At 63.9% G+C, this 113,793-nt stretch carries 110 protein-coding genes, 1 tRNA gene, 1 other RNA gene and 1 pseudogene (1 of these 113 cut by a window edge); 66 read left to right on the top strand and 47 right to left on the bottom strand.

The window, feature by feature from the left end:
* Positions 1-5 precede the first annotated feature (5 nt).
* Positions 6-647: a DapH/DapD/GlmU-related protein gene (locus LCM4577_RS27415; protein WP_071074228.1), complete on the top strand. Its 642-nt coding sequence runs from the start codon at positions 6-8 to the stop codon at positions 645-647.
* A gap of 207 nt (positions 648-854) precedes the next feature.
* A complete protein-coding gene (locus tag LCM4577_RS27420) occupies positions 855-1,136 on the top strand; it encodes a hypothetical protein (protein ID WP_052457723.1) in 282 nt (93 codons plus the stop codon).
* Positions 1,137-1,237: 101 nt separating this feature from the next.
* Here the strand turns inward: LCM4577_RS27420 and LCM4577_RS27425 are convergent, their stop codons facing one another.
* On the bottom strand, positions 1,238-2,446 hold the full coding sequence (locus tag LCM4577_RS27425) for a hypothetical protein (RefSeq protein ID WP_244508448.1): 1,209 nt from the start codon (positions 2,444-2,446) through the stop codon (positions 1,238-1,240).
* Positions 2,447-2,726: 280 nt separating this feature from the next.
* On the opposite strand from LCM4577_RS27425, the gene LCM4577_RS27430 reads away from it, so the two are divergent.
* Positions 2,727-3,245, top strand: coding sequence for a low affinity iron permease family protein (locus LCM4577_RS27430; protein ID WP_082047390.1), 519 nt, complete (start codon positions 2,727-2,729; stop codon positions 3,243-3,245).
* Positions 3,246-3,253: 8 nt separating this feature from the next.
* Here the strand turns inward: LCM4577_RS27430 and LCM4577_RS27435 are convergent, their stop codons facing one another.
* On the bottom strand, positions 3,254-4,120 hold the full coding sequence (locus tag LCM4577_RS27435; protein ID WP_071074390.1) for an SDR family NAD(P)-dependent oxidoreductase: 867 nt from the start codon (positions 4,118-4,120) through the stop codon (positions 3,254-3,256).
* A gap of 174 nt (positions 4,121-4,294) precedes the next feature.
* Between LCM4577_RS27435 and LCM4577_RS27440 the strand changes: the two genes are divergently transcribed.
* Positions 4,295-4,576 carry a hypothetical protein gene (locus LCM4577_RS27440; RefSeq protein WP_041007796.1) on the top strand — a complete coding sequence of 94 codons (282 nt, stop codon included), beginning with the start codon at positions 4,295-4,297 and terminating at the stop codon, positions 4,574-4,576.
* Positions 4,577-4,579: 3 nt separating this feature from the next.
* Here the strand turns inward: LCM4577_RS27440 and LCM4577_RS27445 are convergent, their stop codons facing one another.
* Positions 4,580-5,155, bottom strand: a complete 576-nt coding sequence (locus LCM4577_RS27445; protein ID WP_071074230.1) for a TMEM175 family protein — start codon at positions 5,153-5,155, stop codon at positions 4,580-4,582.
* A gap of 135 nt (positions 5,156-5,290) precedes the next feature.
* On the opposite strand from LCM4577_RS27445, the gene LCM4577_RS27450 reads away from it, so the two are divergent.
* Positions 5,291-6,499, top strand: coding sequence for an MFS transporter (locus LCM4577_RS27450; protein ID WP_071031685.1), 1,209 nt, complete (start codon positions 5,291-5,293; stop codon positions 6,497-6,499).
* Between the two features lie 81 nt (positions 6,500-6,580).
* Here the strand turns inward: LCM4577_RS27450 and LCM4577_RS27455 are convergent, their stop codons facing one another.
* The 3 genes from LCM4577_RS27455 to LCM4577_RS27465 form a co-directional block, all read right to left on the bottom strand.
* Entirely contained in the window at positions 6,581-8,047 is a 1,467-nt protein-coding gene (locus LCM4577_RS27455) for an MATE family efflux transporter (RefSeq protein ID WP_071074231.1), read from the bottom strand.
* A 106-nt stretch (positions 8,048-8,153) separates the two neighbouring features.
* Positions 8,154-9,635, bottom strand: a complete 1,482-nt coding sequence (locus LCM4577_RS27460) for an esterase-like activity of phytase family protein (protein ID WP_071074232.1) — start codon at positions 9,633-9,635, stop codon at positions 8,154-8,156.
* Positions 9,636-9,791: 156 nt separating this feature from the next.
* Entirely contained in the window at positions 9,792-10,817 is a 1,026-nt protein-coding gene (locus LCM4577_RS27465; protein WP_071074233.1) for a LacI family DNA-binding transcriptional regulator, read from the bottom strand.
* Between the two features lie 196 nt (positions 10,818-11,013).
* Between LCM4577_RS27465 and LCM4577_RS27470 the strand changes: the two genes are divergently transcribed.
* From LCM4577_RS27470 to LCM4577_RS27490, 5 genes are all read left to right on the top strand, one after another.
* Positions 11,014-12,045: a Gfo/Idh/MocA family protein gene (locus LCM4577_RS27470; protein WP_071074234.1), complete on the top strand. Its 1,032-nt coding sequence runs from the start codon at positions 11,014-11,016 to the stop codon at positions 12,043-12,045.
* Entirely contained in the window at positions 12,042-12,950 is a 909-nt protein-coding gene (locus LCM4577_RS27475; RefSeq protein ID WP_071074235.1) for a sugar phosphate isomerase/epimerase, read from the top strand. Before LCM4577_RS27470 ends, LCM4577_RS27475 begins: the two co-directional genes overlap by 4 nt.
* A gap of 83 nt (positions 12,951-13,033) precedes the next feature.
* A complete protein-coding gene (locus LCM4577_RS27480; RefSeq protein WP_071074236.1) occupies positions 13,034-14,041 on the top strand; it encodes a substrate-binding domain-containing protein in 1,008 nt (335 codons plus the stop codon).
* 89 nt (positions 14,042-14,130) lie between these two features.
* The gene (locus tag LCM4577_RS27485; RefSeq protein ID WP_041011964.1) at positions 14,131-14,919 is read left to right on the top strand and encodes an ATP-binding cassette domain-containing protein; all 789 of its coding nucleotides are present in this window, start codon (positions 14,131-14,133) and stop codon (positions 14,917-14,919) included.
* Positions 14,919-15,965, top strand: coding sequence for an ABC transporter permease (locus LCM4577_RS27490; RefSeq protein WP_041011963.1), 1,047 nt, complete (start codon positions 14,919-14,921; stop codon positions 15,963-15,965). The genes LCM4577_RS27485 and LCM4577_RS27490 overlap by 1 nt, the downstream gene beginning before the upstream one ends.
* 6 nt (positions 15,966-15,971) lie before the next feature.
* On the opposite strand, the gene LCM4577_RS27495 is transcribed toward LCM4577_RS27490, so the two are convergent.
* A complete protein-coding gene (locus LCM4577_RS27495; RefSeq protein WP_071074237.1) occupies positions 15,972-18,620 on the bottom strand; it encodes an ATP-dependent helicase in 2,649 nt (882 codons plus the stop codon).
* 177 nt (positions 18,621-18,797) lie between these two features.
* Between LCM4577_RS27495 and LCM4577_RS27500 the strand changes: the two genes are divergently transcribed.
* Positions 18,798-21,110, top strand: a complete 2,313-nt coding sequence (locus tag LCM4577_RS27500; RefSeq protein WP_071074238.1) for a glucose/quinate/shikimate family membrane-bound PQQ-dependent dehydrogenase — start codon at positions 18,798-18,800, stop codon at positions 21,108-21,110.
* 306 nt (positions 21,111-21,416) lie between these two features.
* Here the strand turns inward: LCM4577_RS27500 and LCM4577_RS27505 are convergent, their stop codons facing one another.
* Together LCM4577_RS27505 and LCM4577_RS27510 are read right to left on the bottom strand one after the other, a co-directional pair.
* Entirely contained in the window at positions 21,417-23,489 is a 2,073-nt protein-coding gene (locus tag LCM4577_RS27505; RefSeq protein ID WP_071074391.1) for a bifunctional diguanylate cyclase/phosphodiesterase, read from the bottom strand.
* Between the two features lie 381 nt (positions 23,490-23,870).
* On the bottom strand, positions 23,871-24,305 hold the full coding sequence (locus tag LCM4577_RS27510; protein WP_040982206.1) for a hypothetical protein: 435 nt from the start codon (positions 24,303-24,305) through the stop codon (positions 23,871-23,873).
* A gap of 212 nt (positions 24,306-24,517) precedes the next feature.
* On the opposite strand from LCM4577_RS27510, the gene LCM4577_RS27515 reads away from it, so the two are divergent.
* Complete coding sequence (locus LCM4577_RS27515; RefSeq protein WP_071074239.1) at positions 24,518-25,420, top strand: dienelactone hydrolase family protein; 903 nt, start codon at positions 24,518-24,520, stop codon at positions 25,418-25,420.
* Positions 25,421-25,429: 9 nt separating this feature from the next.
* On the opposite strand, the gene LCM4577_RS27520 is transcribed toward LCM4577_RS27515, so the two are convergent.
* Positions 25,430-26,356, bottom strand: a complete 927-nt coding sequence (locus LCM4577_RS27520) for a DMT family transporter (RefSeq protein ID WP_071031673.1) — start codon at positions 26,354-26,356, stop codon at positions 25,430-25,432.
* 88 nt (positions 26,357-26,444) lie between these two features.
* Here LCM4577_RS27520 and LCM4577_RS27525 point away from each other — a divergent pair, with 88 nt between their 5' ends.
* Positions 26,445-26,921, top strand: a complete 477-nt coding sequence (locus LCM4577_RS27525) for an Lrp/AsnC family transcriptional regulator (RefSeq protein ID WP_071074240.1) — start codon at positions 26,445-26,447, stop codon at positions 26,919-26,921.
* Between the two features lie 102 nt (positions 26,922-27,023).
* Here the strand turns inward: LCM4577_RS27525 and LCM4577_RS27530 are convergent, their stop codons facing one another.
* Both LCM4577_RS27530 and LCM4577_RS27535 read right to left on the bottom strand, forming a co-directional pair.
* Positions 27,024-27,221, bottom strand: a complete 198-nt coding sequence (locus LCM4577_RS27530) for a hypothetical protein (protein ID WP_027168755.1) — start codon at positions 27,219-27,221, stop codon at positions 27,024-27,026.
* A 146-nt stretch (positions 27,222-27,367) separates the two neighbouring features.
* Positions 27,368-27,853: a thioesterase family protein gene (locus LCM4577_RS27535; protein WP_071031741.1), complete on the bottom strand. Its 486-nt coding sequence runs from the start codon at positions 27,851-27,853 to the stop codon at positions 27,368-27,370.
* A gap of 167 nt (positions 27,854-28,020) precedes the next feature.
* On the opposite strand from LCM4577_RS27535, the gene LCM4577_RS27540 reads away from it, so the two are divergent.
* Entirely contained in the window at positions 28,021-29,436 is a 1,416-nt protein-coding gene (locus tag LCM4577_RS27540; RefSeq protein ID WP_071074241.1) for an FAD-binding oxidoreductase, read from the top strand.
* A gap of 15 nt (positions 29,437-29,451) precedes the next feature.
* Here LCM4577_RS27540 and LCM4577_RS27545 read toward each other — a convergent pair whose 3' ends face one another.
* On the bottom strand, positions 29,452-30,420 hold the full coding sequence (locus tag LCM4577_RS27545; protein WP_071074242.1) for a Dyp-type peroxidase: 969 nt from the start codon (positions 30,418-30,420) through the stop codon (positions 29,452-29,454).
* 195 nt (positions 30,421-30,615) lie between these two features.
* On the opposite strand from LCM4577_RS27545, the gene LCM4577_RS27550 reads away from it, so the two are divergent.
* Positions 30,616-34,551, top strand: coding sequence for an AsmA family protein (locus LCM4577_RS27550; protein ID WP_071074243.1), 3,936 nt, complete (start codon positions 30,616-30,618; stop codon positions 34,549-34,551).
* Positions 34,552-34,599: 48 nt separating this feature from the next.
* Here the strand turns inward: LCM4577_RS27550 and LCM4577_RS27555 are convergent, their stop codons facing one another.
* The gene (locus LCM4577_RS27555; RefSeq protein ID WP_040982190.1) at positions 34,600-35,028 is read right to left on the bottom strand and encodes a MarR family winged helix-turn-helix transcriptional regulator; all 429 of its coding nucleotides are present in this window, start codon (positions 35,026-35,028) and stop codon (positions 34,600-34,602) included.
* A 170-nt stretch (positions 35,029-35,198) separates the two neighbouring features.
* Between LCM4577_RS27555 and LCM4577_RS27560 the strand changes: the two genes are divergently transcribed.
* On the top strand, positions 35,199-37,001 hold the full coding sequence (locus LCM4577_RS27560) for a chloride channel protein (protein ID WP_071074392.1): 1,803 nt from the start codon (positions 35,199-35,201) through the stop codon (positions 36,999-37,001).
* A 7-nt stretch (positions 37,002-37,008) separates the two neighbouring features.
* On the opposite strand, the gene LCM4577_RS27565 is transcribed toward LCM4577_RS27560, so the two are convergent.
* From LCM4577_RS27565 to LCM4577_RS27580, 4 genes are all read right to left on the bottom strand, one after another.
* Positions 37,009-37,236 (bottom strand): ribbon-helix-helix domain-containing protein, encoded by a 228-nt coding sequence (locus tag LCM4577_RS27565; RefSeq protein WP_040982186.1) that lies wholly within the window; start codon positions 37,234-37,236, stop codon positions 37,009-37,011.
* Between the two features lie 8 nt (positions 37,237-37,244).
* Positions 37,245-37,442: a DUF4169 family protein gene (locus LCM4577_RS27570; protein ID WP_041011953.1), complete on the bottom strand. Its 198-nt coding sequence runs from the start codon at positions 37,440-37,442 to the stop codon at positions 37,245-37,247.
* 9 nt (positions 37,443-37,451) lie between these two features.
* Positions 37,452-37,982: an SspB family protein gene (locus LCM4577_RS27575; protein ID WP_041008231.1), complete on the bottom strand. Its 531-nt coding sequence runs from the start codon at positions 37,980-37,982 to the stop codon at positions 37,452-37,454.
* Positions 37,983-38,099: 117 nt separating this feature from the next.
* Complete coding sequence (locus tag LCM4577_RS27580; RefSeq protein ID WP_040982181.1) at positions 38,100-38,783, bottom strand: TetR/AcrR family transcriptional regulator; 684 nt, start codon at positions 38,781-38,783, stop codon at positions 38,100-38,102.
* Positions 38,784-38,994: 211 nt separating this feature from the next.
* Between LCM4577_RS27580 and LCM4577_RS27585 the strand changes: the two genes are divergently transcribed.
* Positions 38,995-40,200 carry a multidrug effflux MFS transporter gene (locus LCM4577_RS27585; RefSeq protein WP_040982178.1) on the top strand — a complete coding sequence of 402 codons (1,206 nt, stop codon included), beginning with the start codon at positions 38,995-38,997 and terminating at the stop codon, positions 40,198-40,200.
* A 52-nt stretch (positions 40,201-40,252) separates the two neighbouring features.
* Here the strand turns inward: LCM4577_RS27585 and LCM4577_RS27590 are convergent, their stop codons facing one another.
* Together LCM4577_RS27590 and ssrA are read right to left on the bottom strand one after the other, a co-directional pair.
* Complete coding sequence (locus LCM4577_RS27590; protein WP_071074244.1) at positions 40,253-40,804, bottom strand: AAA family ATPase; 552 nt, start codon at positions 40,802-40,804, stop codon at positions 40,253-40,255.
* Between the two features lie 100 nt (positions 40,805-40,904).
* Positions 40,905-41,265: a transfer-messenger RNA gene (gene ssrA, locus LCM4577_RS27595) on the bottom strand.
* 169 nt (positions 41,266-41,434) lie between these two features.
* Between ssrA and LCM4577_RS27600 the strand changes: the two genes are divergently transcribed.
* Both LCM4577_RS27600 and LCM4577_RS27605 read left to right on the top strand, forming a co-directional pair.
* Positions 41,435-41,746, top strand: coding sequence for a DUF2853 family protein (locus LCM4577_RS27600; RefSeq protein ID WP_040982174.1), 312 nt, complete (start codon positions 41,435-41,437; stop codon positions 41,744-41,746).
* Between the two features lie 142 nt (positions 41,747-41,888).
* Entirely contained in the window at positions 41,889-42,683 is a 795-nt protein-coding gene (locus LCM4577_RS27605) for a thymidylate synthase (protein ID WP_071031663.1), read from the top strand.
* A gap of 13 nt (positions 42,684-42,696) precedes the next feature.
* On the opposite strand, the gene LCM4577_RS27610 is transcribed toward LCM4577_RS27605, so the two are convergent.
* On the bottom strand, positions 42,697-42,906 hold the full coding sequence (locus tag LCM4577_RS27610; protein ID WP_040995706.1) for a molybdopterin-binding protein: 210 nt from the start codon (positions 42,904-42,906) through the stop codon (positions 42,697-42,699).
* Positions 42,907-43,067: 161 nt separating this feature from the next.
* Here LCM4577_RS27610 and modA point away from each other — a divergent pair, with 161 nt between their 5' ends.
* From modA to LCM4577_RS27630, 4 genes are all read left to right on the top strand, one after another.
* Entirely contained in the window at positions 43,068-43,862 is a 795-nt protein-coding gene (gene modA, locus LCM4577_RS27615) for a molybdate ABC transporter substrate-binding protein (RefSeq protein ID WP_071074245.1), read from the top strand.
* A gap of 21 nt (positions 43,863-43,883) precedes the next feature.
* Positions 43,884-44,588, top strand: coding sequence for a molybdate ABC transporter permease subunit (gene modB / locus LCM4577_RS27620; RefSeq protein WP_071074246.1), 705 nt, complete (start codon positions 43,884-43,886; stop codon positions 44,586-44,588).
* On the top strand, positions 44,585-45,697 hold the full coding sequence (gene modC, locus LCM4577_RS27625) for a molybdenum ABC transporter ATP-binding protein (protein ID WP_071074247.1): 1,113 nt from the start codon (positions 44,585-44,587) through the stop codon (positions 45,695-45,697). The genes modB and modC overlap by 4 nt, the downstream gene beginning before the upstream one ends.
* An 88-nt stretch (positions 45,698-45,785) precedes the next feature.
* A complete protein-coding gene (locus tag LCM4577_RS27630) occupies positions 45,786-46,127 on the top strand; it encodes a winged helix-turn-helix domain-containing protein (RefSeq protein ID WP_071074248.1) in 342 nt (113 codons plus the stop codon).
* A 90-nt stretch (positions 46,128-46,217) separates the two neighbouring features.
* On the opposite strand, the gene cobF is transcribed toward LCM4577_RS27630, so the two are convergent.
* Entirely contained in the window at positions 46,218-46,979 is a 762-nt protein-coding gene (gene cobF, locus LCM4577_RS27635; protein ID WP_071074249.1) for a precorrin-6A synthase (deacetylating), read from the bottom strand.
* 142 nt (positions 46,980-47,121) lie between these two features.
* Between cobF and LCM4577_RS27640 the strand changes: the two genes are divergently transcribed.
* The 6 genes from LCM4577_RS27640 to LCM4577_RS27665 all read left to right on the top strand — a co-directional run bounded on the left by LCM4577_RS27640 (position 47,122) and on the right by LCM4577_RS27665 (position 52,768).
* On the top strand, positions 47,122-48,138 hold the full coding sequence (locus tag LCM4577_RS27640) for a DUF4424 domain-containing protein (RefSeq protein WP_071074250.1): 1,017 nt from the start codon (positions 47,122-47,124) through the stop codon (positions 48,136-48,138).
* Positions 48,138-48,656: a dihydrofolate reductase gene (locus LCM4577_RS27645; RefSeq protein WP_071031657.1), complete on the top strand. Its 519-nt coding sequence runs from the start codon at positions 48,138-48,140 to the stop codon at positions 48,654-48,656. Before LCM4577_RS27640 ends, LCM4577_RS27645 begins: the two co-directional genes overlap by 1 nt.
* Positions 48,657-48,798: 142 nt before the next feature.
* Positions 48,799-49,908: an FtsH protease activity modulator HflK gene (hflK, locus tag LCM4577_RS27650; RefSeq protein ID WP_071074251.1), complete on the top strand. Its 1,110-nt coding sequence runs from the start codon at positions 48,799-48,801 to the stop codon at positions 49,906-49,908.
* Positions 49,908-50,849 (top strand): protease modulator HflC, encoded by a 942-nt coding sequence (hflC, locus tag LCM4577_RS27655; protein ID WP_040982154.1) that lies wholly within the window; start codon positions 49,908-49,910, stop codon positions 50,847-50,849. The genes hflK and hflC overlap by 1 nt, the downstream gene beginning before the upstream one ends.
* Positions 50,850-50,855: 6 nt before the next feature.
* Positions 50,856-51,041 (top strand): DUF2065 family protein, encoded by a 186-nt coding sequence (locus LCM4577_RS27660; protein ID WP_071031654.1) that lies wholly within the window; start codon positions 50,856-50,858, stop codon positions 51,039-51,041.
* A 209-nt stretch (positions 51,042-51,250) separates the two neighbouring features.
* Positions 51,251-52,768 carry a DegQ family serine endoprotease gene (locus LCM4577_RS27665; RefSeq protein ID WP_041012229.1) on the top strand — a complete coding sequence of 506 codons (1,518 nt, stop codon included), beginning with the start codon at positions 51,251-51,253 and terminating at the stop codon, positions 52,766-52,768.
* A 45-nt stretch (positions 52,769-52,813) separates the two neighbouring features.
* Here the strand turns inward: LCM4577_RS27665 and LCM4577_RS27670 are convergent, their stop codons facing one another.
* Both LCM4577_RS27670 and serB read right to left on the bottom strand, forming a co-directional pair.
* Positions 52,814-53,386, bottom strand: coding sequence for a GNAT family N-acetyltransferase (locus tag LCM4577_RS27670; RefSeq protein ID WP_071031652.1), 573 nt, complete (start codon positions 53,384-53,386; stop codon positions 52,814-52,816).
* The gene (gene serB / locus LCM4577_RS27675; protein ID WP_116390202.1) at positions 53,383-54,270 is read right to left on the bottom strand and encodes a phosphoserine phosphatase SerB; all 888 of its coding nucleotides are present in this window, start codon (positions 54,268-54,270) and stop codon (positions 53,383-53,385) included. The genes LCM4577_RS27670 and serB overlap by 4 nt, the downstream gene beginning before the upstream one ends.
* Here serB and miaA point away from each other — a divergent pair.
* Positions 54,260-55,204, top strand: coding sequence for a tRNA (adenosine(37)-N6)-dimethylallyltransferase MiaA (gene miaA / locus LCM4577_RS27680; protein WP_041012227.1), 945 nt, complete (start codon positions 54,260-54,262; stop codon positions 55,202-55,204). The two genes, serB and miaA, sit on opposite strands and share 11 nt — an antisense overlap.
* Positions 55,205-55,328: 124 nt before the next feature.
* Positions 55,329-56,120: a GGDEF domain-containing protein gene (locus LCM4577_RS27685; RefSeq protein WP_071074252.1), complete on the top strand. Its 792-nt coding sequence runs from the start codon at positions 55,329-55,331 to the stop codon at positions 56,118-56,120.
* Between the two features lie 166 nt (positions 56,121-56,286).
* On the opposite strand, the gene LCM4577_RS27690 is transcribed toward LCM4577_RS27685, so the two are convergent.
* The gene (locus LCM4577_RS27690; protein ID WP_071074393.1) at positions 56,287-58,122 is read right to left on the bottom strand and encodes an ATP-binding protein; all 1,836 of its coding nucleotides are present in this window, start codon (positions 58,120-58,122) and stop codon (positions 56,287-56,289) included.
* 152 nt (positions 58,123-58,274) lie between these two features.
* Here LCM4577_RS27690 and LCM4577_RS27695 point away from each other — a divergent pair, with 152 nt between their 5' ends.
* From LCM4577_RS27695 to LCM4577_RS27705, 3 genes are read left to right on the top strand one after another with little or no spacing between them, the layout of a single operon-like run.
* Positions 58,275-58,841 carry an XRE family transcriptional regulator gene (locus tag LCM4577_RS27695; protein WP_041007738.1) on the top strand — a complete coding sequence of 189 codons (567 nt, stop codon included), beginning with the start codon at positions 58,275-58,277 and terminating at the stop codon, positions 58,839-58,841.
* Between the two features lie 5 nt (positions 58,842-58,846).
* Entirely contained in the window at positions 58,847-59,155 is a 309-nt protein-coding gene (locus LCM4577_RS27700) for a hypothetical protein (RefSeq protein WP_041007736.1), read from the top strand.
* A gap of 39 nt (positions 59,156-59,194) precedes the next feature.
* Positions 59,195-59,734: a GNAT family N-acetyltransferase gene (locus LCM4577_RS27705; protein WP_071074253.1), complete on the top strand. Its 540-nt coding sequence runs from the start codon at positions 59,195-59,197 to the stop codon at positions 59,732-59,734.
* Here LCM4577_RS27705 and LCM4577_RS27710 read toward each other — a convergent pair.
* Complete coding sequence (locus LCM4577_RS27710) at positions 59,726-60,610, bottom strand: LysR family transcriptional regulator (protein WP_071074254.1); 885 nt, start codon at positions 60,608-60,610, stop codon at positions 59,726-59,728. The two genes, LCM4577_RS27705 and LCM4577_RS27710, sit on opposite strands and share 9 nt — an antisense overlap.
* Positions 60,611-60,721: 111 nt before the next feature.
* On the opposite strand from LCM4577_RS27710, the gene LCM4577_RS27715 reads away from it, so the two are divergent.
* Complete coding sequence (locus LCM4577_RS27715) at positions 60,722-61,873, top strand: gamma-butyrobetaine dioxygenase (RefSeq protein ID WP_071074255.1); 1,152 nt, start codon at positions 60,722-60,724, stop codon at positions 61,871-61,873.
* Positions 61,870-62,460 (top strand): HD domain-containing protein, encoded by a 591-nt coding sequence (locus tag LCM4577_RS27720; RefSeq protein WP_071074256.1) that lies wholly within the window; start codon positions 61,870-61,872, stop codon positions 62,458-62,460. Before LCM4577_RS27715 ends, LCM4577_RS27720 begins: the two co-directional genes overlap by 4 nt.
* Positions 62,461-62,511: 51 nt before the next feature.
* On the opposite strand, the gene LCM4577_RS27725 is transcribed toward LCM4577_RS27720, so the two are convergent.
* Positions 62,512-64,320, bottom strand: a complete 1,809-nt coding sequence (locus LCM4577_RS27725; protein ID WP_071074257.1) for an NAD(P)/FAD-dependent oxidoreductase — start codon at positions 64,318-64,320, stop codon at positions 62,512-62,514.
* A 164-nt stretch (positions 64,321-64,484) separates the two neighbouring features.
* Positions 64,485-66,407 carry a sigma-54-dependent Fis family transcriptional regulator gene (locus tag LCM4577_RS27730; protein WP_071074258.1) on the bottom strand — a complete coding sequence of 641 codons (1,923 nt, stop codon included), beginning with the start codon at positions 66,405-66,407 and terminating at the stop codon, positions 64,485-64,487.
* 344 nt (positions 66,408-66,751) lie between these two features.
* On the opposite strand from LCM4577_RS27730, the gene LCM4577_RS27735 reads away from it, so the two are divergent.
* The 10 genes and pseudogenes from LCM4577_RS27735 to LCM4577_RS27780 all read left to right on the top strand — a co-directional run bounded on the left by LCM4577_RS27735 (position 66,752) and on the right by LCM4577_RS27780 (position 78,736).
* On the top strand, positions 66,752-68,533 hold the full coding sequence (locus tag LCM4577_RS27735; RefSeq protein ID WP_073985977.1) for an acetolactate synthase 3 large subunit: 1,782 nt from the start codon (positions 66,752-66,754) through the stop codon (positions 68,531-68,533).
* An 83-nt stretch (positions 68,534-68,616) separates the two neighbouring features.
* The gene (ilvN, locus tag LCM4577_RS27740) at positions 68,617-69,192 is read left to right on the top strand and encodes an acetolactate synthase small subunit (RefSeq protein WP_040982128.1); all 576 of its coding nucleotides are present in this window, start codon (positions 68,617-68,619) and stop codon (positions 69,190-69,192) included.
* Between the two features lie 120 nt (positions 69,193-69,312).
* On the top strand, positions 69,313-69,909 hold the full coding sequence (locus LCM4577_RS27745) for a LysE family translocator (protein ID WP_071074259.1): 597 nt from the start codon (positions 69,313-69,315) through the stop codon (positions 69,907-69,909).
* A gap of 311 nt (positions 69,910-70,220) precedes the next feature.
* Positions 70,221-71,525, top strand: coding sequence for an efflux RND transporter periplasmic adaptor subunit (locus tag LCM4577_RS27750; RefSeq protein WP_071074394.1), 1,305 nt, complete (start codon positions 70,221-70,223; stop codon positions 71,523-71,525).
* A complete protein-coding gene (locus LCM4577_RS27755) occupies positions 71,522-74,674 on the top strand; it encodes an efflux RND transporter permease subunit (protein ID WP_071074260.1) in 3,153 nt (1,050 codons plus the stop codon). Before LCM4577_RS27750 ends, LCM4577_RS27755 begins: the two co-directional genes overlap by 4 nt.
* Before the next feature lie 147 nt (positions 74,675-74,821).
* Entirely contained in the window at positions 74,822-75,439 is a 618-nt protein-coding gene (gene nthA, locus LCM4577_RS27760; protein ID WP_071074261.1) for a nitrile hydratase subunit alpha, read from the top strand.
* Positions 75,436-76,095: a nitrile hydratase subunit beta gene (nthB, locus tag LCM4577_RS27765; protein ID WP_071031637.1), complete on the top strand. Its 660-nt coding sequence runs from the start codon at positions 75,436-75,438 to the stop codon at positions 76,093-76,095. Before nthA ends, nthB begins: the two co-directional genes overlap by 4 nt.
* Positions 76,082-76,426 carry a nitrile hydratase accessory protein gene (locus tag LCM4577_RS27770; RefSeq protein ID WP_071031635.1) on the top strand — a complete coding sequence of 115 codons (345 nt, stop codon included), beginning with the start codon at positions 76,082-76,084 and terminating at the stop codon, positions 76,424-76,426. Before nthB ends, LCM4577_RS27770 begins: the two co-directional genes overlap by 14 nt.
* A gap of 137 nt (positions 76,427-76,563) precedes the next feature.
* Positions 76,564-77,442, top strand: a pseudogene (gene fusA / locus LCM4577_RS27775) (elongation factor G); the annotation flags it as partial.
* A 166-nt stretch (positions 77,443-77,608) separates the two neighbouring features.
* Entirely contained in the window at positions 77,609-78,736 is a 1,128-nt protein-coding gene (locus tag LCM4577_RS27780; protein WP_040982489.1) for an ATP-dependent RecD-like DNA helicase, read from the top strand.
* Positions 78,737-78,748: 12 nt separating this feature from the next.
* Here LCM4577_RS27780 and LCM4577_RS27785 read toward each other — a convergent pair whose 3' ends face one another.
* Positions 78,749-79,144 carry an STAS/SEC14 domain-containing protein gene (locus tag LCM4577_RS27785; RefSeq protein ID WP_071074263.1) on the bottom strand — a complete coding sequence of 132 codons (396 nt, stop codon included), beginning with the start codon at positions 79,142-79,144 and terminating at the stop codon, positions 78,749-78,751.
* A 109-nt stretch (positions 79,145-79,253) separates the two neighbouring features.
* Here LCM4577_RS27785 and LCM4577_RS27790 point away from each other — a divergent pair, with 109 nt between their 5' ends.
* From LCM4577_RS27790 to LCM4577_RS27800, 3 genes are all read left to right on the top strand, one after another.
* Positions 79,254-79,994: a pyridoxine 5'-phosphate synthase gene (locus LCM4577_RS27790; protein WP_071031629.1), complete on the top strand. Its 741-nt coding sequence runs from the start codon at positions 79,254-79,256 to the stop codon at positions 79,992-79,994.
* A gap of 86 nt (positions 79,995-80,080) precedes the next feature.
* Positions 80,081-81,994: a potassium transporter Kup gene (locus LCM4577_RS27795; protein ID WP_071074264.1), complete on the top strand. Its 1,914-nt coding sequence runs from the start codon at positions 80,081-80,083 to the stop codon at positions 81,992-81,994.
* 141 nt (positions 81,995-82,135) lie between these two features.
* Positions 82,136-84,055, top strand: a complete 1,920-nt coding sequence (locus LCM4577_RS27800; RefSeq protein WP_071074265.1) for a potassium transporter Kup — start codon at positions 82,136-82,138, stop codon at positions 84,053-84,055.
* 98 nt (positions 84,056-84,153) lie between these two features.
* On the opposite strand, the gene LCM4577_RS27805 is transcribed toward LCM4577_RS27800, so the two are convergent.
* Positions 84,154-85,047, bottom strand: coding sequence for an SDR family oxidoreductase (locus LCM4577_RS27805; protein WP_041007703.1), 894 nt, complete (start codon positions 85,045-85,047; stop codon positions 84,154-84,156).
* Positions 85,048-85,312: 265 nt separating this feature from the next.
* Between LCM4577_RS27805 and LCM4577_RS27810 the strand changes: the two genes are divergently transcribed.
* Positions 85,313-85,723, top strand: a complete 411-nt coding sequence (locus LCM4577_RS27810; protein WP_040982105.1) for a helix-turn-helix domain-containing protein — start codon at positions 85,313-85,315, stop codon at positions 85,721-85,723.
* Positions 85,724-85,806: 83 nt separating this feature from the next.
* Positions 85,807-87,036, top strand: coding sequence for an NAD(P)/FAD-dependent oxidoreductase (locus tag LCM4577_RS27815; RefSeq protein WP_071074266.1), 1,230 nt, complete (start codon positions 85,807-85,809; stop codon positions 87,034-87,036).
* On the opposite strand, the gene LCM4577_RS27820 is transcribed toward LCM4577_RS27815, so the two are convergent.
* Positions 86,990-87,709 carry a glutathione S-transferase family protein gene (locus LCM4577_RS27820; RefSeq protein ID WP_071031619.1) on the bottom strand — a complete coding sequence of 240 codons (720 nt, stop codon included), beginning with the start codon at positions 87,707-87,709 and terminating at the stop codon, positions 86,990-86,992. The genes LCM4577_RS27815 and LCM4577_RS27820 overlap by 47 nt on opposite strands.
* A 1-nt stretch (position 87,710) precedes the next feature.
* Positions 87,711-88,016 (bottom strand): Rieske (2Fe-2S) protein, encoded by a 306-nt coding sequence (locus LCM4577_RS27825; protein WP_041011922.1) that lies wholly within the window; start codon positions 88,014-88,016, stop codon positions 87,711-87,713.
* A 96-nt stretch (positions 88,017-88,112) separates the two neighbouring features.
* On the opposite strand from LCM4577_RS27825, the gene LCM4577_RS27830 reads away from it, so the two are divergent.
* The 3 genes from LCM4577_RS27830 to ilvC all read left to right on the top strand — a co-directional run bounded on the left by LCM4577_RS27830 (position 88,113) and on the right by ilvC (position 90,512).
* Positions 88,113-88,568, top strand: a complete 456-nt coding sequence (locus LCM4577_RS27830) for a MarR family winged helix-turn-helix transcriptional regulator (protein ID WP_040982098.1) — start codon at positions 88,113-88,115, stop codon at positions 88,566-88,568.
* Positions 88,569-88,700: 132 nt separating this feature from the next.
* Positions 88,701-89,354, top strand: coding sequence for a TetR/AcrR family transcriptional regulator (locus tag LCM4577_RS27835; RefSeq protein WP_071074267.1), 654 nt, complete (start codon positions 88,701-88,703; stop codon positions 89,352-89,354).
* 138 nt (positions 89,355-89,492) lie between these two features.
* Complete coding sequence (gene ilvC / locus LCM4577_RS27840; protein ID WP_040982094.1) at positions 89,493-90,512, top strand: ketol-acid reductoisomerase; 1,020 nt, start codon at positions 89,493-89,495, stop codon at positions 90,510-90,512.
* A gap of 84 nt (positions 90,513-90,596) precedes the next feature.
* On the opposite strand, the gene LCM4577_RS27845 is transcribed toward ilvC, so the two are convergent.
* Positions 90,597-90,881 (bottom strand): PilZ domain-containing protein, encoded by a 285-nt coding sequence (locus tag LCM4577_RS27845; RefSeq protein ID WP_041008222.1) that lies wholly within the window; start codon positions 90,879-90,881, stop codon positions 90,597-90,599.
* Positions 90,882-91,053: 172 nt separating this feature from the next.
* Positions 91,054-91,632 (bottom strand): BA14K family protein, encoded by a 579-nt coding sequence (locus LCM4577_RS27850; protein ID WP_040982092.1) that lies wholly within the window; start codon positions 91,630-91,632, stop codon positions 91,054-91,056.
* Positions 91,633-91,798: 166 nt separating this feature from the next.
* On the opposite strand from LCM4577_RS27850, the gene LCM4577_RS27855 reads away from it, so the two are divergent.
* Positions 91,799-92,911: an endonuclease/exonuclease/phosphatase family protein gene (locus LCM4577_RS27855; protein ID WP_071074268.1), complete on the top strand. Its 1,113-nt coding sequence runs from the start codon at positions 91,799-91,801 to the stop codon at positions 92,909-92,911.
* Between the two features lie 5 nt (positions 92,912-92,916).
* Entirely contained in the window at positions 92,917-93,633 is a 717-nt protein-coding gene (locus LCM4577_RS27860; protein ID WP_040982484.1) for a hypothetical protein, read from the top strand.
* A gap of 14 nt (positions 93,634-93,647) precedes the next feature.
* On the opposite strand, the gene LCM4577_RS27865 is transcribed toward LCM4577_RS27860, so the two are convergent.
* The 3 genes from LCM4577_RS27865 to LCM4577_RS27875 are packed head-to-tail and all read right to left on the bottom strand — an operon-like array spanning position 93,648 to position 96,860.
* The gene (locus tag LCM4577_RS27865; protein ID WP_040982088.1) at positions 93,648-94,865 is read right to left on the bottom strand and encodes an ABC transporter permease; all 1,218 of its coding nucleotides are present in this window, start codon (positions 94,863-94,865) and stop codon (positions 93,648-93,650) included.
* On the bottom strand, positions 94,862-95,569 hold the full coding sequence (locus tag LCM4577_RS27870) for an ABC transporter ATP-binding protein (protein ID WP_041007691.1): 708 nt from the start codon (positions 95,567-95,569) through the stop codon (positions 94,862-94,864). The genes LCM4577_RS27865 and LCM4577_RS27870 overlap by 4 nt, the downstream gene beginning before the upstream one ends.
* 4 nt (positions 95,570-95,573) lie before the next feature.
* On the bottom strand, positions 95,574-96,860 hold the full coding sequence (locus LCM4577_RS27875; RefSeq protein ID WP_071074269.1) for an efflux RND transporter periplasmic adaptor subunit: 1,287 nt from the start codon (positions 96,858-96,860) through the stop codon (positions 95,574-95,576).
* 133 nt (positions 96,861-96,993) lie between these two features.
* Here LCM4577_RS27875 and LCM4577_RS27880 point away from each other — a divergent pair, with 133 nt between their 5' ends.
* The 10 genes from LCM4577_RS27880 (at position 96,994) to LCM4577_RS27925 (ending at position 105,805) form a co-directional block, all read left to right on the top strand.
* Complete coding sequence (locus tag LCM4577_RS27880; protein ID WP_071074270.1) at positions 96,994-97,896, top strand: PhzF family phenazine biosynthesis protein; 903 nt, start codon at positions 96,994-96,996, stop codon at positions 97,894-97,896.
* A 161-nt stretch (positions 97,897-98,057) separates the two neighbouring features.
* Positions 98,058-98,133: transfer RNA gene (locus tag LCM4577_RS27885), tRNA-Lys, on the top strand.
* Positions 98,134-98,549: 416 nt separating this feature from the next.
* The gene (locus LCM4577_RS27890) at positions 98,550-98,768 is read left to right on the top strand and encodes a MerR family transcriptional regulator (RefSeq protein ID WP_131803529.1); all 219 of its coding nucleotides are present in this window, start codon (positions 98,550-98,552) and stop codon (positions 98,766-98,768) included.
* 4 nt (positions 98,769-98,772) lie between these two features.
* On the top strand, positions 98,773-100,635 hold the full coding sequence (locus LCM4577_RS27895; protein ID WP_083354873.1) for an AAA family ATPase: 1,863 nt from the start codon (positions 98,773-98,775) through the stop codon (positions 100,633-100,635).
* Between the two features lie 304 nt (positions 100,636-100,939).
* Positions 100,940-101,557, top strand: a complete 618-nt coding sequence (locus LCM4577_RS27900; RefSeq protein ID WP_071074273.1) for a hypothetical protein — start codon at positions 100,940-100,942, stop codon at positions 101,555-101,557.
* A 118-nt stretch (positions 101,558-101,675) separates the two neighbouring features.
* Positions 101,676-102,083 (top strand): hypothetical protein, encoded by a 408-nt coding sequence (locus tag LCM4577_RS27905; protein WP_071074274.1) that lies wholly within the window; start codon positions 101,676-101,678, stop codon positions 102,081-102,083.
* Between the two features lie 133 nt (positions 102,084-102,216).
* Positions 102,217-103,698: a hypothetical protein gene (locus LCM4577_RS27910; protein ID WP_071074275.1), complete on the top strand. Its 1,482-nt coding sequence runs from the start codon at positions 102,217-102,219 to the stop codon at positions 103,696-103,698.
* A 57-nt stretch (positions 103,699-103,755) separates the two neighbouring features.
* Complete coding sequence (locus LCM4577_RS27915) at positions 103,756-104,223, top strand: hypothetical protein (RefSeq protein WP_071074276.1); 468 nt, start codon at positions 103,756-103,758, stop codon at positions 104,221-104,223.
* The gene (locus LCM4577_RS27920; RefSeq protein ID WP_131803531.1) at positions 104,220-104,633 is read left to right on the top strand and encodes a hypothetical protein; all 414 of its coding nucleotides are present in this window, start codon (positions 104,220-104,222) and stop codon (positions 104,631-104,633) included. The genes LCM4577_RS27915 and LCM4577_RS27920 overlap by 4 nt, the downstream gene beginning before the upstream one ends.
* A gap of 440 nt (positions 104,634-105,073) precedes the next feature.
* Positions 105,074-105,805, top strand: coding sequence for a hypothetical protein (locus LCM4577_RS27925; protein ID WP_371410084.1), 732 nt, complete (start codon positions 105,074-105,076; stop codon positions 105,803-105,805).
* A gap of 57 nt (positions 105,806-105,862) precedes the next feature.
* On the opposite strand, the gene LCM4577_RS27930 is transcribed toward LCM4577_RS27925, so the two are convergent.
* From LCM4577_RS27930 to cbiE, 10 genes are all read right to left on the bottom strand, one after another.
* Positions 105,863-106,291 (bottom strand): hypothetical protein, encoded by a 429-nt coding sequence (locus LCM4577_RS27930; protein ID WP_071074279.1) that lies wholly within the window; start codon positions 106,289-106,291, stop codon positions 105,863-105,865.
* Between the two features lie 167 nt (positions 106,292-106,458).
* Entirely contained in the window at positions 106,459-107,694 is a 1,236-nt protein-coding gene (locus tag LCM4577_RS27935) for a tyrosine-type recombinase/integrase (protein ID WP_083354874.1), read from the bottom strand.
* A 260-nt stretch (positions 107,695-107,954) separates the two neighbouring features.
* Positions 107,955-108,215, bottom strand: coding sequence for a hypothetical protein (locus LCM4577_RS27940; RefSeq protein WP_071031604.1), 261 nt, complete (start codon positions 108,213-108,215; stop codon positions 107,955-107,957).
* A 222-nt stretch (positions 108,216-108,437) separates the two neighbouring features.
* Positions 108,438-109,463: a nicotinate-nucleotide--dimethylbenzimidazole phosphoribosyltransferase gene (gene cobT / locus LCM4577_RS27945; RefSeq protein ID WP_041011914.1), complete on the bottom strand. Its 1,026-nt coding sequence runs from the start codon at positions 109,461-109,463 to the stop codon at positions 108,438-108,440.
* A 24-nt stretch (positions 109,464-109,487) separates the two neighbouring features.
* Positions 109,488-110,255, bottom strand: a complete 768-nt coding sequence (locus LCM4577_RS27950) for an adenosylcobinamide-GDP ribazoletransferase (RefSeq protein ID WP_071074281.1) — start codon at positions 110,253-110,255, stop codon at positions 109,488-109,490.
* Positions 110,252-111,568: a cobyrinate a,c-diamide synthase gene (locus LCM4577_RS27955; RefSeq protein WP_071031601.1), complete on the bottom strand. Its 1,317-nt coding sequence runs from the start codon at positions 111,566-111,568 to the stop codon at positions 110,252-110,254. Before LCM4577_RS27955 ends, LCM4577_RS27950 begins: the two co-directional genes overlap by 4 nt.
* Positions 111,565-112,359: a uroporphyrinogen-III C-methyltransferase gene (gene cobA, locus LCM4577_RS27960; protein WP_071031733.1), complete on the bottom strand. Its 795-nt coding sequence runs from the start codon at positions 112,357-112,359 to the stop codon at positions 111,565-111,567. The genes LCM4577_RS27955 and cobA overlap by 4 nt, the downstream gene beginning before the upstream one ends.
* A gap of 14 nt (positions 112,360-112,373) precedes the next feature.
* On the bottom strand, positions 112,374-113,138 hold the full coding sequence (gene cobM / locus LCM4577_RS27965) for a precorrin-4 C(11)-methyltransferase (RefSeq protein ID WP_071074282.1): 765 nt from the start codon (positions 113,136-113,138) through the stop codon (positions 112,374-112,376).
* Complete coding sequence (locus LCM4577_RS27970; RefSeq protein WP_040982069.1) at positions 113,135-113,635, bottom strand: cobalamin biosynthesis protein; 501 nt, start codon at positions 113,633-113,635, stop codon at positions 113,135-113,137. Before LCM4577_RS27970 ends, cobM begins: the two co-directional genes overlap by 4 nt.
* Positions 113,632-113,793, bottom strand: partial view of a precorrin-6y C5,15-methyltransferase (decarboxylating) subunit CbiE gene (gene cbiE / locus LCM4577_RS27975; RefSeq protein ID WP_071074395.1) — the final stretch only. Its footprint extends 1,080 nt past the window's final position; only the last 162 of its 1,242 coding nucleotides appear in the window; its start codon lies beyond the right edge, outside the window; the stop codon is at positions 113,632-113,634. Before cbiE ends, LCM4577_RS27970 begins: the two co-directional genes overlap by 4 nt.

Raw genomic sequence — 113,793 nt, forward strand, 5'->3', positions numbered from 1 at the left:
CCCTCATGGACCGTCCTGAAAACCTTGTCCTCAAGGACCCCGAGCCGCGCATCCATCCAACCGCGGAGCTGAAGGGATGCAAGCTAGGCCGCTATGCCTCGATCGGCGAGCGGGTGATCCTGCGCGAGGTGAGCGTCGGCGACTTTTCCTATTTCGAACGTCATTGCGAGGCGATCTACACGACGATCGGCAAGTTCTGCTCGATCGCCGCCAACAGCCGCATCAACGCGCTCGAGCACCCGATCGAGCGGCTGACGCAGCACAAGGTCAGCTACCGGCCGAACGAGTATTTCCGCTGGCTGGGCGTCGACACCGAATTTCGTGCGCGCCGGCAGGCGAAATCGGTCGGTGTCGGCCACGATGTCTGGATCGGCCATGGCGCGGTCGTCATGCCGGGCGTCACGATCGGCAATGGCGCCGTCATCGGCGCCAATGCCGTCGTGACGCATGACGTCGCGCCCTACACGATCGTCGCTGGCGTTCCGGCCAAGCCGCTGCGCCGGCGGTTCCCGGCAGCTGTCGCGGCACGTATCGAGGCGCTGGCCTGGTGGGACTGGACGCCCGAGAAACTGGCGCGCGCAATCCCCGACATCCAGGCTATGCCGATCGAAGCCTTTCTCGATCGCTGGGAAGACAATACCCCCTGATCTACCTGCACCCCCGATCTATTTACCATTGCCCGTAACCAAGGTTTTTAACGTAAAATATTAGCGTTAAAAATTGGAAAACGGCGTGTATATATCGGATTAATCACTCTGTGGTTGCAAGCATTTCCGCAAAATGTACAAGTCTCTTCGGAGGTAATATCGGGGTGAAGTTGAAGGAAACACCGCAAGCAACAAAGGAGAGTAGTCATGAAGAAGTTCGTATTTGCACTCACCGCAGCTGTTGTTGTTTCCTTCTCGTCCGCCGGCGCCTATGCCGGTGGCTGGGGTGGTAGCTCGGGCAGCCTCATCAACGTGTCGCCGAACGTCAATCTCGGCGCGTTGAATGGCGTGCTCAACGGCAACAACATCCTCAACGGTAACGTCGTTTCGGGCATTCTGAACGGCAACAAGACCAATGTCGTTTCCGGTATCCTCAGCGGGATCGGCGTCAACGTCGGCAGCAACAACTACTCGCTGAAAAGGCACTGAGCAGAAGCGCGGAAAGCTAGCATCCGCAACGGACAGGAGGGGCTCGCACACCCTCCTGTCTGTCGTTTCTGGCCGCCGACTGGCGGGCTTGGCCGCAAACGTTAGATGTTCGTACGTACGCCGACGAAGGCGTCGACCGTGCTCTCATGCTCGTCGAGAATGGTCTTTTCTTTCTGCGCGTAATCGACACGGAACACGATGTTCAGCGACCTGGTCGCGCCCCAGGTGGCCTCGGCATAGACGCCCTTGCTGCGCTCGACATTCTCAAGCAGCAGATTGTCCTTGAGCTGGGCAAAGATCCCGGTGCCCACGGCAAGATTTTCGCGCAGCTTCAAGCCGAGCTCGAGCTCGGCGCGGCGCAACCATGAGGCCAGGGGATCGTCGGTGTCGGATGTCTCGTAGCGGCCGAAGCAGGTGCCGCGCAACTCGAATCCCTTCGGCAGCGGTTTGACGAAATTTGCCTGCCAGGCCGGCAAGACACGCTCGTAGATGCCGTCGGCGCCGCGTAGATACTGCGCGCCGAGCGCCAGGCCGAAACTCGAGCCGTCCTTGCCCTTGAAAGCCGCTTCGGCCTGCGCGGTGTACTGGAAGAACGAAAGCTGGAGCGGCGGGAAGCCGACACGTTCGACCGAAGCCAGCAACGCCGATGTCGAGCCGCCGAAGGCATATTCGCCGACGGTCCGCGTCAATCTTGCCGCCACCTGGGAAAGGATGCGGTCGGCGTGAAGCTTGGTCGGCGAAATGAGATCGTCCTGGAAATGGGTGTCGCCGACCTTCTCGATGCTCTCCGTGGCCTCGATGGTGAGCGAGGTCGCATTGCCGAGATCGACGCCGAACTGCCCTTGAGCGCTGAAAATCTGCTTCAGTTCACGCGTGCCGATGATGAGCGGGCCGATCCCCAGATCGTCGCCGGTGCTCAGCACGCGATAGCTGAGCGTTCCGCGCAGCTCGAGCCCTGCCTCCAAGCGCCGGAAAGCTTCCGCCGACAGCGCCAGCGAACGGTCGTCCTCAATCGAGGCCCTGTCGTAGCGCGATGCCTCGAAATCGGCATGGATCCTGGCATTGGCGTCGGCATCGCCCCATTGCTGGTCGATCGAGCCGCGCAGCAGCGTGTACCAATCGGTGACGGCGCGATCGCTGTCCAGCGCGTTGGTGGTCCAGTGCTGTTCTATGCTGCCGGTGATCTTCGGATCCGTTMCGGGATCGGCTTTTGCCTCAGCGCTGACCAGCAGAAGGCCGAGACACGCGGCGCCGCCAAACAATCCGGGTGAAAGATAGCGCGTGACAGGACGGGGCGTTTCGATGGTCATGCTCCGCGCTCTGATCGTGAGTGCCCCTTCCGCCATGCGGGGGTGGCGCAGCGGAAGGGGCTTGGAGGTAAACCGCCGTGAAGCGGAAGGAACAGGCTTTCTGGCCTGCACCGGCACTATTGCAAACAAACGGATAAGGTGTTTTTTCGCGCGCCTGCGCCTTCTGCGTGTATCCGATTGTGGCTGCGCGCGGGCATGAAGATTCGTTCCATGGGAACCGGAGCGGGCGGCAGCTTGTTTCTTCGCAAATGCCTGCGCATCCACGGTTCGAGGGACTTGCATGATCGAGAAAGTTTTTACGCGGATAGCCAACCAGGTGGCACATCTGGCGGGCCTGCCGGCCACCTTCGCCATCTGCGTGCTGATCGTGGTTGCATGGGCGGCAAGCGGGCCGATCTTCGGATTCTCGGACACCTGGCAATTGGTCATCAACACCGGCACCACCATCATCACCTTCCTGATGGTGTTCCTGATCCAGAACACGCAAAATCGTGATGGCGCGGCGATCCAGGCCAAGTTGGACGAACTGATCAGGGTCGGCCGCGCCCACAATCATTTTATCGGCATCGAGCACCTCACGGAATCGGAGGTCGAGGAAATCCGCTCGAAATGCGAGGCGGCGGCGAAACGGCATGATCGCGAGATCGCCGAAAAGGCAGCCGACAAAGCCGCGACCGGAAAGAACGGGGGCAGGCATGCRCCAAAGAACGCTACCAAGCATGCGTCCAAGACCGCCGGCGCGGGCACGAGGAAGACCGCGGCCGGGAAGAACGCCTCGAAGAAGAAAGCGACGGCTTGAGGCGGCCGTCAGCGATTCATGAAGGCCGCGAATGCGTCCTTGTGATCGGGATGCCAGCGCGACAAGGCAGGGCGGTTCTCGATGATGTCGCCGATGGCCCACGCCATGCGTTTTTCATCCGTCGGCCGCGCCACCTCATTGTCGGGGCACAGGATGTAGAAATCGTCGTCGATCAGCGATGCCAGCATGAAGTCGATCACCTGCTCGCCGGTCCAGGCGCCGGCGGGCTTTTGCGTCGCGCCTTCGGTCAGGCCGGTATAGGTGAAGCCGGGGATCAAAAGATGCGCCGAAACCTTCGCCCCCGGCTCGTTGCGCAGCGCGTGCGCCAGCCCCTCGGTAAACGTCTTCACGCCGGCCTTGGAGACGTTGTAGGCGAGATTGCCGGGCGGCGTGGTGATGCCTTGCTTGGACCCGGTGTTGATGATCAGGCCGGGCTTGTCCGCCGCGAGCATGCGCGGCGCGAAGGCCTCGACGCCGTGCACGACGCCCCAGAAATTGATGTCGATCAACCGCTTCCAGGCGTCGCGGTTCTCCCAGGGCTTGCCCGGATTGTTGCCGACGCCGGCATTGTTCATCAGCACCGACACCGCACCGAAGGCGTCGTGAGCGAGCTCCGCCAGCCGGTCGACCTCCTCGGCCTTGGACACGTCGGTGGGAATTGGAAGGACGGCATCGTCGCCGGCAACCGCGGCGATGGCCTGCTTCGCCTGATCGAGGCGCACGCCGCCGATGTCGGCAAGCACCACCTTCATGCCCATTGCCGCGAACCGTTTCGCGGCGGCAAGGCCGATGCCGCTGGCGCCGCCGGTGACGACGGCGACATTGCCGGAGGCGAAAGCGGGCAGGGCGGTCTGGATCTGGGCGTCGCTGGTCATGCTTTCCATCCTTGTTCGGGTCGGGTCGAACTTAACGCCGGACGCCACCGAGGCAAGGCTGGTTTGTCCCGATAGGCGACCGCGATGCCCGCAATGGGTTGACGACTTACAGTCGCAATGGGTTGACCATCGCTGCGCCTGCCGCGCATGCTGTTCAAAAAAGGAGCTCGGTATTTGACCGATTGGATCGGAATCCTGAAAGAGCAGACTGCCAATGGCGACCAGATGGGCCGCGAGGTGCCGAAGATGCTCGCCAATCCCGATATCAGCGAGGCGCAGGTGAAAACACTGTTCGCGGCGCTGGAGAAGCAGGCGGATTTCGCCGAGAAGCTGCGGCTGGCGCTGGAGAAATTCGGCCACGACTTCCCGATCATCAAGGCGGCAGAGCGGCTGGAGGAACGCTATGCCGACCTTGCCGCCTCGGCTGCCGAGAAGCTCAAGGCGATGCGCAAGTAGGTTCTATTTTTCGATCAGCCTCTCGAAGCGCTTGTCGGGTGCAAACCAGACGGCCGCTACAACCACGTAGATCGCCACGCTGATCCACTGGTTGAAGAAACTGAGCAGGACCGCGGCGATGTAGAGCGCCAGCGAGATCTTGCCCTTTTTGTCGTGCCCGACGGCCTTGGCGAAGGTCGTGTCGGCGCCGTGCAGATGGCGCAGCTTTATGACCAGGATGGTATAGGCGACGGCGCAAAGCGCGAGGTCTATGCCATAGACTGCGACCGGCGCGGGCGCGAAATGGTTCTCTCCCATGAATGCCGTGGTCACCGGCATCAGCGACAGCCAGAACAGAAGGTTCAAATTGGCCCACAGCACGCGTCCGTCGATGCGCTGCACGGTGTGGAACATGTTGTGCAGATTGTTCCAGTAGATGCCGACATTGATGAAGGAGAGCACATAGCAGAAGAAGATCGGCCACTGCGGCAAAAGCGCGGAAAAATCCTCGCCATGCGGCACTTTCAGTTCCAGCACCATGATGGTGATGATGATGGCGACGACGCCATCGGTGAATGCCTCGACCCGTCCCTTGCCCATGATTCCTCCCTCGCTGTGCGCAGACGTTACGGGAGGATGCAGCGGCTGACCATCCTGCCAGAACTGTCAGGAGGGCGTTCGCTCGCTGGAACGGCGCCATTATTTAGGCGTTGGGCTTGCAACCCGGAGATCGCCATGACCAGCTACGCTCAAACCATGACGCGTGACCATGAGCTTGGCGGGGGCGCCGCGATGACCGCCGTCGCCGCCATGATCGCCGCGCTCTTTGCCGGCAGCACCGCTCTGACCCCGCTTTACGTGATCTACAAGCAGGCTTTCGGCTTCTCGCAGGTTACGCTGACGCTGGTCTATGCCGTCTACGTCGTCGGGAATCTGGCGGCGCTGCTGTTTTTCGGCCGGATGTCGGATGTCGTCGGCCGCCGTCCTGCCGCGCTTGCCGCGATGGGTGTTGCCGTGGTCAGCGCGCTGTTTTTCCTCTTCGCCGAAAACCTGGCCTGGCTCGACATCGCCCGCATTCTGAGCGGCCTTGGCATCGGTGTCGGCGCAGGCGCCGGCACCGCCTGGCTTGCGGAGATGATCGAAGGCAAGGACAAGTCGCGCGCGGCCGTCATCGCCACCAGCACCAACTTCATCGGTCTTGGGCTCGGCGCGCTGATGGCGGGGCTGCTCGCCCAATATGCGCCCTGGCCGCTCAGGCTGACATTTGCGGTCTATCTCGTGCTGCTTGCGTTGGTGACCGTGCTGATCTGGCGCACGCGGGAAACGGTCTCCAGTCCGGGGCGGCTCTCGGACGTCTCGCTGCGGCCACGGCTTTCGGTGCCCGACGATATCCGCGCGCAATTCGTGGCGCCCGCGGTGACGGGCTTCGGCGCCATGGCGCTTGTCGGCTTTTATGCCGCGCTGGCGCCGAGCATCCTGGCGCAGCAGCTCCATGCGACCAATCACGCCGTGGCTGGCGGTCTGTTCTTCGAATTGTCGATCGTGGCGGCGGCGACGATTGTCGGCACCGCCCGGCTGTCCAGCCGCTCGACCATGCTCGCGGCGCTCGTCCTGATGATCCCGGCCGTGGCACTGGTCGTCGCAGCGCAAATCTACGCCTCGATGGCGCTCATGATCGCCGCGACGGCGCTCTGCGGCGTGGCGGCGGCGCTCGGCTATCGCGGCGGCCTGCAGGTGGTCAACCAGATCGCGCCGGGCGACCGTCGCGCCGAGGTGGTTTCGGCCTTCTTCATCTGCTGTTTCTGCGGCAACGCGCTGCCGGTGATCGGCATCGGCATCCTGTCGAGCCTGGCGAGCGCGACAACGGCAAGCCTCGCATTTGCCGGCATGATCATCATCTTCTCGCTGGTGGCGCTCGGTTTCGGCGTCAAATACGCGCGGTAGAATCGCCAACCCGCTCTAACTCTTTGTTTTCGCGCAATTCCGGACGGAAGCCGCTGCGCACTTTTCCTGGAATTGCTATAGCTATTCTGTCTCCGGCAGGAGTTGCGCGCGCTGGCGCGGCACGCCGAGGCCGGTGTCGGGCGGCTCGCCGGCGGCCGGCCGGTCCTCGATCATATGCATCGTGCGCCAGCGGCCGAAGCGGTAATAGGCGGCGGCGAGCACGAGCGAGGCGATCGAGCCGGCCGGAAAGCTCCACCACAGCGCTTCCTGGCCGATGACGCTGCGCATCGAATAGGCAAAGCCGGTGCGGATGATCAGCACCGAGATGATCAGGATGATCAGCGGCGGCATGACGGCGCCGGTGGCGCGCACGGTGGCGAACAGCACGATGGTGACGCCGAACAGGATGAACGACCAGGACGCCGCCTTATTGATGTGGGCGGCGATGTCGATCGCCACACTGTCGTTGCTGAGGAAGAGGCCGAGGACCGGGCGATCGAAGGCGAAAAGCAGCGCCACCAGCGCGCCGGTCAGCACCAGGTTGAAGCCGACGCCGGACGCCGCGACCTGGCCGATGCGGTCCCAACGGCCGGCGCCGACATTCTGCGCCGCCATCGAGGAGACGGCGGCGCCGATCGCCAGAGCCGGCATCTGGATATAGGTCCAGAGCTGGGCTGCGATGCCGTAGGCGGCGGCGACCTGCGAGCCATAGGAATTGACGATCCCCATCACCGTCAGCGCCGCGGCCGAGATGACGATCATCTGAAGGCCCATCGGAATGCCCTTGAAGACGACGATGCGCAGCAGCGATGGATCGGGCCGCAGCAGAGCAAGGTCCGAGCCAGCCAGCCGCAGCGGATGTTTTCGCGCATAAAGCACGGTCAGGATGGCGATCACGCTCACCGTCTGGCCGATCAGCGTCGAGGTCGCCGAACCGGCGATGCCGAGTTCGGGGAAGGGGCCGAGGCCGCGGATCAGCAGTGGGTTGAGCACGACATCGAGCACGACCGCCAGCGCCATGAAGACGAACGGCGTGCGGGAATCGCCGGCGCCGCGTAGCACGGTCATGACGAAGGACAACAGGTTCATCATCGGCACGGCGACGAAGATGATGCGTAAGTATGCGCGCGCCAGCGGCAAGGCATCGGCCGGCGTGCCGAGCCCGGTCAGGATGGCGTCGACCCAGATCCAGCCGCAGACGGCGAATACGACCGAGACGAGGAAGAAGAAAGTGGCGCTGGTGCCGACGATGCGCTTCGCTTCGGGCAGGTCGCGGGCGCCGACCGACTGCGCTACCAGGATGGTCGCCGCCATGCCGATGCCGAACACGGTGCCGAGGATGAGGAACAGCACCAGATTGGCGTTGGAGGTGGCGGTCAGCGCCGCTTCGCCAAGGAAGCGGCCGACCCAGACCGCGTTGATCGATCCGTTCAGCGACTGCAGCACGTTGGAGCCGAGCACCGGCAGCGCGAACAACAGCAGCGTGCGCGGGATCGGACCGCTGGTCAGGTCGCCAGTCCGCCGGCGTGCGGGCTTTTTGTCATCCATGGCAGCACCGAAAATGAATCAGGCCTGCGATGCTATCGCAGGCCCGATGCTCATGCATCCCTTCCGCGCTCGGCCGTATGCCGTTCTGCATACGCCCGAAATAGAACTAGTTCGCGGCGAGGCTGTTCCCGGACAGTCCAGGCAGGGTGACCTGATAGACCAGGAAGGTGGTGTCGACATCGGCGCCGTCCTCGGCCTTGTAGGGCGCGCCGACCTGGAAGCCTTCCTGGGTGAGGAAATCGTTGTCGTTGGCGACGAACAGGAAATAGTCGTCGGGCAGCTTCGGATCGAGCACCGAGACCAGCGACATCGCCTCCCACTTCTCCGAGAGGTTGTTCCTGTCGTTCGGCGCGCCATTGTGCAGGCCGAAGCGACCGAGCTCGCCCTTGTCGTTGATGTCGATGAAGGAGGTCAGCTTGGCCGGCGTCACCGACGGGTCGAGCACGCCCTTGGGCGCAACCGGCTTGTCCGCGGCGTCGAACGGGCCGTTGGCGATGTCGGTCGCGGCGGAGAGGTCGACGATCTCGATCTTGCGGTAGAGCGACTCGTCCCCCTTGAGACCCTGGCCGTTGCCCGAGTCCCGCGCCAGCATCAGGAAGCTCTTGTCGGAGAGGGCGACGATCTCGCTCTGCGCGGCGACCTTGGTCTTGCCCTTGGCGTCCTTGAACACCGGCAGCGGCACGACATATTCGTGCGCCAGCTTGAGGTGGGCGAGGTCGGACGCATCATAGACCAGCGCGCGGGTGTTCTGGCGGGTCGAGCCGGAATCGCCGCCGTCCTGGCGGGCCGCCGACTGCAGCACGGCGATCAGGAACTTGCCGTCCGGCGTCATCGACATGCCTTCGAGGCCCTGGTTGTTCTGGCGGCCGATCTCGGGGTCCTTCGGATCGGGCTCGGCCGCGCCCGGGCCAGGATTGTCGGAAGCGAAGTTCGGCTTGCCGTGCCGGATCGGCACCAGCGCGGCCGGCGGCTGGGTCGCCGACATCAGGCGGCCTTCGGCCGAGAAGCGGTAAATGTTCGGGCCATATTCGTCGGAGATGAACATCGTGCCGTCCGCCAGGCGCACGATCGCCTCGTCGTCCAGCGAAAGCTTGCCGTTGTCGGCCTGCGGCAGGATCGGCATGTCGCCGGCGGCTTCGCGCACGCCGTTCAGCGGATCAAGCCCGGTGGCGTCGGCGCCCTTGTCGTCGGTCAAGAGCATCGTGTCGGCAAGTGTCGCCTTGACGCCGGTCTGTTCCTGCCCTGCGGCGGGCGCGGCACCTGGAGCGGTCGGGATCAGCTCGATGGCGATGGTGTTGAGGCGCGGGCGATAATCGGTGGTGCCGACGACGTTGTAGCCGCGGTCCGGCAGCAGCCAGAGCGAGCCCTTGTAGCTGGCGCCGTCGCGCGCCCAGGACTTGGCGTCGATCGACATGCCGGAACCCGAACCGAACGTCTCGCCGAACTTGTCCTTCTGGCTGGCCGGAATGCGGCCGACGCCGACGAGCCCCTTGTTGACATAGGCGACGCCGTCGGCGAATGCCGGGGTCAGCGTGGTGAACAGGGCAAGTGCCGCGCCGAGCGCGACGGTTCGGTTGAGACGTTTCATCGATATCCCCTTCGTGACGAGCAGAGCGGCTATTGGCTCAAAAGGGCGCGGCATCGACGATGCGGGCAGCCCTTGCCGTCGAGCGGTCTAGGACGTGAACGTGATGGTTGCGTGACAGTTTCCTTCTCCCACAAGGGGAGAAGGGAAAGCTCCGCCTCAATCGCTCTCTCTTGCGACCAGCTCCAGCGGCCAGACCTCGCGGATGATGCGTGTGCCTTCGGGGCCGGCGAAGGCGGGAAGCGAGGCGAGCAGCATCTCGGCCAGACGCCGTCCCATCGGCTCCAGCGATGGACGGAAGGCCGTCAGCGCCGGCGAGAAATAGCGGCAGAGCGGCGTGTCGACGATGACGATCACCGCGATGTCGTGGCCGGGCCTGATGCCCATCTCGGCCAGTGCCTTGCAGCCGCCGAGCGCCATTGCGTCATTGTTGAAGATGATGGCTGTCGGCCGGTCCTTGGAGAGCATGACGCGCGGCGTCACCTGATAGCCGCCGGTCTCGTTGATGAAGCCGTCGGCGATCATGCCGGGGTCGACTTCGATGCCGTGCCGCTTCAGAGCCTTGCGGTAGCCGTCGAGGAACAGGTAGCCGAAGTTGAGATCGAGCGAAGGGCGGATGGCGGCAATGCGGCGGTGACCGCGCGCGACCAGCCGGTCGACGGCTTCCTCACCCGCCCTCTCGAAATCGATATCGAGCGAAGGATAGGCGTCGCCACCGGATAGACTTCGGCCAAGCGTGGCGAAGGGAAATCCGGCCTTGCTGAGATAGTCGATCCGATCGTCTTCCCGCCGCGTATTGGCCAACACGACCGCGTCGGCCCGGCGCGTCTCAACCACGCGGCGCAGCCTCTCCGGCTGATATTGGCCGGGCTCGCCCATGACGACCATCAGATCCAGGTCATGCTCGGCGAGCCGCGCCTGCAGACCGGTCAGGAACGGGATGAAGAACGGCTCGCCATATTGCTGATCGCCGGGATGCGGTTGCAGCATGAAGGCGATAGAATGGGTGGCGCCTTTCCTCAGGCTGCGGCCCGACTGGTTGGGCGAATAGTTCAGCTTCCTGGCCGCCTCCAGCACGCGCTGGCGCGTCTCGGCATTGACATCGGCGCGACCGTTCAGCGCGCGCGACACGGTGCCGATCGAAATGTTCAGATGACGCGCGAGATCGTGGATGCTGGACGCCAAGGCCGGTTCTCCCCCTGTCTTCGCTAGCACCGGCCGCCCTTCAGGCCAAGCAGTGGATGTCGATTTTCGCGAGCGGGTGATTGACATTTTAAGGCATCGGGTGTGTTCTCGTAAACGTTTACGGAAAAACGTTTACGGTGATGCCGGAAATGCCGTGACACTCGGACTGGAGGGGCCGAGCGAGGAGGAGCGCTGGATGATGAAGGTCGTCCTGGTCGGGTGCGGAGCCATGAGCAGGCAGTGGCTCGATGCCGCAAGGCAGATCGACGGGCTCGCGATTGCCGGCCTTGTCGATCTCGACGCCGACCGAGCGCAGACGAGGGCGCGCGAATACGATCTCAGCAACGCCGTCATCGGAACCAGCGTTGAAGCCGTGCTCGACGAGACGAAGCCCGACGCCGTGTTCGATGTTGTGGTTCCAGCGGCCCGCCGCGAGGTGGCGCTTTCGGCCTTTGCCCATCATTGCCACCTGCTCACTGAGAAGCCGTTGGCCGACAGCCCCGAGAATGCGCTGGCCATTATCGATGCGGCACGCCGCGCCGGCCGCATCCATGCGGTCGTGCAGAATCGGCGCTATGTCGCCAATGTCCGGCGGATCAGGCGGTTTCTGGACTCGGGCGCCATCGGTCAGCCGACCAGCATCCATGCCGATTTCTTCATCGCGCCGCATTTCGGCGGCTTTCGCGAGGAGATGCGCCACGTGCTGTTGCTCGACATGGCGATCCACACCTTCGACGCCGCGCGCTACATGGTCGCCGGCGAGCCRGCCAGCGTCTATTGCCAGGAATGGGAGCCGGCCAATTCCTGGTACCGGCAGGGCTCGTCGGCCAGCGCCGTTTTCGACCTCGGCGGCGGCAAGGTTTTCACCTATGCCGGCTCCTGGTGCGCCGACGGCTTCCGCACGAGTTGGGAGGGCAGTTGGCGCATCGTCGCCGAGCGCGGCAGCCTGTTGTGGGACGGCCATGACGGGCTGAAGGCGGAGGTGGTTGCGTCCGGCCGCGACGGCATCATCGACAAGACGGAAGCCATCGAGGTGCCGGCGCTCGACCCGGCCGACCGCGTCGGCGGCCATCTCGGCATCATCCAGGATTTCATGCGCGCGATCGAGACCGGCACCGAGCCGGAGACCCGCGGCGCCGACAACATCAAAAGCCTCGCCATGGTCTTCGGCGCGATCGAGAGCGCGGAGAGCGGGCGGCGCGTGGCAATCGCCAAGGAAGCACAATGATGCCAAACCCGCTTCTCGATATCAGGATCGGCACCATGGTGCGGGCCAATCTCGACGATCCGGCCGCCTATGTCAGAGAGATCCTGCCGCTCGGCTTCGAGAGCATCCAGCCTTTCTTCTGGCAGACGCTGGGCGGCAAGGACCTGAAGCGCCTGGCGGGCGAAGTCCGCGAAGCGATCGGCGATGCCGACGTCACCGTGTCGTCGATCGGCGTGTTCGGCAATCCGCTGGAAGGCGGCGAGGTCGATCGCGGCGTACTCCAAGCCTGGGAGACGGTGATCGACAACGCGCATCTGTTCGGCACGTCCATGGTCTGCGGCTTCACCGGCCGCCTGCGCGGCAAGAAGCTGACCGACAGCCTGCCGCGCTTCCGCGAGGTGTGGGGACCGCTGGCCAGACGTGCCGCCGACAAGGGCGTGCGCATTGCGTTCGAGAACTGCGCCATGGACGGCAACTGGGCGAGCGGCGACTGGAACATCGCGCATAACCCGGACGCCTGGGAGCTGATGTTCAACGAGTTGCCCAACGACAATCTCGGGCTCGAATGGGAGCCCTGCCACCAGCTCGTCTACCTCATCGACCCGATCCCGCAGATCCGCAAATGGGCGCCGCGCATCTTCCACGTCCACGGCAAGGACGCGACCGTGCGCTGGGACGTGATCCGCGAGCATGGCGTGTTCGGACGCCTGCCTTTCGTGCAGATGCGCACGCCGGGTTTCGGCGACAGCGACTGGACGCGGGTGATCAGCGAGTTGCGGCTGGCTGGCTACAAGGGCGCCATCGACATCGAGGGCTGGCACGACCCGGTCTATCGCGGCGATCTGGAGATCACCGGCCAGGCGCGGGCGCTGGATTATCTGAAGCAATGCCGGGGAGGGAACAGCTACCTGCCCAATCCGGTCTGAGTGCCGGCCGGCGGGAGGAGCCGGCCCATCCAAATCATTGTCGAAAACCCTTGATCGCGAGGGACCAAAAGGGAGGAACGTGCATGAGCATCACGACCAGAAGGACTGTTCTGCGCTCGACCGTCGTGGCGGCCGCCACGGCGCTCTGCGCCTCGATCTCCACTCTGCCGGCACAGGCGCTTGACGCGCAATGGTGCAAGGACGTGCATATCCGCTTCTTCGTCGGCGGCGCCGAGGGCGACGCCTTCGGCACCATCGTCTACAATGGCGCCAAGCAGGCAGCGGCCGATCTCGGGCCGAAGGTCGACTACATCTTTTCCGGTTGGGACGTCGAAAAGATGGTGCAGCAGTTGCGCGAGGCGGTCGCCGTCAAGCCCCAGGGCATCGCCATGATGGGCCATCCGGGCGACGCGGCGATCATGCCGCTGGCCGAACAGGCGCATAGGGACGGCATCAAGATGATGTACCAGAACGTGCCGGTGCCGACCGTGGTGGCGGCGTTCGGGGGCGGTTATGTCGGCGCGCAGCAGGAGCAGCAGGGGCGCGCGCTCGGCGCCGAGGCGTTCAAGCTGGCCGGGCTGAAGGCCGGCGACAAGGCGATCATGATCGGCCCGTTCGAGAACGAGAGCCGCGGCGCGCGCGAGCGCGGGACGGTCGCCGCGCTGAAGGAGGCCGGCGTCGATGTCATTCAGATCAATTCACAAACCGAATGGGCAGCCGATCCCAATCTCGCGATCCCGCCGATCACTGCCGCGCTGCTCAACAATCCCGGCGTCAAGGCGGTCGGTTATCCCGGCGGCCAGATGCTCGGCAATGTCGCCACCTACATGCAGGCGGCGGGCAGGAAGCCTGGCGACATCTTCAATTTCGGCTTCGACACCAGCCCGCAGATCGTCGAGGCCTTCAAGGGCGGCTGGGTGCAACTGACGGCCGACCAGCAGCCGTTCCTGCAGGGCTACCTGCCCATCTTGAGCCTCTGCCAGCAGGTGGTGCTGGGGCTGGCCCCGATGAATGTGGACACCGGCGCCGGCTTCGTCACGCCGCAGAACTATGAGATCGTCTCAGAGCTCGCCAAGCAGGCACTGCGCTGACCTCCCAGGCCGCCGGCCGGACCCAACCCGGCCGGCGGGACCGCTGGCAGACAGAGGCTGGCAGAACAGGCAATTCAAGCGAGGATCGCATGAGCGAACGCATCATCGAACTGCGCGACATCAAGAAATCCTACGGCCAGGTCTATGCGCTGGGCGGCGTCAACCTCAGCGTTGATCGTGGCGAGGTTGTCGGGCTGATCGGCGACAACGGCGCCGGCAAGTCGACGCTGATCAAGATCCTGTCCGGCGTGGTCAAGCCGACCAGCGGCGAGATCCTGGTGCGCGGCAAGCCGGTCAGCGGATGGAGCGCGGCGCGCTCGCGCGACGCCGGCATCGAGACCGTATTTCAGGATCGCGCTTTGGCCGTGCAGCAGACGATCGTGCGCAACATCTTCATGGGCCGCGAGCTCACCAGCTTTCTCGGCTGGYTGAAGGTCGGCAAGGAGATCGAGGAGGCGAGCCGGCTGATGCGCGAGATCGGCTTCACCTCGAAGGTCTTCACGCCGCACTCGATCGTCGGCCAGCTTTCGGGCGGCGAGCGGCAGGGCGTGGCCATCGCGCGCGCCATCTACAAGCAGGCTGAGCTGATCATCCTCGACGAGCCGACGACCGCGCTGTCGCTGACCGAGACCGCCAAGGTGTTCCACTTTGTGCGCCAGGTGCGGGCGAGCGGCCGCTCGATCCTGTTCATCGGCCACAACATCCACCATGTCTTCGACATCGCCGACCGTTTCGTGGTGCTCGACCGCGGCAAGGTGGCGCTGACCGCCGACCGCACCGAGGTCAAGTCGGCCGAAGACCTCATCAACTTCATGGAAGACGTGGCGCATCCCGGCGGCTTGCCCGGGCTGCACGAGGACGCGGAGCAGAGAGCCTGATGAGCAAAGCCATGGAACCCGATCTGGAGACTCCTCTGGGAAGGACAAGTGGCCAGGCCACCAAGGAATGGAGCCATCCGTCCAATCACTGGCTGCGCGGCTTCGTCCTCGACAACCGCGCAGCGCTCGGCACGCTCGCGGTGTTCATCGTGATGATGGCGGTCTTCATGATCGCCAACCCAACCGTCTTCACCACCTGGTATCTCTATAGCTCGGTGCTGACGACGCTTCCCGTGGCGCTGTTCGTGGTGGTGCCGCTGGTCTTCGTCGTCACCTGCGGCGAGATCGACCTGTCGTTCCCGGCGACGATGGGTTTCGCCTCCTGGGTCTTCGCRCTGGTGGTGCAGGCCGGCTACGATCCGTTCGTCGGCATCGCGGCCGCGCTCGTCACCGGCACGCTGCTCGGCTTCCTGGTCGGTTCGCTGGTCGTCTATGGCGGGCTGTCGTCGCTGATCGCCACGCTCGGCATGAACTTCCTGCTGCGCGGCCTGATCCAGATCATCAACGAGGGCAAGTCGACGGCGCTGACCAATCTGGCCGACAGCGCAGCCTACAGGATCTTCTCCAGCCAAATCTGGGGCATTCCGGTGCAGATCTTCTGGGCGATCGCCTTCGTCGTGTTCTCGGCGCTGCTCTTCAACCGGCACCGCTTTGGCGCGCAGGTGAAGGTGGTCGGCGATAACCCCGACAGCGCCAAACAGATGGGCATCGACGTCAAGTGGGTGCGGGTGAAGGTGTTCGTCTTCGTCGGTATCGGCGCCGCCATCGCCGGCACCTTCTCGGTGATGATCAACTTCACCTGGTGGCCGACGGCGGGCGACGGCTATCTTTTGCCCGTGCTGGCCTCGGTGTTCGTCGGCGGCACGCCGACCTGGGGCGGCATCGGCACCGTCGTCGGCGGCGCGATCGGCGCGGTCACGGTGTCGTTCATCCAAACCGGCGTCGTGGCAGCGGGCCTTAGCGGCTTCTACGTCCAGTTCTTCAACGGGCTGATCATCATCCTGTCGCTGCTCGGCCATAAGTGGAACCAGGCAAGGTACAGGTGAGGAGGGTCACACCGGCGCGACAAACCCGTCCAGCACGCGCTTTTGCCCAGCCTTGTCGAAATCGATGGTGAGCTTGTTGCCGTCGATGGCCGCGATGTTGCCGTTGCCGAATTTCTGGTGGAAGACGCGGTCGCCGACATTGAAGGCGGACGGCGTGTCGGCGACGGATTTGGCGACCAGTTCGCCCTCGATGGTGCGGCCTTTCACCGAGGTGCGGCCGGCGCCGTAGCCTGAGTCGGTTTCGCCATAGCCGATGCGCTCGACCTGGTGGCCGGAGCGGGTGCCCCAGTTGCGGTCGGTCGCCTCGGTGCGGTTGGCCTGCGCGCGCTGCCAGCCGGGCGTAGCATAGGTGTTGGAGAAGCTGCCCTGGTCCTTGGCGCCGATATTGTCGAAGCGCGAGGCGCCATAGGGGTTTTGCCGGCCGCCACCGCCGCCGCGCCCGGAGGCGAATGAGCCGCCGCCATAGGGATTGCCGTAGCCGCCATAGGAGTTGCCGCCGTCCGCGACGTCGACATGGGTTTCCGGCAGTTCATCGAGGAAGCGCGACGGGATCGTCGATTGCCACAGGCCGTGGATCAGGCGGTTCGAGACGAACCAGATGTGCAGGTTCTTTTTCGCCCGCGTCAGGCCGACATAGGCGAGCCGGCGCTCTTCCTCCAGGCCGGAGCGGCCGCCTTCATCCAGCGCGCGCTGGTGCGGGAACAGGCCTTCCTCCCAGCCGGGGAGGAAGACGGTCTCGAATTCGAGGCCCTTGGCCGAATGCAGCGTCATGATCGAGACGGCATCCTGTTCGGCATTCTGCTCGGCATCCATGACGAGAGCGACATGCTCTAGGAAGGAGCGCAGCGATTCATACTCCTCCATGGAGCGGATCAGTTCCTTGAGGTTCTCCAGCCGGCCAGGCGAATCCGCCGAGCGGTCGTTCTTCCACATGTCGGTGTAGCCGCTCTCCTCCAGGATGGTCTCGGCGAGCTCGGTGTGCGGGGTGGTTTCCAGCGCCTTCTGCCAGCGCTCGAAATTGGCGGCGACCTCACGCAATGCCGCGCGCGGCTTCGGCTTGAGCTCGTCGCTTTCGGCAAGCGTGGCGGCGGCCTCCAGCATCGGGACGCGCATGGCGCGCGCCGTGTCGTGGATCTGGCGGATGGTGGCCTCGCCAAGCCCACGCTTCGGCACGTTGACGATACGCTCGAAGGCGAGGTCGTCGCCGCCGTTGGCGACGACGCGGAAGAAGGCCAGCGCATCGCGGATTTCCAAGCGCTCGTAGAAACGCGGGCCGCCGATGACGCGGTAGTTGAGGCCCAGCGTGATGAAGCGGTCTTCGAAGGCGCGCATCTGGAAGGACGCGCGCACCAGAATCGCCATGTCGTTCAGATTGTGCTTCTGCCGCTGATAGGCCTCGATGGCGTCGCCGATGGCCCTGGCCTCTTCCTCCGAATCCCAGGCGGCATGGACATGCACCTTGTCGTCCTCGGGGTCGTCGCGATCGGTGAACAGCGTCTTGCCGAAGCGGCCCTCATTGTGGGCGATGAGGTGAGAGGCGGCGCCCAGGATGTGCGCGGTGGAGCGGTAGTTGCGCTCCAGGCGGATGATGGTGGCGCCCGGGAAATCCTTGTCGAAGCGCAGGATGTTGTCGACCTCGGCGCCGCGCCAGCCATAGATCGACTGGTCGTCGTCGCCGACGCAGCAAATATTTACGCTCACGGGCTGTTCCGCGCCTGCCGGCGCGGGCCCTCCGCTAGGGCCTCGCAATGGCTCGGACGCCCGGTCGGGCTTGCGGCCTTCGGCCGAATGCGAACTCGCAGAGCGTCCCGCATTTGGCCGCTGCGCCAGAAGCCTTAGCCACATGTATTGCGCGGTGTTGGTGTCCTGGTACTCGTCGACCAGGATGTATTTGAACTTGCGGTGATACTCCTTCAGCACGTCCGAATAGGCGCGGAAGATGCGGATCGGGTGATAGAGCAGGTCGCCGAAGTCGCAGGAGTTCAGCGTCTGCAGCCGTTCCTGATAGGCTTTGTAGAGCTGGCGGCCCTTGCCGTTGCCGAAGCTGCGCGCATCGCCTTCCGGAATCTCATCGGGGCCGAGGCCCTTGTTCTTCCAGTTGTCGAGCATCTGGGCGAAGGTCTTGGCCGGCCAGCGCTTGTCGTCCAGCCCTTCGGCCTGGATCAGCTGCTTGATCAGCCGCACCACGTCGTCGGTGTCGAGAATGGTGAAATCGGATTTCAGCCCGGCAAGCTCGGCGTGACGGCGCAGAAGCTTGACGCCGATCGAGTGGAAAGTGCCGAGCCAGGGCATGCCTTCGACATTGCCTTCACCGATCAGGTGGCCGATGCGCTGCTTCATCTCGCGCGCGGCCTTGTTGGTGAAGGTGACGGCCAGGATCTGCGAGGGGAAGGCCCTGCCGGTGGCAAGGATGTGGGCTATGCGCGTGGTGAGCACCCGCGTCTTGCCGGTGCCGGCGCCGGCCAGCACCAGAACCGGGCCTTCGGTCGTTTCGACGGCGAGCCGCTGTTCCGGGTTCAGGCCCTTCAGATAATCGGGCGCGCCGTTCTGGCCGCTGCGGGCGGCCATGGCGCGCGCGGCTATGCCGGATGGGGCCGCCGCGGGCCGCGCATTCGGTTCATCGAAAAAAGGCATGTCCTCGGAAAAGCCCGACATCGCTCCCGAATGTAGTGATTCGGGAGCGAAAGACCAGAACTGTCTACGTTTTGTTCTAGTTTCGCGTGTCCGGCCCCAACTTGACAGCCGGAGCGGGTGAGGGAAAGCTGCCGGCAGGGCAGGGATTGCCGTCCCCGGAAGACGCCGTAAGCGCGCAACAGTCGAAGGAGCACCGTCTTGGCTGTCACCATCACCTCCCTCGTCCTCTTCCTCATCGGTCTCATTCTCGGCGGCGGCGGCATCTGGCTCGCGGTGCTGGGAGGCAGCTGGTACTATCTGATCGCCGGCCTGGTCTTCCTGATCACCGCCTGGCTGCTTTTCAGGYGCCGGTCGACCTCGCTCTGGCTCTATGYGCTGTTCGTGCTCGCCACTCTGTGCTGGGCGGTCTGGGAAATCGGCTTCGACTGGTGGCAGCTCGGTCCGCGCGGCGGCGTCATCGTGCTCGTGGCGCTTTGGCTTTTGACGCCATGGGCAAGGCGAGGTCTGCGGGGGCCGGACGGACGCGCGCCGCTGATCCTGGCCGTGCTCGCCTCGCTGGCGGTCGCCGGCTATTCGATGACCGCCGATCCTCACGACGTCGGCGGCACGCTCGGCACCGAAAAGGTGGCGGCGGCGGCCAATCTCGGCGGCGACATGCCGGCCGGCGAGTGGCACTTCTACGGCCGCACGCCTTTCGGGCAGCGCTATTCGCCACTCGACCAGATCACGCCGGACAATGTCGCCAAGCTGCAGCCGGCCTGGACCTATCGCACCGGCGACGTGAAGGGTCCCGACGACATCGGCGAAACGACCTATCAGGTGACGCCGCTAAAGGTGGGCGATGCGCTCTTCATCTGCACACCGCATAATTTCGCCATCGCCATCGATGCCGCGAGCGGCAAGGAAAAATGGCGCTACGATCCGAAGATCAAGCTCGACAACAACCGCCAGCACCAGACCTGCCGCGGCGTGTCCTACTATGCCGACGCCAAGATCGCCGCCGGCCAGCCCTGCGCGCAGCGCGTCTACCTGCCGACGTCGGACGCCCGCCTGATCGCGCTCGACGCCGCGAACGGGCAGGTGTGCCCATCCTTCGCCGAGGGTGGCACGCTGAACCTGATGGCCAACATGCCCTATCCGAAGTCCGGCTATTACTATTCGACCTCGGCGCCGCTTATCGTCGCCGGCAAGATCATCGTCGGCGGCGCGGTCAACGACAATTACTCGACCGAGGAGCCGTCCGGCGTCATCCGCGCCTTCGACGTCGACACCGGCGCGCTGCTGTGGAACTGGGATTCCGGCAATCCGGATGTGACGACGCCGCTGCCCGCCGGGCAAACCTACACCCACAACTCGCCCAACATGTGGTCGACGGCGAGCGCCGACGAGAAGCTCGGACTGCTTTACGTGCCGCTCGGCAACCAGACGCCGGACCAGCTCGGCATGGGCCGCAGCGCCAATGTCGAGAAGTTCTCGTCCTCGATCACCGCGCTCGATCTCAACACCGGGCAATTGCGCTGGGTGCGGCAGACCGTGCATCACGATCTGTGGGACATGGACGTGCCGGCGCAGCCGTCGCTGGTCGACATCACGACGGCGAACGGCGTCGTGCCGGCGCTGGTCGGGCCGACCAAGCAGGGCGACCTCTACGTGCTCGACCGGCGCACCGGCGAGCCGATCATTCCGGTGAAGGAAGTGCCGGCGCCCGGCGGCGCGATCGAGGGCGACCAGGCCTCGGCGACGCAACCGGCCTCTGATCTCTCCTTCAATCCGAAACCGCTGACCGACGCCGACATGTGGGGCATCACCATGTTCGACCAGCTGGCGTGCCGGATCGAACTGAAGCGACTGCGCTATGAGGGGCGCTACACGCCGCCCTCGCTGCAGGGCTCGCTGGTTTATCCGGGCAATTTCGGCGTCTTCAACTGGGGCGGCGTCGCGGTCGACCCGGTGCGGCAGGTGATGTTCGGCATGCCGACCTACCTGGCGTTCACGTCCAAGCTGGTCCCGCGCGCGGACGTGCCGCCGCCGGGCGACACCAAGGGCAGCGAGCAGGGACTGAACCGCAACGAGGGCGCGCCTTACRCGGTGGTGATGGGGCCGTTCCTGTCGCCGCTCGGCATCCCCTGCCAGGCGCCGCCCTGGGGCTATGTCGCCGGCGTCGACCTCAAGACGGGCAACATCGCCTACAAGCACCGCAACGGCACGGTCTACGACATGACGCCGCTGCCGCTGCCGCTCAAGGTCGGCGTTCCGGGCATTGGCGGGCCGATGATCACGGCGGGCGGCGTCGCTTTCCTGGGCGCGGCGGTCGACGACTATCTGCGCGCCTACGACCTCACCACCGGCCGGCAGCTCTGGCAGGCGCGGCTGCCGGCCGGCGGCCAGGCGACGCCGATGACCTATACGGTCGCCGACGGCCGCCAGTTCGTCGTCATCGTCGCCGGCGGGCATGGCTCGGTCGGCACCAAGCCGGGTGACTACGTGATGGCCTATACGCTGCCCAAATAAATTCAGGTGGGGCCGGTCTGCAAACGGTGGTTTCTTGCGCTTCCGGCCCCATAAGCGTCCAGCCATTTGTTCCGCATATGCTGGAGATCGGCCGAAGCCTCCGCGACGTCGTCATCCACGGGCGGAGCGACGCGAAGCGGAGCGAAGACCCGAGGATCCATTCCGTTACATCGACCGAAGGGTGCAGCGGTGCGGAAATTCTGGACCGTCGCAACGCCTCGGCGTCACGGCATGGATCCTCGGGTCTGCGCCGCGTCGCTTCGCTCCTTGCTCCGCCCGTGGATGACGACGGCGCGGAGGTTTCAGCTATGCAACAGCAACAGCCTGTCGGACGGCCTGCCGGTTTGCGGCGCCGCCAATCTCCTGGTTATGCATCAGCGCGAAAATCTCGCCGAAGGGCGCCGGACGGCCGAGCAGGAAACCTTGCGCCTCGTTGCAGCCTTCGGCGCGCAGGATCGACAATTGGCTGTGCGTCTCGACGCCTTCGGCAAGCACCGGGATGTGCAGGCTCTGGCCGAGCGCCAGGACGGCGCGGATGATGGCCTTGGCCTGCGGGCTGGTTTCGACCTCGGACATGAAAGAACGATCGAGCTTGATCTTGTCGAACGGGAAGGCGCGCAGCGTCTCCAGCGAGGAATAACCGGTGCCGAAATCGTCGATGGCGATGGTGACCCCCAGCGCCTTGATCCGCCGCAGGATGTTCAAGGTGCGGATCTTGTCGGCGATGATGGTGGTTTCGGTGATCTCGAGCTCCAGCCGGCTCGGCTTGAGCCCGGTCTCGAGCAGGATCTCGTGGACGAGCTTCGGCAGGTCGGCATGAGCGAACTGGACCGGAGAGAGATTGACCGCGACCTTGTAAGGATGATCCCAAGAGGCGGCCTTGGCGCAGGCGGTGCGCAGCACCCATTCGCCGAGCGGCAGGATGAGCCCGTTCTCCTCGGCCAGCGGAATGAACTCGGCCGGGGAAATGTTGCCCCTGGTCGGATGCTTCCAGCGCAGCAGCGCCTCATAGCCGCGGATGTCGCCGGTCGAGACCGACGTCTGGACCTGATAGTGCAGGTCGAGCTGGCTGTTCTCGACAGCGTCGCGCAGGTCGTTGGCTAAAGTCCGGTTGGCACGGATGGCCTCGTCCATGGCCTGCTCATAGAAGCAGACGTTCTGCGTTATGTTCGCCTTGGCGCGATACATGGCGAGGTCGGCATTGTTGACCAGCGTCTCGCGGTTGTGCGCGTCATTGGGGTAGATGGCGACGCCGAGGCTGGCGCCGGTGGCGGTCTCGATATCGCCGATCCTGACCGGCGCGAAGAGCGCCGCTTCAAGGCGCGAAATGAAATCGACAAGGTCCGATTGGCTCTTCATACGCTTGACGCCGGCGAACTCGTCGCCGCCGAGACGGGCGACGAATTCGCCTTCCTGCAGCAGCGCGCCCATGCGCTCGGCCAGATCCTTCAAGGTCTGGTCGCCGGCGCCATGACCCCAGATGTCGTTGATCTCCTTGAAGCGGTTGAGATCGATGCCGACCACCGCGACCTTGCCGCCAAGTTCGCCGGCGCGGTCGATCTCGCGGTCGAGATGATCGTTGAAGTTGGCGCGGTTGGGCAGGCCGGTCAGCGTGTCGTTCATCGCCAGATGATGCAGGCGTTGAAAGGCCTCCGTGCGCGTCCGGTCGTCGATCAGATAGCTGGCAAGGCCTGTGCCGATGATGATCAGGCCGGCAACGGCGACGCCGAGCCCCATCGCATGCAAGGCCAGCGAATCGGTGGCGGCCCCGCGCGTCACCAACGGCGTCACCTGCACCGCCGCCATTGCGGTGAAATGCAGGCTGACGATGGCCAGCACCAGGACGGCCGCGGCCCAATAGTTGCGGCCGGACAACCGTTCGTTCAGGGCGACGCTGACGGCGAGGCAGGCAAAGACCACGGAGAGCAGGACAGAGGCGGCAATATAGGTCGTGTTCCATTCGACGATGCCGTCGACATGATAGGCGGCCATGCCGGTGTAGTGCATGCCGGAAATCGCCAGGCCGACGATGACGCCTCCGACGATCGGGGCACTGCGCGGAGCGTGGGTCGTCGCCGCGATGAAGCCGGCGGCCGTGCCAGTGATGGCAATGAAGAGCGAGGCGATCGTCAGCACCGGGTCGAAGGTGATCGGGGCGCCGGGATCGTAAGCCAGCATGGCGATGAAATGCGTGCACCAGATCGATGATCCGGCGCAGACCGAGGTCAGGAAATGCCAGCCGACCTGCTGCAGCCCCTCGGCCTCATGCGCCCGCAGGAAGAGCCTGATGGTCGCCCAGCAGCCCGCAGCGCAGACCAGCGCCGCGACGAGGACGAGCCATAAATTATGGTCGACCGTCACGCAGGAGATGACGCGCATCATGGCCGGATAGCCCTCTATGTTTTCGGAGGTGCCGGACCTTCTTGCCTCATCAAGCGGCCGCCCGGCGTCCGTCAGCGCGAACGGCCGATTGCCATATCCGGGCGAGGGGTTTGACACAGGCGATGAAAGGCAGCCGCCCCCAATGCGGATACCGATAGTTCAATCAGCACAATCGTATGCAACTTCTAATAGGTGGTTAATGGCAATTAACGGGAGCCTCGGAAGCCATGAGCATGGTTTCCGGAGCATGTACGGTAGTTCTAAAATATCGATATTCCTGGTCGCGCCCGGTGGATTTCCCGTGCGATCCGCCTCCGGACGCAGGCAATCAGTCTGGTCGCCGAATGGGCTGATCCGGCAAGACCGGTGCGGAATGCCTTAGAGTCCGAGATGGCCCCGCAGGCTGGGCACCTGGTCCAGCACCTGATTGGTCAGGTCAGGCCCGGCGGCGGCCTCGGCCTGCTTGATCAGGGTCTCGCCGGCCTGACGGATTTGCGCCATGTCGAGGCCCGAGGCCTTGAGGGCGGCGACGCCGTTGATCAGGGCGCCGGCCTTTTCGCCGAGCACGCCGCCAAGCGCCCCTTGCAGCGACGACAAAAGGCCGCCGCCCGAATTGGCCGCGCCGGCGGCCATCACGTCATATTTCTGGGCCAGCGCGCCGGCGCCGGGGATCTGGTCGAAGAAGGATGAAACGCTGGTGCCTTCCGCCTCGTGCTCCAGCACGGAAAAGATGGTGCCGACAACCTTCTCGGTGGTCGGCTCGTCGAGGCCGGCCTTCGAGGCAACGGTGTTGATGATGTCCTGGACGTTCATGGGATTCCCCTTTCGTCGTTCGGATCAAAGCCGCCTGGGCAGCTTCGACGCCTAATGTGACAGCACCATCAAGGCTTTCGGAAATGACCAAAATGTGATGGGCGAACCGAAGCTCTCCGAATCGTCATCCGCGCGTGCTGGACCGTATGGATCTTGACCCTATCTTGCGCGTCGATCCGCGGAATCGTCCCCCATTGTCGTCGAGGAGAGCCATGACCGAACCCGTTGCCAAGCCCGTCACTATGCAGCCTGTCATCACGCAGGCGATGATCGATGCCTATGACGAATACACCCATCTGACGCTCGACCGCCGCCGCTTCATGGAGCAACTGACGAAGCTGGCGGGCTCGGGCGCCGCGGCGGCCGCGATCGCTCCGATGCTGGCGGCCAACTCGGCCCAGGCGGCGATCGTCGCCGAGGACGACAGCCGCGTTAAGGGCGAGGACATCACATATCCCGGCTCGAGCGGTGAGATGAAAGCCTATCTGGTCAAGCCGGCCGACCAGCAGGGCAAGCTCGGCACCGTCATCGTCATCCACGAGAACCGGGGACTGAACCCGCATATCCGCGATGTCACCCGGCGCGTGACGCTGGAGGGATTCGTCGCGCTGGCGCCGGACTTCCTGTCGCCGCTTGGCGGCACGCCTTCCGACGAGGACAAGGCACGCGACATGTTCAGCAAGCTCGATGCTGCTCAGGTCGCGGCCGACGGCGTGGCGACGGTCGCCTACCTCAAGAGCCTCAAGGACGGCAACGGCAAGGTCGGGGCGGTCGGCTTCTGCTGGGGCGGCGGCGCGGTCAACCAGCTTGCCGTCCATGYGCCCGACCTCAGCGCCGGCGTCGCCTATTACGGCATGCAGCCCAGGGCCGAGGACGCCGCGAAGATCAAGGCGCCGCTGCTCCTTCATTATGCCGGGCTCGATACGCRCACCAATGCCGGCATCGATGCCTATAAGAAGGCCTTGGACGCCGCGCATGTCGAATACAAGGTCTATGTCTATGAGGGCGCCAACCACGCCTTCAACAACGACACGTCGGCCGCGCGCTATGACAAGAAGGCCGCCGATCTCGCCTGGGGCCGGACGGTGGCGTTTCTCAAAGAGAAGCTCGCCTAGTCGAACAATTCACGCATTTGCCGCCGGCTTATGCATGGCAACGCCGGTGATCACCAGAGCGACGCCAAGGCAGTCGGTGACGCCCGGCACCTGGCGCAGTACGATCACGCCGATCAGCGTTGCCGTGAGCGGCAGCAGAGACAGCATCAGAGCGAAGCTCGCGCGCGGCAGGCGCGCCATGGCGAGCTGGTCGCAGATATAGGGGATGACTGAGGAGCAGACGCCGACGCCGATCGCAGCCGCGAGCAGTTGCGGCGATGAGAAGGCAGGCTGCGCCTCGCGAAAGCCGACGGGCAATACGACGAGGAATGCGACCGTCATCGCGGCGCCGAGGCCGGCGATGCCGAGGCCTGCCTGCGCGACGCGGTGACCGATCACGATGTAGCCGACGAACAGGGCGCCATTCAAAAACGCCCAGAACAGGCCGACCGGATCGCTCGACCATTTCACGTCGATGAGAAGCAATGTGCCGGCGACGGCAACAGCGAGCGCCGCAAAGTTGCGCCGGCTGCGCAGGCCGACCAGCGCGACGGCGATCGTGCCGACGAATTCGATCGCCGCCACCAGCGAGATGGGCAGGCGGTCGAGCGCCAGATAGAACGAGCAGTTCATCACCGCCAGGCAGATGCCGAAGGCCAGCAGCAGCAGTCGCCGGTCGCGATCGGCGCGCGCGAAGACGCGCCAGGGCTTGGTCAAAGGGGCGAAGATGAGGGCGGCGGTGGCGATGCGCAGCCAAGCCATGCCGAGCACGCCGACCTGAGCGAAGAGCAGCACGGCGAAGGCCGGCCCGAGATAATGGAACACGGCGCTGACGCAGAACCAGACGTGCGGCGGCAACGCGTCGGCCATTCCGGCAAGTGCGGTGGGGCCGGCGGAGCGCGCTTCGGTATCACCGCTGGCCGGGTTTGCAGTTGGAATTTGCGTTTGAGCTTTCATGCGGGCATTATCGCAGGCGAAACCCGCCGACTATATAGGCAATGAATGGCCAGGTGGCGCTTCGGCTTTGTGATGGAAGAAATTCGGCTTGAAAAACCTTCGAAGTGAAAATGTCGACCTGGACGCGATCGATCTGAAGGTCCTGCGGCTCCTGGAAAAGGATGCGCGCATCAGCACGGCGGAGCTGGCGCGCGCCGTCGGGCTGTCGGCGCCGAGCGTGGCGGAGCGCATCCGCAAGCTGCAGGAAAACGGCGTGATCGAGGCCTATACGGTCAGGATCAATCCGGCCGCTCTCGGCATGAAGCTGTCGGCATGGCTCAGAATCAGGCCGGTGCCGGGGCAGCTTTCCGTGGTGGCGGACATCATCCGCGAGCTGCCGGAAATCGCGCAATGCGACCGGGTGACCGGCGAGGACTGCTTCATCGCGCTCGCTCATGTCGGCTCGGTGAGCGAGCTCGAGCGCGTGATCGACCGGATCATTCCCTACGCGATGACCAACACCGCCATCATCCAGTCGTCACCGGTCGAGCCGCGTTCGCCGCTGGGCGCCTTCAGGCAGAAGTGACAGCGCGTCGCGATCTTTCAAATTCGCCGCATGCGCTTTAGGTTCTTGATTTCACGCATGTCTTCATCCCGGAAACCGGTTCCCACTTTCGGGAGACATGCTTCAGGCGTGGCCACGCTTCATGCGCGCCTGCTTCAGAATCGCGCGCCAGCGGATCATGTCGAACGGGATCGGTTCGTTGTTGTTGGCGATGTGGAAGATCTCGTTGTTGACGTTCTTCAACGATCGCCAGAAATCATAGTCGGTGATGCGTGGATCGGCCGCCAAGCGCTCCACTTCGACCTTGATGTCGGTTTTCATGCACTGTCCTCGCACCGCATTCCGCCAGCCGCCCCGTGCGCAAACCCGGTACGGCGGTTTTCGAACGCGCCGGTGAGTCGTTCAACGGACTCAACTGACTTGTTCACGTTAAAACCTTGGTAAGGTTAACGCGGGCGTGCGGGTTTTCAAGCGCTCTTGCGCTTGATGCCGATCGAGCGGCCGGCGCGCTCGGGCATGGGCAGCGTCGCATGGGCAGCGCGCACGGCCTCCAGCTTGTCCATCACGTCGGCGGGGAAGGGCGCGACCTTCGGTCCTTCCATGTCGACATGCAGCGACAGCGTTTCCGACGTGGCGGCGAGCCAGCCGTCGACGTGGCGGATTTCCTGATAGGTCCTCAACCGCTTGTCGTCATGATCGATGAGCTGGAACGAGACCTTGACCGTGTCGTGAAGATGCAGCTCACGCACGTAGCAGACATGGACTTCCGCGGTGTAGACGCTGAGGCGGCGTTCCTTGGTATAGCTTGCGTCCACTCCCATCATCGCGAACGCTTCGTCGGTGCCGCGATCGAACAGCACGTTGTAATAGGCCATGTTGAGGTGGCCATTATAGTCGATCCAGTCCTTCTCGATCGCCAACGGGCGGGACAGGATGGGTGCGGGGATCGTCATTGCTTTTCCTTGATCGTCGCTGGGCAGGGCGTGGCTGCTGAGATTCTCGTCGTTCTGGCGCAAAAAGTCGCCTAGCCTAACCGCTTGGCACTTTTCCTCGAATTGCTTTAGGCATCATCCATAGCTGCATAACAAGAGTGGCCGCTGGTCCATTCGCGGAGGAATTCATGGCTTTGAGCGACCTCAACCCCGTCGAACGCAATGAGGAAGGCATCGCCGCGGTGCTCGGCATACTCAAGCAGCGCTTCGGCGAGCGCTTCCAGACCGGCGCGGCGATACGCGGCCAGCACGCGCACACCACCACCTATATCCCGACCCAGGCGCCGGACGGCGTCGCTTTCGTCGAAACGGAGGCGGACGTGCAGGAGATCGTGCGTGCCTGCGCCGCCCACCGTGCGCCGGTCATCGCCTTCGGCGTCGGTTCCTCGCTCGAGGGCCACACCAACGCGCCGGGCGGCGGCATCTCCATCGACACGTCGCGCATGAACCGAATCCTGGCCGTCAATCCGCAGGACCTCGACTGCACCGTCGAGCCCGGGGTGACGCGCGAGGACCTCAACCGGCACCTGCGCGACACCGGCCTGTTCTTTCCGATCGATCCGGGCGCCAATGCCTCGCTCGGCGGCATGGCGGCGACCAGGGCTTCCGGCACCAACGCGGTGCGCTACGGCACGATGCGCGAGAACGTGCTGTCGCTGACCGCGGTCATGGCCGACGGCGAGACGGTGACCACCGGCAAGCGGGCGAAGAAAAGCTCGGCCGGCTACGACTTGACGCGGCTTCTGGTCGGCTCGGAAGGCACGCTCGGCGTCATCACATCGCTGACGCTGAGGCTGCAGGGCATTCCGCAGGCGATCTCGGGCGGCGTCTGCCCGTTCCCGAGCCTGGAGGCGGCCTGCAACACGGTGATCGCGACGATCCAGATGGGCATTTCGGTGGCGCGTATCGAGCTCGTCAACGCGCTGCAGATGCGGGCGATGAAGAATTATTCCAAGCTCGACTATCCGGAGAGCCCGTGCCTGTTCGTCGAGTTCCACGGCAGCGACGCGGGCGTGGCCGAGCAGGCCGAGACGTTCGGGATGATCGCCGAGGAGAACGGCGGAGGGCCGTTTCTGTGGACYAGCGTCGCGGAAGAGCGGACGAAGCTCTGGAAGGCGCGCCACGACGCCTATTGGTCGTCGCTGACGCTGCGTCCCGGCGCCAAGGGGCTGTCGACCGATGTCTGCGTGCCGATCTCGCGGCTTGCCGAATGCGTCACCGAAACCGAGGCCGACATTGCTGAGATGGGACTTATCGCGCCGATCGTCGGCCATGCCGGCGACGGCAATTTCCATGTGCTGGTGCTGATGGACGTCGACAACCCGGCCGAGATCGCGCTTGCGGAAAAATTTGTCGCCCGTCTCAACATGCGCGCCATCGCCATGGAAGGCACCTGCACGGGCGAGCATGGCATCGGCCAGGGCAAGGTCGGCTTCCTGCGCCACGAGCTCGGCCATGGCGTCGACGTCATGCGCATGATCAAGCAGGCGCTCGATCCGCTGAACATCATGAATCCGGGCAAGATTTTGCCGGCGGCGGGCTGATACGCTGGCCGGCGGCTATTCTCCCACGCCTTCGACCAGCTTCTGCAGCATGGGCCGCGTCGGCGCGAAGAAGGTCGTGCCGGTGTGYGGCGTGGAGAAGTCGAGCAGCCGGTCATAGGCGCCGGGCGGCTCGCCGACATACATGCGCTGCAGCATCTTCTCGATCACCCACAGATAGCGCGTGTAGCCGATGAAATAGGTGCCGAACTCGTTCTGCCCCGGGCGGCCGAACGGCATGTTGTCGCGCAGGATATCGTATTCGTTGCCGGCGTCGTCCTCGATGGTGGCCAGCGACTTGTGCGACTTGCGCGGCTTGTCGTCGTCATCGATCTCGATGTTGTCGATCTTGGTGCGGCCGATGATCTCTTCCTGGACATGGGTCGGCGTTTCCTTCCAGGCCGCCATGTTGTGCAGGTATTTCTGCACGACGACGTAACTGCCGCCGGCAAAGTCGCTGTCCTCGTCGCCGACCAATGCGGAGGCGGGCAGGTCGAGGCCGGTCGGATTGGCGGTGCCGTCGACGAAGCCCAGAAGATCGCGCGCGTCGAAATAGCGAAAGCCGGACACTTCGTCGGCGACGGTCACGCTGGCGCCAAGGGCGTCCAACAGGATGCGTTCGAGCTCGAAGCACATGTCGCGCCGCTCGGCGCGGATGTGGAACAGCAGATCGCCCGGCGTCGAGGGCGCCGAATGCGCCGGTCCCTCGATCGGCGCGAAGGGTTTCAGCTCGCGCGGCCGCCGGCTGGGCGACAGGCGGTTCCAGAGCCCGGCGCCGATGCCGGCGATGCAGGACAGCCGGCCCGACAGGTCGCGGAAGCCGACATTCTTGACGAGATCATCGAGCTCGCCCAGCACCGAGGCGGCGGTCGAAAGCGCGGCCTTGTCGCTGGCGACCGTGACGACAAGGAAAATCGCGGCCGTCGACAGCGGAGCGTCGACGCTTTGCGCATCGATCGGCACTCTGTCCCAGTTCTTGCCTGACATCGGGAACGCTCCGTGTTGGGTTCAGATCTGTGGCGGCCAGGGATGCGGCCGGAAGGGCAGGGATCGGGAAAAGAGATATCCTGACCGCGAGCGATCGTGCAACTGGAGAGGTTGGCGGCCGCCGGGCGCCGAATTGCCTCTTTATCGACACGCGGATGCGGGTAGAGTGCGGCTGACTTTCAACCCGGGAAACAGATGCTCGCCCGCCTGTTCGTGATCTTCGGTGGCCTGTTCGTGCTGGTGCTGTGCGCGGCGCTGGTGGTGCCGTATTTCATCGACTGGACGGGTTACCGGGGCGATTTCGAGCGTGAGGCCAGTGCCATCCTCGGCCGCAAGGTGACGGTGAAGGGCGATGCGACGGCGCGGCTGCTGCCGTTTCCGTCGGTGACCTTCTCGAATGTCGAGGTCGCGGGCGGGCCGGAAGGCAAGCCGGCGATGACGGTCGAGACCTTTTCCATGGACGCGGAGCTCGCGCCGTTCCTGCGCGGCGAGGTGCTGATCTTCGACATGCGGCTGGTGCACCCCAGAGCTATCATCGATGTCGCCGGCAACGGCACCGTTGACTGGGCGATCCGGCCGTCGACGCCCTTCAACCCCGGCCAGATCGCCATCGAGAAGCTATCGGTGACCGAGGGGCAGATCGAGCTTCGCCACGCCGCCGGCGGGCGCAGCCATCTGATCTCGGAGATCAACTCGACCATTTCGGCCAAGGCGCTCACCGGTCCATGGCGCATGGACGGAACGCTACGCTTCGACGGCCTGCGCACCGATGTCTCGGCCTCGACCGGCAAGGTGGAACCGGACGGCCAGATGCGGCTCAGGCTGAAGGCCGATCCCGATGCCTATCCGCTGATCGTCGAAGCCGACGGCAATGCCGGCATCGTCAAGGGCGCGGCGGTCTATTCCGGCCAGTTCAAGATCTCGGGTGCGGACAAAAACTCGGCCGAGCTGCGCGGCAATGACGGCGAGCCGGTCAAGATCAGCACCGGCAAGCCCGATCCGGGCTTCCGACTGAACGGCAAGTTCGCGCTCGACCACCAGAAGCTCGATGTCGAGGAGTTCCGCTTCGAGACCGGCCCGCTCGACAATCCCTATACCGCCGACGGCAAGGCCTCGGTCGATCTCGGCCTGAAGCCGCATTTCGCGGTCGAAGCCAGCGGGGCGCAGGTCCAGTTCGACGAGGCAGTAGGTGGAGCCACCGGCTCAGGCTTCACGCTCGACCAGCGCATCGCTGCCTTCGAGCAGACGCTGCAGCACATGCCGAAGCCGACGATACCAGGGACGCTCGAGGTCAGGCTGCCGGCGGTGGTGGCGGGCGACACGACGGTGCGTGACGTGCGGCTGTCGGCTGAGCCGGTCGAAGGAGGCTGGTCGCTCAAGTCGCTTGCCGCTACGCTGCCGGGCCGCACGACGCTCGAAGCCGACGGCATGTTGAGCGTCGAGGACCATTTCGGCTTCACCGGCTCGTTGCTGCTCGCCGTCGGGCAGCCTTCCGGCTTTGCTGCCTGGCTGTCGAAGGATGTCGACGAGGCGATCCGCCGGCTGCCTGCGGCCGGCTTCAAGGCCAAGGTCGATCTCAGCGAGAACCGGCAGTCCTTCAGCGATCTCGAACTCATCCTCGGCAAGGCGAAATTCTCGGGCAGCATCGATTCCAGCCAACCGGACGGCGCCAGGCCATCGGTGCTGATGCGGCTCACCGGCGGCGAGATGGACCTGGACGGGCTCGCGGCCTTCGCCTCGATCTTCATCAGCGACAAGGGCGCCAACCGCTTTTCGGATCGCGATCTCGATTTCCAGATCAAGGCGGGGCCGGTCAGCGCGGGCGGCTTGAGCGCCGACACCGTCGACACGGCGCTGCGGCTGCGCGAGGGCTTGCTCGAGATCGACCGGCTTTCGATCGGTGGCCTGGCTGGCGCCTCGATCAGCGCCACGGGCCGGATCAAGGATTTTCCGCAAAGCCCGACCGGCAAGCTCAATGCTTCCGTGGTGGCGGTGGATCTGAAGCCGCTGATCGATGTCGCGGCTCAGCATTATCCCGACAATGGCGTGCTCAAAGGCCTGGCCGGCCGCGCGGCGGCCTATCCCGAACTGTTCCAGGACGCGCGCATCGATCTCTTGACCAGCGCCGCCGACAATGGCGACGGCACCACGGGCCTGGCGCTCTCGGCCCAGGGCAAGGCGGGCGGCTCGGCCTTCTCGGCTTCGCTTTCCGGCAAGGGGACCACGGACAAGCTCTCCGAGGCGCCGGTGTCGATCACCTTCAACGCCCGCAACGACAATGCCACCACGCTGCTTGCGCTTTACGGGCTGCCGGCGCTGCCGCTCGGCATGCTCGGCCACGCCAACACCGACATCTCGGCGAAGGGCTCGGTCGCCGGCGGTCTCGCGACCAGCTTTAACCTGACGGCCGACGATTTCAGGGCAAGCTTCGACGGAACCGTCGCCGAGACGGCGCAAGGCGCCACCGCCAAGGGCAAGGTCAATCTCGACGCCGCCGATATCGAGCCGTGGCTGATGACGACGGGGGTAGGCTTGCCGGGGATGGGAACGGGCACGTCGACGTCGCTGGCGGCCGATGCCGATTTCGGCAACGGGCTCCTGGTGCTGAGCGGCCTCACCGGTTCGATCAACAAGGCGGCGGTCTCCGGCGACATCAACATCGATGCCAAGGATGGGCTGCCGCATCTTGCGGGGGCGCTGGCGCTCGACGAACTCGACCTCGATCCGCTGGCGGTCTCGCTGTTCGGCGACCAGTCCTTCGCTCCCGCCAAGGGCCGGTGGCCGACGACGCCGTTCAGTCAGAAGTCGACCCTTCCTTTCAACGCCGACCTCGATCTCAACACCTCGGCGCTCGCCGTCGGGCCGTTCGCGACGGCGCATGACGCTTCATTCTCGCTGAAGCTCGACCGCGAAGGCATCCATGTCTCCGACCTCAAGGCGAAGCTCTATGGCGGCGACGTGACCGGCCTGTTCGACCTGAAGAACACCGAGGGCACTGGCCTGTTCTCCGGCCAGATGAGGTTGGCCGGCAGCGATCTTTCCGCCGTCCTGCCGGGCGCCGGCATCGGCGGCAGCGGCGATCTTTCGGCGGCGCTGTCGACCAGCGGCAAATCGGTCGACGCCATGATCGCGGCTCTCTCCGGGTCGGGCACAGCGGCGCTGAAGGCATTGAAAGTGGACGGTATCAATCCGGACGGCTTTGGCGCCATCATCGCCAAGGCCGACGCGATCGGACGCGATATCGACACGGCCAAGACCRCGGAGTTCGCGCCGCGGATCGTCGGCGAGGGCAGCTTCGCCGCCGGCGATACGGATGTGGCCTTCACCGTCGCCAACGGCACGCTGCGGGCGCCGCCGATCAGCCTCGACAATCCCGGCGCTACCTTGTCCGCCGACGTCACCGCCGATCTCAACACGAGCACCGTCACGGCGAAGGGGGCGCTGACCTATCGTCCCGGCGACGAGGCTTTGGTGGGCTCGGAGCCTGCCGTCAATTTCAGCCTGGCCGGCCCGCTAGGGGCGACCGCGCCCCAATTCGACAGCGGTCCGCTGGCGCAGTTCCTGACACAGCGTGCCCTGGAGAAGGAACAGCAGCGGGTCGAGGCGATGCAGGCGGCGCTGCTCGAAAAGCAGCGGCTGCGGCGCGAGGTGCGCTATTACGCGGCGCTGCAGACGGAGCGCGACAGGGCGGCCGAGGAGCTGCGCCGGCAAGAGGAAGAGGCTCGGCAGAAGGCCGAGGCGGAAGCCAGGGCGAAGGCCGAAGCGGAAGCGCAGGCACAGGCGGAAGCCGAGGCAAAGGCCAAGGCCAAGGCCGACGAAGAGGCGAGGGCCAAGGCGGAAGCCGACGCCAGGGCGCAGGCCGAAGCGGACGCCAAGGCCAAGGCCGATGCACAGGCGAAGGCGGAGGCCGAGCAGCGGGCCGCGGACGAAGCGGCCAAAGCGCAGGCCGAGGCCGACCGCAAGAAGGCGGAACAGGCGAAGCTGGAAGCAGCACGCAAGGCGGCCGAGCAAGCGCGGAAGGTCGACGGATCGCTGCCCGGCGTCAACGACGGTTCGCCCCCTGCGCCGGTGAAGCCCAAGGCCAACCCGTTCACGATCGACAATCTGTTGAAGTCGCTCGACGGCGGTTGAGTTTTACGCCGCGCATAGCGGAGCTGACCCAGATGCGCCGGCGCGCGCCTAGGACTCTTCCTGGCGCGAGAGCAGACGCCGCAGCATCGGCTCTATGCGCGACAGTTCGTCGAGATGCGCGGCCGACAATTCGGCCAGGCGATCGTCGGCCAAAGGGGTGAGCTGCAGCAGGACGCGACGGTGATCGCTCTTGTCCTGATCGCGGATGACCAGGCCTGCCTCGGCAAGGCGGTTCACCAGCTCCACCGCGCTGTGGTGGCGGATGCGCAGCCGCTCAGCGAGATCGCCCACCGCCACCGGCCCGCCGCTTGGAAATCCCTTGATCGCCAGCAGCGCCTGGTGCTGGCGCGGCGTGAGGCCCGCCTCATTGGCCTGGACCTGGCTGAATTCGAGAAAGCGGCGGATCAGGTAACGGAACTGTGACAGCCGCTGGTAGTCGGCCTGGCTGATGGCGGGACGTGGTTTCGACGGCGTCATTCCCCGACTTATGGTCCTTTCCCGCAAAAGCTCAACAGGTTGTCGCGATCCCTGTCCAAAATGACGCGGAGCAGGTCGCGAAAACGGCTTGAAGATTTATATCGTATTACGATATGAGGCCACCTGAAACCGGACGGCCATTGCGCCGCCAGAAAGTTCAGGCTCCCAAAATGAAATCGTCTCACGCCGGCAACGGCCATCTTCGCGACTTCACGACCGATCCGCGCGTGCTCGTCATCGCGGCCATCGCCGTGGTGGTGGCGACCGCCGGGCTCCTTGCCGGCATCGTGCTTCTGCAGCTCATCAGGCTTGCCACCAACATCGCCTATTTCGGCCAGTTCTCGCTGGCCGAGCTCAAGCTCGAGGACTCACCGCTCGGGCTCGCCGCCGTGCTCGTGCCGGTGATCGGCGCGCTGATCATCGGCCTGATGGCGCGCTTCGGCAGCGAGAAGATCCGCGGCCACGGCATCCCCGAGGCCATCGAGGCGATCCTGCTCGGGCGCTCGCGGCTCGACGCCAAGGTCGCGGTGCTGAAGCCGCTGTCGTCGGCGATCTCGATCGGCTCGGGCGGACCCTTCGGYGCCGAAGGCCCGATCATCATGACCGGCGGCGCCATCGGCTCGCTGATCGCGCAGATGCTGCCGGTCAGCGACAATGAGCGCAAGACGCTGCTTGTGGCGGGCGCGGCGGCCGGCATGACGACGGTGTTCGGCACGCCGATCGCGGCAATCATGCTCGCCGTCGAGCTGCTCCTGTTCGAATGGACGCCGCGCAGCTTCATCCCGGTCGCCGTCGCCGCGATCGTCGCGGAGGTCGAGCGCACGCTGCTGCATATGCCGAGCCCGATCTTTCCGTTCTCAGGCGCCATGGACGCATCGATCGCCGGGCTCGGCGGCTGGGTGCTGGTCGGCATTGCCGCCGGGCTGCTTTCAGGACTGCTGACGCAATTGGTCTATGCCTGCGAGGACGCCTTCCTGAAGCTGCCGATCCACTGGATGTGGTGGCCGATGATCGGCGGCCTGGTGGTCGGCATCGGCGGGCTGATCGAGCCGCACGCGCTTGGCGTCGGCTACGACAACATCGCCAACATGCTCGACGGCCGCACGGTCGCGACCGCCGCGCTGCTGCTTTTGGTGGTGAAGGCCGTCATCTGGTCAGTCGCGCTGGGATCCGGAACATCGGGCGGCGTGCTGGCGCCGCTGCTCATCATGGGCGGCGCGATGGGAGCGGTGCTCTCGGGCATCCTGCCCGAGGCGAGCCCCGGCTTCTGGCCGCTGCTGGCGATGGCTGCGACCATGGGCGGCACCATGCGCGCGCCGCTCACCGCGACCTTCTTCGCCACCGAGCTCACCGGCAACACGCATGTTCTGGTGCCGCTGATCGCGGCCTGTGCTACCGCGCATGCGGTCACCGTGCTGTTGATGAAGCGCTCGATCCTGACCGAGAAAGTGGCGCGGCGCGGGCATCATCTCGTGCGCGAATACCGCGTCGATCCGTTCGCCCTGACCAGGGTCAAGGAAGTGATGACGACCAAGGTCGAGAGCGTGCCGGCGACGATGACGCTGCATGGCGCGGCGAGCTTCCTGACCGCGCCGGACACCCGGCACCCGAGCTTCCCGGTGATCGATGAAGCGGGGCATGTGCTCGGCGTCATTGATCCGCCGGCGATCCTGCGCTGGCGTCGTAACGGCAAGCACCGCAAGGCCACCCTCCGCGAACTGCTCGCCGGCAGCAAGATCACGCTCGCCTATCCGGACGAATATCTGGAGGCGCTTTCCGACAAGCTGCTCACCGCCAATGTCTCGCACCTGCCGGTCGTCTCACGCGAGGAAGAACGGCTCATCGGCTATATCGGCTGGAAAGACATGATGCGGGTAAGATCGAAAAAGCAGGCGGAGGAGCGCGACCGCACCGCCTTGCTCAGCTTCGGCGCAAAGCGCAAGGCGCAACAGAGCATCAGCGATCCGGCCTAAACCATCCTCAGGACGTCGCGCCGCCGCGTTTCGCCCAGGCGAGCACATAGAGCCTCAGCGCGGATGACAGGTTGGCGTCGCGGGTGCGCGTCTCGTCGATCTCGGCGACCAGAGCCGCGAGCGACAGCGAACGCTGCGCGGCGATGGCGATGAGATCGTCATAAAAGGGCTGTTCAAGCGAAAAGCTGGTGCGGTGACCGCGGATCGTTACCGAACGTTTTTCGACCGCGGCCATTGCAGGACTCAGCGCTTGCCGGGATCGTCGGGTTTTTCCCGGCGGTGGCCGGCCACGAATTTCTCGGCCTTCTCTGACGTCAGCCGGTCACGCTCGCGCTCGGCTTTGGTCCGGCCATGCGAGGCCCGGTTCTCGCTCGCCTGGCGTTCCTTCTCGGTGCGCGCTTTCTGCTTGCGGGCCTGGCGGAGATTGACGACCTCGCCCACGGCGCCGCGCTATTTCTTGCGGAAAGCGTCGAGCGAGACGACGTCGGCGCCCTTGCCGCCGGTCTCGGCGACAGCCGGCTTCTTTTCGGTCTCGGCGGCCTTCTTCTTCGTTTCCGGCTTCTTCTCAGGGACGACGGCGACCGGCTCGGGCGCCGGAGCGGCGACCTCGTCCTCGGCGCTCTCCGTCTTGACGTCGAATTCGAGCTCGAAATTCACCGACGGATCGTAGAAGCCGCGCACGGCGGAGAAGGGGATCTCGAGTTTTTCCGGCACGTCGGAGAAGGAAAGCCCGACCTCGAAGCCGGCATCCGTCACCTTGAGGTCCCAATACTGGAACTGGATGACGATGGTCATCTGCTCCGGGTAGCGCTCGCGCAGCCTGGACGAGATGCGCACGCCGGGCGCGCCGGTCAGGAAGGTGATGAAGAAATGATGATTGCCCGGAAGGCCAGTGCGCGCGACCTCGGCCAGGACCTTGCGCATGACGCCGCGCAGAGCCTCCTGGGCCAGAATGTCGTAGCGGATATGGTCGTCGGCCATGTGATGGTCGGGTTCCGTTGAATCGTCCGCATAGCTGTAATCAAGCTTGAGCGCGGCGTAAACCGCATATAGGCGCAAAGGCGTGAGGCCAAGAGGGGGTGTCGACGATTTGATCGCTCAGGCGTGAACCAGCGCCGCCTGTTTGCCGGCTGGCGACTTCTTCCTGGCGAAAGCGCTAAGAAAGGTTCGCACGCCATTGGTGGCGGAGCGCAGGACCTCTTCCTCGGTCGGCACGCCGCCCAGCATGAAGGTGATCTGAAGCTCAGCGTTGACGAGGGCGAGAAACTGACGCGCCGCGACGTCAGGATCGCCGATCGCCAGGTGACCGGCAAAGGCAAGCCGGGCGAAGCGCGCGGCAAGCGCCGACCATGTGCGGCCCGGGCCCTGCTCGCGCCATTCGGCAAACAGTTCCGGATAACGCTCGCCTTCGGCCTGGATCAGCTTGCGCAGGAAACGGCCGTCGCGGTTGCAGATGCAGTTGCGGTTCATGCGCACGGCAAAGCCAACCAGGTCGGCTTCCAGATCCATAGGCTGGTCGGGGAAGCTGGCGATGGTGGCGAAGATGCCGGCGTTGCAGCGCTCCGTCAGATCACGCACAACGGCGACGAAGAGCTTTTCCTTGTCGCCGTGATGATTGTAGACGGTCTGGCGCGAGACGCCGGCTTCGGCGGCGATCAGGTCGATATTGGCGCCGGCATAACCTTCGCGGCAGAAGACGGCAGCGGCTGCATCCACCACCGACACGCGCTTGGCCTCGTGGCTGCGTGGCGGGAAAGTGTCAGGAGAAACGCCGTGCTTCATGAAAATCTATATAGCGGTGATTGACGAATTGGACAAGCCTGTCTAAATTTGTGGACACAACAAAGGGAAGTTCGCGCCGAAGGGCGATTAAGCTCGCTCTGAAGGAGACGAGTAAATCGCTCCCGGATGTCGGATTTCCACGGGATGGAACGTCCTGGGTTCAGACGCCGGTATTTCGCGGCGGCAACMAGATCCGAAAAAGAGCCTTATCATGAGTCCCAAATTCCTCCGCATCGCGGTCGTGCTCGGCTTGTTGTCCGCGATCGGACCGTTCGCCATTGACATGTATCTTCCCGCCTTGCCTTCGATCGGCCAGGACCTGCATGCCGGCACCGCCGCGGTACAGATGAGCCTGTTGATCTTCTTCCTGTCGATGGGTTTCGGCCAGATCGTCGTCGGCCCGATCTCCGACATGGTCGGCCGCAAGGCGCCGCTCTACGCCGGCCTCGCGCTGTTCATGGTCGGCGGCGTCGGCTCGGCGATGGCGCCGACCATCGAATGGTTGATCGCCTTCCGCTTCCTACAGGGTCTCGGCGCCAGCGCCGGCATGGCGGTGCCGCGCGCCATCGTGCGCGACCTGCACACCGGCAACGAGGCCGCCAAGCTGATGTCGCTTCTGATGCTGGTGTTCTCGGTGTCGCCGATCCTGGCGCCGCTGACCGGCAGCCAGATCATTGAAAGCTTCGGCTGGCGCGCCGTGTTCTGGACGGTGACGGGTGCGGCCGCTCTGGCAACCATCCTGCTTGCCACCTCGCTCAAGGAAACGCGGCCGGTCGAAGAGCGCGCCGGCTCGTCCTTCGGCACGGCGCTTGCCGGCTACCGCTACCTGATGGGCGACCGCAATTTCCTCGGCCTTGTGGCGATCGCCGGCTTCGGCATCGCGAGCTTCTTCGTCTATCTGTCGAGCTCGTCCTTCATCCTGATCGACCATTACGGCCTGTCGCCGTCGGTCTACAGCGTGTTCTTCTCGATCAACGCGGTCGCCTTCATCGGCATGTCGCAGCTGACCGGGATGCTCGCCGACCGCTTCGGGTTGAAGCGCGTCGTCTGGGTGGCGGTCACCGGCTATGCCACGGTGATGGTGGCGCTGTTCGCGATCATGGCGTCCGGCGTCGACCGGCTCGACGTGATGGCCGCGCTGCTCTTCGTCGGCTACGGCTTCCTCGGCCTGGTCATCCCGACCACCTCGGTGCTGGCGATGGAAGAGCATGGCGAGATCGCCGGCACGGCCTCGGCGCTGATGGGCACGCTGCATTTCGCCATCGGCGCGCTGGCGATGGGCGTCGCCGGCATCTTCTTCGACGGAACGCCGCTGCCGATGGTGGCGGGCATCACACTGTGCGCGGTGATCTCGTTCACGCTGGCCAAGCTGACGCTCGGCCGCGCGCGTGAAACTGTCGAGGCGCCGGCGGAATAGGGCGCCTCGAAACAACTCAAAAAAGGCCGGGCTTGCCCGGCCTTTTTCATATCTATCGCAAGCCGGCTTGATCGAGCACGAAGCGCATCCGTTCTTCGACCGGCACAAGCGGCAAAGTCATCAGCTCATAGCCGAGCTCCGCGTAGACGCCGGTCACGGAACGAAATGTGCGCTCGGCTTCGTCGAGCGTCTGCTTGCGCTCCTCGTCCTGGGTGAAGATCTCCGGCCAGGGCGGCGCGACGAAGACGCGGCGCGCGTAGCGGAATTTTCGCACCGCGCTTGCGACGTGGTCCGGCACCGGCAGGCCGCAGAGCCTGAGATAGCCGATCGTGTCGGGCGCGCCGCGGTCGAAGAAGACCGGGCCGGGTTCGGTACGCGCAACGTGCCAGGAGCGCAGTTCCCACGCCAGCATCAGCTCGGCAAAGAGCGCGCGGTCCTGCCAGGGAAGGGCAGGGCCGCCGATAGCCGTCTGGTCGCGGATGATGCCGCGCCCGGCTTCGGGGGCCGTCGCGAAGCCTTCGGCACGCAGCGCCTCGATCAAGGTGGTCTTGCCGGAACCCGGACCGCCGGTCAGCACGAAGAATCGGTCGGAATCGTTTTGCATCGCATGTCCATGGAGGATGGGCGGCAAGGCTTGCGCCGCGCGTCGAGCGCTGGACAAGCCTTGGCCGTGGGTTGGTCTGGGAATGAGCAAAGAAGGGGAAGGTGGAGGTTTCTGTTGCCAGGTACCTCCGAACCCCGCCTAGAAGTGCGAACCGCTAGGACTTGATTTGAAGCGTTCGCGCCGCATTAAGCAGCGAGACGAGCTTCCGCATAGTTGTCGTTGGCAACTATAAGTTTAGCCCGATAACGGTGGTACAATGCCGGGCAAAAGTACGATCTTTACACCTTCGTCGATCCTATTTCGCCCCCAGCAAAAGCCGCTCTGTCGGCCAGAGCGGTTTTTGGTGGAGGCGCCGGGTACCGCCCCCGGGTCCGAACGGCTTATTTCATCGCCTGTTTATCGCCATAGTCGGTCAAGCCGACGAAACGAATATAGGGAGCGACGAGGGAAAAATAAAGGCCAAACCGCCGCTTATCCGGTTATGCCAAACTGTGCAGCCAAGGGTTGACTTGCGCGGCTACTCAATCAAATCTCGCTCCCGGTGAGGAGTCTCTGACCTAGCGCACAGGCTGCGCGGCGCGCCACAACCCTCATCGACCGGATCCGTGGCGCCGACGAGGGGAAGTTTCGATGGCCGACTATCTTGCGGATGTGAAGAAATACGATGCCGGCGCCAGCGCCGACGCGGTCGATAAGATCGTCAAGCATCTGGGCATTGCGCTCAGGAACCGCGATTCCTCGCTGGTGTCCTGCACCGACCCGAAGGAACTCGACCGCGTGCGGGAGAACTGGATCGGCAAGAAGCTCGGCGTTGCCGATGCCGCAAAGGCGAATGCCTCGATCGAGAAGACCTGCAAGGCCATGCAGGCCGACAACACCAAGAGCCGCGTGACCTTCTACTATCTGGTGGCGAAGGACCTCGGCAAACTCGGCTCGCTCTGAGTCCCGGCCACCCGGCGGCCGGCACGAAACCGTGCCGGCGCCGCGGATTTCTGGCGTGGTCCACATTTGCCGCCAGCTTTGCGGTGTTCGACCGGCTGTCGGTCGGGTATGATTGCCTGTCACCCGAATCGAGGCAGAGCCGATGCGCCAATATCTCGACCTGTTGAAGCATGTGCTGGAGAACGGCGTCGACCGCGGCGACCGTACCGGCACCGGCACGCGCTCGGTGTTCGGCTACCAGATGCGGTTCGACCTTTCGCGCGGCTTTCCGGTCACGACGACCAAGAAGCTGCATCTGAAGTCGATCATCCACGAGCTTCTGTGGTTCCTGGCCGGCGACACCAACATCAAATATCTCAACGACAACGGCGTCAGCATCTGGGACGAATGGGCCGACGAGAACGGCGATCTCGGCCCGGTCTATGGCAAGCAGTGGCGCTCATGGCCGGACGGGCATGGCGGCGAGATCGACCAGATCGCGGGCCTTTTGAAGGAGATACGCCGGAATCCCAACTCGCGCCGGCTCATCGTCTCGGCCTGGAATCCGGCCGAGGTCGAGGCGATGGCGCTGCCGCCTTGCCATTGTCTGTTCCAGTTCTATGTTTCGGAAGGCAGGCTCTCCTGCCAGCTTTACCAGCGCTCCGGCGATATCTTCCTCGGCGTGCCGTTCAACATCGCTTCGTATGCCCTGCTCACCATGATGGTGGCGCAGGTGACCGGGCTGAAGCCCGGCGACTTCGTCCACACGCTTGGCGACGCGCATCTTTATTCGAACCATTTCGAGCAGGCGCGCGAGCAGATGCGGCGCACGCCGAAGACCTTGCCGACGATGTGGATCAACCCGGAGGTGGCGGACCTTTTTGCCTTCCGTTTCGAGGATTTCCGCCTCGAGAATTATTTCGCGGATGCAAATATCAAGGCGCCCATCGCCGTATGAGCCAGTTTTCGGCTTAGTCGATGCCGACCATGACGTCCGAAGCCTTGATCACCGCATAGGCCTGCTTGCCTTTTTCGAGCGCGAGGTCGGCGACCGCCTCGTTGGTGATCGAGGAGGTGACGATGACGCCACCGCCGATGTCGATCCTGACATGCGAGGTGGTGGCTCCCTTGACGATCTCCGTGACCTTACCCTTCAGGATATTGCGGGCGCTGATCTTCATGCGTCTCTCCTTTGAGCTTCGCCGTTGGCATTCATCGTAGGCTGGGATCACGCCGGCGCACAATGCCACGACAGGCGAAAAGCCTTTCTTTGTTATGTTCATCCGGATATATCGGTCAGAGGCTTTGGGCCGAACGGATTTTGAAACCAGGGAGAGACTTCATGACGGGCAAGGGTTTCGGGTTGAAGGCGATCGCTATTGGAGGTTTCACGGCAATGCTGATGGCGGCGGTGCCGGCGGCCCATGCCGACGACAAGGTGGTCGTGTTTGCCGCGGCGAGCCTCAAGGATGCGCTCGACGCGGTCAACAAGGCCTGTGAGCCGGAAGTCGGCGAAGCCGCCACCATTTCCTACGCGGCGAGCTCGGCGCTGGCCAAGCAGATCGAAGGCGGCGCGCCGGCCGACGTGTTCGTGTCGGCCGACCTCGACTGGATGAAATATCTCTCCGACAAGAAGCTGATCAAGCCGGATACCGAAGTGAAGCTGCTCGGCAACCAGATCGTCCTTGTGGCGCCGAAGGATTCCGCGGTAGAGACCAAGGTCGAGAAGGGATTCGACCTCGCCAAGCTGATCGGCGACGGCAAGCTTGCGATGGGCAATTTCAAGGCCGTGCCGGCCGGCAAATACGGCAAGGCGGCGCTGGAATCGCTGGGCGTCTGGTCGTCGGTCGAGGGCAAGGTCGCGCAGGCCGAGAATGTGCGTRCAGCGCTTAAGCTGGTGTCGACGGGCGAGGCGGCGCTGGGCATCGTCTACGCCACCGACGCGCATGCGGAAAAGGGCGTCAAGGTCGTTGGCACCTTCCCGGAAGATTCGCACCCGCCGATCATCTACCCGATTGCCCAGACCGCCGATTCGAAGGACAAGGATACGGCTGCCTTCCTGAAATGCGTCGAGTCGGCCAAGGCCGCCGCGCTCTTCAAGGAGCAGGGTTTCACGGTGCTCGCGCCGAGTAATTGAGAAAGACCGCGCAACGCTGACATGAACTGGCTGCTGGACCTCACTCCCGACGAATGGAATGCGGTCCGGCTGTCGATCAAGGTGGCGACGGTGGCGATGATCGCCAGCCTGCCGCCCGGCATCCTGCTTGCGCTCCTGCTGGCGCGGGGGCGTTTCTGGGGCAAGACGCTGCTCAACGGGCTGGTGCATCTGCCGCTGATCCTGCCGCCGGTTGTGACGGGCTACCTGCTTCTGCTCACCTTCGGCCGGCGCGGCCCGGCCGGGGCCTTCCTGGCCGAGCATTTCGGCATCGTCTTCTCGTTCCGCTGGACGGGCGCGGCACTGGCATGCGGGGTCATGGGCTTTCCGCTGATGGTGCGGGCCATCCGGCTCTCGATCGAGGCGGTCGACCGCAGAATCGAGGCGGCCGCCGGCACGCTCGGCGCCAATCCGCTCTGGGTGTTCGCCACCATCACGCTGCCGCTGATCCTGCCCGGGCTGATCGCGGGCGCGATCCTTTCCTTCGCCAAGGCGATGGGTGAATTCGGCGCCACCATCACCTTCGTCTCCAACATCCCCAATGAGACGCAGACGCTGCCCTCGGCGATCTACACCTTCACCCAGGTGCCAGGCGGCGACCAAGGCGCGCTCAGGCTGACGCTGATCTCGATCGCTATCTCGATGGTCGCGCTCATCGCTTCGGAAGTTCTGGCGCGTCGCGTCGGCCGGCGGATGGACATCGAATGACGCTGTCCGTGGACATCCACCATCGGCTCGGCGAATTCGCCCTGGAAGCGGGTTTCGAGAGCGCCGGCCGACTGACGGCGCTGTTCGGGCCCTCGGGGTCGGGYAAGTCGACACTGATCAACCTGATTGCGGGCCTGATCCGTCCGGACAAGGGTCGCATCTCGGTCGACGGACGCGTGCTGGTCGACACCGCCGCGCGGATCTTCGTGCCCATGCACAAGCGGCGGATCGGCATGGTGTTCCAGGATGCGCGGCTGTTCCCGCATATGAGCGTCGCCGGCAATCTGCGCTACGGCCGCTGGTTCACGCCGGCTTCCGAACGCTACGCCAAGATGGATGCGGTGGTCGATCTGCTCGGCATCGGCCATCTGCTCGACCGGCGGCCGGCGAAACTTTCGGGCGGCGAAAAGCAGCGCGTCGCCATCGGCCGTGCCCTGCTTGCCAGCCCGAAGCTGCTTCTGATGGACGAGCCGCTCGCCTCGCTCGACGAGGCGCGCAAAGCCGAGATCCTGCCTTATATCGAACGGCTGCGCGACGAGACGAAGATCCCGATCGTCTATGTCGGCCATTCCGTCGCCGAGGTGGCGCGGCTGGCGAGCGACGTCGTGGTGCTTTCGCAAGGCAAGGTCGCGGCTTCCGGAGCGACAGAAGCGATCATGCAGCGGCTCGACCTGTTGCCGGCGGAGGAACGCGGCGAGGGCGGAGCGGTACTCGACGCCAAGGTCCTGCGTCATGACGAGGCTTTCGGCATGACGGTGCTTGCCTCGCAGGCCGGCGAAATCCGGGTGCCGAAACTGGCGCGGGTGGCGGGCGCTCCGGTGCGCATTCGCATCCGCGCCCGCGACGTGATGATCGCCGTCGAGAGGCCCGCCGGCCTCAGCGCGCTCAACATCCTGGCGGGAACGATCGACAGCATGAAGCCGGGCGAGGGGCCCGAGGTCGAAATCGGCATCGATTGCCATGGCGCGGCGGTGGTCGCGCGGATCACCGAGCAATCGCGGCAGGCGCTTGGCCTCAAGCTGGGAAGTCAGGTCTTCGCGGTGATCAAGACCGTGAGCTTCGATCGCGCAAATACCGGCGCCGGCCTGCCGGCCGAGGCCGACGTTTGAGGAGCTCGGTCATGTCGCTATGTATATTTGGAATAGCGCTCAGCTTCCACAGGGACTATTGTGATGCCGTGAAATCCGAGGAGATGAAATGCCGTCGCTGAGCCTGCGGATAAATCTCGACCCCGACGGCCGGATCGGCCCGGGCAAGATTGAGCTTCTGGAGCAGATCGCCGCCTTCGGCTCGATCTCGGCCGCGGYGCGCGGCATGGAGATGTCCTACAAGCATGCCTGGGATCTGGTCGAGGACATGAACCGCGTCTTCGGCAAGCCGCTGGTCGCCGCGCAGACGGGCGGCCGCAAGGGCGGCGGCGCGCAACTGACATCGGTGGGTCTGGCCGTGGTCAGCCGCTTTCGCGCGATAGAGCGAGCCGCTTCATCGGCCGCAGCCGTGCATATGCAGGCCTTGCAGGCGGAGATCGATGCGGGGTGAGGCAGTAGGCAGTAGGCTATGATCTCCCTGGAGTTGCCGGGCCCATGAAATGGAGGACCCTCGATCGCCCTACTGCCTAATCCCCACTGCCTATTCTGGCTTCCTCAGCAGATACGTGTCCATGATCCAGCCCTTCTTTCGCCGGGCGTCCTCACGAACCCTTTCGATTTCGGCACCGACGTCGCCTAAGCGTCCGGAAATGACGATCTCATCCGGCGTGCCGAGATAGGCGCCCCACTGGATGAGCACGTCCTTGTCGGCCAGTGTGTTGAAGGCACATTTGCCGTCGAGCATGACTATGGTCGAGCCGGCATTGGCGGGCAGGCCTTCCTCGGTCAGTCGCCGGCCGGTGGTGACCAGGATCGAGTCGCCGATGCGATTGAGCGCGGTCGCGTGGGCGGCGGCCAGCGCCTGGATCGCGGTGATGCCGGGGRTGACTTCGAGCTCGAAACCGACATTGCCCCTCAGGCGCACGCGTTCGAGGATACGTAGCGCGCTGTCGTAGAGCGACGGGTCACCCCAGATCAGGAAGGCCCCGCAGCCGTCTTCGGCAAGTTCCTCGCGGATCAGGGCTTCGTAGATCTCGGCGATCGCCTCGTGCCAGTCGTCGACGGTTGTCCGGTAAGACGATGTCGGCTCGGCCCGGACCGGCACATCGAACTCGACCCGGCGCGATTTCGGATTGGTGACGAAGCGGTCGCAGATGTGCCGGCGCAAATCGGCAAGATCGTTCTTCTTCGCTCCCTTGTCGGGAATGAACAGCACGTCGGCGCGGTTCAGGCCGTCGATGGCCTGGACCGTCATGTGGTCGGGATTGCCGGCGCCGATGCCGATGACGAGAAGCTTGCGCATGGCGATCTCCTGCCCGATCGGCGGCGCGGTGTCCAGAAGTACCCGTATCCGGCGACGAAGGGCTTTGAAACGCTATCCTGAAACGGGTAGATGGAAGAGCGCATCCGGCTGGCCCCGGTATCGCGGCACAGAGGAGGGGTCCATGTTACGCACCGTACTGACCGCAGCGCTGGCAGTCATGGCCGCGCCAGCCTTCGCTAATGATTCCATCGCCGAACTCGGCACCGGTGGACTGATCCTGTCGCGCAGCGACGCCGTCGCCATGCAGAGCGAAGATCTTTTCATCTCGCCGGAGAAGGTGACGGTCGACTATGTCTTCCGCAACAACACCGACAAGGATGTCAGCTCCATCGTCGCGTTCCCGATGCCCGACATCGAAGGCGATCCCAACGAGATGCCGGCGATCCCGGAGGCGCAGAGCGATAATTTCCTCGGCTTCGAGGTGACGATCGACGGCGTCGACGCCAAGCCTCAGCTCGAGCAAAGGGCGTTTGCGCTGGGCATCGACATCACCGCCGACCTCAAGGCGCAGAACGTGCCGCTCTATCCGTTCGGCGACGCCGCCAAGGCGGCGCTGGCAAAGCTGCCCAAGGATGTCACCAAGGACTGGGAGGACCGTGGCATCATCATCGAGGATACCGCCGATGACGGCTCGGGCATGCAGACCGCCTATGTGCCCTTCTGGCAGTTGCGCTCGACTTACTGGTGGCGCTCGACCTTTCCGGCCAACAAGGAGGTCCATGTCTCGCACCGCTACAAGCCCAGCGTCGGCGGCACCTCCTCGGTCAGCTTCTTCTCCGACGGCCAGTTCCAGAACCCGCAATATCAAAGCTACAAGAGCCGCTATTGCATGGACGAGACGTTCGACAACGCGGTGCGCAAGGCGGCCAAGGCGAATCCGGACGGCTATCCGAAATATTATGAGAGCCGGATCGCCTACATCCTGACCACGGGGGGCAACTGGGCATCCGGCACCATCGGCAATTTCAAGCTGACCATCGACAAGGGCAGCCCCAAAGACCTCGTCTCCTTCTGCGGCGACAACGTCAAAAAGGTCGGGCCGACGACGTTCGAGATCACCGCGAAGGATTTCTATCCCGAGCGTGACATCGACATCCTGCTTTTGGAGCCGTCGGACAATGGCGGGAATGGCGGCTGATGGACATCGCGATCTACGTCGCCATTGCCGAAAACGGCGTGATCGGCCGCGAGGGCGGCCTGCCGTGGCGGCTTTCCACCGATCTCAAGCGCTTCAAGGCCGATACGATGGGCAAGCCGATCATCATGGGCCGCAAGACCTATGAAGGGATCGGCCGGCCGCTGCCCGGCCGGCTCAACATCGTGGTGACACGCGACAAAGCCTGGCGCGCCGAAGGCATTGAGGTGGCCCACTCGCTGGATGACGCGGTCGCTCTGGCCAGGGTACGCGGCCGCTGCATGGCGGGAGCGGAGGAAATCTGCGTGGTCGGTGGCGGCGAGATCTATGCCCAGGCCTTGCCGCTTGCCGACCGGCTGCACGTGACCCATGTGCTGGCCAGCGTCGATGGCGATGCGCATTTCCCGCCGATCGATCCCAGCACCTGGCGAGTCGTCAGCGCCAAGGACTTTCCCGCCGGCGAGAAGGATAGCCACGCGACGCGCTACACCGTCTACGAACGCCGTCGCGACGGCCGTTGACGACGACAAACGGTCGCTACCGGCCCAAATCGGACGATGGCGGTGGCACATCGCGTTGAAAGCGTGCCAAGGCGTCCCTATAGAAGAACTACGTTAGGATTGCGCCGCAAGGCCTTGAGGGAACCGAAGCGAAAGGACATTCATGCCCTGGAACGACAAGAGCGGTGGCGGCGGCCCGTGGGGCGGCGGCGGCAATCAGGGGCCCTGGGGGCAGGGACCGAAGGGGCCAAGCGGCCCGCAGGGTTCGCCCCCCGATCTCGAGGACATCATCCGCCGCGGCCAGGACAGGCTGCGGCGCGCGCTTCCGGGCGGCGGCGGCGCCAGCCCGGCCGTGCTCGGGCTGATCGCGCTGGCCCTCATCGTGCTGTGGGCCTTCAAGGCGATCTATACCGTGCAGCCAGACGAGGTTGCCGTCGAACTGCGCTTCGGCCAGCCGAAGACCGAGCTCTCGCAGCCTGGCCTGCATTTCCACTGGTGGCCGATCGAAACGGTTGAAACCGCCAAGATCTCCGAACAACTCGTCAGCATAGGCGGCGGCGCGGCCAGCGGCTCCGGGCTGATGCTCTCCGGCGATCAGAACATCGTCAACGTGCAGTTTTCGGTAGCCTATCAGGTCTCCGATCCCAGGGCCTATCTGTTCGATGTCTCCGACCCCGACGGCATGCTGACCCAGGTGGCCGAGAGCGCCATGCGCGAAGTCGTCGGCCGGCGCCCGGCGCAGGACATCTTCCGCGACGACCGCCAGGGCATCGCAACGGCGGTGCGCGAGATCATCCAGGGCACGCTCGACGGCTACAAGACCGGCCTCCAGGTGAACGCGGTCTCGATCGAGGACGCGGCACCCCCGCGCGAGGTGGCCGATGCGTTCGACGAGGTGCAGCGCGCCGAGCAGGACGAGGACAAGTTCGTCGAGCAGGCCAACCAGTATTCCAACCAGAAGCTCGGGCAGGCGCGCGGCGAGGCGGCGCAGATCCGCGAAGATGCGGCGGCCTACAAGAACCGGGTCGTTCAGGAGGCGGAAGGCGAGGCGCARCGCTTCATCTCCGTTTATAACGAATACGCCAAGGCGCCCGACGTGACGCGTAAGCGCCTCTATCTCGAAACCATGGAGAGGATCCTGAAGGACTCGAACAAGGTCGTCGTCGAGCAAGGCAACGGTCAGGGCGTGCTGCCTTACCTGCCGCTGCCGGCATTGCAGCCGAAAGCGCAACCGGCGCCGGGCCCGATGGGCGTGACGGGAGGTAACCAGTGATGGCCAACCGTCTTCCCATCATCGCCGTCATCGCGGCCGTCCTTCTGTTTTTGCTCTATTCCTCGGTATTCGTGGTCAATGCCGGCCAGCAGGCGATCGTGCTGAGGTTCGGCGAGATCATCGACGTCAAGAACGAGCCCGGCATCTACTTCAAGGCGCCGTTCGCCTTCTTCGATGCCGACAGCGTGCAGATGGTCGAGAAGCGGGTTATGCGCTTCGACCTCGACAACATCCGCGTCCAGGTCTCGGGCGGCAAGTTCTACGAGGTCGATGCCTTCATCGCCTATCGCATCTCGGATCCGCGCACCTTCCGCGCGGCAGTGTCCGGCCAGGTGGAATTGGCGGAGGCTCGTCTGAAAACGCGTCTCGATGCGGCGCTGCGCCGTGTCTACGGCCTGCGCGACTTCGAGGCCGCTCTTTCGGAAGAGCGCGGCAACATGATGCGCGAGGTGCGCGATCAGTTGCGCCCGGACGCGACCTCGCTCGGCCTCGACATCGAGGATGTGCGCATCCGCCGGACCGATCTGACGGCGGAGGTCTCGCAGCAGACCTATGACCGCATGAAGGCCGAGCGCCTGGCGGAGGCCGAGCGTCTGAGGGCGCGCGGCAACGAGGCGGCGCAGCGCATCAGGGCGCGGGCCGACCGCGAGGTCGTCGAGATCGTCGCCGAGGCGCAGAAGGAATCGGAAATCCTGCGCGGCGAGGGCGAGGCGCAGCGCAGCGCGACCTTCGCGGACGCCTATAAGCGCGATCCGGCCTTCTTCGATTTCTATCGCTCGATGAACGCCTACGGCACGGCGCTGGACAACACCGGAACGACTATGGTGCTCTCGCCCGAATCCGAGTTCTTCCGCTATTTCCGGAATCCGGACAGCAAGCCCGGACCGGCGCCTTCCGCTCCACCGGCCGCGCCTGCGACGCAACCCGGCACCGCCCAGTAGCGGGCGGTGCAGGATTTTGTGGCGGCAATCGGCCTGGTCCTGGTGATCGAAGGGCTGGTCTACGGAGGGTTTCCGGCTCTGGCCCGGAAACTCGCCGCCGAGGTGCTGTCGATGCCGGAAAATATATTGCGGATCGGCGGGCTGGTGGCGATCGCCATGGGCGTCGGTATCGTCTGGCTGGTCCGCGGCTAGCTGTTTGTTTTGCGCAATTCCGGACGGAAAACCGCTAAGCACTTTTCCCGGAATTGCCTCGAATGAAAATTCCATGGTGCCGAAGCGATTGACGATTTATCCTTGGCCGATAGCTATAGCCGCAAACGTGCCTTATTTCTTGCCAACATGAGCAAGACGGGCGCCTTTGCGGATGCGCTTTTCCTTTTCAGAACCACCGGGAGGCCACGATGATATCCGACACCCTATTGCGCGCGGCGCGGCGCATGGTCTTCGCCGGCGCCACGGCATTCGCGGTCGGCATTGTTGCCGTTCCCTCCTTCGTCACGCCGACGATCGCCGCCGACGGGCCGCCCTCGGTCGCCGATCTCGCCGAGCGCCTGCTCGGCGCGGTGGTCAACATCTCGACCTCGCAGACGGTGAAAGGCACGGAAGGACCGGGCGCGGTGCCGATGCCGCAGCTGCCCGAGGGCTCGCCGTTCCAGGATTTCTTCGACGATTTCTTCAAGAACCGTGGCGGCGACAAGGGCGGTGGCGGGCAGAAGGTGCAGTCGCTCGGCTCCGGCTTCGTCGTCGATGCCGAGCAGGGCATCGTGGTGACCAACAACCACGTCATCGCCGATGCCGACGATATCGAGGTGAATTTCTCCGATGGCGTCACGCTGAAGGCGACGCTGGTCGGCACCGACACCAAGACCGATGTCGCGGTGCTGAAGGTCGACCCCAAGGGCCACAAGCTGACAGCGGTGAAATTCGGCGATTCCACCAAGATGCGCGTCGGCGACTGGGTGATGGCGATCGGCAACCCGTTCGGCCTGGGCGGCACGGTGACGGTCGGCATCGTCTCGGCGCGCAACCGCGATATCAACTCCGGCCCCTATGACGACTTCATCCAGACCGACGCCGCCATCAACCGCGGCAATTCCGGCGGTCCGCTGTTCAACGCCGCCGGCGACGTCATCGGCATCAACACGGCGATCATCTCGCCGTCGGGCGGCTCGATCGGCATCGGCTTCTCCATCCCCTCGCAGCTTGCCGCGGGCGTCGTCGACCAGCTTCGCCAGTATGGCGAGACGCGGCGCGGCTGGCTGGGCGTACGCATCCAGCCGGTGACGGACGACATCGCCGAAAGCCTCGGCATGGCGACCGCCAAGGGCGCCCTGGTGGCCGGCGTGATCAAGGGCGGGCCGGTCGACAATGGTTCGGTGCAGGCCGGCGACGTCATCATCAAGTTTGACGGCAAGGATATCCATGAAATGCGTGACCTGCCGCGCGTCGTCGCCGAAAGCCCGGTGGGCAAGGCGGTCGACGTGGTCATCGTGCGCAAGGGCGTCGAGCAAACGGTCAAGGTTACGCTCGGACGGCTTGAGGACGGCGAGAAGCTGGCCAGCGGCGAGAACGGCAACCCCGATCAGGACAAGGGCGACAAGGCAGCGCCTCCGGTGTCGACAGCCTCGGTGCTCGGCATGACGGTCGGCGAGCTCAACGACCAGACGCGGCAGAAGTTCGGCATCGCGGCCGACGTGTCCGGCGTGGTCGTCACCGACGTCGCCAAGGATTCGGCGGCGGCCGAGCGCGGCATCCAACCCGGCGAGGTGATCACCGAGATCGCGCAGGAATCGGTCGGCACGCCGAAGGACGTTATGGACCGGATCGGCGCGCTGAAGGAGCAGGGCCGCAAGAACGCGCTCCTTATGCTGGCCTCGAAGACCGGCGAACTGCGCTTCGTGACGATCAGGATGGATTGAGCGCGGAAACGCGCCCAACCAACTGGATTTCAACGAAAAGGGCGGCTAGCGGGCCGCCCTTTTTCGTGCCTGCCAGCCTTGGCGCGACAGCCTGTAGAGGACATGCCGCTTGAGATGCGGGTGGCTGTCGGGAACGCTCGGATGATCGAAATCGGCGCCTGCGTCGGGTTGCATGCCGAGCCGCTTCATGACGGCGATCGAGCGACGGTTGCCGGCAACCGCGAACGACACGATTTCGTCGACGCCAAGCGTTTCGAAGCCAAAGGCAAGCCAGACTTCCGACGCCTCGGTGACGTAGCCCTTGCCCCAGAATTCGGGCGCCAGGCGCCAGCCGATCTCGATCGTGCCGGGCGCCAGCACGTCTATGTCTTCCGTTCCGGATAATCCGACGAAGCCGATGCATTCGCCGGTTGTGGCAATCTCGGCCGCGGCGAAGCCGTAGCCGTCCTCTTCGATCCAGGCGCAGACCTCGTCCATCTTGGCGTCCGCCGCGGCGCGGTCGCGACGGAACGGGAAGAACTCCATCACGCGCTCGTCGGAGTTGATGCGGTGGAAAAGCTCGCGGTCGCGCTCTTCCCAGTTGCGCAGGATGAGGCGCTCGGTGCGGATCGGCTTCATTCGATGAACTCTTCGCGGCGATAGCCCTGGAGATAGAGCAGCGCGGTCAGGTCGCCATGATCGATGCGGATGCGCGCCTGCTCCGCCACCGCCGGCTTGGCGTGGAGCGCGACGCCGGTGCCGGCAAGACGGATCATATCGAGATCGTTGGCGCCGTCACCGACCGCGATGGCATCCTCCGTCGTCAGCCCGAGCCTCTTCGCGATCTCGAGCAGCGCTTCCGCCTTGGCCGCGCGGCCGAGGATCGGCTCGGCCACCATGCCGGTGAATGCACCGCCGTCCTCGATCAGGCGGTTCGCCTGGTTTTCCTGGAATCCCAGCATGGCGGCGATGCGGCTGGTGAAGACGTCGAAGCCGCCGGAGACCAGCGCCGTCCAGGCGCCATGGGCGCGCATCGTCTGCACCAGCGCGCGGCCGCCGGCGGCGAGCGTCAGCCGATTGACGATGATGCGGTCGACCACGGCGGTGTCGAGGCCCCTCAGCAGGGCGACGCGCTCGCGCAGCGCGGGCTCGAAGGCGATCTCGCCATTCATCGAGCGCGCGGTGATCGCCGCCACGTGGTCCTTGACGCCGATCTCGTCGGCAAGCTCGTCGATGCACTCCTGGTCGATCATCGTCGAATCCATATCGGCGAGCAGAATCTTCTTGCGCCTGCTTTCGGCGGGCTGGACGATGACGTCGACCGGTTCCGACGCCAGCGCGGCGCGCAGATTGGCGGTCATTTCGCCGATATCGGGCGTCTGCGGCAAAACGAGATCGCAGGCGACATCCTCTGCCAGCCAGTGAACGGCGCTTGCGCCGGCGGCCCGCAAGGCCATATTCGCAAGCGAGGCCGGCACGGCGCGGGCTTCTGGACGGGACACTAAAGTGGCGATCAGCGGCATCGAACATTCCGGCAGACAGGCGGGCGAGGGCCGCGTCAAGAACGCGATCCTGATAGCCGGGCCAACCGCCAGCGGCAAGTCTGCGCTGGCGCTCGATCTTGCCGAACGCAATGGCGGGGTCATCGTCAACACCGATTCCATGCAGGGCTATTCGGTTCTCGACGTCCTGACGGCGCGGCCGAGCGCCGCCGAGATGGCACGCGCGCCGCATTTCCTTTACGGCCACGTACATCCCTCCACCGCCTATTCCACCGGCGCCTGGCTGCGCGACGTGACGAAGCTGATCGACGATGGCGTCCTGTCGGGCCGTCCAGTCGTTTTCGTCGGCGGCACCGGGCTTTATTTCCGCGCGCTGGCCGAAGGCATCTCGGATATGCCGGATATTCCGGCGGCCGTCCGCGAGCGCTGGCGTTACGAGCTCAAGGAACAAGGGGCCGAAAGGCTGCATCGTCTGCTGATGCACGAGGACTCGGCCATGGCCATGCAGCTCAGGCCGACGGACGGCCAACGCATCGTGCGCGCGCTGGAAGTGCTCGACGCTTCGGGTCGCTCGATCCTGGAATGGCAGGCGGCGCGCGGCCGGCCGCTGATCGATCGCGACAGCGCGCGCTTCCTGGTCATCGAGCCGGACCGGCAGCAACTGGTCCGGCGTATCGAGGCGCGTTTCGACCAGATGCTCGACAAGGGCGCGCTCGACGAGGTGCGTCAGCTCGTAGCGCTCGGCCTCGACCCCGATCTGCCGGCGATGAAAGCGATCGGCGTGCGCGAGCTGCAGGCGGCGATGGCCGGACAGTCTGGTTTTCCCGAAGCGATCGAACGCGCCAAGATCGCCACCCGGCAATATGCCAAGCGCCAGTCGACCTGGTTCAGGCACCAACTGGGCGCGGAGTGGCGCAGGCTGCGGCCGGGCGACGAACCGGCGCTTCTGGACTGACTAAACGCTTTTCAATCAGCACCTTAAAATCCCCGGCTCTAATTCTCGCCAAGGTTGTCCGGGTTAACGGTCCGTAAGGTCCACCATGCCATAACCTCAGGGCTTGCAGTGCCGCGGGGAGTAGATGCGTTTCCATAAGGCGGAATCCGCATTTTTCGTTTTTATTTTTGTGATCCTGGCCGCGGGCCTGGTGACCTTCCACGCCTATGGCCAATTGCAGGACATCGCCGCCGACCTCGATACGGCATCGCGCGTCGACAAGATCGTCTATCTCAACAAATTGCTGTTCGTCACCGGCGCGCTGCTGGCGACCGCGCTGTTCTTCGGCACCTTCTTCATCTACCCGCTGATCCGCGGCCAGGTGCGGGAGGAGGGCAAGCTCAGGGCCATGACCGTTTCGCTCAGCGCCCGTTCGCAGACGCTCGAGCAGGCGGCGCTCACCGACGGTCTCACCGGCATGCAGAACCGCCGCTATTTCGACGATGCGTTGCGCGAATATCTGCATGAGTTTCGCCGCATCGACAGGCCCGTCGGGCTGATGATCCTCGATCTCGATCATTTCAAGCAGGTCAACGACACGCATGGTCACGATGTCGGCGACGAGGTGCTGAGGGCCGTCGCCACGTGTCTCAGAGACATGACGCGCTATCACGATGTGGTAGCGCGGCTGGGCGGCGAGGAGTTTGCCGTCGTCACCCCCAACATGGATGTCGAACTGCTCGCCCGGTTCGCCGAGCGCATCCGCAAGGCGATCGCCAACCTGTCGATCATGTCGGGCAATGTGCGTCTCAAGGTCACCACCAGCGTCGGCCTCGCCGTCTGGGACCACAAGGAGAGCGCGGAGGATTTCTACCGCCGCGCCGATCGCCAGCTTTATGAGGCGAAGAAGCAAGGCCGCAACCGCGTCTGCGCCTAAAATCTCATCACTAAATTCGTGAGGCTGGCCGTCTGGAGGCGTTTTCTGCGCTTCCAGTGCTCACGGACTGAATGTCCGCTCCGCTCCGGTTCTCGAAAACGACTCCAGTCGACTCAGCCTGACGAATTTCCTGACGAGATTTACTCTGCTTTCGGAGGTTGCTGGCTCAATCGTTGAACTGGCGCATGCCGAAGGTCGAGGGCTTCAGGCCATAGCGTGTGTCGAAGTCGTCGTCGGGCTGGACGCGAGGGGCGGCGGCGGCCGGCTTCTTGTAGTCCGGGTCGCCAGCTTGACGAGTTGAGTCCACGGTCTCGGCAAAAGCCATGGACTGCTGCGGCTTCGGCACGTTGCGAAGCCGCTCGACGATCATCGCCAGGTCGACGTCGCAGCCGTCCACGGAGGGCTCGATCTGCTCGCCCTTCGCGGTGCCGGGGATGAACTCCTGCGCCAGCTTCTCGAATTTCAGCCGCATGGTCGTCGCCACGCCTTCGCCGAAGGCGATGGCTTCGCGCTGGCCCATGGAGGACAGGAAGGCAAGCGTCGAGGCCGAGGAGTCGGCGATCGCCGAGCGGATGATCGCCTGGTCCTGCTCGTTGGCGAGGCGCATGGCGAAGAAGGTCGAGCATTGCGACAGGATGGTCGGGTCGAGCTCGCCCGGGCGCTGGGTGACGACGCCGAGATAGCAGCCATATTTGCGGCCTTCCTTGGCGATGCGCGACAGCGCATGCCTGGTCGGCGCGAAGCCGAGGCGCGGATCGGCCGGCATGTAGCGGTGGGCCTCCTCGCAAAGCAGGAGCAGCCTCAGCCGTCCCTCGCTCCACAAGGCCAGGTCGAAGGCCAGGCGCGCCAGCACCGAGCAGACCGAGTTGACGACTTCCGAAGGCATGCCCGCCATCTCGAAGCACGTGACCGGGCGGCCATGGCTCGGAACGCGGAAAATATTGCCGATCGTTTCGTGGATCGTGTCCTCGATCAGCCGCGAATTGAACATGAAGCGGTAGCGCGGGTCGGCGGCGGCCGATTCGATGCGCGTCTTCAGCGATTTCAGGGTCGGTCGGTCGTTCTTGGCTTCAAGCATGCCCATGCGCTCGTCGATCTGCTTGATGAGATCGGCAATGCGGTAAGGCACCGGCGTGTCCGCCGTCAGCGCGTCGCTGCCGCGCCTGACATAGGTGCCGGAATTCGGGTTGCGGTAGAGGTTCTTGGCGGCCGGGATCAGGTCGCGCAGGACATCCACTTCCTCGGGCACCGTCTCGCGGCCGCGAAACAGCACTTCGGCGAACTCCTCCAGCCTGAACATCCAGAACGGCAGGTCGAGCGTCTTGGAATCGACCTTGACGCAATATTCCGGCAGCGAGGCGGCAAACTCGTTGTGCGGGTCGAGGATGAGCACGCGCAGATCCGGACGCGCCTGGATCGTCTTGCGCAAGAGCAGCGAGACCGCCGTCGATTTGCCGACGCCGGTGGTGCCGACGATCGCGAAATGGCGCGCCAGCGTGTCGTCGATGGCGATGTTGGCGTCGATCGACTCATCCTGCGACAGCGTGCCGATGGTCACCGAATGGCGCCCGGCCAGGTCGTAGACCGCCTGCAGGTCGCGGCTGCGGATGCGGTGGGCGATGGCGCCGATATGCGGATAGGTAGTGATGCCGCGGTCGAACACCGGCCTGGCGCCGGGCTCGGCACCGTCACGCACTTCACCGACCAACTCGACGCTGACCTCGATCAGGTTCTGCCCATCGTGGTTCCAGTGAAGGTCCGACTTGCCGATGGCATAGACAAGGCCGACCGTTCTCGTCGAGCCGAGATTGATTGAGATCATCCTGCCAACGGTCCAGAGGCCGGTGACTGTGCCTTCGGCATCCTCTGCAAAGGCGCTGATGGTGGCGCGGGCGCCGTCGCATTGCACGACATTGCCCAGAATGCGCTTGTCGTTCTGCTGGATGTTGCGGCGTTCCTGCGAGGTCGGTTCCCCGACGGAGGCTTCGCGTTCAACAAACATCATGCTCTGGTCCCATTCCCCTGGAGCAGGAACCCTATCCAATCGGGGTTAAAGTCACGTGAGGTCGGATGGTGTAGGCAGCGTTAAGCCAGCCGCGACAATTCGATCGAACAGCCTCTTCCCCGTTTTCGGAATTCCGATATATTGGATGAATGGACGATATATCGAATGAGATCACAGCGACGATCGGCAGGCGCATACGTTCCGAAAGAACGATGAGGGGCTGGTCTCTGGCCGAATTGGCCGAGCGCTCGGACGTCTCGAAGGCGATGCTGAGCGTCATCGAACGCGGGACGACCAGTCCGACCGCGGCGCTTTTGGTGCGCGTCGCGGCGGCCTTCGGCATGACGTTGTCGACGCTGATCGCACGAGCCGAGACGCAAGGCGGCGGCGTCTCGCGCAAGGAGGAGCAGCCGATCTGGCAGGACCCGGCAACCGGTTACATAAGGCGGCATCTGTCGCCGGCATCGCAGATGCCGCTGGAACTGATCCGGGTCAGCCTGCCGGCAGGCGCCAAGGTCAGCCTTCCGGCGTCGTCCTACGCCTTCATCAAGCAGCAGATATGGCTGATCGACGGAAGGCTGGATTTCACCGAGGGCGATATGGTGCACAGGCTCGGGCCCGGCGACTGCCTGGCTTTGGGTGCCCCGTCGGATTGCGTCTTTCATGCTCCCGGACCCGATGCGGCGGAGTATCTCGTGGCGCTGGTCAGGGACTGACCTTGATGCCCCGACGGCCAAAACGCTCGCACAATGGCGGGCCGCCGCTCGACGACTATGACGGCCCGCCCTGGGGCAAGGGCGATGCCTATATTTTCCTCGCCTGGCGCGCCGCCCATGACAAGGCCTGGAAGGCGCCGAGCCACGCCGTCATGCTGATGCGGCTGGAGAGGGCCGAGCGGCTCGGGCTGACCTACGAGGAATATACGCTCGAGATCCTGGAGCGCGGCCGCCATCTCGGCGAGGAAGATGCCGACCGTATTGCCGAAATCCGGCGGGCGCGCCGGCGCAAACGGGCCAGCCATTTCGAATGACCCTTGTGCCCGATATCTCGTTGCCTGGAGAGCACCAGCATGAACTCCCTTGAAATCCGGGCGTTGAGCGGCGAGGCGGCAACCATCGCGATGCTCTCCGATCTGTTGATCGAAACGGTCGCCGCTGGCGGATCGGTGAGCTTCATGCATCCATTGTCAGTGGAGGCCGCGCGGGATTTCTGGCGCCAGTCGCTTGCCGCAGCCGCGCGCGGGGAAAGGGCGGTGCTGGGCGCATGGCAGGGCGATGCGCTTGCCGGCACGGTCACGCTGCTGCTCGGCTTCCCGCCCAATCAACCRCACCGCGCCGAGATCGCCAAGCTGATGACCGGCCCGGCCCATCGCGGCAAAGGCGTCGCGACCCGCCTGATGCGCGCCGCGGAAGAACTGGCAGTCGAGAAAGGCCGCACGCTGCTCGTGCTTGACACGGCGAGCGAAGAGGGCGCGGCGGGCCTCTATGAGAAGCTTGGTTTCACGCTGACGGGAGAAATCCCCGATTTTGCGCTCAAGCCGCATGGCGGGCTGACCGGCACGTTGATCTACTGGAAGCGGATAGGAGCGGAGGCCTGTACGCTATCTTGACCTTCCGGCAACGCGCGACAGAAGCCAGCGGCGAAAATCCTGCTCGGCGCCGGACAATCGCGATAATGACGGTCTCGTCAGGAAATGCCCCGATGGGCTCGAAAGCTCGAAATCCGAAAGCCTGACGAGCCCCTTGTCCTTGAGGGCTGTGTCGATCAGCGGGCGCGAGCCGAGCAGTGCTCCGGCGCCGGCCTTCGCGGCTTCCATCGCGGCGACGAAACTGTCGAAGCGATGCGAGCGGCGGGAATGGCCGGCAAGCCCCGCGGCGGCGAACCATTCCGCCCACATCTCGCGCGCGCCTGCCACCAGGAGCAGCGGCAATGACGTCCAATCGGCTTCCCGGGCGAGCGGCGGAGCCGCGACCGGGACAAGCCGCTCGACGGTCAGCCGGTCGGCCTCGCGCCCGGGAAAGGACCCGTTGCCGAAACGTATGTCGAGCGCCGAACCCGGCTGGTCGTAGTCGGTCGGCCGGTGGATGGTTACCAGATCGAGCCGGACCTGCGGCAGCGCCTTTGCCAGGTCGGGCAGAGCCGGGACCAGCACCAGAAGGGCAAACGAGATTGGAGCCCGGATCGAGACGGTCTGCAAGGCGCGCGGCTCGAACAGCTCGCTTGTGCTGTTGCCGATGGTCRCGAATGCCGACTGGATGTGCGGGAGATAGGCCGCCCCTTCCGGCGACAGCGCCACGCCGCGCGCCAGACGCGCGAACAGTCGCGTCTTCAGCCGCTCTTCCAGTAAACGGATATGCTGGCTCACCGCGGCCTGGGTGAGCCCCAGCTCCGCGGCAGCGGCGGTGAAGTTGGACAGGCGGGCGGCTGCCTCGAAACTGCGCAGCCAGTCGAGAGGGGGTATCGTATCGAATACTTTCTCAGCCATTAGAAATTTAGCGCCAATACCCGCAAAACGATAATTTGAATTATGCCTTCGATGAAGTCAGCATGCAATCCGTGCCCGTTGTGGCGGGTACAAAACGGGAGCTTTCAAAGTATGTTGATGAGGGTAACGCTGGGCGACGATGGGCGAACGATCGAGCTTGGCTGGCAGGACGGAGCGGTGAGCCGCTTCCACGCCATGTGGCTGCGAGACAATGCGCTGGACGACAAGACGCGCAGCGCCGGCAACGGCCAGCGGCTGATCACCATTCTCGATATTCCGGCGGAAACGCGGATCGGTGCGGCCTCCATCAGGGGCGAAACGCTGGAGGTCACATTCGTTCCCGAAGGCAAGGCCGTCAACTTTCCCGCAAGCTGGCTCCGCGCTCATGCCTATGATCGCAAGGAGGATCACGAGCCCGGCTGGACGGGAGGCGACGTACAGCGCTGGACGAAAGCCACGATGCAGAATTCCGTGCCGCGCGCTGCCTATGGGGATGCCAGCCGCGACGGCAACGTGCTGCGGCAATGGCTGGCAGCGGTGCGCCGCTTCGGCTTTGCCGTCATGGACGGCCTGCCCACGGAATCCGGCGCGCTGTGCAAGGTGGCCGACCTCTTCGGCTACGTCCGGGAGACCAATTACGGGCGCTGGTTCGAGGTGCGCGCCGAGGTCAATCCGAACAACCTCGCCTATACCAATCTCGGCCTGCAGGCGCATACCGACAATCCCTATCGCGACCCGGTGCCGACGCTGCAGATCTTGTCCTGCATCGAGAACACAGTGGAAGGCGGCGAATCCAGCGTCGTCGACGGGTTCGCGGTGGCGGCGGCACTTCAGGCGGAAAACCCGGACGGCTTCCGGCTGCTCTCTTCCTATCCGGCGCGTTTCGAGTATGCCGGCTCGTCGGGCGTGCGGCTCCAGTCCAAGCGGCCGATGATCGAACTCGGACCCGATGGCGAGCTCATCTGCATCCGCTTCAACAACCGCTCGCTGGCGCCGGCCGTCGACGTGCCGTTCGCCGAGATGGACAAATACTATGCGGCCTACCGCCGGTTCGCTGAGCTGATCGAGGATCCGGCTTTCGAGGTCACCTTCAAGCTCGAAGCGGGACAATCCTTCATCGTCGACAACACCCGCGTCATGCATGCGCGCAAGGCGTTTTCGGGCAGCGGCAAGCGATGGCTGCAGGGCTGCTACGCCGACAAGGACGGCCTGCTGTCGACGCTTGCCGCGATCGAGCATGGTTTCAAGGAGGCGGCGGAATGAAACCGAACGACCTGAATGCCGGCAACATCGTCGAATTCATCGCCGATATCTTCGAGCGCCGCGGGGCGGAATCCTATCTCGGCGAGCCTGTCACGATGTCGGAGCATATGCTGCAGGGCGCGTGGTTGGCCGAGCAGGATGGCGCGCCGGAGGAACTGGTGGCAGCGGCGCTGCTGCACGACATCGGCCACTACACCAGCGAGTTCGGCACCTATTCGCCTGACGACGTCGAGGACAAGCATCATGACGAGGCGGGCGGCGAGGTGCTGGCGCCTTTCTTTCCGCCGGTCATCGTCGAATGCGTCAGGCTGCATGTCTCGGCCAAGCGCTATCTGTGCGCCACCGATCCAAGCTATTTCGGCAAGCTGTCGCCGGCCTCGATGCATACGCTGTCGTTGCAGGGCGGGCCGATGAGCGCGGCGGAAGTGGCCGAGTTCCGCAGCAATCCGTTCCACGACGAAGCGGTGCGCGTGCGCATCTGGGACGAGGGCGGCAAGGTCGCCAATATGAAGACGCGAGCCTTCCGCGATTACGTGCCGTTGCTCGAGCGGGTGGTGAAGAAGTTCGCGGCTGAAAAGGCGGCATAGACGCGGAAGCCCGGCTGACCGGGCTTCCGCCTTCCGCGAGAGCGCTGTGCGTCAGCTCTTGTGATAGACCTCCTGCAGCCCATAGACCGGCGTCGGCAAGCCGACCTGCCTGGCTTTGAGCTGCAGTGACAGATACTGCGAGTAGTGCCGCGACTGGTGCAGGTTGCCGCCATGGAACCACAGCGCTTCCTGTTGCGTCGGCTTCCACATGTTGCGCTGCTCGCCTTCCCATGGGCCGGGATCCTTGGTGGTGGCGGAGCCGAGGCCCCAGACCTTGCCGACCTTGTCCGCCACCTCCTGCGAGATGAGATCGGCGGCCCAGCCGTTCATCGAGCCGTAGCCGGTGGCATAGATCACGAGGTCGGCCGGCAGTTCGGTGCCGTCGACGAATTTGACACCGGTCTCGGTCAATTCCTGCACCGCGGCGCCCGGTCCGCTCTTCAGCTTGATCGAGCCGTCGATGACGAGGTCGCAGGCGCCGACATCGATGTAATAGCCGGAGCCGCGGCGCAGGTATTTCATGAACAGACCCGAGCCGTCGTCACCCCAGTCGAGCAGGAAGCCTGCCTTTTCCAAGTCGGCGTAGAATTTTGCGTCGCGCTCCTTCATCTGCTCGTAGAGCGGGATCTGGAACTCGTGCAGGATGCGGTAGGGGAGCGAAGCGAAGATCATGTCGGCCTTGCGCGTTGTCATGCCGTTCTCCACCGCCTGCTCGGAGTAGAGTGCGCCAAGCCCGATATCCATCAGCGTGTCCGACTTGACGATATGGGTCGACGAGCGCTGCACCATGGTCACGTCCGCGCCGCCTTCCCAAAGTGCTGCGCAGATATCGTGCGCCGAGTTGTTCGAGCCGATGACCACCACCTTCTTGCCCCGGTATTTGTCCGGGCCGGGATGGGTCGAGGAGTGCTGCTGCTCGCCCTTGAAGATGTCCTGGCCCTTGTATTTCGGCCAGTTCGCCTTGCCGGACATACCGGTCGCCAGCACCAGCTGCTTGGGCTTCAGCACCATTTCCTTGCCGTCGCGCTCGACGACCACGGTCCATTCCTTCGTCTTCTCGTCGTATTTGGCGGATTTGGCGGTGGTGGAGGACCAATAGTTCAGCTCCATCACCTTGGTGTACATCTCCAGCCAGTCGCCGATCTTGTCCTTCGGCGCGAAGACCGGCCAGTTCTTGGGGAAGTCGATATAGGGAAGGTGATCGTACCAGACCGGGTCGTGCAGGCAGAGCGACTTGTAGCGCTTGCGCCAGGAGTCGCCCGGACGCTCGTTCTTCTCGACGATGACGGCCGGCACGCCGAGCTGTTTCAGCCTTGCGCCGAGAGCAATTCCGCCCTGGCCGCCGCCGATGATGACGACATAGGGCTGCTTGGTGTGGCCGAGCTCGGCGATCTCGTCGTCGCGCTCCTCGCGCCACGTCTTGCGGTCCTTGCCGTGTCCGTGCTTGGCGCCGAGGGGGCGGGTGAAGCCCGCTTTCTCTTCATAGCCTTTCAGCTCCGCCATCGTGGTCAGCAGCGTCCAGATCAGGTCGCCCTTGAACCGCACGAGGCCAAAGCCGCGCGCCACGCTCGTCTCGAAGGTGATCCAGGCGGTGATGACGCCGCCGTCCTCGCTCGCTTCCTCGCCCTTGGCCACCGACCAGCCGGTCGGCTTGGTGCTGGCCAGCGTCGCCCGCAGCATGTCGCGAACCTGGTCCTGGCCTTCCATCGTCTTCAGGTTCCAGGTGAAGGTGACGAGGTCGCGCCAGTAGCAGTCGGCCTGGAAGCAGTTGACGGCGCTGTCGATGCCGCCGGCTTCCAGCGCCTTGCCGAACTTGTCGAGCAGTGCCTGCGCCTTGGTGGTGGGTGTTCTCTCGAGCATTTGTTCTCCTCCACTTGCTAGAGTGCGCCATGAGCAGCAAGCGGCGTGCCAACCGTGGCGCTCATTATGGATTGCAATGGAATCAACCTGTTAGGACGCTCTTCCGTCGTCTTGCCTGTTGCGTTTCTGTTGCACGCGCTACGGCGCGCCACAGTCCTGCAGTATCAATTCGGTGCTTCCAGCCGCAGGCGCTTCATGCGGCGATGCACCGTGGTGCGGTCGACGCCGAGACGCCGGGCGGCTTCGGAAATGTTCCAGCCGGTTGCCGCCAGCACGGCCAACAGGGCGCCGCGCTCTTCCTCGAGCGAGGGCGCGCGCAGCGCGACCAGGCTGGCGGACGGGGCCGGCGGCGCCGCGCGGGAGGCGCCGAAATCGGGAAGGTCGGAAGGCTGGATCGTCTCGTCCTCGCAAAGCGCCACCGCCAGATCCACGGCGTTGACGAGCTCGCGGATGTTGCCGGGCCAGTCGTGGCGGATCAGCGCCAGCCGCGCCGCCGCCGACAGTTTTGCCGGCCGCCCGGCAAGACGTGCGCGCTCGCCGACCAGCCGTTCCAGCAGCCATTCGAAATCCGTGCGCTCGCGCAGTGGCGGCAAGGTCAGCGGGGCGGCGTTCAGCCTATAGAACAGGTCCTCGCGGAAACGGCCCTCGGCAACCAGCTGGCGCAGGTCATGATGCGAGGCGGAGATGACCTTGATGTCGACGGGCCGAGGCGCGATGCCGCCGACCGGGACCAGTTCGCGCTCGGCGATCACTCGCAAAAGCCGCGATTGCAGCGCGTAGGGCATATCGCCGATCTCGTCGAGGAACAGCGTGCCGCCGTCGGCGCTCTCGATCAGACCCTTGCGCCCTCTGGCCGTGGCGCCGGTAAAGGCGCCAGCGGCATGCCCGAACAGCTCGCTCTCGATCAGATGTTCCGGGATAGCCGCGCAGTTGATGGCCACGAACGGGCCGGCGCGCCCGGAACTGTCATGGATCGCCCGGGCGAGAACCTCTTTGCCGGAGCCGGTCTCGCCATGGATCAGGATCGGGATCGCGGTGCGCGCCAGCTTGGCTGCCCGCATTTGCACCGCCGTCATAACCGGGTCGCCGCCCGAAAGCTCGGCGATCGGTCCCGGCAGCACCTCCACAGGGGCGCGGCGTCCACTCGTCGGCTGCGGTTCGATGGCATGCGCGAACAGCGCGCTGCCGTTGCGGCCGAACACCAGCCGCTCCTCGGTCGGGCGGCCGCGCGTCAAATTCGGCAAGTCGTCGATATCCATGTCGAGGTAACGCGAGATCGGCTGGCCGATCGGCGAGGACGAGAGCCTCCAGTCGATGCCACCGGCTTGCGCCAAAAGCAGCGCCGCGCCGCGCGTCGTGCCGAGGATCCGGCCCGACGCGTCGAGCGCGATGGCCGCTTCCGGATCGACGTCGAGGAATTCGGGCGAACGTGAGAAGCGCAGCACCCATTCCGAATGCATCTGCGCCATCAAATTGGCGAGCTCRATGCGCCGGGCGGATGCCGTCACAAGGTGAAGGGCAAGGTTCTGGCTGACCTTCGGCTGCGGCGAGCGCAGCAGCGATATGTCGAGCACGGCGGTCAATTCGCCCTTGGTGTCGAAGATCGGCGCAGCGGTGCAGGAAAGCGGCGTGTGGGTGGTGTCGAAATGGTCGGTCTGGTGAATGGTCATCGCCTCGCCGGTGACGATGCAGGAGCCGACGCCGCAGGTTCCGGTGCGGCTCTCCGACCATTCGGAGCCGAGATAGAGCCCGGCCTTGCGCAACTGATCCATGAACAGCGGGTCGCCGAGAAAGTCGACGGTGACGCCCTTGGCATCGGCCAGCAGCAAGACGTAGTTCTGGCCCGCCACCTGCTTGAACAATGTCTCGAGGCCGCTGCGGGCAATGGCGATCAGCCTTTCGGACTGCTCGCGGTGCTCGCGCAACTGCGTGTCGGGAACGATGTAGGCTTCCGTCGGACGTGCCGGGTCGAGCCGATGCGTGTCGATGCAGCGCAGCCAGGATTGGACCACGATATCGTCGCGGGCCGATCGCGCGCCGGACAGCACCTGTTCGATTTCGCGGATATGCTCCCGCTCGCCAGCCATGCGTCCTCCTCGCACGTCCTTTGCCAACGCATAGTGGTGCGTCGGAGAGGCACGCTCAACTGTACTATGGTAGCTGTATCAAAGGAACGCGCCGGCGCCATTCTCACAGGCGGGTGAATTCGTACCGGACCCCATTGACGAGCCCGCGTTTTCGCCCTTATTGTCCGCGCCCATGAAAACGGCACTCATTCTCGTAGGCTGGCGCGTGGGCAAGGCGGTGTAACCGCCGGGCGAAATCCTCCCATGCGCATCCCACAGGCTCCCTCGGGGGCCTTTTTTATTGCCTCCAATCGAACTAAACGACCAGCAATCGCCAGACGGCGAAACAGTACGGGACCAGACCGATGAGCAACGGACAGAACGAGCGGCGCGAGATGACGGGCGCCGAAATGGTGGTGCAGGCGCTGAAGGACAATGGCGTCAAGCACATCTTCGGCTACCCGGGCGGCGCGGTTCTCCCGATTTACGATGAAATTTTTCAACAAGACGAGGTCGAGCACATCCTGGTCCGGCACGAGCAGGGCGCCGGCCATGCGGCGGAAGGCTATGCGCGCTCGACCGGCAAGGCCGGCGTGCTTCTGGTGACGTCCGGCCCCGGCGCCACCAACGCGGTGACGCCGCTGCAGGATGCGCTGATGGATTCCATTCCGCTGGTCTGCCTCACCGGCCAGGTGCCGACGTCGCTGATCGGCTCCGACGCCTTCCAGGAATGCGACACGGTCGGCATCACGCGGCCCTGCACCAAGCACAACTGGCTGGTGAAGGACGTCAACGAGCTCGCCGCCACCATCCATGAAGCGTTCCATGTCGCGACGACCGGGCGGCCCGGTCCCGTTGTGGTCGACATCCCGAAGGACGTGCAGTTCGCCAAGGGCATCTATGTGCCGCCGCAGACGGCGCCGCGCACCAGCTACCAGCCGAAGGTCCAGGGCGACCTGGAAAAGGTGAAGGCGGCGGTCGAGCTGATGGCCGGCGCCAAGAAACCGATCATCTATTCGGGCGGCGGCGTCATCAATTCGGGACCGGAAGCCAGCCATCTGCTGCGCGAGCTGGTCGACCTCACCGGCTTCCCGATCACCTCGACGCTGATGGGGCTCGGCGCCTATCCGGCATCCGGCAAGAACTGGGTCGGCATGCTCGGCATGCACGGCACCTACGAAGCCAATATGGCGATGCACGATTGCGACGTGATGGTCTGCATCGGCGCGCGCTTCGACGACCGCATCACCGGCCGGCTCAATGCGTTCTCGCCGAATTCGAAGAAGATCCACATCGACATCGACCCGTCCTCGATCAACAAGAACGTCCACACCGATGTGCCGATCATCGGCGATGTCGGCCGCGTGCTGGAGGATCTGGTGCGGCTGTGGCGGGCGACCGCCAAGACCGACAAGAAGGCGCTCTATCCGTGGTGGGAGCAGATCGCGAAATGGCGGGCGCGCGATTCGCTCGCCTACAAGATGAACAACGACGTGATCATGCCGCAATACGCGATCCAGCGGCTCTACGCGCTGACCAAGGACATGGACACCTACATCACCACCGAGGTTGGCCAGCACCAGATGTGGGCGGCGCAGCACTATCATTTCGACAAGCCGAACCGCTGGATGACCTCGGGCGGCCTGGGCACGATGGGCTACGGCCTGCCGGCGGCGCTCGGCGTGCAGATCGCGCATCCGGATGCGCTGGTCGTCGACATCGCCGGCGACGCTTCGGTGCAGATGACCATGCAGGAGATGAGCTCGGCGGTGCAGTATGAGGCGCCGATCAAGATCTTCATCCTCAACAACCAGTATATGGGCATGGTGCGCCAGTGGCAGCAGCTGCTGCATGGCAACCGGTTGTCGCATTCCTACACCGAGGCGATGCCGGACTTCGTCAAGCTGGCGGAAGCCTATGGCGGCCACGGCATCCGTTGCGACAAGCCGGATGAGCTCGACGACGCGATCCGGGAGATGATCTCRGTGAAGAAGCCGGTTCTGTTCGACTGCCGCGTGGCGACCTTGGCCAACTGCTTCCCGATGATCCCGTCGGGCAAGGCGCATAACGAGATGCTCCTGCCGGACGAGGCGACCGACGAAGCGGTGGCCAACGCCATCGACGCCAAGGGCAGGGAATTGGTGTAGGCGGCCACAAAGGCGGGGCTGTCGCGAGAAAGCCGTGCGCAAACAGAGAATTAGCTCAAAAGTCTGAAATCGAGATTCATCTTATGAACGCACAACACCTCCAACCGACCGGCTCCGCCTATTTCATCGCCAAGGAAACCGAGAAGCCGGAAACGCACACGCTTTCGGTGCTGGTCGACAACGAGCCGGGCGTGCTTGCCCGCGTCATCGGCCTTTTTTCCGGTCGCGGCTACAACATCGAGAGCCTTACCGTCTCCGAGACCGAGCATGAGAAGCATCTCTCGCGCATCACCATCGTGACGCGCGGCACGCCGCATGTGATGGAGCAGATCAAGAACCAGCTCGAACGCATCGTGCCGGTGCACCGGGTGGTCGACCTGTCCGTCCGTTCGCACGAGCTTGGCCAGGACCGGCCGCTGGAACGCGAGCTCGCGCTGGTCAAGGTCGCCGGCACCGGCGATGCCCGGGTCGAGGCGCTCCGCCTTGCGGACGCTTTCCGCGCCTCGGTCATCGACGCCAACACCGAGCATTTCATCTTCGAGATCACCGGCAAGGGCTCCAAGCTCGACCAGTTCATTGCCATCATGAAGCCGCTTGGCCTGGTCGAGATCTGCCGTACCGGCGTCGCCGCGATGAACCGCGGCCCGCAGGGAATGTGACAAGGACGACCAGCGCTCACACCGTTTCAACCTTGTCTCTGGTCCGGCAGTCCTCCGCCGGTGGCTTTTGCGCATCTGCTAAAAAAAGGACAGTAAGGCTGACATATCCGGGAGGATGACATGTCGCTCGACGCATTCCTTGCGCTGCTGGTCTACGCCTTCGTGACGTCGATCACGCCGGGGCCGAACAACCTCATGCTGCTCGCTTCGGGCGTCAATTTCGGTATCGCCAGGACGGTCCCGCACATGCTGGGCGTCAGCATCGGCTTTCTGATCCTGCTGCTGGCCGTCGGCTTCGGGCTCGGCGCGGTGCTGACAGCGCTGCCTGCGCTGCATACGGCGCTGAAGATCGCAGGCGCCGTCTATCTGCTTTATCTCGCCTGGAAGATCGCCATGTCGCGCTCGATGAGCGACGGAAAAGGCGCGGAGGGGCGGCCGATGCGCTTCATCGACGCTGCTGCCTTCCAGTGGGTCAACCCCAAGGCATGGGTGATGGCGATCACCGCGATGGCCGTCTACACCAATGCCGATCACCCGTTCGTCTCGGTGGCGCTGATCTCGATCGCCTTCACCGTCGTCAACCTACCCAGCGTTTCGGTATGGGCCGGTTTCGGCACGGCGCTGCGCGGCTTCCTGTCGAATCCGGCGCGGCTGAAATGGTTCAACATGGCCATGGGTCTGTTACTGGCGGCGACCCTGTGGCCGATGCTTCGCTAGTAAAGATGTCTTGATACTCAGGTGATGCCGGCGCACGGCTTTGCGTCTCGCCACTATTGGGCACGCTCGGCTCCCCTCTCGGAAAGGGCACTTTCGGTCTATTTTCGATCGGATGATGGCGCCTCATCCTGCTCGTTTGCCGACTGCCCAACATTTGTGCACTGCACATTAAATCTTCGTAATCCCGCGTTTTGGCCCTTTTCCGCCCGGGCCTTGTCCTATCTATTCGGCGAAAATCGCGGCAGACGGCCGTGAAACGAGCTAGGATAGACCACCGGGATCGGCGTGTCGGGTAGAGGACTCATTTGTCGATGCGCGGAAAAATCGCCTTTGCAATTGTCGCGGTCGCCTGCCTGGCGGGCGGCGGGCTCTATTTTTCGCCCACGACGTTGGTCAAGCTGCAGCAGCTGATTTCGGGCAAGCAGGCTAGCGTGGCCACCGCGGACAAGACGGCGAGCGGCGATAAAGCGGCCGGCGCCCCTGACAATGCGAAAGGCGACAATGCGAAAGGCGGCGGTCCGCGTTCGGCCTCGATCGTCGCCGCAGCCGCGACGACCGCTGATTTCCCGATACGCCGCTATGCCATCGGCTTCGTCTCTTCCCCGGAGGTGGTGAACATCAATGCCCGTGTTTCCAGCCAGATCGTGTCGATTGCGGTCAAGGACGGGCAGATGGTCAAGGCCGGTGATCTGCTCATTTCGCTCGATGACCGCGCGCTGAAGGCGCAGCTCGCCAAGGACCAGGCGCAGCTCGCCAAGGACCAGGCGATGCTGGTGAGCGCCCAGGCCGACCTGCAGCGCGCCAAGGACCTCGTCGCCAAGCAGGCCGGCACGCAGCAGACCTACGATCAGGCGCTGGCGGCGCAGAAGGCCGCGGCCGCCACCATCGACGCCGACAAGGCGACCATCGATGCCGACACCGTGCAGTTGAGCTACGCGACCATCTCGGCGCCGATCTCGGGCCGGCTTGGCGCCGTCAACGTCTCGGTCGGCGATCTGGTCACCACCAGCAACGGCAACTCAGGCAGCTCGACGCCGCTGGTCACCATCACGCAGATGGACCCGCTGCAGGTGAACTTCACGCTGCCCGAGAGCAATCTTGCTCTGCTGCACAAGGAACTGGCGAATCCGACGCAAGGCGACGTGACGCTGACCAAGGACGGCGATCCCACGGCGATCGGCAAGGGCACGCTCGATTTCGTCGATTCCAGCGTCGACACGGCCTCCGGCACCATCGCGACGCGGGCGAGCATACCGAATCCGGATCTTTCGCTGTGGCCCGGGCAATATGTGAACGTGGTGCTCGAGGCCGGCACGATGCCACAGATGACCTCGGTTCCGACGGTCGCGGTGCAGCCCAGCCAGAAGGGACCATTCGTTTATGTGGTCAAGCCGGACAACACCGTCGAGATGCGGCCGGTGCAGGTGGCGCTGACGGTGGGCCAGAACAGCGCCATCAGCGATGGTCTCAAGAGCGGCGAGAAGGTCGTCGTCGAAGGCCAGACACGGTTGAAGAACGGCGCGGCGGTGCATGAAGGCAAAGCCGCGGCCGGATCCGGCGATCAGGCATCGCCCAAAGTCGCGGAGGCCGACAAGGCCGGCGGGGCGAGCCAATGATCTCCGAATTCTGCATACGCAAGCCTGTCGCCACCCTTCTGATGTCGTTCGCCCTCATTCTGGGCGGCATTTTTGCCTACAAGTTCCTGCCGGTGGCGGCGCTGCCCAGCGCCGAATTTCCGGTGGTCAATGTTTCTGCCAGCCTGCCCGGCGCCTCGCCGGAGACGATGGCGACATCAGTGGCGACGCCGCTGATCAAGCAATTCGCGACCATCGCGGGCATCGATTCGATCTCGACCACCAATTCGCTCGGCCAGACCTCGATCGCCATCCAGTTCGTGCTCAACCGCGACATCGACGCGGCGGCCGCGGATGTCCAGGCGGCGATCGCGCGCACGCAAAAATCGCTGCCGCCGGAAATGACGGCGCCGCCGAGCTATCGAAAGGTCAATCCGGCCGACGCGCCGATCCTCCTGATGTCGCTGGTCAGCGACACGGTCCCGCTGACCGATCTGGACGCCTTTGCCGAAAACGTCATCTCGCCGTCGCTGTCGACCATCGATGGCGTCGCGCAGGTCTCGATCTTCGGCCAGCAGAAATATGCCGTGCGCATCCAGATCGATCCGACCGCGCTCGCCGCGCGCGGCATCTCGATCGATCAGCTGCAGGCCGCGATCACCTCGGCCAACAGCAACACGCCGCTCGGCGTCCTGCAGAACAACAAGCAGCAGCTGACCATCACCGCCAACACGCAGCTCGACAATGCCGCCGGCTTCTCCAACCTGATCATCGCCACCAAGAATGGTCACCCGGTGCGGTTGGGCGAGGTGACCCGCGTCGTCGACTCGGTCGAGACCACGACGACGGCAAGCTGGTATGACGGCACGCGCGCCATCATCCTGGCGGTCCAGCGCCAGCCCGACGCCAACACCGTCGAGGTGGTCGACAAGGTCAAGGCGATGCTGCCGTCCTTCCAGGACCAGATGCCGGCGGCAGCCTCGATCAAGCTGCTTAACGACCGGTCGACTTCGATCCGGCAAGCCGTCGGCGACGTCCAGTTCACGCTGCTCCTGACGATTGCCCTGGTGGTGATGGTGATCTTCGTGTTCCTGCGCCGGGTGACGGCAACCATCATTCCGGCCGTGGCGGTGCCGATCTCGTTGATCGCCACGCTTGGCGCGATGTTCCTGTTCGGCTTCTCGATCGACAACATCTCGCTGATGGGATTGACCTTGGCCGTCGGCCTTGTCGTCGACGACGCCATCGTCATGCTGGAAAACATCTTCCGCCACATGGAAGAGGATGGGCTGTCGGCCTTCGACGCGGCGCTGAAAGGCGCGCGTGAAATCGGCTTCACCATCATCTCGATCTCGATCTCGCTGGTGGCCGTGTTCATTCCGGTGCTTCTGATGGGCGGCGTCATCGGCCGTATCTTCAACGAATTCGCCGTCGTGGTGACCGTCGCCATCCTGGCCTCGATGTTCGTGTCGCTGACGCTGACGCCGATGCTCTGCTCGCGTCTGTTGTCGGTGACCAAGGCCGATCGCGAAAAGCATGCGCCCGGTCACAAGCCGGACCTCATCACGCGCGGCTACGACCGGATCCTGGGCTTCTGCCTGCGAAACACTTTCCTGGTGTTCCTCGTCTTCGTCGCCACCGCGGCTGCGTCGGTGTGGCTGATCCAGGTTTCGCCGAAGGGCTTCTTTCCGCAGGAGGATATCAGCCAGATCTCGGTGACCACGCTTGCGCGCCAGGACATCTCCTTCGACGCCATGGTCAAGCTGCAGGGCAAGGTCGCCGACGTGTTCTCGCATTCTCCCTATGTGACGCATGTCGCCTGGTCGGTGGGCGGCGGTCAAAGCGCGCTCAATCAAGGCCGGCTTTACGTCCAGTTGAAGGACAAGAGCCAACGCCCCGACATCGAGAAGGTGCAGTCCGATCTGAGGAAGCAACTTTCCAACGTGGCCGGCATCGAAACCTATATGCAGCCGGTGCAGAACCTGCGCCTCGGCTCGCGGTCGTCCGCCAGCGCCTATCAGCTCGTGGTGCAGGGTCTGGATACCGGCCAGACCGACATCTGGGCGCAGAAGCTGAACGACGCGATGGTCGCGGACCACACGATGTTCACCGATGTCACCAGCGACCTGCAGAACAACGCATTGCAGGCGTCGCTGGTGATCGACCGCGACAAGGCCGCCCAGCTTGGCATCGATACCGACACGCTGCGTTCGGCTCTCTATGGCGGCTTCGGCACCGACCAGGTTTCGACGATCTTCGGTTCGGCCGACAGCTATGAGGTTATCACCGAGCTCGACCCCAAGATCGAATGGTCGCCGGAGCGGATGCTGGCCATCCAGATGCGGACGGCGAGCGGCAACCTGGTGCCCCTCGGCGCCTTCGCGCATGTCGATCGTACGGCCGGCGCGCTGACGGTCAATCAGCTCGGCCAGCTTCCGGCGGTGACGATCTCCTACAATCTGCCGCAGGGCGTCTCGCTCGGCGACACGGTGACCCGCATCGACCAACTCAAAGAACAGATCGGCATGCCGAAGGAGATCTCGACAAGCTTTGCCGGCACGGCCAAGACCTTCCAGGATTCGCTGGCCAACCAGGGTTTTCTGATCGGCGGCGCGATCCTGACGATCTATATCGTGCTCGGCATGCTCTATGAGAGCTTCATCCACCCGCTCACCATCCTCACCGGCCTGCCGTCGGCGGTGCTTGGCGCGGTGGTGGCGCTGCGCTTCGCCGGCATGGACCTTTCGGTGATCGCGGTGATCGGCATCCTGATGCTGATCGGCATCGTCAAGAAGAACGGCATCATGATGGTCGACGTCGCGCTGGAGCTCAGGCGACAAGGCATGTCGGCGAAGGACTCCATCCACAAAGCCTGCCTGATGCGTTTCCGGCCGATCATGATGACGACGCTTGCCGCGCTGATGGGGACGTTCCCGATCGCGCTCGGCACCGGCGCCAGCGCCGAATTGCGCCAGCCGCTCGGCGTTGCCGTGGTCGGCGGCCTGCTCGCCTCGCAGGCGCTGACGCTGTTCGTCACGCCGGTGATCTACGTCTATTTCGAGAATTTCTCGGGCTGGCTGCTCAGCTTCTCATCGAGACGGAACCAGCCGGCGCTGCATGTGGTGGAAGGCGGCGAGCAAGCCTCGCTGTTTGACGGCGAGGCAGAGCCGAAGAAGGTGGCGGCCGAGTAGGAGCATGATCCCGAAAAGTTGCAGACTTTTCGGACAAGATCATGCCTCAGAAAACAAACCTGGAGCGAAGCCTCAGTTTCGCTCCAGTTCCGACTGGCCCAAGCCGTGGCGCTTGCGGCGCCATGCCGGCGATCGTAACCTTGGGCCATGTCCCATGATCATGACCACGACAACGAGCTTGATCCGTTCGCGGCGCGCGTGCGCGCGCTGGAGACGATCCTGACCCAAAAGGGCCTGATCGATCCGGCGGCGATCGACATCATCGTCGATACCTATGAGACCAAGATCGGCCCGCGCAATGGCGCGCGGGTGGTGGCGAAGGCCTGGAGCGATCCGGCCTATGCCGAATGGCTCAAGCGCGACGCGACGGCGGCGATCGAGTCGCTCTCCTATACAGGGCGCCAGGGCGAGCACATGCAGGCCGTGTTCAACACCGAGGAGACGCATAACCTCGTCGTCTGCACGCTCTGCTCCTGCTATCCTTGGTCGGTGCTCGGCCTGCCGCCGGTCTGGTACAAGGCGCCGCCTTACCGCTCGCGGGCGGTGATCGATCCGCGCGGCGTGCTCGAGGAGTTTGGGCTGACGCTGCCGGCGGAGAAGAAGATTCGCGTCTGGGATTCGACCGCCGAGCTCCGCTACCTCGTGGTGCCGATGCGGCCGAAAGGCACGCAGGGTTGGAGCGAGGAGCAGCTCGCAGGGCTGGTCAGCCGCGACGCGATGATCGGCACCGCGCTTGCCAAAGAGCCGGAAGGGGAACCGGCATGAACGGGCCGCAGGATCTCGGCGGACAGATGGGTTTCGGGCCTGTCGCGCCCGAGAAGGACGAGCCTTATTTCCACGCTGCATGGGAAAAGCGGGCGCTGGGCGTGACGCTCACCGCCGGCGGCATGGGCGCCTGGAACATCGACGAGAGCCGGCATGCGCGGGAATCGCTGCATCCCGCCGATTATTATTCATCGAGCTACTACCAGATCTGGATCAAGGCGCTGGAAACGCTGCTGAAGCGCCACGGCTTCGTCACCGAGCGCGACCTTGCCGCCGGTAAGGCGGTCGACGCGGCCGCGACACCGAAACGGGTGCTGAAGGCGGCGGATGTGCCGGCGGTGCTCGCCAAGGGCGGTCCGTGCGACCGGCCGGTCGCCACGCCGGCGCGGTTCCAAGCGGGCGACCGGGTGCGCACGAAGAATTTCAACCCGACCGGCCATACGCGCCTGCCGCGCTACGCGCGCGACAAGACCGGGAGGATCGAGGCCGTGCGCGGCGGCTTCGTCTTCCCCGACAGCAACGCGCATGGCAAGGGTGAGAACCCGCAATGGGTCTATACGGTGGTGTTCGACGGGGCCGAAATCTGGGGCGAGGGCGCCGATCCGACGCTCAGCGTCTCGATCGATGCCTGGGAGAGCTATCTTGAGCCGGCATGAGGCCAAGTTGCCGGCGGGTTTCGACGAGCCGGTCTTCGCCGAGCCGTGGCAGGCCGAAGCCTTTGCGCTGACTGTCGCGCTGCATGGCAAAGGCCTGTTCTCGTGGAGCGAATGGGCGGAGGCCTTATCGGCCGAGGTGAAACAGCCGGGCGCCGCGAGCGACGGGCACGACTATTACGAGCACTGGCTGGCGGCGCTGGAGAAGCTTTTGTCGCGCAAAGGGGTCGCCGGCAAGACTGAGGTCGATGAGCTTACCGCCGCCTGGGAACGCGCCGCGCACGCCACGCCGCACGGCAAGCCGATCCTGCTGGAGAATGATCCGAGGCTCTGATCGCAGGCTATGTGCCGCCAGACCCAAAAAGGTCAATTTATATTTCCGTTACCGCAGTTCGGATTTCGTATAAGCCCTTGGTTGCAGATATTGGAGCTGCCTGCGACCATGTAATCATGATGAAAATATCCGGCGCGCCATGGCCTTTGCTGCAACTCGCGATCGAGCCGAAGTCCAGGGCCGACGAGAAGAAGTTTCGTGCGGCCTTGGCAAAGCTGGCAGAGGAACGTTCTGACTTCGAGGTAAAACGGGACAAGGAATCGGGCCAGACCATCATCGCCGCGATGAATGAGCTTGACCTAGACATCATCTTCTATCGCTTGACCCGCGAGTTCAACGTTGCGGTCAATGTGGGCGCACCGCAAGTGGCCTATCGCGAGACGATCACCCACGCGCGCGAACAGGACTACACGCATAAAAGGCTATTGGCCGGCCAGGGACAGTTCGCTCGCGTCAAGGTCCTGTTCGAGCCGAACGGGCACAATCCGGATTTCATGTTCGTGTCGAGGGTTCCCGACGGCGCTTTCCCTGGTGATTATGCCGCCGCGGTCGAAAAAGGGGTGCGCAGCATCCTGGTCGCGGGACCCTTCGCCGGCTTCCCGATGATCGGCGTCAAGGCTGCTTTGGTTGATGGGGCTTTTCACGGGACCGACTCTTCGGCTTTGGCCTTCGAGATCGCCGGCCGCGCCTGCTTCAAGGAAGCCGCGCCCAGCCTCGGCGTGCAATTGCTCGAGCCGATCATGAAGGTCGAGGTGGTGACGCCGGAAATCTATGTCATCAGCATTATCGGCGACCTGCATGGCCGCCGCGGTCTGGTCAAGAGTCGGATAAGCCGCGGCGATGCCATCGTTGTCAACGCGACGGTCCCACTTGCCACCATGTTCAAGTATGTCAACAACCTTGACTCGCTAAGCCAGGGCCGCGCGACCTACACGATGCAGTTCGACCACTACGCGCCCGTTCCGAGGGCTGACCGCGATCCACCGCCGCCTCCGGCAGTCGCCGCCTACGGCTGATTTGATACCCGCTGGGCTGAGTTCTGTTCAAGGCACCCAGCGGTTTTGTTCTCTTTACGTTCCGGTTTGCGGCTGATAGCCTGAGGTGTCGGAGGCTTTGCTGCCGACAACGGTCGGCATTGCGGCCAATCTTGTCTTTCGCTTGCGAATCCGGTCTGTCGCACTGATGGAATTTTCTCCCCAACAGGATGAGGCTCTGAAAGCGGTTGGGCGCTGGCTCAAGGAGGGCCGGCCGCAGGTCTTTCGGCTGTTCGGCTATGCCGGCACCGGCAAGACGACGCTGGCGCGCTATTTCGCCGAGCATGTCGACGGGCAGGTGCAGTTCGCCGCCTTCACCGGCAAGGCGGCGCAGGTGCTGCGCTCGAAGGGGGCGACCAATGCCCGCACCATCCATTCGCTGATCTACAGGCCGAAGGGGGAGGAATCGGTCGAGGACGAGGTGACCGGCAAGACCTCGATGTCGCCGACCTTTTCGCTCAACCGGCAAAGTCCGATCGCGCGCGCCAAGCTCGTCGTCATCGACGAATGCTCGATGGTCGACGAGCAGCTCGGCCGCGACCTGCAGAGCTTCGGCACGCCGATCCTGGTGCTTGGCGATCCGGCCCAGCTTCCGCCGATCTCGGGCGGCGGCTTCTTCACCGAGCACGAGCCGGACGTGCTGTTGACCGAAATCCACCGCCAGGCGCGCGACAATCCGATCATCCGGCTCGCGCTCGACGTCCGCGAGGGGCGCGAATTCATGCATGGCGACTATGGCACGGCGCAGGTGATCGGCAGGGAAGCAGTCAACCAGGATCTGGTGCTCAAGGCCGACCAGGTGCTGGTCGGCACCAACCGCACGCGCCGCCGCTACAATCAAAGGCTGCGCGAGCTGAAGGGGTTCAATGCCGATTTCCCGCAAGCCGGCGATAAGCTGGTCTGCCTGCGCAACGACCCGGCCAAGGGGCTGCTCAACGGCTCGCTGTGGAAGGTGATGACCTCGTCGCGCGAGACGGTGAAGCCCGGCATCAACCTTCTGGTCTCGCCGGAAGAGGACGATCCCGATCGCGGCGTCGCCAAGATCAAGCTGCTCAAGGCGGCCTTCGAGGATCCGGACGCCGAGATCCCCTGGCAGCAGAAGAAGCGCTTCGACGATTTCGACTATGGCTACGCGCTGACCGTGCACAAGGCGCAGGGTTCGCAGTGGAACGACGTCGTGCTGTTCGACGAGAGCTGGGCCTTCAAGGAAACAAGGCAGCGCTGGCTTTATACGGCGATCACCCGCGCCGCCGAGCGGCTGACAGTGGTGCGCTGAGGTTTTTGGCCATCAGGTCGGCCTTGCGCCAAGCCACTGCCAGGCGGCTTCCTCATCGTCGACATCGAAGCGTCTGACTTCGAAAGGCAGCGTTTTGGGGAAGAGGCCGGTGACGAGGGAGGCCCAGCCCGGCTCGCCGATGACGGCGCAACGCACGACATGTTCCATCGCGTCTGCCACGCCCTGCCGAAGCGTGTCCTGCTTGATATTGGCCCAGTCGACGCTTTCCTCGTCGGTCAGCCTGATCAGCACGTCGATCCTCGGATGCAGTGCGTAAGCGGCTTCCAGCAGGCCGAACAGGTTTTCCGCGTCGGCCGGCGAGACATCGCCGACGACGTCGATGGCAAAAAGCGCGTCGCGGTTGGTCTCGATGCGGCGGATCGCCGGCACGGCTTCGAGGAAATTCACTGGCAAATCCTCACCTTAGCCTCCAACTATCCCCTGGAACACGCGAAACCCCCTATCTGTTCCCGTCAAAGGCGGTATAGATGCCCGCCGATCCACTGGACGCCAGCCCATGCCCGCCAAGCTTTCGGTCAACCTCAACGCCGTCGCCATGCTGCGCAACCGTCGCGACCTGCCATGGCCAAGCGTCACCGGGCTTGGCCGCATAGCGCTTGCCGCCGGCGCGCATGGGCTGACGGTGCATCCCAGGCCCGACGAGCGGCACACCAGGCATTCCGACCTGCCGGAGATCAGGGCGCTGATCGACGACGAGTTTCCGGGCGCGGAGTTCAACATCGAGGGCTATCCGACCGAGGATTTCCTGGCGCTGGTCGAAAAGCACCAGCCCGATCAGGTGACGCTGGTGCCGGACGATCCGGCACAGGCAACCTCGGACCATGGCTGGAACTTCGTCGCCCAGGCGGCGTTCCTCATTCCGATCGTCAAGCGGCTGAAGAAGGGCGGCTTCCGCGTGTCGCTGTTTTCCGATGCGGATCCGGACGGGGTCAACGCGGCGCGCGATACTGGTGCCGACCGCATCGAGCTCTATACCGGGCCATATGGAGGTTTCCATTCCGATTCCGCAAAGGCGGCGAAAGAACTGGAAAGACTAGGAAAAACCGCCGACGCTGCATTCAAGGCCGAGCTCGGCGTCAATGCCGGCCACGATCTGACGGTGAAGAACCTGCCGGCACTGGCCAAACGCATCCCGGCATTGGCCGAAGTATCGATTGGACATGGGTTGACAGCGGATGCGCTGGAGTATGGCATGGCCGGGACTGTCGGGCGGTTCTTGAAGGCCTGCGGATGGTAGGGGACTTTGAGTAGTTTCGGCAATCTTGGGGCGTCCCGCGTGTCGCGGCGACCGTGGAGCGTGACGAAACCGGTGAAGTGGGGTTCATGGTGCTAGCCAACGCCGGCGAAACGGAATCCCACGAGCGCTCGGGCCATGCCGAAACCGAACGGCAGCACAGCACCAAGGTCCTCATGCTTGGCGCGCTGGGCGTCGTCTACGGCGACATCGGCACAAGCCCGATCTACGCCTTCCGCGAGGCGCTGCATGCCTCATCCAGCTCGGTCGCCCGGCATGACGTGCTGGGCGTGCTGTCGCTGATCGTCTGGGCGCTCACCATCATCGTCACGATCAAATATGTCGCCTTCGTGCTCAGGGCCGACAACAAGGGCGAGGGCGGCACGCTGTCGCTGATGTCGCTGGCGCGCAGCGCCTATCCGCCCGGCTCACGCCTTATCCTGGTGATCGGCCTTTGCGGGGCCGCGCTGTTCTTCGGCGATTCGATCATCACGCCGGCGATCTCGGTGCTGTCGGCGGTAGAGGGCCTGGAAGTCGTGACGCCGGCGCTCGATGCCTATGTGGTGCCGATCACGCTGGTGATCCTTGCGGTGCTTTTCGCCGTGCAGAGGTTCGGCACGGGCAAGGTGGCGGCGGTGTTCGGACCGGTGACCGCGACATGGTTCGTGGCGATCGGCGCGGCCGGCCTCTATCATATCGTCGATGACCCGTCCGTTTTCCTGGCGATCAATCCGTATTACGCGATCTATTACCTGGCCACCACGCCGACCGGCGCCTTCGTCACCGTCGGCGCCGTGTTCCTGGCGGTGACCGGCGCCGAGGCGCTCTATGTCGACCTTGGCCATTTCGGCCGCAAGCCGATCGTGCTGGCCTGGTTCGCAATCGTCTTCCCTTGCCTGCTCTTGAATTATTTCGGGCAGGGCGCATTCGTGCTCTCGCATGGGGGCAAGCCCACCAACCCGTTCTTCCAGATGCTGCCGGAATGGGCGCTGATGCCGATGGTCGGACTTGCGACCGCGGCCACGGTCATCGCCAGCCAGGCCGTCATCTCCGGCGCCTTCTCGCTGACAAGGCAGGCGGTGCAGCTCAACCTTCTTCCCCGCATCGAGGTGCAGCACACATCCGAGATGCAGAGCGGCCAGATCTATATGCCAAGGGTCAACCTTCTGGTCGCGCTCGGCGTGATGCTTCTGGTCGTCGGCTTCGGCAGTTCGAGCGCGCTTGCCTCCGCCTACGGCATTTCGGTGACCGGCGAGATGCTGATGACGACGGTGCTTCTGTTCGTCGTCATGCGCTGGCTCTGGAAATGGCAGCTGGCGCTGGCACTGGCGCTGGCGATGCTGTTCGGCGTCATCGATCTCGGCTTCTTCTCGGCCAATGTCGTCAAGATCGTCGAAGGCGGCTGGGTGTCGATCACGGTCGCCTCGATCATGGGGCTGATCATGTGGACCTGGATCCGCGGTAGCCGCTATCTGTTCGACAAGACGCGCCGCAACGAGATCCCGCTTGATTTCCTGGCGGCGAACCTGTTGAAGAAGAAGCCGCAGCTGGTGTCGGGCACTGCCGTGTTTCTGACCAGCGATCCGCTGAGCGCGCCGACGGCGCTGATGCACAGCCTGAAGCACTACAAGGTGCTGCACGAGAAGAACGTCATCCTGTCGGTGGTGACGGCGCCGCAACCGGTGGTGCCGGACAGCGAGCGCGTCAAGCTGGAGACGGTCAACGAGCTGTTCATGCGCGTGACGCTGACCTTCGGCTATATGGAGCAGCCGAACATTCCGCGCGCCCTGGCCATCTGCCGCAAGCAGGGCTGGAAGTTCGACATCATGACGACATCCTTCTTCCTGTCACGGCGCTCGCTGAAGGCCTCGCCCAATTCCGGCATGCCGGTCTGGCAGGACCGGCTGTTCATCGGCCTGGCGCGCACCGCGGCGGACGCGACGGAGTATTTCCAGATCCCCACCGGACGCGTGGTGGAGATCGGCACCCAGGTGGCGATCTGATCTTCAAGCCGGCACTCAGCGCGTTAGATTTGGTCGGCAGGCCAAGCCGTGCGCCGGCGGCATGGGAGCCCTCACGTCAGGGCACTTGATATTGCACTGCAGCAAGCGTAGAGCACCGCGCGTTTTATCGGAGTGTCGTCCATGGCCCTTGCCAATGGTGGTGCAGACGCAGAACCCRCCGACCTGCCGAGCCACGCGGAAATCGAGCAGCACAGCACCAAGGTCCTCATGCTTGGGGCGCTGGGCGTGGTCTATGGCGATATCGGCACGAGCCCGATTTATGCGTTTCGCGAAGCGCTGGTGGCGTCTTCGCACGGCGAGGTCGCCGATCGCGGCGACATTCTGGGCGTGCTGTCGCTGATCATCTGGTCGCTGACGATCATCGTCACGATCAAATACATCATGTTCGTGCTGCGCGCCGACAACCGCGGCGAGGGCGGCGTGCTGTCGCTGATGGCGCTTGCGCGAAGCAGTTTTTCGACCCGCTCGGCCATCATCCTTGGGGTCGGCATTGCCGGCGCGTCGCTTTTTTTCGGCGACGCGGTCATCACGCCGGCCATCTCCGTGCTGTCGGCGGTCGAAGGCATGAATGTCGTCACGCCGGCCTTCCAGCCCTATGTCGTTCCGCTGACCCTGCTTATCCTCGCCATCCTTTTTGCCGTGCAACGGTTCGGCACGGGCGGCGTCGCGATGATCTTCGGTCCGATCACAGCCGTCTGGTTCCTGGCGATAGGCCTGTCCGGGCTGAACCACATCATCGCCGACCCGGAGATCCTGTGGGCGATCAGCCCGCACTATATCGTAGCCTTCCTGATCCACTCGCCCGACGTCGCCTTCGTCACCATCGGCGCGATCTTCCTGGCCGTCACCGGCGCCGAGGCGCTCTACGCCGACCTCGGTCATTTCGGCCGCAAACCGATCGTGCTGGCATGGCTGGCGATCGTGTTTCCCTGCCTGCTTTTGAACTATGCGGGGCAAGGCGCCTACGTGCTCGCCAAGGGGGGTATGGTCGGCCATCCGTTCTTCGAAATGAATGAGGGCTGGGCGCTGGTCCCCATGGTGGTGCTGGCCACTGCGGCAACCGTCATCGCCAGCCAGGCGGTGATCTCCGGCGCTTATTCGCTGACGAGRCAAGCGGTGCAGCTCAACATGCTGCCGCGGCTTGAAATCCTGCATACGTCGGAGAAGCAGTCCGGCCAGGTTTATATGCCGCGTGTCAACATGCTGYTGGCGCTCGTTGTGATGCTGCTGGTGGTCGGCTTCGGCGAATCCAGCAAGCTCGCCTCGGCCTATGGCATATCGGTCACGGGCAACATGCTGGTGACAACCGTTCTGCTTTTCGTGGTCATGACCCGCATCTGGAAATGGCCGCTGTGGCGAGCCGTGGCGCTGACCGTGCTGTTCGCCTTTATCGATATCGGCTTCTTCGCCTCCAACATCGTCAAGGTGTTCGAGGGCGGCTGGGCCTCGCTCGCGGTCGCCTTTGCCATCATCCTCGGCATGTGGACCTGGGTGCGCGGCAGCCGCTATCTGTTCGACAAGACGCGCCGGAACGAGATCCCGCTCGATTTCCTGGCGGCGAACCTGTTGAAGAAGAAGCCGCAGCTGGTGTCGGGCACCGCCGTGTTTCTGACCAGCGATCCGCTGAGCGCGCCGACTGCGCTGATGCACAGCCTGAAGCACTACAAGGTGCTGCACGAGAAGAACGTCATCCTGTCGGTGGTGACGGCGCCGCAACCAGTGGTGCCGGACAGCGAGCGCGTCAAGCTGGAGACGGTCAACGAGCTTTTCATGCGCGTGACGCTGACCTTCGGCTATATGGAGCAGCCGAACATTCCGCGTGCCCTGGCCATCTGCCGCAAGCAGGGCTGGAAGTTCGACATCATGACGACATCCTTCTTCCTGTCGCGGCGCTCGCTGAAGGCCTCGCCCAATTCCGGCATGCCGGTCTGGCAGGACCGGCTGTTCATCGGCCTGGCGCGCACCGCGGCGGACGCGACGGAGTATTTCCAGATCCCCACCGGACGCGTCGTCGAAATCGGTACGCAGGTCGCCATCTGACAGGCTCCGCCCCATCGGCCAAAGCAGTGTCGAGGGAGGCGGTAAACGGTCGAGGTGAAGCGCACCCGAGAGAGAAGCGCTCTCGGGTGCGCCAGTTTTCAGCCGAGCAATGCAGCCTTGTTCGCTTCGAGGAACTGCTTGAGTGTCCGCGGCTTGCGGCCCGAGAGTTTTTCGACGGCATCGGTCACCTCTGCAATGCGACCGGCGCGGGTGTTGGCATCGAAGGAGACGATGATGCGGGCGAAATCCTCGGGAACGCCGGCAGCCTTGACGCCTTCGGTCAGCGCATCGTCCGGCAGTTGGATAACCTCCAGCGGTTTGCCGGTCACCTCGCTTACCAGCGCTGCAATCTCGTTGGTGGTGTAGGCCTGCGGGCCGGTCAGCGTGTAGATGCGGCTTTCCTTGGAGCCGGACGCGAGGCCGGCAGCGATGGCGGCCGCCATATCGTCGCGCGCGCCGTGCGCGATGCGTCCGTCGGCGGCCGAGGTGTACCATTTTCCTGCCGAGATGGCGTGCGGCAGCGACATGAACAGGTTCTCCTGATACCAGCCGTTGCGGAAGATGGTGTAGGGGATGCCGCTTGCCTTGATCGCCTGCTCGGTGCCGTGGTGGTCGCCGGCAAACAGTACCGGCGAGCCCGGCTCGGGATTTGGCATCGAGGTGTAAAGCAGGTGCGAAACGCCAGCCGCCTCGGCCGCGGCCACCGCCGTCTGATGTTGCTTCAGGCGCCGGCCAGTCTTCAAGTCGAGGTCGCCGGTCGAGATGATCAGCACGCGGTCGGCGCCTGCGAACGCCTTCTCCAGCGAGGTCCTGTCGTTGAAATCGGCGGCCCGGACGGCGATGCCGAGCGCCGCCAGATCGGCTAGGTTTTCGGGATCGCGGGTGGTAGCGATGATGCTAGAGGGCGCAATTTTCTGCGCGCCCAGCAAGTGGTTGATGACGGCGCGGCCAAGCTGGCCGGAGGCGCCGGTGACGAGAAGGGTTTCGGTCATGGGAGGTCCCTGAAAATCGTGTCGAAGGCGGATCAAGTGACGGTCTCAAAAAGAGACCAGCACTAAAATAGGAATTGACCTCGAGCCGTAAAGAAGGCAGTTTTCCGGGAGGTAGGCACAGCCAGGGAACCACCTGGACGGCCTAAAGCGCGTCGCGATCTTTTCGGATTTGCTCCATGCGCTTTGGGTTTTTACGCATGTCTTTGCCCCGAAACCGGTTCCACTTTCGGGAGACATGCTTTGGTTTCGATCAGCGGATGTCGTGATGGATAGCAAGATCTTTAATCTGAAAGCCAAGCTCGAGGTCTATAAGGCCATGACGAACGGCGCCAACTTCGCCGATTGTCCGGTCCGCGACGTGATCCAGGGCATCAGCGGCAAATGGAGCTCGCTGCTGGTCATGGCGCTGGCCGAGAAGCCTTATCGCTTTGGCGAGCTGCGCCGGCTGGTTCCCGATATCTCGCAGCGCATGCTGACGCAGACGCTCCACGAGCTGCAGCGCGACGGCTATGTGCACCGCGAAGTTTTCCCGACCAAGCCGCCAAGCGTCGAATACAGCCTCACCGATCTTGGGCGCTCGATGTTCCTGCCGCTGCAACARCTCATTCAATGGGCCGAACTCAATCACGACGCGGTGCGTGACGCGCGCGCCGCCTTCGACGCCAACCAAGGCTGATTTCTCGATATAAGCGTCAAAGCGCCCGATTGATCCGGCGCGTTCCACGYGGGATTGTCCCTGCAGGTTCGGGTTGGGGGACGATGGGCAAGTCTAACGAGATCGCGATTGCCGGCGCCGGTCCGGCCGGGCTGGCGGCAGCGCTTTACCTCAAGCGAGCCGGGCACAAGGTCACCGTTTTCGAGCGCTTCGACGCGCCGAAGCCGGTCGGTTCCGGTCTCATCCTGCAGCCGACCGGACTGACAGTGCTCGCCGATCTCGGCCTGCTCGATGAGATCCTTTTGCTTGGCAGCCGCATCGGGCGGCTGCACGGCACCGATGCCCAGACCGGGCGCACGGTGCTCGAAGTCCGCTACGACGCGCGGCGCGGCCGCCGCTTCGGCCTCGCGGTGCATCGGGCGGCGCTGTTCGGCGTGCTCCATCGCGCCGCCTTGCGCGAAGCGATCGCCATCGAGACCAGTGTCGAGGTCGAGACGCTGGAGACGGTTGAGCGCGCGACGCTGGTCTGCGGCAACGGCAAGCGGCTCGGGCCTTTCGACCTCGTTGTCGACGCCAGCGGCGCGCGCTCGAAACTGCGGCACTTTCTCGGCGATACTGCCATGCCGCGACCGCTCGCCTATGGCRCATTCTGGGCGTCGCTCGGCTGGCGGGACGGCTTTGACAGAAGCGCGCTGCTGCAGCGCTACGACAAGGCAAGCATCATGGTCGGCGTGCTGCCGATCGGTCGGCCGGAGCCCGGCGCGCAAGACATGGCGGCTTTCTTCTGGAGCCTCAAGCCGGCCGATGCCGAACGGATAAAGGCCGAGGGGCTCGAAGCATGGAAGGCGAGGGTGGTTTCGGTCTGGCCGGAATGCGAGGCTTTCACCGGCCAGATCGACAGTTTCGAGCAGCTCTCGCTCGCCCGCTACGGCCACCACACGATGAGGCTGCCGGCCGGCCGGCGGCTTGCCGTCATCGGCGACGCCGCGCACTCGACCAGCCCGCAGCTCGGGCAAGGCGCGAACATGGCGCTGCTCGACGCCGCCGCGCTCAGTCATGCGTTGGCGCGGACGAACAACATCGACGAAGCGCTGGCGACTTATGCGAGTGCACGCCGTTGGCATGTGCGCGCCTTCCAGGCGCTGTCGTTGTCGCTGACGCCGTTCTACCAATCGGACTCCGCAGCCTTGCCCTTCGTCCGCGACCGCATGGTGGCGGGACTGGCGCGAATCCCGCCGGGGCCGCAATTCCTTGCCGCCATGGTCGCCGGAACCGTGATCGATCCATTCAGGCGGATCGGGCTTGCGGAGTTGCAATGGCCTGCCGCCGGATGATCCCGGACAGGTACGATCCTTTTGCCCGAAGGAAGGCATGCAGTCGCTGCGGATAGTCCGGGCTGACGGCTTCGCTTACCGATCGGCGTTCGCTCAGGGCATGGCGCCATGCCTGGACGAGCGGCTTGCCGTCGAGAGTGCCGAAATCGCCGATGCGGTCGAACGTGTCGAAATAGCGGAAGACCGGCCCGTAGACGGCATCGACCAGCGAGAAGCGCTCGCCGGCGAACCACGGGCCGCTCTGCCTTGCCGACAGTTCCGCCTCCACACGCCCAAACATTTCGGACAAGCCCCTGCTTTCATGCAGGAAAGCGGCTTCGTCGGCAGCGGAATAGAAGCGGCCGATGGCATTGAGGATGGCCGAGCCGAATTCGATCCAGGCGCGATGCCTGGCTCGCGCCAGCGGATCGGCCGGGTGCAAGGGATTGGCCTTGGTCTCCTCGAGGAATTCGAGGATGACGGCGGATTCGAAGATCACCTCCTCCGCATCGCCGTGCCGGACGCGGAGCAGCGGCACCTTGCCGAGCGGCGAGACGGCTTTGAACCATTCCGGCTTGTCGGAAAGGTCGACATAGACCCGCTCGAACGGCACAGCTTTCTCGGCGAGCGAGATCGCCGCCCGCTGGACGTAGGGGCACAAATGATGGCTGACGAGGGTGAGGCTGGCAGTCATCTCACTCTCCCCAGACATAGTTCAGCGCGCCGTCTTCGACGCGGGTCGACAGGAACATCAGGCGGGAACCCTTCGGCGCCGGTCCTTCGAGACGCTCGCCATTATCCATGTCGAATTTCGCGCCATGCCATTGGCAGACAAAAGCGCCGTCCTTGCAGTCCAGCGGTCCGCCGAAATGCAGGCAGACATTGGCCGCCGCGCGGATGCGGTCGCCGCTGCGCCAGACATGAACCTCGCGGCCAAAGAAGGGCGCGACCAGGCTGCCGGTTTGCGGGATATCGGCGATCTTGCAGATTTCATGTTTCATCGGAGAACTCCTTATCGATGCAATTGCATCTATATGAATGCATTTGCATCGATCGTCAAGCTTGATGCAGTTGCATCTACCTACTAGAGTGTGCCGATGACGAAAAAATCCCCATCACCCGAGGCCGTCGTCGCCTGGGCGCGCCTCGTGCGCGTCTCGCGCCAGCTGGTCGAGAGGACCGAGGACGCGCTGAAGGCTAACGGCCTGCCGCCGCTCGCCTGGTATGACGTGCTGCACGAGCTTGCCGAAGCAGGCGAGGGCGGGCTCAGGCCGTTCGAGCTGATCGACCGCGTTCTCCTGGCGCAGTACGGCGTCTCAAGGCTGCTCGCCCGCCTGGAGGCGGATGGCCTGGTGGAAAAGCTGCCTGTCTCGGAGGACGGCCGCGGGCAGACCGTCCGCATCACACCAAGCGGCCGGGAAATGCGCCGCCGCATCTGGACCGTCTACGGCGCTTCGATCGCGGAACTGATGGGCGACAGGCTTTCGGCCCAGGAACTGAGGACATTGGCCAGCCTGCTCGGACGGCTGCGCGATCCGCCGGCCGGCGACTAGCTGGTGAGCCTTTGGCCATTCCGCCGGGTCATTTTTCGCGCCATGGCCCTTGCGTCGGAAATCGGAATGCGCAATAAGCCGAACCGTAACGTACGGTACGCCTCTGGGGCGACCGAAGAAACGGGAAAGATTGTGCTGCAGGCAGGCGCCGACATCGACACAAGCGAAACGCTGACGGAGCGGCAGCAGGCCGTTCTTGACGCGGCGCTTCGCCTGCTGGTGGAGGAGGGCGACAACCTCACCATGACCGCGGTGGCGCGGCGGGCCAGTTGTTCCAAGGAAACGCTCTACAAATGGTTCGGCGACCGCGACGGGCTGCTGACGGCGACGGTGCAGTGGCAGGCCTCCAAGGTGCGTGTGACACCGGTCGATCGCAAGGGTCTCGACCTCGCGTCGCTGACGGCAAGCCTCGAACGCTTCGCTTTTGACTGGCTCAAGGTGATCTCCAGCGATACGTCGATCGCGCTCAACCGCGTGGCGGTCGGCCATGCCGGGTCCGGCAAGGATGACCTCGGCGCCATCGTCCTGCAGAATGGCCGCTTCGCGCTTGCCAGGCGGCTGAAGCCGGTGCTCGAAGTCGGCCGGCAGGCCGGGCTGCTCGATTTCGAGGACGCCGAGACGGCGTTCCGGACCTTTTTCGGCCTGGTCGGCCGCGACGTGCAGATCCGTCTGCTGCTCGGCGACCGGGTGGAATTGACTGAGGCGACGATCGGCGGCGACGCCCGCCGCGCGACGCAACAGTTTCTCGCTCTCTTCGGAGCAAACAACCGGCTGCAAAGCCACTAGAACCGGATGATTTCAGGTCAAATGGACCTGAAATCTGAATCCGGTTCTAAACCAAAGAGATAGAGCATGATGTCGTCCGAAAACCGCTTCACACTTTTCGGCATCATGCTCTGATCTTCAAAAGGGAAGGAACACCAAATGCGTGTCTATTACGATCGTGACGCCGATCTCAATCTCATCAAGGGCAAGAAGGTCGCCATCATCGGCTATGGCAGCCAGGGCCGGGCGCATGCGCTCAACCTCAAGGATTCCGGCGTCAAGGAGATCGCCATCGGTCTCAAGGCCGGCTCGGCGACCGCCAAGAAGGTCGAGGCAGACGGCCTCAAGGTGATGAGCGTGGCGGACGCCGCCAAATGGGCCGACCTGATGATGATGGCGACGCCCGACGAATTGCAGGCCGACATCTATAAGAACGAGATCGCGCCGAACATCCGCGACGGCGCCGCGATTGCCTTCGCGCACGGCCTCAACGTGCATTTCGGCCTGATCGAGCCGAAGGCCTCGGTCGACGTCGTCATGATCGCGCCGAAGGGCCCGGGCCACACGGTGCGCGGCGAATACCAGAAAGGCGGCGGCGTGCCGTGCCTGGTCGCCGTCAACCAGGACGCTTCGGGCAACGCGCTCGACCTCGCGCTCTCCTATGCCTGCGGCGTCGGCGGCGGCCGCTCCGGCATCATCGAGACGAACTTCCGTGAGGAATGCGAGACCGATCTGTTCGGCGAGCAGGTGGTGCTGTGCGGCGGCCTGGTCGAGCTGATCCGTGCCGGCTTCGAGACGCTGGTGGAAGCCGGTTATGCCCCGGAAATGGCCTATTTCGAGTGCCTGCACGAGGTGAAGCTGATCGTCGACCTGATCTATGAAGGCGGCATCGCCAACATGAACTACTCGATCTCGAACACCGCTGAATGGGGCGAATACGTCTCGGGTCCGCGCATCATCACCGCCGAGACCAAGGCCGAGATGAAGCGCATCCTGAAGGACATCCAGACCGGCAAGTTCACCTCGGAATGGATGCAGGAATACCGGGCCGGCCTGTCGCGCTTCAAGGGTATCCGCCGCATGAACGACGGCCACCAGATCGAAGAGGTCGGCGCCAAGCTGCGCGCGATGATGCCGTGGATCGCCAAGAACAAGCTGGTCGACAAGGCCAAGAATTAATTTTCGACTTCGTTATGCATCTGACGGGCCGGCGGAGCGATCCGCCGGTCTTTTTTCTTCGCCGGTGAGGCCAATCGCTGCAGCTCAGCCGTAATGCCAATGCGGCTTGGGCTCGGTGCCGGTGAACTCTACGCCGATGCGGTCCTCGCGGCGCCAACGCACCACCGCCTTGTAGCCGATGCCGTCGACCGGCACGTAGAGCAGGAATTCGTCCGGCACGCGCGCGTCGATCGGCACTTTCAGCTCCGCGCCGTTCGAATGCATGTTGCGCACCGTGCATCGCACTTCGGAGTTGTTGATGCCGGTCAGGATCGCCGCGCCCTTCAGCACGCGTTGCCTGTGTTGGTTTCTGTGTTCGTTTTCGGCCATGGCGAGCACGTCTCGCACCCCGTTCGCGCGAATCGTCATATTGGGCGACATCGGCATGGATGAATAGCCGCGGCCGATGAATTTAGGGTTATCGGCCGGCGAGCACAGGTTGCCGCAAAAGAGAAACGGCGCCGCGAAGGGCGCCGTTTCCTTGTCCGTGCTGGTGGGCCGCTTAGCTATAGGGCGACCAGCATTGCTTGCGAGGACCGTAATTGGGCTGGAAAGTATTGTCCCAGGCACGATACGACCGGTAGCGGTCATAGCACCAGCGGACATGCGCGCTGGACAGCCGCTCGGTCCGGTAGATGCGCCGCGGCTGGACGTAACGCGGGTAGGGATCGTAGTAGTACGGATCGTAGTAGTTGCCATAGACGCTGCCCAAGCCAAGGCCGAGGCCGAGCCCAAGGAGCGCCGCGTCGCCGCCACGGAAGTGCCGGTGATGATGACGCCGCCAGCGCCAGTCGCCGCCGCCGTCCCATCGGCCGCCGTCCCAGTGGCGCGAGAAGCGACGGTCGCCGCCACGCCATCTGAAGTCGCCGCCGCGGTGACGCCAACGCCAATCCTGGAAGCTACCGCCGTTGTTGTTGCCGGCCCAGCCGTCGCGCACGGGAATGATGTTCGGCGCGGCGGTATTCGTCGCAACGCCGAGATCGGGCTGCAGGATCGGTCCCGCGACCGACGGCGCGGTCACGCCGGCAACGAGGCCCAGGACCAGAAGCCCTGATCTCAGGGAAGAAAAAAGCGGTTTCATTTCACTCTCCAAGGAGTAAAGGCCCCACGCCCAGAACACCCCGGGGAAAGGCCTATTGTTGGAACTTTTCGTCTGAACGGGGGATGAACGGAAAGGTTCCATCAACCATGGCGAGCATCGGCCTGGCTCTTGTTTTCGCTCGCGCTTGCGGGCAAAGGTCACGGCCATGTCGCTGCGCCTCGCCACCTTCAATGTCGAGAACCTGATGAGCAGGTTCGATTTCTCGGGCTATCGCAACCAGCTCAACGAAGACCGCACGCTGGCGCTGTTCGACATCCAGAGCGAGGCCGAATACCGCATCCTCGAACAAGCTCGCACGATCGCCCAATCCGACGACACCCGCCAGTTGACGGCGCTCGCCATCGCGGCCACCCGCGCCGACGTCATCTGCATGCAGGAGGTCGACAACATCGAGGCGCTGAAGGCCTTCGAGTATGGCTATCTGTTCAAGATGGTCGGGCAGGGCTATCGGCAGAAATACACCACCGCCGGCAACGACACGCGCGGCATCGATGTCGCCGTGATGATGCGCAACGAGACCGCGCAAGGGCAGCCGATCGAATTCGTGCGCATGACCAGCCACGCCTATGTCACCTTCGAGGAGTTCGGGCTGTTCACGCCGGAACTCGCCGCGCTCGGCTATATCGCCACCGAGCGTATCTTTCGTCGCGACTGCCTGGAGATCGACCTGAAGATCGGCGGCGCGCCGCTGACGCTCTATCTCGTGCATTTCAAATCGATGGGCCCGCCGCGCAACGGGCTGGACGGCCGAGAGGCGTCGATGCCGCTGCGCATCGCCGAGGCGCAGGCGGTGCGCCGCATCATCGAGGAGCGTTTCGGCAAGGATCACGCCGCGAACAAGCGCTGGGCGATCTGCGGCGACCTCAACGACTACCGGCAGCGCGTGAAGATCGATGGCGACGCCATCGACGGCTATCGTTTCGAGGTCGTCGACGAAGCCCGGTCCTCGGTCGATGTGCTCACCGCCGGCGGTTTTTGCGAGAATGTCGTCGAGCGGCGGCCGGAGATGGATCGCTGGAGCTTCTACCACACGCGCGGCCCGGAGGAGCGGCATCTGTGCCAGCTCGATTATATCCTGCTGTCGAAGGCGCTGGCCGCGAGGAATGCCACGGCCGTTCCCGACATCATCCGCAACGGCCAGCCCTGGCGCACCATCTTCCCGCCCGGACAGGAGGTCGAACGGTTCCCGCGCGCCGGCTGGGACAGGCCAAAGGCCTCCGACCACTGCCCCGTGGTGATCGCACTGGACATGGCGTGACCCTTTTGAGCTTCGATCTGCCCCGCAACGTCATCCTGCCTGTCGACGCGATCGACGTCCGCCTGGATCCCGGCCCGCATCCGTTCGCGGTCAGCAATGCAGAGGCGATCGCCGAGAACTGGCGGCAGGAGATCACGGCCAATCCGGCGCTGTTCGACGGCACCGTGGTGCTGCTTTCCGAACTGGCTTATCGGGACAATCGCCTCGCCGGACGCTGCCATGCGGTGAAGTATTCGACCTTCCTGCTGTGGCGCAAGCGGCGCGAGAATTCCGGCGCCGAGCATGCCTATGCGCATGCCGTGCTGGTTGCCGGCGACAATGCGCTGGTGGCGATCCGCATGGGCCGTCACACGGTCAATGCCGGCCGCGTCTATTTCGCCGCCGGCTCGTTCGAGCCGATCGACTTCCGCGACGGCATGGTCGATGTCGACTTCAACATGATCCGCGAGGTCGGGGAGGAGACCGGGCTCGATCTGTCGACGGCCGAACGCGGGCATCGCTATCACGCGCTGTCGACGGCGAGCGGCACGGTGATCTTCCGCCAGTATCGTGTGACCGAAACGGCCGACGAACTGGCGCGCCGTGTCCGGGCTTTCGTCGCGGCCGAAGCCGAGCCGGAGATCGAGGGGCCGGTCATCATCCGTGGCGCCGGCGATCTGCCCGACGGCTTGATGCCCCACATGAAGCCGCTGATCGAGTGGCATTTCGGCGGTGATCGTTAGCACCGTTGCTCGGACTATTCGTGCCGCAGCGCGTCGATCGGGTCGAGGCGAGCGCCGCGCAACGCCGGGAAGAAGCCGAACACCATGCCGATCAGCGCCGAGAAGCCGACCGCGAGCAGGACGACGGCTGGGCTTGGCGCGAACGGTATCGTCAGCGCCATCGAGGCGAGGCCGGCCAGCGAAAGCCCGATCAGGATGCCGATGATGCCGCCGAGCAGCGACAGCACCGTCGCCTCGACCAGGAACTGGATGAGGATGTGCTTTTCATGCGCGCCGATCGCCAGCCTGATGCCGATCTCGCGCGTGCGCTCGGTGACCGAGACCAGCATGATGTTCATGATGCCGATTCCGCCGACCAGAAGGCTGACGCCGGCGACGGCGCCCAGCATGCCGGTCATGGTGGTGGTGGCGCTCGTCATCGCGTCGGCGATTTGGGTCATGTCGCGGATGGCGAAATCGGGATCGCGGTCCGGCGTGATGCGGCGCGTGTCGCGCAAGATGTCCTCGACGCGCGGCTGGAGCTCGGTGGTCGGCGTGCGGTCGTCGGCCGCGATATAGATGTTGTCGATGTCGCGGTTGCCGGCGATGCGGCGCTGATACGCATGCAGCGGCATCAGCACGACATTGTCCTGGTCCTGGCCGAAGCCGGTATAGCCCTTCGGCTCCAACAGGCCGATGATCTTGCAGGAGGTGCGGTTGACGCGGATGATCTCGCCCTCCGGATCGCCGGCGCCGAAGAATTGCTGGCGCACGGTTTCGCCGATCAAGCACACGCCCGTGCCGGCGCGCGTCTCGGAATCGCTGAACGGCCGCCCGGAGACGAGTTTCCAGTCGCGGGCGTCCAGGTAGGCACTGTCGGTGCCTGTCACGCCCGAGGTCAGGCTTTCGGTGCCGAAGATGACGCGGACCTGCTTTTGCGAGGCAGGCGAAATGGCGCGCGCGCCGCTCAGATGCGCGACGAGCGCGGCGACATCCTTCTCGGCCAGCGGCCGCACCGCCTGGTCGAGGCCTCCCGGTCCGCCGGGCCCCGCCGGCCGGCCGGCGCGAACGACGAGCAGGTTGCTGCCGAGCTTCGAGATGTCGGCCTTGACCTTTTCCGTCGTGCCGGAGCCGATGGTGAGCATGGCGATGACGGCGGCGACGCCGATGACGATGCCGAGCAGCGTCAGGAACGAGCGCAACACGTTGCGGCGGATCGAGCGCAGCGAGAGGCGGACGGTCTCCCAGATCACGCCGCTTCCTCCGCTTTCAGGGTGTCGGAGGCGACATGGCCGTCGAGGAAGCGGACGATGCGGCCGGCATAGTCGGCGACGTCCGCCTCATGCGTCACCATGACGATGGAGAGGCCGAGTTCGGCGTTGAGCCTGGTCAGCAGCTCCATGATCTCATGCGTGCGCGCGGTGTCGAGATTGCCGGTGGGCTCGTCGGCGACGAGCAGCGTCGGCCTTGTGACGATGGCACGGGCGATCGCCACGCGCTGCTGCTGGCCGCCCGAAAGCTCGGCCGGAGTGTGGTGCTCGCGCCCGACAAGCCCGACCTGAGCCAGCGCCTGCATGGCGAGCTCGCGGCGCTCGCGCGCGGCCACGCCGCGATAGATCAGCGGCAGCTCGACGTTTTCCGCCGCGGTGGTGCGCGGCAATAGGTTGTAGCCCTGGAAGACGAAGCCGACATAAAGGTTGCGTAAAAGCGCGCGGCGGTTGCGATCGAGGCGTCCCGCATCGACGCCCATGAAGGAATAGGTCCCCGCTGTCGGCGTATCGAGGCAGCCGATGATGTTCATCGCCGTCGACTTGCCTGAGCCGGAAGGACCCATGATCGCGACGAATTCACTTCTGCGGATGGCGAGATCGACGCCGGCCAGCGCGTGCACGCGGGCCTCGCCCTCGCCATAGCTTTTCCAGACCTTGTCGAAGGTGATGAGCAGGGGAGCCGACATGTCGTCAGCTCCGCTGCTGCGCGCCGGTGATGACCTCAGCGCCCGCGTCGAGGCCGGACGTGATCTCGGTCAGCTCGCCGTCGGTCGAGCCTATCTTGACGTTGACGGGATGTGGCCGGCCGTTCTCCAGCACATAAAGCGTGCGCGAGCCGTCGGTCGGCGCCTTCGTCGCCTCGCGCTGCCGGTTGGGGCGGCCCATGCGGCCGGTGAAAAGGTCGCTGAAGCTCCAGCCGCGCGCCTGCTGCTGCATCGGGCGATAACGGAAGGCGGTCGAGGGGACGGTCAGCACCCCCTTGGCCTGTCTTGTGACGACCGAGACCGTTGCCGTCATGCCGGGCCGCAAGAGAAGCTCGCCATTGTCCACTTCGAGGCGCGCATTGTAGGTGACGACGCCGTCGGTGGTGACCGAGGCATAGGAGATGTCGCGGATTTCGGCATCGAACGGCCGGTCCGGAAAGGCGTCGACGGTGAAGCGGGCGTGCTGGCCAGGCTTGACCGCGCCGATATCGGCCTCGTCGACCGCGGCCTGCAATTCCATGTTCCTCAGGTCGGCGGCGATGACGAAGAGTACTGGCGCCTGCAGCGAGGACGCGACCGTCTGTCCAGGATCGACCGAGCGCGTCAGCACGATGCCGTCGATCGGCGCATAGATGGTGCTCTTGGCGAGATCGGTCTGCTGCGCCTTGAGATCGGCCTGGGCGATGGCGAGATTGGCTTCGGCGCTATCGAGCGCTGCCTTCGAGCGGTCGCGCGTCGCCGTGGCCGCTTCGAGCGACTGGTCCGTCGCCATGCCGCGCTTGGTCAGCGCGCTGGCGCGCACAACGGCGTTCTCGTTCTCCTGCAAGGTCACCTTGGCGTCCTCGACGCTTGCTGCCGCCGCCTTGGCGGAGGCGGTGGCGCGCTCGATCTGGACCTCCAGCTTGGCGGTATCGAGCGTCGCCAGCACATCGCCCTTCTTGACCTGCTGGTTTTCATTGACCGCGACCGAGCGGACGATGCCGGACAGTTCGCTTGAGATATCCACCTGGGTCAGCGGCTGCAGCGTGCCGGTGGCCGATACTTCGACCGTGAGGTCGGCGATCGCCGCGGGCACGGTGGTGTATTCGATCCTAGGAGGGGCTGCGGCATACCATCGATAGAGGGCAGCGCCGCAGGCGACGATCGCTATCGCGAGCAGCGCATAGACCCAGAAGCGGCGACGCTTGCGGCTTACGCCCTTGCGGCCGAGCCCGAGCGCAGCCTCTATGGAAGTACCGGATTCCGCGTTTGGCGGATTGACAAGCTGGTCCACCCCAGACCCCTATAATGAAAAATCGACATCCCTATCGGTGCACAAATCAGGCCTCAAGGTTCGAATTTCAAATTAAATTTCCCCCATGTTGGGATTGAGGCAGATATTCGGACCGAGGCGAAAGGTTTACTCCATGGCGCGCGATTACTTGCTTTACGATGTGTTTACCACCGAAAGGCTGGCCGGAAATCCGCTTGCCGTGGTGCTCGACTGCGACGGGCTCGACAGCGCCGGCATGCAGGCCATCGCGCGCGAATTCAATCTTTCCGAGACGGTGTTCGTGCTGCCTGCGGACAATCCGAAGCACCGCAACCGTATCCGCATCTTCACGCCCGACTATGAAATGCCTTTCGCGGGGCATCCGACGGTCGGCGCGGCGATCGCGCTGACCGAACTCGCCGGGGAAGCCGCCGGCATTTTCGTGCTGGAGGAGAATATCGGACCGGTGCGCTGCGCGGTAAGCAAGCATGACGGCTCGACCTTCGCCGAGTTCGACCTGGCGAAATTGCCGGAACCGTTGGAGCTCAAGGCTGATCCGGAAGCGATCGGCGCGGCGCTCGGCCTTGCCCCGCACGAGATCGGCTTCGAGAATCACCGCGTCGCCTTCTGGTCGGCCGGCGTGCCTTACGTGACCATTCCCGTTGCCGGATTGGAGGAGGCGGCCAAGATCAGGCTCGACAACCAGGCATGGTCGGAATTGGCGCCCCGCAAGAGCGAATGGGCCTTCGCCAGCCCATACGTCTACTGCCGAGAGACGGTCCATCACGACAGCGCTTTCCATGTGCGCATGATCGTGCCCGGCACGCCGTCCTACGAAGATCCCGCAACCGGTTCGGCCGCGGCCGCCTTTGCCGGCGCCATCATGCATTTCGACGCCCCGACCGACGGAATCACGCAGCTCTGGCTCGAGCAGGGGCTGGAAATGGGCCGGCCGTCGCGCATCCGTCTCGAGCTCAATGTCGATGGCGGAAACCTGGCATCCGCGCGCATCGGCGGCCATGCGATCAAGGCGGCGGAAGGCAAGCTGTTTGTGTGACGCCTGCGGGCTTTTTTAGGCAGGCATGATCTTTTCCGAAAACCGGAATCCACTTTTCGGGATCATGCCATGTCGATTTGTCGGGAAATGATCCGGCAGGGCTAGACATACCCGAAAGCGGCGGCTATATGCGCCGCCGACGCTGGTTTTCCCGGCGGTGTGGGTGTGTAGCTCAGTTGGTAGAGCAGCTGACTCTTAATCAGCGGGTCCACAGTTCGATCCTGTGCACACCCACCAAAAAACTTCAAACAAAACAAATATTTACGCGAAAGGCGCGAAAGCGCCGTTTGGCGGAATGAATGTATAGTGAATGCAGGCACCGGTTTGCCTTGAGTTCACGCGATCTCGAACCTGCCGCATCCAGTGCTACAGCGCGTTTCACGCCTCGCCGACCCCTTACCCCTTGCGTGGCTTGATTCCGTCCCTGTGAAGGCGACGGACGGGAAGGCGAGGACGTTTCGATCACATGTTTCCATCCGAACATTCTTCGCAATTTCTAAGCTTCACGAAAACGTGATCTAACCCGAAATTGTGAGGCAGATTCAACGAGTTGTGGACGCTGCAGACTGCTAAAAGTCTGCACTTCACACGCAATGCCACGGGACGCCTCGGTATGACGAGTCATGAGGCGGCCTCGATCTGGGGTCGTGAGCATGAAAGGTATTCCGATGACGCAATCACGTCGACTTCGAGTCCGCGTTCAGCTTCTTTCGCGCAAACAGGCTAGTGAGCTTCTGGGCGGCATCTCCACCAGCACACTCCACAGGCTTGAAAAAGAACACCGCCTGTCTCCTATCCGGCTCAGAGCAGGCGGGCAGGTGTTCTACGACGCGGCTCAAGTCGAGTCTTTCGCCGCCAAGCGGGAGGGCTAAACCAATGAGTGACGCCGAGCGGATCACGCACGCTCTAGGCGGCAAATGGAACGGGAGCCAAGGCATCTGCTGCTGCCCCGCTCACGAAGACGAGCAGCCGTCCCTAAGTCTCTCAACAGGAAGGGATGGCAAGCTCATCTACCATTGCTTTGCCGGATGCCTACCAAGCAACATCAAGGCCGCGCTTGAGACTCGCGGGCTGTTACCGACCAAGGATCGACGACAACCACACCCACCGATCAATAAGCCGGACACATCATCGTTTGAAGACGACTACGACCGTTTCTGCAAGGCCCGTGCGATCCTTCGAGCTGCGGCCAAGAGCGGCAAGCAGCCTGTCGAGTATCTGCGCAATCGAGGCATAGAAAATTGCCCTGAGAACGCAATGCTCATGTCCGCTGTAGACAGCCGCAGGCTCTTGGATGTCGGCTTCCCCGCAATGGTACTGCCCATTGCGAAGGATGGCTTACTGATCGGCGCACATGTCACGTCACTGACGAAGGACGCCACAGCCAAGCTGGAAAGGCAGGCGGGCGCGGTGAAGAAGACCTACGGGCCGATAAAGGGCGGATTCGTGCAGCTAGGGGAAATCGATCCGGATGGCGAATTGATCGTGGCCGAGGGCGTCGAGACGACGCTCAGCGCAATGCAGTTGTCAGGCAAGGCGGGCGTCGCCGCAATCTCCGCCAGCAATATGCCAGCGGTCGAATTGCCGGATGGTCCCGACATCATCGTTTGCGCTGACGCCGACGACGCCGGCGTGGAGGCCGCTGAGAAGCTGACGAAGCGACTGGCAATGACCGGCCGGCGGGTCCGGAAGGCAGTACTCGATGGCGATCCCGGCTACGATTTCAACGACGCTTTGCGCGCCGGTGACGATGCGGCTGCAAAGGCCATCGAGGGAGCCAAATTGATCAGAAAACCGACCCGCGTCGAAGCAATCACGATGGAGGAGTTCATGGAACTAATCTTTCCGAAGAAAGAACACATGCTGTCTCCGTGGTTGGAGACGAGCAGCCTTGCGATGGTTCATGCCTATCGCGGGGTTGCGAAGACGTGGTTTTGCCTCGGCGTTGCGAGAGCGGTTGCGCGGGGCGAGGACTTCATGGATTGGAAGTGCCGGTCGGCGGGTCGTGTTTTGTATGTCGACGGTGAAATGCCGGGCGGTACATTGCAGAAGCGCCTAAAGGCACTAGGCGACATACCGGCCGGTAATCTGCATGTCCTGTCCCGAGAGCAGTTCGCATTGATGCAGCAGGATATGCCCGACCTTGGCACCGAGGAAGGTCGCGAAGTTCTCGATCGCATCATTGAACGTGCCGATCCGAAACTGATCATTCTGGATTCCGAGTCCACGCTCGTTCGCACCGGCTTCGAGAACGATGCGGATTCCTGGCGGCCGTTGCAGGCGTGGATCATGAAACACCGCTGGCGTGGTCGCACGCTGATCTATGTTGTGCATGATGGTTTGTCAGGGCGCGCCCGAGGGACGACAAAGCGCGAAGACGTCATGGATACGAGCATCGGGCTCAAGCTGGCGAAAGAGCAGACGCCTGACGAAACCACCATCGAACTTGCTTTCGACAAACACCGAAACTTCTTCGGGCAGGATGCCGAACCACGCGTTCTGACGTTCCGCGTCTCGGACGACGACGTGGAATGGGAAATGGAGATGCAGCGCGACGAGCGCAAGGAGCGTATCGCGCAGATGCTGCACGACGGGTGGAAGCAGAAGGACATCGCCAAGGAGCTTGGCCTGACCGAGGGGCGCGTTTCGCAGATCAAGAAGGAGATCGAGGCCGATCAGGCCCCGCGGCTGAAGACCGGCGAAAACGTCGTTCCTTTCAAGGGGCGCGACGATCTTTAAGGGCTTTAGCGCCCATAGGGTCGTAAAGAATTAAAGCCCTAAATCGGCGTTTTTGGGCTTTAGCCCCAAAGGAGCGCAAAAGACTAAAGAACGTAAGGAATGAAAATGATCAAAAGATTTAGCAGCATGTGGGCCGTCCCCCTACGGGGGACGCTCCAAGCTAAAGAAGCGCTAAACATACAGAAACGAGTGAAACTGAGTTCACCTTTTTGCGGGAAGAAATTCATCATGTGTGGTGCGGAAAGCGAATATCGACAAGCAGTGGCCGATTGCCGAATAGCCGGGAGCGCTGATATGAAAGCGTATGGGGCAGCGTGGGCAGTTTTACTGGAAATGGTTCAAAGGTGTCGTTTGGTCAGCGCCAAACGCGACTGACTTTTGGGCGGGTATCATCGGCATCATTGGGCAGATCGTCGCCCATTTCGTACCAGATGTCGGCGCCCTAATGACGACCTACCTCTGGGAGCTCCCAATCTGGGTTTTTGGCGCAATCGTGATCCTGCGGTTATTCGCAGTTCCATTCCAGATTTGGAAAGAAGATCAGGCTCAGATAGCCGCTCTGACTGCGCATGGCCCCGACCGCCAGCGCCTCATCATCAAAAACCGCCTTGGCGCGTTCCTAGAGGAAGCCAGAGAACTAACGGCTCAATGCCACAACACCGAAGATGCGGCAGCACTGGAAGCGAGGATGAACCAACTTCTCACCAGCGCCGGCACGTTCATCGAGACATCGTTAGGGGCTGGCGAGGCGGCGCTGTTTCGCAATTCTGTGGGGACATCGACGATCTATTCGGCCTCGGGCAAGCCAAATGAAAGGCTTAGGATTGGGATGACGTGGCGCATGGAGCGGCTAGTTCAAATCATACAGCGCGTGGATACGGTGCCGATCAACGTCGATTTCAATCCGAATGCCTTCATCTAAGCAAGCAAAATAGAACGTTTAATATTCGATCAGGTGGTACTGTTGCTGTACCCCTTGCAATACAACGATAGTTTCAACAAAGTTTGACGAAAAAGAATACTATATTAAATTTAGGTGCATGAATGAAGCACATAAACAGGCAATGCGAGAAGGTCGCGAACGCTCCCCGCGTTTCGGAAAAAGCCTGTTTAGCGCCAACGATGCGAGGGGCTATGCTGCATTGCGCGCCCTTGGAATCGATTGTCGAACGCGCAAGGCAAGGCGTTGGGCGGCATACTACGCGCAGTTCATAGACCAGACAGGCGGCAAGCACGCGAAACTCGTTGAGACGCTGTGTGGTCTGCTGATCGAACGCGAAGACCTGCAGCGTCGTCAGCTTAAGGGCGATGGCCACGACCACACGTTCATGCTTGCGAAAGTCTCGCAATCAATCGTCTCCACGATGGATCGCCTCGGCATCGTCAAGAAGGTCGAGAAGGAGCGTCGCCCTCTACGTGAGACGCTCATGGAGCGCGCGAATGATTGAGCGCGTCCGCATCGAAGTGCCACAGCGCAGGCAGGCGTTGTCGAGGGTAAGGACCCCCGCAACCTCTTCGACACCTTCTCACGCCTCTAAAAACGACGCTGAGAGCCCATTCGGGCGAGGTCTACATGTTGCGATGTGCGATGACAGGCTCTTTGGCCTCACATTCGCACAGGAAAGCTTTTGGACGTGGCGAACTGTTGCCAAACTGATCGACGGCCTGCCACTTGATCGACGCGAACTCCAACTGTTCCGTGAATGCACCGGTCGCACCAAGCCTCCCAAGGGTGGCGTTCATCGTCTGATCCTCCTTGTCGGGCGACGCGGAGGGAAGGACAGGTTCCTGAGCGCTGTTGCGGCGTATCGCGCCCTTCTGGCAAGCGATTGGCCGAAGACTTTGTCGGCCGGCGAACAAGCAGTGGTTCAATTGCTCGGGAAGGACAAGGCGCAGGGCGCCATCCTCTACAGGTACTGTCGCGGCCTTGTCCTGTCGTCATCCATCCTCGCCGACCAAATCGTCCGCGACACCCAAGGCGGCATCATCGAGTTCACCAACGGGGCGGCAATCGAGATCGGTACCAACGATGTTGGCGCGCTGCGCGGGCGATCGTCGATTGGCGTCCTCGGGACGGAGTGCTGTTTCTGGCGCACGGACAGCGACCACCTGTCGAGCGACGAGGAAATCGTGCTTGCCGCCGAACCTGCAATGGCGATGGACCCGACAGGCGGCGTCCTGATCATGGCGTCCAGTACCTACAGAAAACGGGGCTGGATGTTCAAACAGTACCAATCCCTTTTCGGCAATGACGCATCGGACGATGTGGTCTGGATTGCGCCATCACGCGTCATKAACCCGGTCTTACGGGAATCGTTCATTGCAAAGGCAATCGAACGCGATGGTTCAAAGGCGCGCGCCGAGTACCTGTCGGAATGGCGCGAGGATGTCTCCGATTTCCTGCCCGCCGACATCATTGAGTCAGCGACGGATCAAAAGGTCATCGAACGTCCGCCGAAGGACGGCATCAGGTATTTCGCGTTCACGGATGCGGCAGGGGGAAGCGGCCAGGACAGTTTCACGATTGCGATAGGTCATCATGATCGCGAGGCAGACCGACTCGTTGTTGATGCCATGCGCGAACGCAAGCCGCGCTTCGCTCCGGGCGAGGTCGTCCACGAGTTTGCCGCCTTGTTGAAGCAGTATCGAGTTTTCGAGGTTCACGGTGATCGGTTTGCCGGGGCCTTTCATTCCGACGAGTGGACGCGTCGAGGCATCACCTATCGGGATTCCTCGCATTCCAAATCCGAGATCTATCTCGGCGCTTTGCCCTTGTTGATGAACGGGCGCGCACGCCTCCTCGACAGTGAGCGACTGAGGTCGCAGCTGACAGGACTCGAACGACGGGTCGGCGAAGGCGGGCGGGAACATGTCGATCATTCACCCGGCCAGCACGACGACCTTTCCAATGCCGTTTGCGGGCTATTGGTTCACTTGGCCGACCTGAATGCCAGCCAACCGCGCGGGGCCTTCATCGCGCCTTCGATCATAAGTTCAGACGGCCCTGACAGCTACGCCCGAAGGCCACGCGGCGCTCCCGATCCATTTTGGTCGCCGGATTGAGGAGCATCAGGATGCATTAGCGAGGGCTAATTATACGAGGACGAGAAGGAACACATCATGAACCACCATTCGAAAACCAAGTATGCCCCGCCTGGACGCCTCGCCCATCTGGCGGCCTTGATCAAGGACATCGAGGCCGAGGTCGCCGACATCGACAAGATGCTCGATACGGCGTCCTCGACGAGCAAGTTCATGGCCATTGCAGGTCCGGTCGGTGGGGGACTGGGGTCCGCATCGGCAGACCGAGTTCAATCATTCAGGTGGGTTCGTGGACAGCTTCTTGGGGAGCTTCGCGATGCACAGGACGAGCTTGGTCATACAGTCGAGGCGCTGGCCGCGGAGGAGGACGTTGAACGCATCGAAAAACGGCAGCGCCAAATCGAAATCGAGGTTGCCCACAGACGAGAGGCCCTAGGCCGCGCCGTCGCGAACTTCCTTGATCAGGGTGAATACAGACAGGCCGCCCTTTATGCCCGCGAGCGTGCCTTGCTGAGGGCAGCTATCAACAGGGAGTTTGGAAAATGAAAAAGCGAGTGATGCATGATCTTGAGATCGCCGAGTTAAGCGCTGTGACCAGTCCGGCACAGATCCACGCCAAGGCGATGATTGCGAAATCAGTCACCAAGCAGAAGGACGACGTGCTCTCCTTCGATACTTTCGAGGCGGCTTGCGAACATCTGCGAAAGACTGGCCTGGCTGGAACGGAAGCGATGACAGCCGCCCGTCATGCTTACCCATCCTTGTTCACCAAGCTGCAAAGTCGCGATCACACAGAGACCGATGACGAGGCCGACGTGAAGAAGGCCCGCGAAGGACGGGCGCGGCAGGCCCAGATCGATGTTCTGGTGACCAGTACTGCCTTGGGTAAGCGGATCAGTCGCACGGAGGCGGTGAGATTGGTCCACAAGTCGAACCCGGAGCTGTTCGAGGATTGATCGCGAATTCTCGTGCCGCTCGTCACGAGAAGGTCCGGCGGGTTTTTCTTCTTCTTCCCGCTTGTCATGTCGCCTGCCTGACCGCGACTGGGCCATATGGTCGGGCAAAATGGGCGCTGGATTCCACCAGTACCGGTCCGGCGTCCTTTTGGGGGCAATGCAAGGGCTTGGTTGTTGCCACGATACGAGCTTTGCATTGCCTCCCTTTTTCAGGGGCAAGGGGAGGCATTGGGCGTTCGACGACACGTTCACCCGCKACACACGCCCGTGCTGCTGTAGCGCCCCGCTGTGACATCGTAAAAAGTTGGGGGTGCAATGATGGACAAACGATTGAATTTGCGTAGTGTCCCGGCATGGGGGAGATTTCAGCGCACATAATACTCAATCTGCAAACGAAGGAGCCAATAGAACTTGGTGACTTCGTCGGGACGTTTGTCGCGATGGGAAACGACTACGAGCGGTTCATTGCCGAGCGTGGATTGAGCGACAAGACCGAAGCGAAGATATACGTCAAAGAAGTTCGTAAGGGCAGCATCGAGGCTGATCTCGTGCCTTGGGTCTCGTTATTCGCGCCCTTTATCAGCCAGATGGACGCGGTGATGCTGGTCGAGGACTTCGTTCGACGGTGGGGTGGCCGCATTCATACCCTGCTCAACGGCACCAAGGACGAGCTTCCGCAAACATCGGGCGAATTGAAAGATTGGGCTAGGGCCGTCGAGGCAATCGCAAAAGATCCTGACGGGAAGGCAACGATCAAGGCGGCGGTATTCGAAGACGGCAAGCGTCAGATACGAGCGGCAGTCGAGTTCGACACCAAGCAAGCAAAACGCGCGATGAACCTGATAGAGGAACGCAGACAGCAGATCGAGCATCAATCGACCGGCCAGCGCAGCAGGGTCCTCATGGTGTTTACGAGATCGGACGTGAACGACGCCGACGTAGGCAAACGATCTGGCGAGCGCGTGAAGATCGAGGAGCTGTCGCATAAGTCACTGGCGCTGATGTACGGGTCCGAAATGGCGGAGGAGCGGATCAAGCACGAGATACGCGAGGCCGACGACAACGTGTTCAAGAAGGGCTTCGTTGTCGATGTGCTGATCAAACAACGCAACAACGAGCCGGTCGCATACTCGGTGACTCATGTGCATGACGTAATCGACTTGCCCGATTAGGCAAGAAAAAAGGCCCCGCCGACACCTGACGGGGCCTTGCGCAGTTCGATGGATTTGTCAGGCGTCCTGATCGGTCCTCTTCGCGTCCTCGGGCGTCATCGCCTTCGCCGCAACGTCGGCCGCGGCCTCGGCGGCCTGTTCGATTGCCTTGATGCCCTTGGTCGTCTTCGCGGGTTTGGCCTCGACGACAGGCTTCCACAAGCCCTTCGTCTTCCAGGAGCCGACCCAACTAGTGATGGTGCCTTTCGCAAGGCCGAGCTTTTCGCCCAGCTTCAACGCGGCCTCGCGTCCGTTGGCCTTCAGTTCGATCGCCACCTGTTCCTTCCGTGTGCCGGCGACGACCCCGAACTCGCCCTTGGTCTTCGCGACGATGGTCCTTTTGGTTCCTGTTTTGTTCTCGGATGCCTTGACGCTCTGACGGCCCTTGTCGTCGGCAGTCTTTGCGACGGGTTTGCCTTCGGGCTTTCCAGTCTTTTTCGATGACATTGCTCTCTCCAATCGAAATCGCAGTTTGCATAACTGCAATCACAATGTATGCAACTTCCAGTTGCAGAACCATCCCATGAGTAACCGAAAAGCACCGGTGCTACAGAGGCGTGAGGTGCGGCATGCACATTCATACGCGAGGGCCGTCGATTGCCGCTGTATTCCCCTCAAAGCCCCCCAATTCGAGCGATTTTGCCGTCATCGTCGCCGTGAACGATCAATGCGACCTCCGATGCGACGGCCTCAAGGGCCTGATCGACGCGGGCRCCATATTCGCGCGGATCGTCGTAGASCGCCTGGATGCCCTTGATCGAATGTCCAAGGGCGCGTTCCGCGATCTCGGTTTCGACGTGACGACGCGTCATGAGCTTGCGCGCAGTTCGGCGCAAATCGTGATGGGTCCAATGTGGCATGTCGTCGGGGAGCAGTTTGTCGAGTTCGGCCTTGCGTTGTGAGAATGCGTTGAAGGCTTTCTTTCCACGACCGGCGAACACATATGGGTTCTCCGCCATCCTCGGGATTGACGCGATGATGTTGCACGCCGATTGGGGCAGTGTGAGGGAAGGCGGAGCGCCCTTTTCACGGTCTTCGCGCGGAATCGTCCACACGCCCTTGTCGTCGATGTCCTCCCACCGCATGGTCGACAGCTTTTCGCGACGCTGGCCCGTCAGCAGCATGAGCTTGATCATGGCCCCATACGGTTTGTAGAGGTCTTCGTGATCGCAGGCCGCCCACACAAGCCTGATTTCCTCATTCGACAGCCAGCGCTCGCGTGGTTCGTATTCCCCTCGTTTCATGCCCCGCACGATGGGGGAGCGGTAGTTGTCGTCGCGGGGCGCATACCAATTGCACATCTTTTGCAGCGTGGCCAAAATCGCATCGGCCTGCCGCGTGCCATGCTTCTCCTCGATCTCGTCAAGCAGTTTGATCACATCCTTGCGTTTGATGTCGAAGAAGGCCCGATCCTTCCATTTTGGGTAAACGTAGACGTTCAACTGGCGCTCGATCTCGCGCGCCGATCTCAACGGCGGCTTTTTGTCTTTACTGCCTTCTTTTCGAACATGTCGCTTTAGGAAGTCCTCAGCGACCTCCTTGAAGGTTCCCGCCTCCTTTGATGCGACGTGCCGTTCAGGTTCGAACTTGCTAGCCRCTTTGCGAGCGTCGGCAATGCCCATGTCGGGGTAGGTGCCGAGTTTCGCTGATTTCGGTTTGCCGGCTTCATACCATAATGCCCGCCAGGACTTCGTGCCGCCATGTGAGACGACAAGGACAAGGGAGCGCCCCCGTTCGAGCCGTTCGAGGAAGCTCCATTGGTTCGGTTTGTCGGTCTTTAAGGGCAATCGAATGTGCTTGATCCAGCGCTCCGTGAACGAACCGCTGAAATCGGGTTTCTCGGTTTGCATGATTTGCTCTCTCTTGCATAGTGAATGCAAAAATGAATGTAATGCGGAGGCCTTCGCAAAACCATGCAAATTTGGTCATCTTCAGGCAATGCATTGATATTTTTAGAGAAATAGTAACTGAACAACGCGATTTGACACGATGTGAAAAGGGCTGATACGGTCACCCATGCGACTCTTAATCAGCGGGTCCACAGTTCGATCCTGTGCACACCCACCAAATCTTCTCATCAAAACAATGAAGTAGGCCGCAAACGCAGCGCCTACGGCACTGTTTTGCTGAGGCTCGCCTTGAACTTGACCTTCATGGTGATCTGACCGCTTACCGTGAGCTGCGATCCGCCGTAACCGCCGATGTTGCGATCCCTGGCGTTGAGATTGGTGCTCATGCCGGCAATCTCGCATGTATCGGCGACGGTCTCGACCACCATCGCGCAGCTGCCCGCCGCGACCTTGTAGAAAGAACGAAGCGCAACCTGCTGCTGCGCGTCGTCGTCGTCGTCATCCTTGACCGGAAAGGTCATCGAGATCGAGGATTGGATCCTGGCCGCCCCGTCTTCACCGGGACAAGCGGGCGAACATATTGGTCCTGAGATAAGGCCGGCGAAGGCGCCGCAACAAGAATTGCGGCAGATATTAGATATTTCAAATACATCGATCGATCTCCCGTGAGACATCTACGTCCCATGGAATAACCGAGATGACGTTATTTCGTTGTTTCAACAGTGTTGAAATTTCGACCGATTTTATTTTTCCGAAACGCCGGCCTCGGCGAAGCTCGCCATCCTGGCATGGCATTCCAGCGCCGAGCGGACGATGTTGACGGCAAGGCAGGCGCCTGAACCTTCGCCGAGCCGCATGCCGAGATCGAGCAGGGGCGGCAGGCCGAGCGCTTCGAGCAGGCGACGGTGCCCGGCTTCCGCCGAAACATGGGCGGCGACGGTGTGGGCCAGCCCGGTCGGGTGGAGCCTCGCCAGCGGAGCAGCGGCGGCGGTGCAGACGAAGCCGTCGAGCAGCACCGGCACGTTGTTCTTGCGCGCCGCGAGCGTGGCGCCGAGAATGGCTGCTAACTCGCGTCCGCCAAGGGCGGCCGCGATCTTCAGCGGGTCGGAAAGCGAATCGGCATGGCGCTTGAGGCCCGCCTCGATGGCCACCACCTTGCGCTTCATGCCAGCATCGTCGACGCCGGTGCCGCGGCCGGTCCATTTTTCAGCGCTGCCGCCGAACAGCGCCGTGGAGATCGCGGCGGCGGGCGTGGTGTTGCCGATGCCCATCTCGCCGAAGCAGACGAGGTCGAGGTCCTCGGTCACAGCATCGTAGCCGGCCGAGACGGCGGCAAGGAAAGCCTTTTCGTCCATCGCCGGCACTTGCGTGAAATCGCCGGTCGGATGGTCGAGGTCGAGCGGGATGACGTCGAGCTTGGCGCCGGCGATGCGGGCCAGCTGATTGATGGCAGCACCTCCGCCCGCGAAATTCGCCACCATCTGCACGGTGACTTCAGAGGGATAGGCCGAGACGCCCTGCGCGGTGACGCCGTGATTGCCGGCGAAGACGAAGACTTTCACCGCGTCGAGCTTCGGCATGTCGCGGCCCTGCCAGCGGCCGAGCCAGGCAGCGATCGTTTCCAGGCGGCCGAGGCTGCCCGGCGGCTTGGTCAGCGTGTCCTGGCGGCGGGCGACGGCGCTGGCGGCGGCGTCGCTGCCGGCCGGAAGATCGAGGCAGGCGGCGCGAAGGTCTTCGAGCGATTTGAAGGACGCTGATTGGGAGGACATGGGGGCAAGGTCTCCGAAAGGGAATCAGGAAAGGCAAACGGACGCGACGAGAAGAACGGCGATTTCGCCAAGCTGCTGCAGCGCGCCGATCGTATCGCCGGTCTGGCCGCCGATCTGGCTGAGGCAAAGCGCGCGGAAGCCCGCGAAGACCAGGCCGAGCAGGATCAGCGCCGCGATCGCGCCGCCAAGGCCGAGCGCCAGCAGCGCCACCGCGCCGAGCGCAGCACCGATGATGGCGGTTTCGGTGGTGACAGAGCCAGCATTGGCCGACAGGCCGTCGCTGCGGGCCGGCGGCAGAAGATGCATGAAGGCGCCGAACAGGCCGCGCGAGCCGGCATGCGCGGCTAGCAGCGCCAGGACGACGTGGCCGGGACCGGTGAGCTCGGACAGCGCGCTCCAGCGGATGAGCAGCGACAGCCCAAGCGCGGCGGCGCCATAGGCGCCGATGCGGCTGTCGCGCATGATCTCCAGCTTCCTGTCGCGCGTCCGGCCGCCCCAAAAACCGTCGGCGATGTCGGAAAGCCCGTCCTCGTGCAGGCAACCGGTCACGAGCATCGTTGCGGCGAGCGTGAGCGCCGCGGCCGGTGCGGTGGCGAGGCCGAAGACGGCGGCGATGGCGTAGACGAGCGCGCCGATGATCGCCACCGCGAGACCGGCAAAGGGCGCCGCCCAGATCGCATCCGCCAGGCTGCGGTCGCCGAAATCGCTCGATGGCAGCCTCAGCCTGGTGAAGAAGACGAGGCTGAGGCCGATGTCGTCAAGCACTTGCCGGGGCGCGGAGAGGCCTCTCATGCGCCCCTCGCAATGGCATGGAAGAAAGTGCCGCTGACATGGCCGCGCCGGTAGCCTGAGGCGCCGAGCGGATTGCGCTGGCCATCGGCAAGATCGGCCAAGGGCTCGTCATTACCCGTGGCGGTCATCTGCGCGTAGTGGAATTCATGGCCGCGGATCAGCGTGCCCTCCGGCCCCAGGGGGCAGTCGGCGCGCAGCCGCGCCTCACGATAGCCGAGGTTCATCTTCCGCTTGGCGAAACTGGTCGAATGGCCCAGCAGGCCGAGCATCTTGTGGCTGTCACCGCCCGCGTCCTCCAGCCCTTCGCCCAGCACCATGAAGCCGCCGCACTCGCCGTGAACCGGCTTCGTCGCCGCAAAGCGGGCCATTCCCGCCTGGAAGTTCGCCGCGGCCGCGAGCTTGCCGGCATGCAGCTCGGGATAGCCGCCAGGCAGCCAGCAGACCTCGCAATCCTCGGCAGGCGCTTCGTCGGCAAGCGGTGAGAAAGGCACGATCTCGGCACCGGCCTTGCGCCAATGCGTGGCGACATGCGGATAGAGGAAGGTGAAGGCCGCGTCTTCCGCCAGCGCGATGCGCTGCCCGGGCGGCTGCAACGCGTCACCGAAGTCGCCGGCCGCCGGTCGCAGCGGCGTCGCCAGCGCCAGGATGGCATCGATGTCGAGCGACTTCTCGACCATGTCGGCCAGGCGGTCGAGATGCGCCATCAGGTTCTCGTACTCGCCGGCCTGGACAAGGCCGAGATGCCGCTCCGGCAGGTTGAGCGTCGGATCGCGCAGGATGGCGCCGACCACGGGCAGGCCGATCGCCTCGATGGCGTCGCCGGACAGCCGCCGGTGGCGTTCGCTGCCGAGCCGGTTGAGCACGACGCCGGCCATGCGGACATCCGGGTCGTAGGTGGCGAAACCCTTGGCGACGGCGGCGGCCGTGGTCGACTGGCCGGAAACGTCGAGCACCAGAAGGACAGGCAGGTTGTAGAGCCGGGCGAGATCGGCGGCCGAACCGGAGCGGCCTTCCGGCGCGGGGATGCCATCGAACAGGCCCATCGCGCTTTCGAGGATGATGTATTCGGCGTCGTCCGCGGCTTGGCCCGCCAGCGCGTTGAGCAGGGAAGGCGACATCGCCCAGCTGTCGAGATTGACGCCGGATAGGCCGGTGGCGGCGGTGTGAAAGCCCGGGTCGATATAGTCCGGTCCCGACTTGGCGCCGCGCACTTTCAGGCCGCGCCGGGCGAGCGCGCGCAACAGGCCGATGGTGACGCTGGTCTTGCCGGAGCCGGAGCGCGGTGCGCCGATGATGATCGCGCGGGCGGTCACAAGTCACCCGCCAGTGCGGCGCGCATGGCGACGATGCCGCCGACGACGATCAGGGCTGGCGAAGCGAGCCCGGCGGCCGCTGCTTCCTCGGCGATGGTGGCGAGCGTGGCGACGACGATGCGCTCCTGCGGCGTGGTCGCCGCGACGATCACAGCCGCGGGCGTCGACGGCGCGAGGCCGCCGCTCAGCAGCTTTGCCGCGATCACAGGCAGATTGGCCATGCCCATATAGACGACGACCGGCTGTCCCGTGCGGGCAATCGCCGTCCAGTCGATGTCGTCATCGGTGCCCGCGTGGCCGGTCGCCAGGATGACGGCCTTGTTGATGCCGCGCATGGTGGCGGGGATGCCGGTGGCGGCCAATGCGCTGAGGCCCGAGGTCAGGCCGGAAAGCACCCGGAACGGAATTCCTTCGCCCGCCAGCGCCAGAGCCTCTTCGCCGCCACGGCCGAAAATATAAGGGTCGCCGCCCTTGAGCCGCACGACGCGGCGGCCTTCGCGCGCCAGCCGCACGAGCAGGGCGTTGATGTCGCCCTGCTTCATCGAGGGTTGGCCGCCGCGTTTGCCGGCGTAAAAAAGCTCGGCGCCCTGGGCGACCGCCACGACATCGGGCGAGACCAGCGCGTCATAAACCAGCGCGTCGCATTGCCCGAGCGCCGCCAGCACCTCAAGCGTCAGGCAGCCGGGGTCGCCGGGGCCGGCGCCGGCCAGCCAGACATGGCCGGGCTCGAGCTCGCGCGGCTTGAAGTTCAGCCGCGCCAGCGCCTGCTCCAGATTTGCCCGTCCGTTCATATTGGCGCCGCCGTTCACAATCCGTCCCGTCCGCGAAAACGCCGTTGGTAATGGGCGTCGTAGAGTGAGCTTTCGCCGAAATCCTGCGCCGCGAGCGCGCTGCCGACGAAGATGATCGCCGTGCGTTCCATCGGGTTTTCCGCCAACTGCGCTTCGATGGTGCCCAGCGTGCCGGTCAGGATGCGCTCGTCCGGCCAGGAGGCGCGGAAGACGACCGCGACCGGGCATTCGGCGCCGTAGAGCGGCGTCAAATCGGCGACGATGCGGTCGACGGCATGGATGGCAAGATGGATGGCAAGCGTGGCGCCGGTGCGGCCGAAGCCGGCCAGCGTCTCGCCCGGCGGCATTTTAGAGGCGCGGCCGGAGACGCGGGTCAGCACCAGGCTTTGCRCCAGCTCGGGAATTGTGAGCTCGCGGCGAAGTGCCGCCGCCGCCGCCGCGAAGGACGGCACGCCGGGGGTCAACGTGTAGGGGATGCCGTGCTTTTCCAGCCGCCTGATCTGCTCGGCCACCGCGCTCCACACCGAAAGATCGCCGGAATGCAGGCGGGCGACATCCTGGCCGGCCTTGTGCGCGGCGACATATTCGGCCTCGATCTTGTCGAGCGACATCGGCGCGGTGTCGACCAGCTTGGTGCCGGGCGCGCAGTGTTCGAGCAGCTCCGGTGCGACGATCGAGCCGGCATGAAGGCAGACCGGGCAACTTGCGAGCAGCCGCGCGCCGCGCAGCGTGATGAGATCGGCCGCACCCGGGCCGGCGCCGATGAAATGGACGGTCATGGCGCATCTCCGCTGATGGCGATGGCGCAGGTGACCGGGCCAAGCACCGTGCGTGGCCCGAGCAGCCTTGCACCGGCCCCGGCGACAGCGAGTGCCGACGCCTCCGAAACCGACGGCGTGCCGGCAAGTTCTTGCGAGAGGTTGCGCGAGGCGGCCCCCTCATCCGGCCCTTCGGGCCACCTTCTCCCCGGCGGGGAGAAGAGATCGGCGCCCACGCTGGCAGCCTCCTCTCCCCTTGGGGAGAGGTCAGCCGAGCGAAGCGGAGGCTGGGTGAGGGGGCGCGGCGGTTCGGCGCCAGCGCCATCCACCACTATCACCGGGAGGCTGAGCTTACGACCGGCGGCAAAAATGGCTTCTTCTTTGCGTTTGAATTCCGTTGTTGCCAAGGCGGACAATGCCGTCATCGCGAGGCCGTGCGCCTCAAGCGCGGTCTCGATCGCCGCCAGCACTTCTTCGACGCTCACGCCTTTGCGGCTGCCTATGCCCGCGACCATCATGGTTTTATCCAGCTCCACTGCGTGACCGGCATGGCCGGACGCCAGGCTTGCATCGAGCCGACAGGCGCCGCGCGCGATAGCGCGATGCGGGTGAGATCGCCGCCGCGCCTGTTGTTCTGATCAAGCAGCAAGGCTTCCATCTCCAGCGTCACCGCATT

This window comes from Mesorhizobium sp. LCM 4577 (assembly GCF_001854795.2).
GTDB lineage: Bacteria > Pseudomonadota > Alphaproteobacteria > Rhizobiales > Rhizobiaceae > Mesorhizobium > Mesorhizobium plurifarium.

Coding starts and splice junctions, on each gene's coding strand:
- LCM4577_RS27915 (WP_071074276.1), top strand. CDS start 103,756: ATGAACCACCATTCGAAAACCAAGTATGCCCCGCCTGGACGCCTCGCC.
- LCM4577_RS27715 (WP_071074255.1), top strand. CDS start 60,722: ATGTTGATGAGGGTAACGCTGGGCGACGATGGGCGAACGATCGAGCTT.
- LCM4577_RS27950 (WP_071074281.1), bottom strand. CDS start 110,255: ATGAGAGGCCTCTCCGCGCCCCGGCAAGTGCTTGACGACATCGGCCTC.
- LCM4577_RS27585 (WP_040982178.1), top strand. CDS start 38,995: ATGAGTCCCAAATTCCTCCGCATCGCGGTCGTGCTCGGCTTGTTGTCC.
- LCM4577_RS27535 (WP_071031741.1), bottom strand. CDS start 27,853: ATGACGATCCCCGCACCCATCCTGTCCCGCCCGTTGGCGATCGAGAAG.
- ilvN (WP_040982128.1), top strand. CDS start 68,617: ATGAACGCACAACACCTCCAACCGACCGGCTCCGCCTATTTCATCGCC.
- LCM4577_RS27930 (WP_071074279.1), bottom strand. CDS start 106,291: ATGTCATCGAAAAAGACTGGAAAGCCCGAAGGCAAACCCGTCGCAAAG.
- LCM4577_RS27900 (WP_071074273.1), top strand. CDS start 100,940: ATGGGGCAGCGTGGGCAGTTTTACTGGAAATGGTTCAAAGGTGTCGTT.
- LCM4577_RS27565 (WP_040982186.1), bottom strand. CDS start 37,236: ATGGCCGCGGTCGAAAAACGTTCGGTAACGATCCGCGGTCACCGCACC.
- LCM4577_RS27415 (WP_071074228.1), top strand. CDS start 6: ATGGACCGTCCTGAAAACCTTGTCCTCAAGGACCCCGAGCCGCGCATC.
- LCM4577_RS27435 (WP_071074390.1), bottom strand. CDS start 4,120: ATGACCAGCGACGCCCAGATCCAGACCGCCCTGCCCGCTTTCGCCTCC.
- LCM4577_RS27745 (WP_071074259.1), top strand. CDS start 69,313: ATGTCGCTCGACGCATTCCTTGCGCTGCTGGTCTACGCCTTCGTGACG.
- LCM4577_RS27510 (WP_040982206.1), bottom strand. CDS start 24,305: ATGAACGTCCAGGACATCATCAACACCGTTGCCTCGAAGGCCGGCCTC.
- LCM4577_RS27780 (WP_040982489.1), top strand. CDS start 77,609: ATGGAATTTTCTCCCCAACAGGATGAGGCTCTGAAAGCGGTTGGGCGC.
- LCM4577_RS27495 (WP_071074237.1), bottom strand. CDS start 18,620: ATGTCGGGCTTTTCCGAGGACATGCCTTTTTTCGATGAACCGAATGCG.
- LCM4577_RS27720 (WP_071074256.1), top strand. CDS start 61,870: ATGAAACCGAACGACCTGAATGCCGGCAACATCGTCGAATTCATCGCC.
- LCM4577_RS27890 (WP_131803529.1), top strand. CDS start 98,550: ATGAAAGGTATTCCGATGACGCAATCACGTCGACTTCGAGTCCGCGTT.
- LCM4577_RS27805 (WP_041007703.1), bottom strand. CDS start 85,047: ATGACCGAAACCCTTCTCGTCACCGGCGCCTCCGGCCAGCTTGGCCGC.
- LCM4577_RS27600 (WP_040982174.1), top strand. CDS start 41,435: ATGGCCGACTATCTTGCGGATGTGAAGAAATACGATGCCGGCGCCAGC.
- LCM4577_RS27790 (WP_071031629.1), top strand. CDS start 79,254: ATGCCCGCCAAGCTTTCGGTCAACCTCAACGCCGTCGCCATGCTGCGC.
- LCM4577_RS27450 (WP_071031685.1), top strand. CDS start 5,291: ATGACCAGCTACGCTCAAACCATGACGCGTGACCATGAGCTTGGCGGG.
- LCM4577_RS27855 (WP_071074268.1), top strand. CDS start 91,799: ATGTCGCTGCGCCTCGCCACCTTCAATGTCGAGAACCTGATGAGCAGG.
- LCM4577_RS27685 (WP_071074252.1), top strand. CDS start 55,329: ATGCGTTTCCATAAGGCGGAATCCGCATTTTTCGTTTTTATTTTTGTG.
- LCM4577_RS27970 (WP_040982069.1), bottom strand. CDS start 113,635: ATGATGGTCGCGGGCATAGGCAGCCGCAAAGGCGTGAGCGTCGAAGAA.
- LCM4577_RS27505 (WP_071074391.1), bottom strand. CDS start 23,489: ATGCGCGTCATCTCCTGCGTGACGGTCGACCATAATTTATGGCTCGTC.
- LCM4577_RS27670 (WP_071031652.1), bottom strand. CDS start 53,386: ATGAAGCCGATCCGCACCGAGCGCCTCATCCTGCGCAACTGGGAAGAG.
- LCM4577_RS27825 (WP_041011922.1), bottom strand. CDS start 88,016: ATGAAACATGAAATCTGCAAGATCGCCGATATCCCGCAAACCGGCAGC.
- LCM4577_RS27640 (WP_071074250.1), top strand. CDS start 47,122: ATGTTACGCACCGTACTGACCGCAGCGCTGGCAGTCATGGCCGCGCCA.
- LCM4577_RS27850 (WP_040982092.1), bottom strand. CDS start 91,632: ATGAAACCGCTTTTTTCTTCCCTGAGATCAGGGCTTCTGGTCCTGGGC.
- LCM4577_RS27520 (WP_071031673.1), bottom strand. CDS start 26,356: ATGAAAGCTCAAACGCAAATTCCAACTGCAAACCCGGCCAGCGGTGAT.
- LCM4577_RS27580 (WP_040982181.1), bottom strand. CDS start 38,783: ATGAAGCACGGCGTTTCTCCTGACACTTTCCCGCCACGCAGCCACGAG.
- LCM4577_RS27700 (WP_041007736.1), top strand. CDS start 58,847: ATGCCCCGACGGCCAAAACGCTCGCACAATGGCGGGCCGCCGCTCGAC.
- LCM4577_RS27940 (WP_071031604.1), bottom strand. CDS start 108,215: ATGACCTTTCCGGTCAAGGATGACGACGACGACGACGCGCAGCAGCAG.
- LCM4577_RS27475 (WP_071074235.1), top strand. CDS start 12,042: ATGATGCCAAACCCGCTTCTCGATATCAGGATCGGCACCATGGTGCGG.
- LCM4577_RS27645 (WP_071031657.1), top strand. CDS start 48,138: ATGGACATCGCGATCTACGTCGCCATTGCCGAAAACGGCGTGATCGGC.
- LCM4577_RS27725 (WP_071074257.1), bottom strand. CDS start 64,320: ATGCTCGAGAGAACACCCACCACCAAGGCGCAGGCACTGCTCGACAAG.
- LCM4577_RS27830 (WP_040982098.1), top strand. CDS start 88,113: ATGACGAAAAAATCCCCATCACCCGAGGCCGTCGTCGCCTGGGCGCGC.
- LCM4577_RS27920 (WP_131803531.1), top strand. CDS start 104,220: ATGAAAAAGCGAGTGATGCATGATCTTGAGATCGCCGAGTTAAGCGCT.
- LCM4577_RS27665 (WP_041012229.1), top strand. CDS start 51,251: ATGATATCCGACACCCTATTGCGCGCGGCGCGGCGCATGGTCTTCGCC.
- nthA (WP_071074261.1), top strand. CDS start 74,822: ATGTCCCATGATCATGACCACGACAACGAGCTTGATCCGTTCGCGGCG.
- serB (WP_116390202.1), bottom strand. CDS start 54,270: ATGCCGCTGATCGCCACTTTAGTGTCCCGTCCAGAAGCCCGCGCCGTG.
- LCM4577_RS27895 (WP_083354873.1), top strand. CDS start 98,773: ATGAGTGACGCCGAGCGGATCACGCACGCTCTAGGCGGCAAATGGAAC.
- cobT (WP_041011914.1), bottom strand. CDS start 109,463: ATGTCCTCCCAATCAGCGTCCTTCAAATCGCTCGAAGACCTTCGCGCC.
- LCM4577_RS27555 (WP_040982190.1), bottom strand. CDS start 35,028: ATGACGCCGTCGAAACCACGTCCCGCCATCAGCCAGGCCGACTACCAG.
- LCM4577_RS27820 (WP_071031619.1), bottom strand. CDS start 87,709: ATGACTGCCAGCCTCACCCTCGTCAGCCATCATTTGTGCCCCTACGTC.
- LCM4577_RS27795 (WP_071074264.1), top strand. CDS start 80,081: ATGGTGCTAGCCAACGCCGGCGAAACGGAATCCCACGAGCGCTCGGGC.
- LCM4577_RS27925 (WP_371410084.1), top strand. CDS start 105,074: ATGGGAAACGACTACGAGCGGTTCATTGCCGAGCGTGGATTGAGCGAC.
- LCM4577_RS27480 (WP_071074236.1), top strand. CDS start 13,034: ATGAGCATCACGACCAGAAGGACTGTTCTGCGCTCGACCGTCGTGGCG.
- LCM4577_RS27905 (WP_071074274.1), top strand. CDS start 101,676: ATGAATGAAGCACATAAACAGGCAATGCGAGAAGGTCGCGAACGCTCC.
- LCM4577_RS27690 (WP_071074393.1), bottom strand. CDS start 58,122: ATGTTTGTTGAACGCGAAGCCTCCGTCGGGGAACCGACCTCGCAGGAA.
- nthB (WP_071031637.1), top strand. CDS start 75,436: ATGAACGGGCCGCAGGATCTCGGCGGACAGATGGGTTTCGGGCCTGTC.
- LCM4577_RS27605 (WP_071031663.1), top strand. CDS start 41,889: ATGCGCCAATATCTCGACCTGTTGAAGCATGTGCTGGAGAACGGCGTC.
- LCM4577_RS27755 (WP_071074260.1), top strand. CDS start 71,522: ATGATCTCCGAATTCTGCATACGCAAGCCTGTCGCCACCCTTCTGATG.
- LCM4577_RS27445 (WP_071074230.1), bottom strand. CDS start 5,155: ATGGGCAAGGGACGGGTCGAGGCATTCACCGATGGCGTCGTCGCCATC.
- LCM4577_RS27870 (WP_041007691.1), bottom strand. CDS start 95,569: ATGTCGGCTCCCCTGCTCATCACCTTCGACAAGGTCTGGAAAAGCTAT.
- LCM4577_RS27750 (WP_071074394.1), top strand. CDS start 70,221: ATGCGCGGAAAAATCGCCTTTGCAATTGTCGCGGTCGCCTGCCTGGCG.
- LCM4577_RS27420 (WP_052457723.1), top strand. CDS start 855: ATGAAGAAGTTCGTATTTGCACTCACCGCAGCTGTTGTTGTTTCCTTC.
- LCM4577_RS27530 (WP_027168755.1), bottom strand. CDS start 27,221: ATGAAAACCGACATCAAGGTCGAAGTGGAGCGCTTGGCGGCCGATCCA.
- LCM4577_RS27455 (WP_071074231.1), bottom strand. CDS start 8,047: ATGGATGACAAAAAGCCCGCACGCCGGCGGACTGGCGACCTGACCAGC.
- LCM4577_RS27880 (WP_071074270.1), top strand. CDS start 96,994: ATGGCGCGCGATTACTTGCTTTACGATGTGTTTACCACCGAAAGGCTG.
- cobA (WP_071031733.1), bottom strand. CDS start 112,359: ATGAACGGACGGGCAAATCTGGAGCAGGCGCTGGCGCGGCTGAACTTC.
- LCM4577_RS27845 (WP_041008222.1), bottom strand. CDS start 90,881: ATGGCCGAAAACGAACACAGAAACCAACACAGGCAACGCGTGCTGAAG.
- LCM4577_RS27610 (WP_040995706.1), bottom strand. CDS start 42,906: ATGAAGATCAGCGCCCGCAATATCCTGAAGGGTAAGGTCACGGAGATC.
- LCM4577_RS27460 (WP_071074232.1), bottom strand. CDS start 9,635: ATGAAACGTCTCAACCGAACCGTCGCGCTCGGCGCGGCACTTGCCCTG.
- modB (WP_071074246.1), top strand. CDS start 43,884: ATGAACTGGCTGCTGGACCTCACTCCCGACGAATGGAATGCGGTCCGG.
- LCM4577_RS27590 (WP_071074244.1), bottom strand. CDS start 40,804: ATGCAAAACGATTCCGACCGATTCTTCGTGCTGACCGGCGGTCCGGGT.
- hflC (WP_040982154.1), top strand. CDS start 49,908: ATGGCCAACCGTCTTCCCATCATCGCCGTCATCGCGGCCGTCCTTCTG.
- LCM4577_RS27695 (WP_041007738.1), top strand. CDS start 58,275: ATGGACGATATATCGAATGAGATCACAGCGACGATCGGCAGGCGCATA.
- LCM4577_RS27575 (WP_041008231.1), bottom strand. CDS start 37,982: ATGGCCGACGACCATATCCGCTACGACATTCTGGCCCAGGAGGCTCTG.
- ilvC (WP_040982094.1), top strand. CDS start 89,493: ATGCGTGTCTATTACGATCGTGACGCCGATCTCAATCTCATCAAGGGC.